Source organism: Bradyrhizobium sp. USDA 336 (assembly GCF_044908355.1).
Classification (GTDB): Bacteria; Pseudomonadota; Alphaproteobacteria; order Rhizobiales; family Xanthobacteraceae; genus Bradyrhizobium; species Bradyrhizobium yuanmingense.
This window is the reverse complement of record NZ_JBIYDC010000002.1, coordinates 5,072,906-5,187,370: the sequence shown is the minus strand read 5'-3', so window position 1 is coordinate 5,187,370 and position 114,465 is coordinate 5,072,906. Positions and strand designations below refer to the sequence as shown.

General features: G+C 60.3%; 99 protein-coding genes and 8 pseudogenes (2 of these 107 only partly in view). 61 read left to right on the top strand and 46 right to left on the bottom strand.

Translation table 11 applies throughout. The features are described from left to right. The 4 genes from ABIA45_RS25325 to ABIA45_RS25310 all read left to right on the top strand — a co-directional run. Positions 1–707 carry the 3' portion of an ABC transporter permease gene (locus tag ABIA45_RS25325; RefSeq protein ID WP_157283451.1) on the top strand. It extends 112 nt beyond the left edge of the window, so 707 of the gene's 819 nt are visible here — the last part of the coding sequence; its start codon lies beyond the left edge, outside the window; its stop codon occupies positions 705–707. Next, entirely contained in the window at positions 707–1,696 is a 990-nt protein-coding gene (locus ABIA45_RS25320; RefSeq protein WP_404654179.1) for a 2-hydroxyacid dehydrogenase, read from the top strand. Before ABIA45_RS25325 ends, ABIA45_RS25320 begins: the two co-directional genes overlap by 1 nt. Next, complete coding sequence (locus ABIA45_RS25315) at positions 1,696–2,418, top strand: AprI/Inh family metalloprotease inhibitor (protein WP_404654177.1); 723 nt, start codon at positions 1,696–1,698, stop codon at positions 2,416–2,418. The genes ABIA45_RS25320 and ABIA45_RS25315 overlap by 1 nt, the downstream gene beginning before the upstream one ends. Positions 2,419–2,756: 338 nt before the next feature. After that, positions 2,757–3,458: a tetratricopeptide repeat protein gene (locus ABIA45_RS25310; RefSeq protein ID WP_404654176.1), complete on the top strand. Its 702-nt coding sequence runs from the start codon at positions 2,757–2,759 to the stop codon at positions 3,456–3,458. A gap of 6 nt (positions 3,459–3,464) precedes the next feature. On the opposite strand, the gene ABIA45_RS25305 is transcribed toward ABIA45_RS25310, so the two are convergent. After that, positions 3,465–3,656: a JAB domain-containing protein gene (locus ABIA45_RS25305; RefSeq protein ID WP_404655744.1), complete on the bottom strand. Its 192-nt coding sequence runs from the start codon at positions 3,654–3,656 to the stop codon at positions 3,465–3,467. A gap of 844 nt (positions 3,657–4,500) precedes the next feature. On the opposite strand from ABIA45_RS25305, the gene ABIA45_RS25300 reads away from it, so the two are divergent. After that, the gene (locus ABIA45_RS25300; protein WP_404654175.1) at positions 4,501–4,998 is read left to right on the top strand and encodes a GIY-YIG nuclease family protein; all 498 of its coding nucleotides are present in this window, start codon (positions 4,501–4,503) and stop codon (positions 4,996–4,998) included. Further along, positions 4,995–5,456, top strand: coding sequence for a hypothetical protein (locus ABIA45_RS25295; protein ID WP_404654174.1), 462 nt, complete (start codon positions 4,995–4,997; stop codon positions 5,454–5,456). The genes ABIA45_RS25300 and ABIA45_RS25295 overlap by 4 nt, the downstream gene beginning before the upstream one ends. A 7-nt stretch (positions 5,457–5,463) precedes the next feature. On the opposite strand, the gene ABIA45_RS25290 is transcribed toward ABIA45_RS25295, so the two are convergent. Continuing rightward, positions 5,464–5,679 carry a helix-turn-helix domain-containing protein gene (locus tag ABIA45_RS25290; protein ID WP_404654172.1) on the bottom strand — a complete coding sequence of 72 codons (216 nt, stop codon included), beginning with the start codon at positions 5,677–5,679 and terminating at the stop codon, positions 5,464–5,466. An 842-nt stretch (positions 5,680–6,521) separates the two neighbouring features. On the opposite strand from ABIA45_RS25290, the gene ABIA45_RS25285 reads away from it, so the two are divergent. Next, positions 6,522–7,718 (top strand): DUF932 domain-containing protein, encoded by a 1,197-nt coding sequence (locus ABIA45_RS25285; protein ID WP_404654171.1) that lies wholly within the window; start codon positions 6,522–6,524, stop codon positions 7,716–7,718. A gap of 174 nt (positions 7,719–7,892) precedes the next feature. Then, positions 7,893–10,018, top strand: a pseudogene (locus tag ABIA45_RS25280) (ParB/RepB/Spo0J family partition protein). A gap of 42 nt (positions 10,019–10,060) precedes the next feature. Here the strand turns inward: ABIA45_RS25280 and ABIA45_RS25275 are convergent. Then, complete coding sequence (locus ABIA45_RS25275) at positions 10,061–10,399, bottom strand: hypothetical protein (protein WP_404654170.1); 339 nt, start codon at positions 10,397–10,399, stop codon at positions 10,061–10,063. 325 nt (positions 10,400–10,724) lie between these two features. Between ABIA45_RS25275 and ABIA45_RS25270 the strand changes: the two are divergent. The 3 genes and pseudogenes from ABIA45_RS25270 (at position 10,725) to ABIA45_RS25260 (ending at position 17,378) form a co-directional block, all read left to right on the top strand. Further along, positions 10,725–15,055 (top strand): annotated as a pseudogene (locus tag ABIA45_RS25270) (strawberry notch-like NTP hydrolase domain-containing protein). Further along, positions 15,055–16,122 (top strand): toprim domain-containing protein, encoded by a 1,068-nt coding sequence (locus ABIA45_RS25265; RefSeq protein WP_404654169.1) that lies wholly within the window; start codon positions 15,055–15,057, stop codon positions 16,120–16,122. Before ABIA45_RS25270 ends, ABIA45_RS25265 begins: the two are co-directional and overlap by 1 nt. Before the next feature lie 326 nt (positions 16,123–16,448). Then, positions 16,449–17,378: a DUF2493 domain-containing protein gene (locus tag ABIA45_RS25260; protein ID WP_404654168.1), complete on the top strand. Its 930-nt coding sequence runs from the start codon at positions 16,449–16,451 to the stop codon at positions 17,376–17,378. A gap of 16 nt (positions 17,379–17,394) precedes the next feature. Here ABIA45_RS25260 and ABIA45_RS25255 read toward each other — a convergent pair whose 3' ends face one another. Beyond that, a complete protein-coding gene (locus ABIA45_RS25255; protein WP_404654167.1) occupies positions 17,395–18,660 on the bottom strand; it encodes a HEPN/Toprim-associated domain-containing protein in 1,266 nt (421 codons plus the stop codon). 395 nt (positions 18,661–19,055) lie between these two features. On the opposite strand from ABIA45_RS25255, the gene ABIA45_RS25250 reads away from it, so the two are divergent. Both ABIA45_RS25250 and ABIA45_RS25245 read left to right on the top strand, forming a co-directional pair. After that, positions 19,056–19,220 (top strand): hypothetical protein, encoded by a 165-nt coding sequence (locus ABIA45_RS25250; protein WP_370142618.1) that lies wholly within the window; start codon positions 19,056–19,058, stop codon positions 19,218–19,220. Positions 19,221–19,371: 151 nt separating this feature from the next. Beyond that, positions 19,372–19,800 carry a hypothetical protein gene (locus ABIA45_RS25245; RefSeq protein ID WP_404654166.1) on the top strand — a complete coding sequence of 143 codons (429 nt, stop codon included), beginning with the start codon at positions 19,372–19,374 and terminating at the stop codon, positions 19,798–19,800. A 43-nt stretch (positions 19,801–19,843) separates the two neighbouring features. Here ABIA45_RS25245 and ABIA45_RS25240 read toward each other — a convergent pair whose 3' ends face one another. Beyond that, positions 19,844–20,602, bottom strand: a complete 759-nt coding sequence (locus tag ABIA45_RS25240; RefSeq protein WP_404654164.1) for a class I SAM-dependent methyltransferase — start codon at positions 20,600–20,602, stop codon at positions 19,844–19,846. A 420-nt stretch (positions 20,603–21,022) separates the two neighbouring features. On the opposite strand from ABIA45_RS25240, the gene ABIA45_RS25235 reads away from it, so the two are divergent. Next, on the top strand, positions 21,023–21,262 hold the full coding sequence (locus ABIA45_RS25235) for a cold-shock protein (RefSeq protein WP_404654162.1): 240 nt from the start codon (positions 21,023–21,025) through the stop codon (positions 21,260–21,262). Between the two features lie 31 nt (positions 21,263–21,293). Here ABIA45_RS25235 and ABIA45_RS25230 read toward each other — a convergent pair whose 3' ends face one another. Continuing rightward, positions 21,294–21,635 (bottom strand): hypothetical protein, encoded by a 342-nt coding sequence (locus ABIA45_RS25230; protein WP_404654160.1) that lies wholly within the window; start codon positions 21,633–21,635, stop codon positions 21,294–21,296. A 719-nt stretch (positions 21,636–22,354) separates the two neighbouring features. Here ABIA45_RS25230 and ABIA45_RS25225 point away from each other — a divergent pair. After that, entirely contained in the window at positions 22,355–22,681 is a 327-nt protein-coding gene (locus ABIA45_RS25225; protein WP_011084751.1) for a DUF736 domain-containing protein, read from the top strand. Between the two features lie 107 nt (positions 22,682–22,788). Here the strand turns inward: ABIA45_RS25225 and ABIA45_RS25220 are convergent, their stop codons facing one another. Together ABIA45_RS25220 and ABIA45_RS25215 are read right to left on the bottom strand one after the other, a co-directional pair. Further along, on the bottom strand, positions 22,789–23,208 hold the full coding sequence (locus ABIA45_RS25220; RefSeq protein WP_404654159.1) for a hypothetical protein: 420 nt from the start codon (positions 23,206–23,208) through the stop codon (positions 22,789–22,791). A gap of 165 nt (positions 23,209–23,373) precedes the next feature. After that, the gene (locus ABIA45_RS25215) at positions 23,374–23,607 is read right to left on the bottom strand and encodes a helix-turn-helix domain-containing protein (RefSeq protein WP_404654158.1); all 234 of its coding nucleotides are present in this window, start codon (positions 23,605–23,607) and stop codon (positions 23,374–23,376) included. A 231-nt stretch (positions 23,608–23,838) separates the two neighbouring features. Here ABIA45_RS25215 and ABIA45_RS25210 point away from each other — a divergent pair, with 231 nt between their 5' ends. The 35 genes from ABIA45_RS25210 to ABIA45_RS25040 all read left to right on the top strand — a co-directional run bounded on the left by ABIA45_RS25210 (position 23,839) and on the right by ABIA45_RS25040 (position 58,844). Next, a complete protein-coding gene (locus tag ABIA45_RS25210) occupies positions 23,839–24,102 on the top strand; it encodes a DUF2285 domain-containing protein (protein ID WP_404654157.1) in 264 nt (87 codons plus the stop codon). 112 nt (positions 24,103–24,214) lie between these two features. Next, positions 24,215–24,424 carry a transcriptional regulator domain-containing protein gene (locus tag ABIA45_RS25205; protein WP_404654156.1) on the top strand — a complete coding sequence of 70 codons (210 nt, stop codon included), beginning with the start codon at positions 24,215–24,217 and terminating at the stop codon, positions 24,422–24,424. Between the two features lie 61 nt (positions 24,425–24,485). Beyond that, complete coding sequence (locus ABIA45_RS25200) at positions 24,486–25,001, top strand: DUF2285 domain-containing protein (protein WP_404654155.1); 516 nt, start codon at positions 24,486–24,488, stop codon at positions 24,999–25,001. 203 nt (positions 25,002–25,204) lie between these two features. Then, complete coding sequence (locus ABIA45_RS25195; protein ID WP_404654153.1) at positions 25,205–25,456, top strand: helix-turn-helix transcriptional regulator; 252 nt, start codon at positions 25,205–25,207, stop codon at positions 25,454–25,456. A gap of 13 nt (positions 25,457–25,469) precedes the next feature. Further along, the gene (locus ABIA45_RS25190; protein ID WP_404654151.1) at positions 25,470–26,585 is read left to right on the top strand and encodes a replication initiator protein A; all 1,116 of its coding nucleotides are present in this window, start codon (positions 25,470–25,472) and stop codon (positions 26,583–26,585) included. Beyond that, a complete protein-coding gene (gene parA / locus ABIA45_RS25185) occupies positions 26,582–27,220 on the top strand; it encodes a ParA family partition ATPase (protein ID WP_404654149.1) in 639 nt (212 codons plus the stop codon). Before ABIA45_RS25190 ends, parA begins: the two co-directional genes overlap by 4 nt. After that, positions 27,217–27,471: a hypothetical protein gene (locus tag ABIA45_RS25180; protein WP_404654147.1), complete on the top strand. Its 255-nt coding sequence runs from the start codon at positions 27,217–27,219 to the stop codon at positions 27,469–27,471. Before parA ends, ABIA45_RS25180 begins: the two co-directional genes overlap by 4 nt. After that, positions 27,468–27,986, top strand: coding sequence for a DUF2840 domain-containing protein (locus ABIA45_RS25175; protein ID WP_404654145.1), 519 nt, complete (start codon positions 27,468–27,470; stop codon positions 27,984–27,986). Before ABIA45_RS25180 ends, ABIA45_RS25175 begins: the two co-directional genes overlap by 4 nt. Next, the gene (locus ABIA45_RS25170; RefSeq protein ID WP_404654144.1) at positions 27,983–28,528 is read left to right on the top strand and encodes a S26 family signal peptidase; all 546 of its coding nucleotides are present in this window, start codon (positions 27,983–27,985) and stop codon (positions 28,526–28,528) included. The genes ABIA45_RS25175 and ABIA45_RS25170 overlap by 4 nt, the downstream gene beginning before the upstream one ends. Positions 28,529–28,562: 34 nt before the next feature. Further along, positions 28,563–28,898, top strand: a complete 336-nt coding sequence (locus ABIA45_RS25165; protein ID WP_404654143.1) for a DUF736 domain-containing protein — start codon at positions 28,563–28,565, stop codon at positions 28,896–28,898. Between the two features lie 4 nt (positions 28,899–28,902). Then, positions 28,903–29,811 (top strand): lytic transglycosylase domain-containing protein, encoded by a 909-nt coding sequence (locus tag ABIA45_RS25160; RefSeq protein ID WP_404654142.1) that lies wholly within the window; start codon positions 28,903–28,905, stop codon positions 29,809–29,811. Between the two features lie 468 nt (positions 29,812–30,279). Further along, complete coding sequence (locus tag ABIA45_RS25155) at positions 30,280–32,019, top strand: relaxase/mobilization nuclease domain-containing protein (RefSeq protein ID WP_404654141.1); 1,740 nt, start codon at positions 30,280–30,282, stop codon at positions 32,017–32,019. 41 nt (positions 32,020–32,060) lie between these two features. Continuing rightward, complete coding sequence (locus ABIA45_RS25150) at positions 32,061–34,043, top strand: conjugal transfer protein TraG (RefSeq protein WP_404654140.1); 1,983 nt, start codon at positions 32,061–32,063, stop codon at positions 34,041–34,043. Positions 34,044–34,050: 7 nt separating this feature from the next. Further along, entirely contained in the window at positions 34,051–34,491 is a 441-nt protein-coding gene (locus ABIA45_RS25145; protein ID WP_404654139.1) for a CopG family transcriptional regulator, read from the top strand. Between the two features lie 237 nt (positions 34,492–34,728). Continuing rightward, complete coding sequence (locus ABIA45_RS25140) at positions 34,729–35,232, top strand: GNAT family N-acetyltransferase (protein WP_404654138.1); 504 nt, start codon at positions 34,729–34,731, stop codon at positions 35,230–35,232. Positions 35,233–36,294: 1,062 nt separating this feature from the next. Then, positions 36,295–37,233: a DMT family transporter gene (locus ABIA45_RS25135; RefSeq protein ID WP_404654137.1), complete on the top strand. Its 939-nt coding sequence runs from the start codon at positions 36,295–36,297 to the stop codon at positions 37,231–37,233. A 42-nt stretch (positions 37,234–37,275) separates the two neighbouring features. After that, complete coding sequence (locus ABIA45_RS25130) at positions 37,276–38,574, top strand: aspartate aminotransferase family protein (protein WP_404654136.1); 1,299 nt, start codon at positions 37,276–37,278, stop codon at positions 38,572–38,574. 14 nt (positions 38,575–38,588) lie between these two features. Continuing rightward, a complete protein-coding gene (locus ABIA45_RS25125) occupies positions 38,589–41,507 on the top strand; it encodes an AMP-binding protein (protein WP_404654135.1) in 2,919 nt (972 codons plus the stop codon). A 546-nt stretch (positions 41,508–42,053) separates the two neighbouring features. Next, the gene (locus ABIA45_RS25120; protein ID WP_404654134.1) at positions 42,054–43,277 is read left to right on the top strand and encodes a Coenzyme F420 hydrogenase/dehydrogenase, beta subunit C-terminal domain; all 1,224 of its coding nucleotides are present in this window, start codon (positions 42,054–42,056) and stop codon (positions 43,275–43,277) included. After that, entirely contained in the window at positions 43,274–44,620 is a 1,347-nt protein-coding gene (locus tag ABIA45_RS25115; RefSeq protein WP_404654133.1) for a 3-phosphoshikimate 1-carboxyvinyltransferase, read from the top strand. Before ABIA45_RS25120 ends, ABIA45_RS25115 begins: the two co-directional genes overlap by 4 nt. Before the next feature lie 5 nt (positions 44,621–44,625). After that, a complete protein-coding gene (locus tag ABIA45_RS25110; protein WP_404654132.1) occupies positions 44,626–45,627 on the top strand; it encodes a hypothetical protein in 1,002 nt (333 codons plus the stop codon). 126 nt (positions 45,628–45,753) lie between these two features. After that, entirely contained in the window at positions 45,754–46,371 is a 618-nt protein-coding gene (locus tag ABIA45_RS25105) for a hypothetical protein (RefSeq protein ID WP_404654131.1), read from the top strand. A 154-nt stretch (positions 46,372–46,525) separates the two neighbouring features. Next, on the top strand, positions 46,526–47,149 hold the full coding sequence (locus tag ABIA45_RS25100) for a hypothetical protein (RefSeq protein WP_404654130.1): 624 nt from the start codon (positions 46,526–46,528) through the stop codon (positions 47,147–47,149). Between the two features lie 654 nt (positions 47,150–47,803). Further along, positions 47,804–48,783 (top strand): IS630 family transposase gene (locus ABIA45_RS25095; protein WP_404654129.1). Its coding sequence is split into 2 segments (ribosomal slippage): positions 47,804–48,170 and positions 48,170–48,783, totalling 981 coding nucleotides; the frame shifts between segments, so codons are not numbered across the junction. Between the two features lie 343 nt (positions 48,784–49,126). Further along, on the top strand, positions 49,127–50,125 hold the full coding sequence (trbB, locus tag ABIA45_RS25090) for a P-type conjugative transfer ATPase TrbB (protein ID WP_404654128.1): 999 nt from the start codon (positions 49,127–49,129) through the stop codon (positions 50,123–50,125). Next, positions 50,122–50,463 (top strand): TrbC/VirB2 family protein, encoded by a 342-nt coding sequence (locus ABIA45_RS25085; protein WP_404654127.1) that lies wholly within the window; start codon positions 50,122–50,124, stop codon positions 50,461–50,463. Before trbB ends, ABIA45_RS25085 begins: the two co-directional genes overlap by 4 nt. Continuing rightward, complete coding sequence (locus ABIA45_RS25080) at positions 50,463–50,738, top strand: VirB3 family type IV secretion system protein (protein ID WP_404654125.1); 276 nt, start codon at positions 50,463–50,465, stop codon at positions 50,736–50,738. The genes ABIA45_RS25085 and ABIA45_RS25080 overlap by 1 nt, the downstream gene beginning before the upstream one ends. 7 nt (positions 50,739–50,745) lie before the next feature. Beyond that, on the top strand, positions 50,746–53,184 hold the full coding sequence (gene trbE / locus ABIA45_RS25075; protein ID WP_404654123.1) for a conjugal transfer protein TrbE: 2,439 nt from the start codon (positions 50,746–50,748) through the stop codon (positions 53,182–53,184). After that, positions 53,181–53,939 (top strand): P-type conjugative transfer protein TrbJ, encoded by a 759-nt coding sequence (gene trbJ / locus ABIA45_RS25070; protein ID WP_404654121.1) that lies wholly within the window; start codon positions 53,181–53,183, stop codon positions 53,937–53,939. Before trbE ends, trbJ begins: the two co-directional genes overlap by 4 nt. Positions 53,940–53,949: 10 nt before the next feature. After that, positions 53,950–54,270 carry a putative entry exclusion protein TrbK-alt gene (gene trbK-alt, locus ABIA45_RS25065; protein ID WP_404654119.1) on the top strand — a complete coding sequence of 107 codons (321 nt, stop codon included), beginning with the start codon at positions 53,950–53,952 and terminating at the stop codon, positions 54,268–54,270. Further along, entirely contained in the window at positions 54,267–55,628 is a 1,362-nt protein-coding gene (gene trbL / locus ABIA45_RS25060) for a P-type conjugative transfer protein TrbL (RefSeq protein WP_404654117.1), read from the top strand. Before trbK-alt ends, trbL begins: the two co-directional genes overlap by 4 nt. A gap of 3 nt (positions 55,629–55,631) precedes the next feature. Further along, the gene (trbF, locus tag ABIA45_RS25055; protein ID WP_097669922.1) at positions 55,632–56,321 is read left to right on the top strand and encodes a conjugal transfer protein TrbF; all 690 of its coding nucleotides are present in this window, start codon (positions 55,632–55,634) and stop codon (positions 56,319–56,321) included. After that, on the top strand, positions 56,318–57,397 hold the full coding sequence (gene trbG / locus ABIA45_RS25050) for a P-type conjugative transfer protein TrbG (protein ID WP_404655742.1): 1,080 nt from the start codon (positions 56,318–56,320) through the stop codon (positions 57,395–57,397). The genes trbF and trbG overlap by 4 nt, the downstream gene beginning before the upstream one ends. After that, positions 57,388–58,590, top strand: a complete 1,203-nt coding sequence (locus ABIA45_RS25045; RefSeq protein WP_404654115.1) for a TrbI/VirB10 family protein — start codon at positions 57,388–57,390, stop codon at positions 58,588–58,590. The genes trbG and ABIA45_RS25045 overlap by 10 nt, the downstream gene beginning before the upstream one ends. Further along, on the top strand, positions 58,587–58,844 hold the full coding sequence (locus tag ABIA45_RS25040; protein WP_091878502.1) for a DUF2274 domain-containing protein: 258 nt from the start codon (positions 58,587–58,589) through the stop codon (positions 58,842–58,844). The genes ABIA45_RS25045 and ABIA45_RS25040 overlap by 4 nt, the downstream gene beginning before the upstream one ends. Here the strand turns inward: ABIA45_RS25040 and ABIA45_RS25035 are convergent. The 10 genes and pseudogenes from ABIA45_RS25035 to ABIA45_RS24990 all read right to left on the bottom strand — a co-directional run bounded on the left by ABIA45_RS25035 (position 58,808) and on the right by ABIA45_RS24990 (position 69,286). Beyond that, a complete protein-coding gene (locus tag ABIA45_RS25035; protein ID WP_404654113.1) occupies positions 58,808–59,719 on the bottom strand; it encodes a LysR substrate-binding domain-containing protein in 912 nt (303 codons plus the stop codon). The genes ABIA45_RS25040 and ABIA45_RS25035 overlap by 37 nt on opposite strands. Before the next feature lie 990 nt (positions 59,720–60,709). After that, the gene (locus ABIA45_RS25030; RefSeq protein WP_404654111.1) at positions 60,710–60,991 is read right to left on the bottom strand and encodes a helix-turn-helix domain-containing protein; all 282 of its coding nucleotides are present in this window, start codon (positions 60,989–60,991) and stop codon (positions 60,710–60,712) included. Between the two features lie 166 nt (positions 60,992–61,157). Then, complete coding sequence (locus tag ABIA45_RS25025; RefSeq protein WP_404654110.1) at positions 61,158–62,237, bottom strand: threonine aldolase family protein; 1,080 nt, start codon at positions 62,235–62,237, stop codon at positions 61,158–61,160. Between the two features lie 14 nt (positions 62,238–62,251). Continuing rightward, positions 62,252–62,980, bottom strand: a complete 729-nt coding sequence (locus ABIA45_RS25020; protein WP_404655741.1) for an amino acid ABC transporter ATP-binding protein — start codon at positions 62,978–62,980, stop codon at positions 62,252–62,254. A 35-nt stretch (positions 62,981–63,015) separates the two neighbouring features. Beyond that, positions 63,016–63,666, bottom strand: a complete 651-nt coding sequence (locus ABIA45_RS25015) for an amino acid ABC transporter permease (RefSeq protein ID WP_404654108.1) — start codon at positions 63,664–63,666, stop codon at positions 63,016–63,018. After that, on the bottom strand, positions 63,666–64,388 hold the full coding sequence (locus ABIA45_RS25010) for an amino acid ABC transporter permease (RefSeq protein ID WP_404654106.1): 723 nt from the start codon (positions 64,386–64,388) through the stop codon (positions 63,666–63,668). The genes ABIA45_RS25015 and ABIA45_RS25010 overlap by 1 nt, the downstream gene beginning before the upstream one ends. Before the next feature lie 12 nt (positions 64,389–64,400). After that, positions 64,401–65,297, bottom strand: coding sequence for an amino acid ABC transporter substrate-binding protein (locus ABIA45_RS25005; RefSeq protein WP_404654104.1), 897 nt, complete (start codon positions 65,295–65,297; stop codon positions 64,401–64,403). Positions 65,298–65,637: 340 nt separating this feature from the next. Next, on the bottom strand, positions 65,638–66,564 hold the full coding sequence (locus ABIA45_RS25000; RefSeq protein WP_404654102.1) for a LysR family transcriptional regulator: 927 nt from the start codon (positions 66,562–66,564) through the stop codon (positions 65,638–65,640). A gap of 485 nt (positions 66,565–67,049) precedes the next feature. Further along, positions 67,050–67,286: pseudogene (locus tag ABIA45_RS24995) on the bottom strand (IS256 family transposase); the annotation flags it as partial. Between the two features lie 584 nt (positions 67,287–67,870). Continuing rightward, a pseudogene (locus tag ABIA45_RS24990) lies at positions 67,871–69,286 on the bottom strand (ISNCY family transposase). A gap of 468 nt (positions 69,287–69,754) precedes the next feature. Here ABIA45_RS24990 and ltrA point away from each other — a divergent pair. Further along, positions 69,755–71,287, top strand: a complete 1,533-nt coding sequence (gene ltrA, locus ABIA45_RS24985) for a group II intron reverse transcriptase/maturase (protein WP_404655740.1) — start codon at positions 69,755–69,757, stop codon at positions 71,285–71,287. Between the two features lie 291 nt (positions 71,288–71,578). Here ltrA and ABIA45_RS24980 read toward each other — a convergent pair whose 3' ends face one another. From ABIA45_RS24980 to ABIA45_RS24960, 5 genes are all read right to left on the bottom strand, one after another. Next, positions 71,579–71,983 carry an S-adenosylmethionine decarboxylase gene (locus ABIA45_RS24980; protein ID WP_404654100.1) on the bottom strand — a complete coding sequence of 135 codons (405 nt, stop codon included), beginning with the start codon at positions 71,981–71,983 and terminating at the stop codon, positions 71,579–71,581. A gap of 488 nt (positions 71,984–72,471) precedes the next feature. Then, positions 72,472–73,620, bottom strand: a complete 1,149-nt coding sequence (locus ABIA45_RS24975) for a citrate/2-methylcitrate synthase (RefSeq protein WP_404654099.1) — start codon at positions 73,618–73,620, stop codon at positions 72,472–72,474. Continuing rightward, a complete protein-coding gene (locus ABIA45_RS24970; protein WP_404654097.1) occupies positions 73,617–74,552 on the bottom strand; it encodes an aminoacyl--tRNA ligase-related protein in 936 nt (311 codons plus the stop codon). The genes ABIA45_RS24975 and ABIA45_RS24970 overlap by 4 nt, the downstream gene beginning before the upstream one ends. Positions 74,553–74,902: 350 nt before the next feature. Further along, a complete protein-coding gene (locus ABIA45_RS24965) occupies positions 74,903–75,760 on the bottom strand; it encodes a DMT family transporter (RefSeq protein WP_404654096.1) in 858 nt (285 codons plus the stop codon). Between the two features lie 415 nt (positions 75,761–76,175). Beyond that, on the bottom strand, positions 76,176–77,519 hold the full coding sequence (locus ABIA45_RS24960) for an IS5 family transposase (RefSeq protein ID WP_404654095.1): 1,344 nt from the start codon (positions 77,517–77,519) through the stop codon (positions 76,176–76,178). 408 nt (positions 77,520–77,927) lie between these two features. Here ABIA45_RS24960 and ABIA45_RS24955 point away from each other — a divergent pair. Further along, positions 77,928–78,951 (top strand): annotated as a pseudogene (locus ABIA45_RS24955) (IS110 family transposase). A 568-nt stretch (positions 78,952–79,519) separates the two neighbouring features. Here ABIA45_RS24955 and ABIA45_RS24950 read toward each other — a convergent pair. After that, positions 79,520–79,974 (bottom strand): annotated as a pseudogene (locus ABIA45_RS24950) (Lrp/AsnC family transcriptional regulator). 115 nt (positions 79,975–80,089) lie between these two features. On the opposite strand from ABIA45_RS24950, the gene alr reads away from it, so the two are divergent. From alr to ABIA45_RS24925, 5 genes and pseudogenes are all read left to right on the top strand, one after another. Then, complete coding sequence (gene alr, locus ABIA45_RS24945; RefSeq protein WP_404654093.1) at positions 80,090–81,235, top strand: alanine racemase; 1,146 nt, start codon at positions 80,090–80,092, stop codon at positions 81,233–81,235. A 51-nt stretch (positions 81,236–81,286) separates the two neighbouring features. Further along, positions 81,287–82,530: pseudogene (locus ABIA45_RS24940) on the top strand (D-amino acid dehydrogenase). Positions 82,531–83,105: 575 nt separating this feature from the next. Next, a complete protein-coding gene (locus ABIA45_RS24935; RefSeq protein ID WP_404654092.1) occupies positions 83,106–84,566 on the top strand; it encodes a hypothetical protein in 1,461 nt (486 codons plus the stop codon). Continuing rightward, positions 84,560–84,934 (top strand): hypothetical protein, encoded by a 375-nt coding sequence (locus ABIA45_RS24930; protein WP_404654090.1) that lies wholly within the window; start codon positions 84,560–84,562, stop codon positions 84,932–84,934. Before ABIA45_RS24935 ends, ABIA45_RS24930 begins: the two co-directional genes overlap by 7 nt. Further along, positions 84,931–85,617: a hypothetical protein gene (locus ABIA45_RS24925; protein ID WP_404654088.1), complete on the top strand. Its 687-nt coding sequence runs from the start codon at positions 84,931–84,933 to the stop codon at positions 85,615–85,617. Before ABIA45_RS24930 ends, ABIA45_RS24925 begins: the two co-directional genes overlap by 4 nt. On the opposite strand, the gene ABIA45_RS24920 is transcribed toward ABIA45_RS24925, so the two are convergent. Both ABIA45_RS24920 and ABIA45_RS24915 read right to left on the bottom strand, forming a co-directional pair. Continuing rightward, positions 85,614–85,775 carry a hypothetical protein gene (locus ABIA45_RS24920; RefSeq protein WP_404654087.1) on the bottom strand — a complete coding sequence of 54 codons (162 nt, stop codon included), beginning with the start codon at positions 85,773–85,775 and terminating at the stop codon, positions 85,614–85,616. The genes ABIA45_RS24925 and ABIA45_RS24920 overlap by 4 nt on opposite strands. A 186-nt stretch (positions 85,776–85,961) precedes the next feature. Further along, complete coding sequence (locus tag ABIA45_RS24915; RefSeq protein ID WP_404654085.1) at positions 85,962–86,240, bottom strand: hypothetical protein; 279 nt, start codon at positions 86,238–86,240, stop codon at positions 85,962–85,964. Here ABIA45_RS24915 and ABIA45_RS24910 point away from each other — a divergent pair. Continuing rightward, on the top strand, positions 86,239–87,042 hold the full coding sequence (locus tag ABIA45_RS24910; protein WP_404654083.1) for an AbiV family abortive infection protein: 804 nt from the start codon (positions 86,239–86,241) through the stop codon (positions 87,040–87,042). The genes ABIA45_RS24915 and ABIA45_RS24910 overlap by 2 nt on opposite strands. Here the strand turns inward: ABIA45_RS24910 and ABIA45_RS24905 are convergent. The 3 genes from ABIA45_RS24905 to ABIA45_RS24895 are packed head-to-tail and all read right to left on the bottom strand — an operon-like array spanning position 87,039 to position 90,425. Then, positions 87,039–87,509: a Mov34/MPN/PAD-1 family protein gene (locus ABIA45_RS24905; RefSeq protein ID WP_404654081.1), complete on the bottom strand. Its 471-nt coding sequence runs from the start codon at positions 87,507–87,509 to the stop codon at positions 87,039–87,041. The genes ABIA45_RS24910 and ABIA45_RS24905 overlap by 4 nt on opposite strands. Next, complete coding sequence (locus ABIA45_RS24900; protein WP_404654079.1) at positions 87,484–89,211, bottom strand: ThiF family adenylyltransferase; 1,728 nt, start codon at positions 89,209–89,211, stop codon at positions 87,484–87,486. Before ABIA45_RS24900 ends, ABIA45_RS24905 begins: the two co-directional genes overlap by 26 nt. Next, positions 89,208–90,425, bottom strand: a complete 1,218-nt coding sequence (locus ABIA45_RS24895) for a nucleotidyltransferase (RefSeq protein WP_404654078.1) — start codon at positions 90,423–90,425, stop codon at positions 89,208–89,210. The genes ABIA45_RS24900 and ABIA45_RS24895 overlap by 4 nt, the downstream gene beginning before the upstream one ends. 108 nt (positions 90,426–90,533) lie before the next feature. Between ABIA45_RS24895 and ABIA45_RS24890 the strand changes: the two genes are divergently transcribed. Further along, positions 90,534–91,667 (top strand): SAVED domain-containing protein, encoded by a 1,134-nt coding sequence (locus ABIA45_RS24890; protein WP_404654076.1) that lies wholly within the window; start codon positions 90,534–90,536, stop codon positions 91,665–91,667. A 245-nt stretch (positions 91,668–91,912) separates the two neighbouring features. On the opposite strand, the gene ABIA45_RS24885 is transcribed toward ABIA45_RS24890, so the two are convergent. The 7 genes and pseudogenes from ABIA45_RS24885 to ABIA45_RS24855 form a co-directional block, all read right to left on the bottom strand. Continuing rightward, entirely contained in the window at positions 91,913–92,950 is a 1,038-nt protein-coding gene (locus ABIA45_RS24885; protein WP_404654074.1) for a hypothetical protein, read from the bottom strand. Then, positions 92,857–94,230, bottom strand: coding sequence for a hypothetical protein (locus ABIA45_RS24880; RefSeq protein ID WP_404654073.1), 1,374 nt, complete (start codon positions 94,228–94,230; stop codon positions 92,857–92,859). The genes ABIA45_RS24885 and ABIA45_RS24880 overlap by 94 nt, the downstream gene beginning before the upstream one ends. Continuing rightward, positions 94,227–96,275, bottom strand: a complete 2,049-nt coding sequence (locus tag ABIA45_RS24875; RefSeq protein ID WP_404654072.1) for an AAA family ATPase — start codon at positions 96,273–96,275, stop codon at positions 94,227–94,229. Before ABIA45_RS24875 ends, ABIA45_RS24880 begins: the two co-directional genes overlap by 4 nt. Then, positions 96,272–96,802, bottom strand: a complete 531-nt coding sequence (locus ABIA45_RS24870) for a hypothetical protein (protein WP_404654070.1) — start codon at positions 96,800–96,802, stop codon at positions 96,272–96,274. Before ABIA45_RS24870 ends, ABIA45_RS24875 begins: the two co-directional genes overlap by 4 nt. After that, entirely contained in the window at positions 96,802–98,121 is a 1,320-nt protein-coding gene (locus ABIA45_RS24865; protein WP_404654069.1) for an SIR2 family protein, read from the bottom strand. The genes ABIA45_RS24870 and ABIA45_RS24865 overlap by 1 nt, the downstream gene beginning before the upstream one ends. Next, the gene (locus tag ABIA45_RS24860; RefSeq protein ID WP_404654067.1) at positions 98,118–98,486 is read right to left on the bottom strand and encodes an XRE family transcriptional regulator; all 369 of its coding nucleotides are present in this window, start codon (positions 98,484–98,486) and stop codon (positions 98,118–98,120) included. Before ABIA45_RS24860 ends, ABIA45_RS24865 begins: the two co-directional genes overlap by 4 nt. A 4-nt stretch (positions 98,487–98,490) precedes the next feature. Beyond that, positions 98,491–98,784 (bottom strand): annotated as a pseudogene (locus ABIA45_RS24855) (type II toxin-antitoxin system RelE/ParE family toxin); the annotation flags it as partial. A gap of 382 nt (positions 98,785–99,166) precedes the next feature. On the opposite strand from ABIA45_RS24855, the gene ABIA45_RS24850 reads away from it, so the two are divergent. Then, complete coding sequence (locus tag ABIA45_RS24850) at positions 99,167–99,616, top strand: restriction endonuclease (protein ID WP_404654066.1); 450 nt, start codon at positions 99,167–99,169, stop codon at positions 99,614–99,616. Positions 99,617–99,633: 17 nt separating this feature from the next. Here ABIA45_RS24850 and istB read toward each other — a convergent pair whose 3' ends face one another. The 3 genes from istB to ABIA45_RS24835 form a co-directional block, all read right to left on the bottom strand. Beyond that, positions 99,634–100,443: an IS21-like element ISBj11 family helper ATPase IstB gene (gene istB, locus ABIA45_RS24845; RefSeq protein WP_404654064.1), complete on the bottom strand. Its 810-nt coding sequence runs from the start codon at positions 100,441–100,443 to the stop codon at positions 99,634–99,636. Beyond that, complete coding sequence (gene istA / locus ABIA45_RS24840; protein WP_253601013.1) at positions 100,440–101,990, bottom strand: IS21-like element ISBj11 family transposase; 1,551 nt, start codon at positions 101,988–101,990, stop codon at positions 100,440–100,442. The genes istB and istA overlap by 4 nt, the downstream gene beginning before the upstream one ends. A gap of 181 nt (positions 101,991–102,171) precedes the next feature. Then, positions 102,172–103,518, bottom strand: a complete 1,347-nt coding sequence (locus ABIA45_RS24835) for an IS5 family transposase (RefSeq protein ID WP_404654063.1) — start codon at positions 103,516–103,518, stop codon at positions 102,172–102,174. Positions 103,519–103,805: 287 nt separating this feature from the next. Between ABIA45_RS24835 and ABIA45_RS24830 the strand changes: the two genes are divergently transcribed. Further along, complete coding sequence (locus tag ABIA45_RS24830) at positions 103,806–104,261, top strand: hypothetical protein (RefSeq protein WP_404654062.1); 456 nt, start codon at positions 103,806–103,808, stop codon at positions 104,259–104,261. Positions 104,262–105,011: 750 nt separating this feature from the next. Here ABIA45_RS24830 and ABIA45_RS24825 read toward each other — a convergent pair. The 7 genes from ABIA45_RS24825 to map form a co-directional block, all read right to left on the bottom strand. Beyond that, on the bottom strand, positions 105,012–106,898 hold the full coding sequence (locus tag ABIA45_RS24825) for a phospholipase D-like domain-containing protein (protein WP_404654061.1): 1,887 nt from the start codon (positions 106,896–106,898) through the stop codon (positions 105,012–105,014). After that, the gene (locus tag ABIA45_RS24820; protein ID WP_404654059.1) at positions 106,895–108,865 is read right to left on the bottom strand and encodes an AAA domain-containing protein; all 1,971 of its coding nucleotides are present in this window, start codon (positions 108,863–108,865) and stop codon (positions 106,895–106,897) included. The genes ABIA45_RS24825 and ABIA45_RS24820 overlap by 4 nt, the downstream gene beginning before the upstream one ends. Then, the gene (locus tag ABIA45_RS24815; RefSeq protein WP_404654058.1) at positions 108,816–110,468 is read right to left on the bottom strand and encodes a hypothetical protein; all 1,653 of its coding nucleotides are present in this window, start codon (positions 110,466–110,468) and stop codon (positions 108,816–108,818) included. The genes ABIA45_RS24820 and ABIA45_RS24815 overlap by 50 nt, the downstream gene beginning before the upstream one ends. Before the next feature lie 402 nt (positions 110,469–110,870). Continuing rightward, positions 110,871–112,283, bottom strand: coding sequence for a PDDEXK nuclease domain-containing protein (locus ABIA45_RS24810; RefSeq protein WP_404654056.1), 1,413 nt, complete (start codon positions 112,281–112,283; stop codon positions 110,871–110,873). Beyond that, positions 112,226–113,467 carry a tyrosine-type recombinase/integrase gene (locus ABIA45_RS24805; protein ID WP_404654055.1) on the bottom strand — a complete coding sequence of 414 codons (1,242 nt, stop codon included), beginning with the start codon at positions 113,465–113,467 and terminating at the stop codon, positions 112,226–112,228. Before ABIA45_RS24805 ends, ABIA45_RS24810 begins: the two co-directional genes overlap by 58 nt. 155 nt (positions 113,468–113,622) lie before the next feature. Further along, positions 113,623–114,234, bottom strand: a complete 612-nt coding sequence (locus tag ABIA45_RS24800; protein WP_404654053.1) for a RadC family protein — start codon at positions 114,232–114,234, stop codon at positions 113,623–113,625. Between the two features lie 87 nt (positions 114,235–114,321). Beyond that, a protein-coding gene (gene map, locus ABIA45_RS24795) for a type I methionyl aminopeptidase (protein WP_036014218.1) crosses the window boundary here: on the bottom strand, positions 114,322–114,465 show its 3' portion. It continues 675 nt past the right edge of the window; the window shows 144 of its 819 coding nt (coding positions 676–819); its start codon lies off the right edge, out of view; the stop codon is at positions 114,322–114,324.

Below are 114,465 nucleotides of genomic sequence, written 5' to 3'. Positions count from 1 at the left end.
TCCGCATCAGGGAGATCCCGCCCTACGTGCTGCCGGCTCCCTCCGTCATCGTGCTGACGCTGATCAAGGACTGGGCGGTGCTGTCACAATCGCTGGCGACCACGCTTGTCACCACGCTCGAAGGTTTTGTCGCCGCCAGCATCGGCGGCATCGCGCTGGCGCTGCTGTTCAACCAGTCGAAATGGGTGGAATATTCGCTGTTCCCCTATGCCATCGTGCTGCAGGTGACGCCTGTCATCGCGATCGCGCCGCTCTTGCTGATCTATCTGGAGCAGCAGACCGCGGTGGTCGTCTGCGCCTTCATCGTCGCCTTTTTCCCGGTGCTGTCGAACACCACGCTCGGGCTGAACTCGGTGGACCGCAACCTCGCCGGCCTGTTCCAGCTCTATGGCGCGTCGAAGTCGCAAACCCTGCGCTTCCTCAAGCTGCCGGCGGCGCTGCCCTACATTCTCGGGGGCCTGCGCATCGCCGGCGGCCTGTCGCTGATCGGCGCGGTCGTGGCCGAGATCGCGGCCGGAACGGCCGGCGCCGGCTCCGGGCTCGCCTACAGGATCGCCGAGTCAGGCTATCGCTTGAACATACCCCGCATGTTTGCCGCGCTGCTTCTGTTGTCGCTGGCCGGGATTGTCATCTATGGGGTGCTGGCGCTAGTTTCCCACCTCGTTTTACGGCGCTGGCATGAGAGCGCGCTTGGAAAGGAAAACTGATGGCTGCCGGTTCGATTTCGTCCGAAAAGATCGACCTTCTGATCTATGGGCCGGTGCGGCCGATCCTCGAGAACGGGTTTTCCGATCATTTCGTCGTGCACAAGGCGGAGACGCGCGGCGATCTCGAGCGATTGACGCCCGCGGTCCGCGACAAGATCCGCGGCGTCGCGGTGACCTACCACACCGTGCGGGCGGACAAGGACTCGCTGTCGCAGCTGCCGAAGCTGGAGATGGTGGCGAGCTTCGGCGTCGGCTACGACCACATCGACGCCAAATATGCCGCCGAGCACGGCATCATCGTCACCAACACGCCCGACGTCTTGACGGAGGAGGTCGCCGACGTCGCGATGGGCCTTCTGATCTCGACCTTGCGCGAGTTCATCAAGGCCGACCGCTATGTCCGCTCCGGGCTCTGGCAGACCCAGAACTATCCGCTCAGCGTCGGCTCGCTGCGCGACCGCAAGGTCGGCATCGTCGGCATGGGTCGGATCGGCCAGGCCATCGCGCGCCGGCTCGACGCCTCGCTGGTGCCGGTGGTCTACCACTCCCGCAACGCCTCCAAGGACGTCTCGTACAAGCACTACCCTGATCTGATCGAGATGGCGAAGGCGGTCGACACGCTTGTTGTGATCGTGCCCGGCGGTGCCAGCACCAACAAGATGATCAATGCCGAGGTGCTCAAGGCACTCGGCCCGCGCGGCGTGCTGGTCAACGTCGCCCGCGGCTCGGTGATCGACGAGCCCGCGCTGATCCAGGCGCTGAAGTCAGGCACCATTCTCGCCGCCGGGCTCGACGTGTTCGCGGCCGAGCCGAACGTGCCCGACGAGCTCAAGACCATGCAGAACGTCGTGCTGCTGCCGCATATCGGCTCGGCCTCGGTGGTGACGCGCAACGCCATGGACCAGCTCGTCGTCGACAATCTCAAGGCCTGGTTCGCCGGCAAGGCGCCGCTGACGCCGGTTGCGGAAACGCCGGTCAAGGGGCGCTGATGAGAGTTCTTCGGGTTCTCGCATTCGCCGTCGCGGCCTGCCTGGCCGCGATCGGCGCCGTCGCGGCCCTTTTGGCCGCGATCGGCATCGCGCATGCGCAGGATGCGGCGAGCCTGAAGAAGCAGATGCCCGGACAGTGGGAGCTCTCGACCACCGAGCGCAGCAAGACCTGCGTCGTCACGCTTAAGGGTGACGCCGCAGGCCAGGGTTTCAAGCTGGAGCTGGAGCCGTCCTGCAAGACCGCGCTGCCCTTCACCAAGGACATCGTGGCCTGGAGCGTGAGGGGCCTCGACATCGTGCGCCTGCAGGATGCGACCGGCGAAGCCGTGATCGACTTCACCGAGGTCGAGGCCGGCATCTTCGAGGGCCTGCGCCAGGGCGAGGGCGTCTACATCCTGCAGGATCTCGCCGCCGCGCGCTCGATGGCGAAGTCAATGGACCAGATGATCGGTGACTGGTCGATGGTGCGCGGCAAGGGCCAGCCGATCTGCGGGCTGACGCTGACCAACACCGAAGCGGATTCGGACAATTTCCAGGTTTTCCTCAAGCCGAGATGCGACGCGGCGATTGCGCAGTTCAACCCGACGCAATGGCGCCTCGAGCGCGGCCAGATCATCCTGATGTCGAAATCAGGCGAAGCCTGGCAGTTCGAGGCCGACGACCACGCGCAGTGGCGCCGCGTCCCCGACACCGCCGATCCCCTGATCATGCTGCGGCAGTAGGGCGTCGGTAAACAGGGGGCTCTCCGGCCCTCACCCGCAATCGCATATGAAGATTTACAAGAGGTCGTCATGCCCGGGCTTGTCCCGGGCATCCACGTTCTTTGGGCCGCGTAGCCAGGCGTGGATGGCCGGGACAGGCCCGGCCATGACGCTGTGGAGACTGTCGACGTCCCTCGCGCCTCATCCATATTCTAAGCCGTCACCTTCGATCGCAGCGCGGTGCCTTGCGCCGATTCCGACAGGCGAGATCGCTGATTTCGGAATTTGTTGGATTTCGAACTTTTCGTCCGTCTCGAGCGACCTAAGACGGAATGGCTCAATCTCAATCGGGCTTTGACATGAAATCCGTTGCCCTGGCCTTTTTGGGCCTTCTGCTGTTCGCGATGCCGGCCGGCGCGAATGACACCCGCACCTTCAATGCGATGGTCGCGTTGGCCAATCGCGGAGATGCGGAGGCGCAATATCATGTCGGCATGATGCACAACAACGGCATCGGCACACAGCAGGATCGCAGCCAGGCATTCGAATGGTTTCAGAAATCGGCCGCCGCCAACGATCCGCTCGGAGCCTACAAGCTCGGCTGCTATTATGACGGACAAGGCGCAGGCGTCATCGCAACCGACGCGGACCAAGCACTGAAATACAAGCTCGTTGCCGCCAATGCGGGCTATGCGCGCGCCCAACACGACGTCGCGCTCATGTATGACCGGCAAGGCAATTCGGAAGAAGCGCTGAAATGGTGGAAGCTGGCGGGCAATCAGGGGCTTCCCGAGGCCCTGTTCGGCCTGTCCCGCGCCTATTCGGCCGGAAAGGGAACGCCGAGAGATCTGTCACTGTCGTATGCCTATTTCAAACTCTCGAAGGTGCCGGCCAAGAACGTGAACGAAATGGCTTCCATGTTGTCCAAGCCTGAGCTCGAGAAGGCCGAGAAAATGGTTGCCGAATGGAAACCGCAACCGACCGCCCTGACGCTCAAGGCATTCGCCGGCTTCACAGCCGCGGAAGACCATTTGAAAGCCGCCAAGAGCCAGGCGTTCTGATTTGGCCTAGATCAACCGCATTCCCCGCAGGCTCGCATGCCCGCTCTTACCAACGATGATGTGATCGTGCACGGCAATCCCGAGCGGCTTTGCGATGTCGATGATCGCCTTGGTCATCTGGATGTCGGCCTGCGAGGGCGAGGGATCGCCTGAGGGGTGGTTGTGCATAAGCATGCTGCGCGCCGCATCTATTTGGATTTGATTGTGCTTTTTGGTGAGTGGCCAAAGGCAGGGGGCGCGCAGTGGGGGCGGTACATCGTGAGCCAGCGTGATAATCACAGTCGCGCACGTACGATAATGGACAATGGACACGGATTTCGAGCGCCTGCAATCACTAGGCAAGTGAGTATCGATAACTCGATGCTCTCCGCACTCGCTTCAATTGAAGAAGCAGGTCACAGACTTGGTCGCTGGCCGCGCGCTCAAGCTTCGCGTCCCAGCACTGATAGCAAGTTGGCTGTCAGCGTTCGTCGATTATAGACCCTATCTCGACCCCGGTGAGTGTGGCGTCGTTCAGGTCCTCGCCGCAGACCCCGATCAGGCGAAGATCATCCTGCGCTACACGAAGGCGTTCTTCTTCAAGCTGCCCATGCTGTCGCGCATGGTGGAGAGTGAGACGCAGTTCGGCCTCGAATTCAGCACAGCGTGGCGATCGACGTCACGACTGCATCGTTCAGATCAGTCCGCGGCCGCACGACGGTTGCTGCGCTCGCGGATGCGGTCCTCCGTGAGGCTGAGCCTATCACGGGTTTGCGCAAGTGACGCCAGATCGCATCGCCGAATACTTCGTTGAACCGCGCTCGGCTGAATCGCTGCCCTCGTTCGCGGCCTACTGCAAGGTCTCGGAAGCGAACATCTAGAACGGCCTCGCACCGAGGCTGGCCAGTTCCCCAACTTGGCACGCGTCCCATGCGACTTCACAAATCCTCGCGATCCACAGGGAGATGTTCCGGCCTTGTATTGTGTGGAGGGCGCAAAGATCGGTGGCCGTTGACTCAGTCAAAGCCGTATACTCACTACCCGATTCGAATAAGGACCCGATATGGGCACGTTTCTTCGAACGAGTTTGGTGTCCAGTGCTGAATTTTGGGCAGCATTCCACGGAGGTGGAGCGATTTATTTTATCCGGCACGCGCAAGCCGACGCGATAAAGGTTGGACACTCACTCGATCCCAATAAGCGACTTTCAGATCTTCAAGTCGGCTGTAGCGGAAAGCTCGAACTGATCGGAGTGATCGCTGCCGCTAAAGAGATTGAGCGAATTGTTCATGGCCAACTTCGCGAAGGACACATTCGGGGAGAGTGGTTCCATGACCGAGGGGTCACATCCCAGTGGCTTCACGACATGACGCAGGGAGAGCCAATGTACAGACACGTCTGGAAGCTCGTGCCGGGACGCGAGTTCATCATGGTGTGGGACCCTGTATCCAAAACTCACACCAAGCACATTTGGGAGCCAGCTTTGGAAGAATGGGTCCCTCCGTTTCCAAAAACGTCGGATGACGCATCGTCGAGGCAAGCGGGAGAATTATTGTCATGATGATCTTTTTGGGCGAAGGATACGTCAACCTCGATCATGTAAAGAAGCTGCAATTCTCCTCGGATGGGACAACGGCGAACGTCCATTTTGCGGACGGTTCTTCCGAAACGCTCTCGTGTCATTCCACCGCGCGTTGGACCGTCGACGATTCTACCGTGATCCAGGCTAATCACGGCTTCTCACTTCTGTCGCTGCAGGACTTCGCAGGCAGAGGCCCCCTCGAATTGTCCGAGGAGGTGATAATCGCATTTCGAGTGCCCCGGTCAGGCTTCTATGCGACCCCCATAACGATTCACGGCGAGGTCGAAAGAGATACGACTCCTTGGCACTGGGCCATTAGGCGTCCGAACGGGACCGTGAGCTCGCCCCAAGGAGAGGATTTCAGCGACCGCGAAAAATACTTCGCGGAAATGCACAGAAGGTGGCGCGAAAACTCGCCAAAACCCAAAGTCGCGTAGCCCAGCGCTAGCTCATGTCCTGTCCTTTCGACGCGCGACAAACCACAAGATTCCTTCTATCCCATGACTCAAGTTCGTCCACCGGATATAAGACGGCTTTGCCGATCTTGACATATGCGGGTCCGATTCGCATCGCGCGCCAGTTCCGCAGCGTGCCCACGGTGACCTCGCCACGGTATCGTGCAGACACTTCCTCGGGAGTAAGGAATTTGGCGTCCGCCATTCGTCTTCTCCATCACTCTACCGCATGAGACGTCACGGTAGAGATGGCTGCGATGTTGACATCCAGAATGAGGGAAGAAAACGATAATCTCGACCACCCCCGTGGCTCGCCTCAAACGCGGTCGGCTTGGAGCGTCGACAGTCGCAGGATGGCGTGACGGTGCGTAGTAAAAATACTTGCGCCTCGCGGTCGTAGGTACACGAGGTTGCGATGGCTGCGGCCGCGTGCGCAAGGAAAACTATCAAGTGATACAAATGGCCGCGAGCCGGTCGCTCAAAGTTGGCTGGGTTTCAGGATCTTGCTCGGAGACAAACCACCACCGATCAGCATGTCCGTTGCAGAAGCGTCCTCGTGCTTGCGGATCAGGAGCGAGTCGATCGCATTTGAGATCAGTTTCTCAAAAACAACATACCGGTTCGAGCTAATCTTCGTATTCTTGATGCTGCCGATATCGAGCGACGTTTGGTTTCATCGCTGACGTTGTGATCTCTGAAGGGTAGTTCAGACGATGTGCGGGACATCAAGTCAAGCTGCCGTATGGAAATGTTGGAAGTACCCGCAAACCGGGACAAATTTTTCCGTTCGCCTCGTTTGCGGTGCACTAAACTTTCCGAGCAGATCCATCTGGTTACGCGACCTGTTGCTCTGATGACATTCTGAACGCCGGGGGAAGACCCTTGAGGGGAAAGCCTTCCCCTACGCCCGAGCCTGAGGTCTCGGCCGACCCCTTCTGCGGGGAGAACCCCGCAACGCCCCCATCAGAGTGAGAGGGCGGACGGGCTTCGCCATGACGGGTTGAAGAACGGAGGAGAGGCCTCCGGCGCCTGTCGTGGAGATGACCCATGACCCAAGTCGAAGTTCTGAGTGCTGGCCGCGACCGCGTCGGCGGCTACAAGGTGGACGTGACCCGCGGCGAACGCGTCAGCCGCGTATCGTCGGAATGGTTCTCGCGGCCGGCGGATGAGCGTTATCTATCCCTGTCGGACCTTTATACCGCGGTGCGTGGACGGGCCGAGCGAAGCCGGACCCGAACGGTCGAGAGCGCTGCGATCCGGGTTGAGGCCAGCCGCGACGATGCCGAGCGCTTGGCTCTGCTGCTGCCCGGCTCGGACACACCTATCGCGCCCACTCACTGGAGCTTCGGCCAACTTGCCAGCCTGGTCGGAGCGCCGGCGACTTACCTCCGTCAGCTTCCGGCGCCGCTCGCTGGCATCAACCTGCAGTTCGGCCTCAGCTCTCATCGAGCCGAGCAGGTCAAGACGCTTGAGATAGAGGATGGTCGCGTTGAGCTTCGCGCCGCTACGGGTCCTGAATACGGGCGCATATTTGACCAAGAACTCGTGGCGGCCGTTCAGCGCATCGCCGGCAATGGCACGGGCGACACGCGCTGGAAGATCCCTGGCGTGCTCGACTGGTCGACTGGCGTCTACAATCCGAACGTTGACATCACCCAGGATACGACGACGCTCTACGCCTCCGATCGCGATGTCTTCCTGTTCCTGGTCGACGATCTCAACCCGATCGAGGCCGGCCGGCTTCGCGACGGCTCACCGGACCTCTACTTCCGTGGCTTCTACTGCTGGAATTCCGAGGTGGGTGCCAAGACGCTCGGTATGGCGAGCTTTTATCTTCGCGCCGTCTGCCAGAACCGCAATCTCTGGGGTGTCGAGGATTTTGAGGAGATCACTATCCGCCACTCCAAATACGCCGCCTCACGCTTTGCCCACGAGGCGGCGCCGGCGCTGGCCAGCTTTGCCAACTCCTCACCGATGCCCTTCGTCAACGGCATCAAGGCCGCACGGGAAAAGATCGTCGCCCGCACCGACGACGACCGCAGCGAGTTCCTGCGCAAGCGCGGCTTCTCAAAGACAGAGACGGCGAAGATCATCGAACGGGTGCTGTCCGAGGAAGGGCGCAAGCCCGAAAGCGTGTTCGATTTCGTGCAGGGCATCACAGCGGTTGCGCGCGGCAAGACCCATCAGGACGCACGACTCGATCTTGAGACGCGCGCGAAGAAGCTACTCGATCGCGCGGCCTGATACCCGGAAAGCCGGAGATACGGAACGGCGTGTCTGGCGGCTTCGTGCCTTTCCGTCTTTCCTGATCATCGACTTGCGGCGCTGCCCTTGAGAGGAAGAGGGCCGCGCTGCGCTTGATGACGGGTTGGAGGCCCAGAGAGAGTCTTTGGGCCGGCCCGTCGCGGAGTATCACCCATGGCTAACGCGGTTCAAAAGATCACCTTATCATCCTCGCGCGACATTCCCTTCAATAAGCTGGTGCTCAGCCAGTCAAACGTCCGGCGCGTGAAGGCCGGCATCTCCATCGAAGAGCTGGCCGAGGACATCGCCCGGCGTACCCTGCTCCAAAGCCTCAATGTCCGGCCGGTCCTCGACGCGGAGGGCGCCGAGACCGGCATGTTCGAGATCCCGGCCGGCGGGCGGCGTTACCATGCGCTGGAGCTGCTCGTGAAGCAGAAGCGCCTGGCCAAGACCGCGCCGGTGCCCTGCGTAGTACGCGACCCGGCAACCACCATTCTCGCCGAGGACGACTCGCTTGCGGAGAATGTTCAGCGCGCGCCGCTACATCCGCTTGACCAATTCCGGGCATTCCTCGCTTTGCGCGAGAAAGGGCAGTCCGAGGAGGACATTGCCGCTGCCTTCTTCACGTCGGTTAATGTCGTGAAGCAGCGGCTGCGCCTCGCCGCGGTGTCGCCAGCGCTGCTCGACATCTATGCCGACAATGGCATGTCGCTCGAGCAGTTGATGGCTTTCACCGTCAGCGCAGATCATGGACGCCAGGAGCAGATCTGGCAGGCCATCTCCGGCTCTTGGCAGAAGGAGCCCTATCAGATCCGCCGCATGTTGACGGAGAAAACGGTGCGCGCCTCCGAGCGGCGCGCTATATTTGTCGGCCTCGACGCCTACGGCGGCCGGTGGCGTGGTGCTGCGCGACCTGTTCCAGTCCGACGACGGCGGTTGGCTCGAGGACGTTGCTCTGCTCGACCGTCTGGTCGCCGAGAAGCTGAAGGCGGAGGCGGAAACGATCGCCGCTGAAGGCTGGAAGTGGATCGAGGTCGCGATCGACTTCCCCTACGGCCATACTCGTGGCCTGCGCGAGCTGGACGGCGTATCTGCCGATCTCTCCGCCGAAGAGCAGGCAACCATCGAGGCGCTCGAGGCCGAATATGCCAAGCTCGAAGCCGAGCATGATGGCGCCGATGAGCTTCCCGATGAGGTGACCAGCGCCTTGGCGAAATTGAGACGGCTCTCGCCGCTTTTAATGATCGACCAGCCATTTATCAGCCGGTCGACATCGCCCGCGCGGGCGCGTTTGTCGGCATCGACGCCGAGGGCAAGCTCTTGGTTGATCGCGGCTACGTCCGGCCCGACGACGAAGTGCCAGTGTCTGAACCAGAGCAGGGCAGGGGCGACGAACCTGTCGCCGCGGCCATGGAGGGCGACGAACCATCAGCACCGGCTGTCCAGCGCGCCGTCATCACCATCGGCGGGCAGGTCGCGGATCCCGAGGACGAGGATGACGATGCGGTGAAGCCGCTGCCCGACCGTCTTCTGACCGAGCTCACGGCGGAACGGACGCTGGCGTTGCGCGACAAGCTGGCGATCACGCCTTCGGTCGCTTTCCAGGCGGTGCTGCACAAATTTTGCCTCGACGTGTTCTCCCGCTATTCCTCCTTTGGTTCGGCGATGGAGGTCTCCGTGCGCAGCGTCAGCTTCCCCGCGCAAGCGCAGGGCCTGAAGGACACACCGGCGGCCAAGGCCATCGACGCGCGCCACAAGACATGGGAGGAGCGCCTGCCGAAGGACAAAGCCGGTCTCTGGGACTGGCTCACCGGGTTGACCGGCGACGAGCAGGCGGCGCTCTTTGCGCACTGCGCCTCATTCGGCGTCAACGCACTTTACGAGAAGGGTGACCGCTACGGCGGTGGCGTCACGCCGCACGCCGTCGAGCAGCGGATCGCGGATGCCGATCGCATCGCCCTCGCCGTCGACCTCGACATGGTGGCGTCCGGTTGGCGCCCAACCGTCGAGAACTATCTCGGCCGGGTGCCGAAGCGCCGAATCCTCGAGGCGGTGCGGGCGAGCGGGCCGCGCAGCTTATCGACCATCTGAAGAAGGGCGACATGGCCAAGGAGGCCGAACGGCTCCTGGCCGAGAGCGGCTGGCTGCCCGAGCCCCTGCGAATGGCCGACGCCGACCAGGTGGCGACCGTCGACGCCACGGAGTCCGAGGGCGAGGCGCTGCCGGAATTCCTCGCCGGCGACGACGAGGAAACTCCGGCCGATCAAGCGGACGAGCCGCACATGGTCGCCGCCGAGTAGAAACACTGGGCTGGGGCGACGATTTTCGCCCCAGCCAATTTTTTATGCACTGCGAGCCACCAGTGGTTGGACCTTCACGCCGTCGATCCAGATCGCGATCCTGCCGGCGGCCACGAGGCCGGAGGTTTCCGCCACGAACCGCCGTACCGCCCCAGTGCTGCTGACTTCGAAGCGATGTCGATAGCCGTGAGCTACAGCGCGATCGGTAAAGCCTTTCAAAGCAGCAAACCCTGCCGCTTCCTGGATCTCGAACTGAACCCTCCACCGCGTGCGTCGCGGCCGAACATCATCGAGCACCTCGACGCTGATGCGGTGCTTACTACCGCTGCGAACGGTGACCGGTTCGATCTTCTTGGTGGGAAACTTCAGAATCTGAGCCATCAAATCCTCCTTCATTGCGTGAAGCGGTTCGATGGTCTTGTCGGGGCTCGTGAACCGCATGCCGAGACCCGCCCCGCGCAAATACGCGGAGGCAGGTCAGCGGCAGCCTGTTGACCAGGCCGTTCAGCTCTTGAGGCTCACGCCACAAGCGGTTCTTGCTGCGCGAGCGCGCAGCGACCCTGACGCAGCGAAGATAATGTGCTGCCCGCAGCGTTTCAAGGCATCGGGCAGAGAGTGAGAGCCGGGCCGGGAGGGGTTTGAGCCGGTCCGGTCCGAGAGAGCACCGGCCGGCTCGCTCCTTCCCGCTCTCCTTAAGGCTCCCCTCATGAACCAACTTTTCTCGATTGCGGCCGACGAGGTCGCCCCGATCTCGCCTGTGTGCGCTCCCGAGGGCGCCAGCGTCATCATCGCTGCGGCTGAGCAACTTCTCCCGCATCTTGAGCATGGTCGACGCATCGACGCCGCAATCCTGCGCGCCGCCATGGAAGTGGCCTTCAGCGCATCCGATACGACGGGCGCATGGGATTGGAAGACGGCCTATGACGCTTGTGAGGCCGCCACCGTCCTGTTCCTGCGCAAATACGGAAAGGCGCTGTTCCGCAAAGCCGATTCTGCGGCTTCACGACTTTCCGCCTTGGACAAGATCGCGAGGCTCCTGCCGACTCAGACGCGCCGCTCTGCCGAGAGCGAGACTTTCCAGCAGTTCTCCACGCCGCTCCCGCTCGGCCTGGCTGCGCTGACCGCGGCCGCCATTACGGCGGCGGATCGCGTGTTGGATCCCTCCGCAGGCACCGGGCTGCTTGCCATCCTCGCCGAAATCGCCGGCAGCGGGCTCGTGCTGAACGAACTGGCCGACAGCCGGGCCATGTTGCTCTCTTCCCTCTTTCCGGCCATTTCCGTCACGCGCTTTGACGCCGCCCAGATCGACGATCACCTCGATCCCACGGTGGTCCCGAGTGTCGTGCTGATGAACCCGCCGTTCTCGGCGATGGCGAACGTCTCCGGCCGCATGGCCGACACTGCGTACCGGCACATCGCCTCGGCGCTGGCGCGTCTCGCCGATGGTGGCCGGCTGGTCACGATCACTGGCGCAAACTTCTCACCCGAAGCCTCAGCCTGGCGCGATGCCTTCGCCCGATTGCAGGAACGAGGCCGCGTGGTGTTCACTGCCGCCATCGCCGGCGCGGTCTATGCCAAGCACGGCACCACGATTGAGACGCGTCTCACGATCATCGACAAGGTGCCTGCCGATGACTCGCACGCTTTCCCGGAGTCGCCGGGAATAGCGCCCGATGTTGCGACGCTGCTCCGCTGGATCGGCGAGCACGTTCCACCTCGCCTGATCGTCGCATCAACCGCCACACTTCCCATGTCAGCCTCGCCAGTACCTCGCACGGTGCGCGGCTATCTGGGGCGGTCCGCCGCGCAGTTGGCCAAGGCGTCGGTCGCTGAGCCCGAGGCTATCGACCTCGCCTATGAGACATTCGATTGGACGCCGCCCGAGGAGGCGCGCCTCAGCGACGCCATTTACGAGGAATACCGGCTGCAATCGATCCGGATCCACGGCGCGCAGGCGCATCCGACCAAGTTGGTGCAGTCGGCCGCGATGGCCTCGGTCGCGCCGCCGAAGCCGAGCTATCGGCCGCGCCTGCCGGCCAAACTTGTCAGTGACGGTCTCCTGTCCGACGCCCAACTTGAGACGGTCATCTATGCCGGGGAGGCGCATGGCAACCACCTCGCCGGCGCCTGGACGGTTGACGAGACCTTCGACCTCGTCACGGCCGCCCGAGACGACGCACCGAACGCCGTCCGTTTCCGTCGCGGCTTCATGCTCGGCGACGGGACCGGTGCCTGCAAGGGCCGCCAGTCCGCCGGCATCATTCTTGACAACTGGCTGCAGGGCCGGCGCAAGGCGGTCTGGATCTCGAAGTCCGACAAGCTGCTCGAGGACGCGCAGCGCGACTGGTCGGCGCTCGGCATGGAGCGTCTCCTGGTCACGCCGCTCTCGCGCTTCCCTCAGGGGCGTGAGATCCGGTTGGCCGAAGGCATCTTATTTTTAACCTACGCTACGCTGCGGTCCGACGACCGCGGCGAAAAGCTTTCGCGCGTCCGGCAGATTGTTCAATGGTTGGGCTCCGACTTCGACGGCGTCATCATTTTCGACGAGAGCCATGCCATGCAGAATGCCGGTGGCGGCAAGGGCGAGCGGGGCGATGTCGCGCCCTCGCAGCAGGGGCGTGCGGGCTTGCGCTTGCAGCATGCGCTGCCCAATGCCCGCGTCGTCTATGTGTCGGCGACTGGTGCCACCACGGTCCACAATCTCGCCTACGCCCAACGGCTCGGGCTCTGGGGCGGCGAGGATTTTCCGTTCGCCACCAGCGCTGAATTCGTCGAGGCGATCGAGGAGGGCGGCGTCGCGGCGATGGAGGTGCTCTCCCGCGATCTTCGCTCGCTCGGCCTCTACACTGCCCGCTCGCTCTCCTACGACGGGATCGAATACGAGCTCGTCGAGCACCAGCTCACCGATGAGCAGCGGCGCATCTACGACGCCTACGCCGGCGCGTTCGCCATCATTCACAATCATCTCGACGCGGCAATGCAGGCCGCCAACATCACCGGCGAGACCGGCACGCTCAATCGCCAGGCGAAGTCGGCCGCACGCTCGGCCTTCGAATCGGCCAAGCAGCGCTTCTTCGGCCATCTGCTCACCAGTATGAAGTCGCCAACCCTGGTCCGCTCGATCGAGCGGGACCTGGCCGAGGGCCATGCGGCCGTCATCCAGATCGTGTCAACGGGCGAGGCGCTGATGGAGCGCCGGCTCGCCGAAATTCCACCTGAGGAATGGAATGACGTGCGCGTGGACATCACGCCGCGCGAATACGTGCTGGACTACCTCGCCCACTCCTTCCCTGTGAGGCTCTATGAGCCCTTCACTGACAGCGACGGCAATCTCTCGTCCCGGCCCGTCTTCCGCGACGGTCAGCCGGTCGAGAGTCGTGAGGCCGTCGCCCGCCGCAATGAGCTGATCGAGCACCTCGCGTCGCTTCCGCCCGTTCCCGGCGCGCTCGACCAGATCGTGCAACGTTTCGGCACCGACCTCGTGGCCGAAGTGACCGGACGTTCGCGGCGCGTGGTGCGCAGGGGTGACCGCCTTGCCGTCGAGAACCGTTCAGCCTCCGCCAATCTCGCCGAGACCGCTGCCTTTATGGATGACCTGAAGCGCGTGCTTGTCTTCTCGGAGGCTGGCGGCACGGGCCGCAGCTACCACGCCGAACTTTCGGCGCGGAACCGCCGACTTCGCGTTCATTATTTGCTCGAGCCGGGCTGGAAGGCCGATGCCGCGATCCAGGGGCTCGGCCGAACCAACCGCACCAACCAGGCGCAGCCACCCCTGTTCCGCCCCATTGCGACCGACGTGAAGGCCGAGAAGCGCTTTCTCTCGACCATTGCCCGCCGGCTCGACACGCTGGGGGCCATCACGCGCGGGCAGCGCCAGACCGGCGGTCAGGGCCTGTTTCAGCCGGAGGACAATCTTGAGAGCCACTACCCCGGGATGCGCTGCGCCAGCTCTATTTGCTGCTCGTGCGCGGCAAGGTCGAAGGCTGCTCGCTCCAGATATTCGAGGACGCCACGGGCCTGAAGCTTACGGACGCCAACGGCATCATGGACGAACTGCCGTCGATCACGACGTTCCTGAACCGGCTGCTGGCGCTCACCATCGACCTGCAAGGCTTGCTGTTCACAGCCTTCGAGCAGTTGCTGAACGCCAAGGTCGAGGGCGCCATTGCCGGCGGCGTCTATGACGTCGGCCTGGAGACTCTGCAGGCTGACAGCTTCGCCGTCACCGGTCGGCATCCGATCTACGCGCACCCCGCGACCGGCGCGGAAACCCGGCTGCTCACGATCACCGAACGCCGGCGCAATCGCCCCATGACGCTGGATCAAGCGCTCGATTATCTCGCCGATTCTCGGGCGGTGCTGCTAATCAACGAGCGATCACGGCGTGCCGCGGTGCAGACTCCCGCACCCAGCTTCATGCTCGATGACGGCGAGATCGAACGCCGCGTGCGGCTGATCCGCCCCATGGAGCACCATCATGCTTCGATGAAGATGATGGACGAGAGCCACTGGCAGCCTGGGGATCGCCAGACATTCGCCACGGCCTGGAACGGCGAAGTCCTTGAGGTCCCCGAGTTCGCCGAGAGCACCCTCCACATCGTTGCCGGCTTGCTGCTGCCGATTTGGAAGCGGCTTCCGAAGGAGTCGACCCGGGTCTATCGGCTCCAGACCGACGACGGCGAGCGGATCATCGGTCGCAGGGTCTCGCCGGCGTGGGCCGCGAACGCTTGCGCGACCGAAACCTGCAGCTTGGGCCCGCACGAGGCTTTCTCGGCGCTGATGGACGGGCGCGCGGTCATCGACCTTGCCGAGGATCTGCAACTCCGTCGTGTCCGCGTGATGGGCGCCCATCGCATCGAGCTGTCGGGCTTCACCGATACGATGCGTGACCGGCTGCGCGCCTACGGCCTCTTCAGCGAGATCATCTTGTGGAAGCTGCGCATGTTCGTGCCATCAGATGAGACCGGTGCCTCGGTGCTGGCAAAAGTGCTCGACCACTATCCGGTCGTGCGCATCGGCGAGCAGGAGGCCGCCTGATGGCCCGGGACAGCGCCTCCGAATTGGCCCGCCGTCTCGCGCGTGACGCCGAGGCGGTGTGCCGCCATTATTTGTCCAACGGGCGGCGCCAAGGCCGCTACTGGATGGTGGGCGACGTCCGCAATACGCCCGGCCGGTCGATGTTCGTCCGGCTCAGCGGACCGGAATCCGGTGCTGGCGCCGCCGGGCATTGGCGAGATGCCGCCTCGGCTGAACATGGCGATCTCCTCGACGTGATCCGCGAGAGCTGCGGTTTCACTACTTTTCGCGATGTCGCCAATGAGGCCCGACGCTTTCTGAATCTGCCGCGTCCAGAACTGGAGGTAGAGCTAAATCGGCCCCCGTCACGAAAATCGCCCGCGCCACTCGGGTCGCCAGAGGCGGCGCGACGACTCTTCGGTATGTCGCAACTGATTACAGGCACACTCGTAGAAGCGTATCTCCGCAATCGCGGCATTACGGCTTTGCACGAAACCGGAAGTCTGCGTTTTCACCCACGTTGCTACTACCGGCCCGACGACCACAGCCCGACCGAGACCTGGCCGGCGATGATCGCCGCCGTCACCGATCTGAACGGACACCTCACTGGCGCACATCGCACTTGGCTTGACCCCGACGGCTTCAGCGAGATGACGCTCGGCAAGGCGCCGATCGACACGCCAAAGCGGGCGATGGGCGACCTGCTTGGTCACGCCGTTCGATTCGGCGTAGCTGGTGACGTCATGGCGGCCGGCGAGGGCATCGAAACGATGCTGTCGCTCCGCAGCGTCCTGCCGACCATGCCGATGGTCGCAGCCCTCTCGGCGGCGCATCTCTCCGCCATCATCCTCCCGGACACGCTCCGCCGGCTCTACATCGCCCGCGACGACGATCCTGCCGGTGACGGCGCCATGGCGACCTTGATCGATCGGGCGCAGGAGGCCAGGATCGAAGCAATCGTGATCTCGCCGCGCCTTGGCGACTTCAACGAGGATCTCCGCCTGCTCGGATTTGATGCCTTTCGGGCCGCGAGCCGCGTGCAGATCGCGGCACAGGACGTCGCGCGCTTCATGGAGCTGGCGGCATAGCCGGAACGGGGAGGGCGACGCGGCCGCTTCGTTTGCGCGAGATCCGTGATCATACTTTCTCCCAGCGCCGGAGAGGACCGCCCCACGGCCTTATGAGAGGGCGATCGGGCGGCAAGCGGCCCGGACCGGCAACCTTGTGGGCCGACTATTTTCCGTCGGCGGCAGAGCCGCCTTTACATCGCGAGGCAAAATAGTCGGCCCCCTTCGGTCCTCCGCCAAGGCTCCGGCCCTCAGCTCGCGCTGCGGGTGCAAGTCCGTTCCGCCCGCCGCTTTCGTCGCCATGAAGGCCGCGATAGGCGCGGTCGATCCGACGAGGGAAAGCCGCAATGACCGCCGACCACGACAATGATTCCGAGCCGCACCACAGCTCATCCCCGACCGGTCAGGTCCTCCAAGAACTCCAGCTCTATGGCTACCGCCCCTTCCACGATGAGCCCGATCCCCAGCCGCTTCCCGAAGCACAAATCCTCGCCGGCAGCATCGCCGATATCTTCGATGCCTTGGTGGTGGCGCTGTCCGATACCCGTCTTGAGCCCGATCTCGAAGACCTGCTCTGGTCGACGGTGAACATCTTCCATCGTGCCATCGACAGGATCGAGCGCGAGCTTGACGACAACGAGCTGGCGCAGCGGCGCGCGCAGCGGGAGCAGGACGGCAGCGAGATCAAATCCGTCGAGCTGGAGCGACTAACGGCAGAAGGGCAAACGCTGATCGAGCGACGAGGCGCCTTCGAGCTGATGCGCGACCAGGCCGCCGACGAGTTCGAACGCCACACCCATTCCGCCTGGCGGCCGCGCAACGGGTCGAAGGTCAACCATCGCAATCTGACCTCGGCGATGATCGACAGCCGCGATTTCCTGGCCGCGAAGAAGCGCGCCGACAATCAGGTGCTCATGCCGCCCGGCCCGAAGGTCGTGCTGACTGGCGGTCTCGACTTCAACGATCACCAGCTGATCTGGGCCAAGCTTGACCAGGTTCACGCGAAGCATGCAGACATGGTGTTGCTGCACGGCGGATCCCCCAAGGGTGCCGAGCTGATCGCCGCTAAGTGGGCCGAGAACCGCAAGGTGCCGCAGATCGCCTTCAAGCCCGACTGGACGAAGCATGCCAAGGCCGCTCCGTTCAAACGCAACGATGCGATGCTCGAGACTCTACCCATCGGTGTGATGCATTTCCCTGGCACCGGCATCCAGGACAATCTGGCCGACAAGGCGAAGAAACTCGCGATTCCGGTCTGGAGGTTCGGCGGCGCGTGAGCGCCGCAAATTTCGACTACCCGACCTGAACGACGCGATCGTGCAACTTTCGCTCCGCTTCCTCCGCCGCCTTCTCGACGGCACGAAAGATCGTAGTCCACACTTCAGCCAACTCCGGAAACTCCATCCGTGCCTCGGCCGGATTTGAACAATTCGCCACGGCGCGGAGGAATGCAGCCTCTACCTCTGCTTTTCCCTCGATCTCGCCTTGATAGGCATCGGCGGCGGCATTGTAGCCGCTCCGGCGTACCCGCCGTAGCGCGCCATCCTTCGTCAAAGCCGCTTGGCCCAGGTAAAGCTCGATGCTTGCGGCTTTGCCGTTGACGTCGACGACATGCTCTCCTTGAGGGCCGAAAGTCGGATACTGACGCGCAAGCTCTGTGTCTGGGAGCACGACCACGATCATGTTGTCCGGCAGGCCCAAGGCGCTGGCCTGCCGATACGCCTGACGTCCAGTTGTGTCGTTGTCGAACACGGCGACGAGGCGCAACGGCGCCCGCGCTGCCGCAAATGCCTTGAGAAATTTCACAAGATAAGCGGCGCCGCCATCCACGCTCAGCTCAGCATGGTTGAAGAACGAGAAGTAATCTTTCCGCTCTGGAAACAGCGCTGTGAGCGAGCGCTGTAATATCCGGATGTCCGTACTACCCTCGGCAAGGATGACCGTCGTTGCCAGCGGACGGGGGTCAAGGGGAGCAGAAGCTCTCTTCTCGTCGCAAATGCTGGCATCTGACTCGATCCAACCACCGCCGATCAGCGCCGTGATGTCGAGAGAGACGTACCGCACGTCAACGCAGGCATCCAACAAAGCCCGGAGGCTCATCAGGGATCCATAGCCATCGAACCAAAGCCAGCCCTCGCCGTCGCGATCACGCATCCGGCGATCGATCTCGTCCGTCGCCTCCTCGCGCGTGTACATGGTCGCGAGTACATCGGGCGCCCGTCGATACCAATCCTCGACAGAGAATGAGCGCAGTGCGGCGGCCGTTCCCTCTGCCCAACCGCCGTCGGCGCAGTATTCCTCCCAGGTCTCGCGCGTTGTTGCGAGCCAAGCCTCCAGCTGTTCACGCGCCGTAGCGGCTGTGCAGCCCAAGAGATCCAGGCGGGACAAGACGACCGCTCGGGGCGCCTCGTAGACCACGTCAGAACTTTCCTCTTCATCGACCGACGGCCTGACGGCTCGGTCGCTTTCCTGGAATAGCGCGCAGAAATGATCGGGAACGACGGACTTTGCGCCACAGATCTCGGTCCTATCGAAGTAGATTCCGCAGTAACTTCCCATCCATCACTCCTACAGGCCAACGTCCAGCATGGTGATGTGATCAGCGAGCGGTTGGCGCGCCCTTTGAACTCAGCCAAGTGGGCCTCCCCAACCGCACATCGACTCACAATCCATTCTAGCCGATCACCCCCCGCACCGTGACGGCAACGATGTTCCAGCTGAGAGCCACGCAGCCCTGACAACCAGGCTCCTATCTGGCGGACACCGCCCCGCTGCTTCGGCGCTGATCCTTGATCCGGCCGCAGGCCTGACGCCATCAACCCGCAAGGGGTCGGCTTACGCTGAAGCGTGCCGCCGCTTCGTCTTCGCCTGCGCGGTGATTGCGGCCTACGCCCGGATTCATCGGGCGCCTGTCGCGCGGGGATGGTCCCCGCCTCAGAACAGGAGCCGGACCGATGTCTCAAAGCCTTGCCTTCGCCAACGCATGGAACCTCGCCACCACCCTCATGGTCTGCGTCGTTATCTTCCGCACCGGCATGGGCGGATACGGCGTCATGCCCGCCACCGAATACGATGGCGATCCGGCCGCCGTGATTTACGAATTCGATCCGTTCCAATGACGAAGGGGCGGTTCAGATCGCTGGCCGGTGAGCGAAGGTCCTTTCGGATTTCCGCTCCCCGTCGCCGCCGTTTGTCGCTATGCTGTCGATTGCGCCGTGGTGGTGGTGGAAGGCGCGACCGTCAGACCTCTATCTCACGGAGACCACCACCATGATCATCTTTGGGCCACTGCTTGTCGGATTTTTCTGCTGGCTGCTGTTCACGCTCGCCGTTTTCGCACTGCCCTTCTTCGTTGGCCTGACGATCGGCATATGGGCCTTCCATACCGGCGTTGGGGTGTTCGGCGGCATCGCAGCAGGGCTCATGGCGGGCGGTGTGACCATTGGCATTGGCCAACTCGCGCTCGCCTTCGTGCCATGGACTTGGCTTAGACTCTTGATCATCCTCCTCTATGTCGCGCCCGCCACCGTCGCTGGTTACAGCGCGACGCATGGAATTGCCCAGATGGCGATGTCGTCACCCGCCTGGCAAACGGTTTTCGCAGTCGTCGGGGCTGTTGCCGTCAGCCTCACGGCCTTGGTTCGCTTCACCGGGATGGCCGTAGACGAACCAGCAAGACAACGCGTAGCGCGGGGCTGACATCGGTACTGGGCCAGCCGGCAGGACCTAGTCAGACCGGATATTACAACGGTTTCGAAGCACTACCGGCGATCGATGTGGACGCAGACACAATCAGCATCATGGGACGTTCGAGTTCTTCGGCCAATTGCGGCATCTGCTGGATCTGCTCGCGTGTTGGGGCAAACTCCTCCACTCGCCGAATTTGAAAGCCTGCGCCGATCAGCGTGTTCAGGGTAGTGCCAAGTGTCCTGTGGTATTTCAGAACGCCCTTGGCGAACCAGTCCGTCCGACGTTCACCCTCGACGGAATATCGATTGACCGGCCAGGTTTTGCGGCCCTCCTCATCGGAAATCCAGTGCGGGTGTGCCGCTGCCATGAAGATCGGATGCTCAATCGTAAAGACGAAATGCCCATCAGGAACCAGCGCCTTGCGGATCACATGCACGAGGCGACCAAAATCCTGAACATAGTGAAAGGTCAGTGCGCTATAGGCGAGGTCGAAAGCCGCCTCAGGGAGGTCCAGTGTGTCGAGATCGGCGATGCGATACTCGATGGCGGTGTCCGCTGTGTCCGCCCTGGCACGGTCGATCATGTTCTGCGACAGATCCAGCCCCAGAACCGAGGCCGCGCCCTGCTCGCGCATCCAGCGCGAAGCCCAACCGAAGCCACATCCCAGATCGACGACACGTTTCCCACCCAGATCGGGCAGCATGGCCCGGATCGCGGGCCATTCAGGAGCTCCGTCCAGCCCATGCACCTGCCGGGGCAACTGGCTGTAGCCAGCGAAGAAATCGGGATTGTCGTAAATATTCTGCGCCATGTCTGCCTGCTATTCGGCTTTTCGTTCTGCCCCGGACAGTTCCTGCAGATCCAAGCAGAATTGTCGCAGCCTACGACGCGTCATGATCCTTCTCAAATCAGCTGCACAAAAGGCATCTAGAATCGGCGGGCTTCTCGCGCCAAAAACGAAAAACCCCGGCATGAAGGCCGGGGCTCCCGTGATGCCCACGGCGTACATCCGGCCGCGACAACCAGGCAACAGTTAGCACGCGGTTTTCGAAGAGAATATGACCTTCGCGTCGTCGTTCTTGACTGTCGGCCCATTTCAAGGTGCTTGTGCGACCATCACGTCGGGCATTTCATTTCCTCTGTCCATGACCTGCGACCGCACGAGACAACGGATCCCTTCAAGCTACTATTCGCGCGGAGACTTGCGACCGGATCGTTGATTGATTTAGATATGAGCGTGTTTTTTCTTTTTGGAGCAAATGACGTGGCGTTAGGGACTGTTAAGTGGTTCAACCCGACGAAAGGCTATGGCTTCATTGCGCCGGATGACGGTGGCAAAGATGTTTTCGTGCACATCTCTGCGGTAGAGAAGGCCGGCTATACCTCGCTCGTTGAAGGCGCGAAGGTCAGCTACGAGCTGGTGACGAACCGCAGCGGCAAACAAGCCGCAGAAAATCTTCGCCTAGGATGAGGCGGAGCTCGACGTCCTCGCTTTCTTCGAGCTAGTCTGGATTTCGTGCTTTTGAGACCTTTGGAAGATATCCCAGTTGGCGCTCGAGGGCGGCCAAGGTCGAGCGGGCTGAATCCAAACGTGCGGTCGCCTCAGTTAGGTTGGCCCACGCTTCGTCCTGCCGTGAGACAGCTGCCAAGCCGATCTTAATGCTGTTCTTGAGACACCGCGGGTCTTGGCTGCGTAAGGTGCGCCCCAATTCAGGCAGTATCCTGGTCAGCGCTCGATGCGCGGAACGTTCTTGTCGCTCCAGGCCGTCGACCACGGCGAGGGCCTCGCGATAGTGCCGTATCGCTTCGATGGTTCTGTCTTCGAGGTTGCTATTGTCGCTCATCCGATTCTTTTCTCCCTCGAGCTCTTAACGGGTACCCGTCCTGCACGAGATCCTCCCTGGGCTGCGCGGCTAATATGTCGTGACCTCTGCGCCGTCCAGGGAAAGGCTGGCGGCGGCCGATAGCGTCACATTGAAAGGGCGGACCAGGCATCCAGCGTGCTCGCGATTCTTGTCTTTGAGCTACACGCAGAGCGGCCCAAGCGTCGAGCCTCGACCGATCATCGCAGAGTGGCAGTTTCGTGGCAGTCCTTGTGCGGCATCGACCAAACGGCGACGGATCACAGATACAGCCAGCCGCTCTCGTGAATGCGGTGTGCTGTCGACGCGCTATCGTGGAAGCGGAGATCCGTCCACCTGCAAATAAAGAGAGCTCATCACCATTGGATTCGGTTGCGCCAACTCTTTCAGTGGACTCGCAGATCGCCACGTTCTCCTTGATGTCAGCTCTGTTCGGACCGAGCGCACCAAACGGCCTCTTCGATGGATTGATCTGGCCGAAGGACGGCTGACGCCTCGACCGTCTATGGCGCAATGGCGCCGATCGACTTTCTTCCCCTGCCGGCTGCGCCGTCATTCCTCGCGAAACAAGAAAGTCGCCTGGCTGCCATCCTCCGCTGACGCTTCGGCCCTTCGGGGTGCGCCGTCGATCGCCTCCGGCCTATCGATCACCATCGAGGCCGCAAGGTGCGGGCTCGGAAACAGAGATCAGGAGAACTACCATGGCGACCATCGGCACCTTCAAGAAGACCGGCAACAACGAGTTCAACGGCGAAATCGTCACTCTCTCGCTGCAGGCGAGGAACGTCCGCATCGTCCCCGAAACCAGCCGCTCGGGCGACAACGCTCCCAGCCACCGGATCTATGTCGGCCGGGTTGAGATCGGGGCCGCCTGGTCCAAGCGCTCCAATGAGGGCCGCGACTACCTCGGCCTCAAGCTCGACGACCCGAGCTTCACCGCACCGATCTTCGCCAACCTCTTCGCCGATGAAGAGGGCGAGGGCTTCAGCTTGATCTGGTCTCGTCCCAACCGTCGGAACGGCGACTGATCCGATCCGCAATGCCTCGCCCGGCTGGCCCGGGCGGGGCATCGCTAAGCTCAAGAGCTGGTCGCGCAGAGCTTGGCGAGCCGGTGCACGTGCCGGATCGATCCCAATCAGCGAGCGCGAGCCTGCCCCGCTTTGATCGGCCGTGTCTGATCGGCCTCGGATATTGTTTCGACGATGTCCCCCCAGTCGGGGCAGATTGCGACGAGACGATCCAGAACCGTAGGATCGCGCTCGATCTGGCCGAGCGCCTGAGCGCGCCATTGGTCGTTGAAGCTGATGCTCATCAACCCCAAACATTCGACAAACGAACTGTCAGGCGGCAAGTGTTCCAAGATTGCCGTCACTATGCCGGTCCATTGTTGAAGTAAACGCCAATGCTCAGCGGCGGGTCTGGTCTCCAACGTCTCTTGAAGGAGATCAATCAGCAAGAGGAGGCGAATTCGCCAAGTTTGGGGCCTGAGGTCTGCGACGTAAGCGTCCACGACCTCGCGGATGTCGGCTGGCAAGTGCTCGTACAGGGTGGTCATAAGGCTCACTCCATCTCGCTCAGCACGCCCTTCCGTCCCCGGACAGGTATGCGCCTTTTGGAGACAGACCAGATTTACGTAAAGTTGCCTATCAACTTGTGCGTGAGGTAATGCCCAGTTGATACGTAACGTGCCAAGGCTGCGATGGAGCACAAATTTGTTGCGTCATCGAGCGCGATGAGGATGAACCGCCGTTCGTTTGATTAGATCGGTTGCTTCGACCCCTAGCGCCTCCGCGATTCGGCCGAGCACGGTTACGCTGGCCGATACATCGGCGCGTTCAATTGCGCCGACGTAACGAACACTTAGTCCGGCGCCATCGGCCAACTCTTCCTGCGTCATCTCCCTCTTATGGCGTATCCGACGCAAATTGATCGCCATGACCTCCTTGAGATCCATGGCTACAAGGGAACTCACATCGGCACGATCGTTCCAGGAACGATCGTTCCGATTCGTACCGAGCCGTGTTATTCATATCTTCTGGCTAGGGCCGAGTTTGCCGCTTGCGGGGAGCGCCGCGAGGCGATTTGCGCATCACGGCAGAGTTCGCGTGTGACGATTTCCCAGCTTGCAAAGTTCCGGGGCTTAGATGAATTCTAATCGCTGCATCGATGCTGAGGGGCAATTGCAATGAACGACGCGCCATTCCAGGACCGGCCGCCAATAACCGATCGCGTCAACGCCTATGACGAGAAACATCTTGCAATCTACGTTCGGTTGTTGATGGCCGAAGAGGAGGGCGCTGACTGGCGTGAGGTGGTTAGCGTGATCTTCGGCCTCGACCCGGCGCACGAACCAGGTCGTGCCAAAATCGTCCACGACAGCCATCTCGCTCGCGCGCGATGGATGGTGGAAGCCGGATATCAGCAGTTGTTGCAGCCGCGGATGCAGTGAGTTGTACCCCAATCACGCAAATTGCGATCTCGCGTGATGCAACCTCAGGGTCTAGTCTCTCGTGCCGTCTTTTCGGATCGTGGCATGGGGCACAGAGACGAGAAGACAGACCATGCCGACCCAGTACTGGCGCTCGCCGGAGACCATCGAGCGCCTGAATCGCCTTGAGCGCCCGGGTTTTGCCCTCGAATTCCTTCGCCGCAATGCTGACTACCGCCGCGACTTCGCCCGCACTGAGCGCCAGATCGCGCGTGACGGCGCTGATCCCGAAACCATCCGAAGTAGTTTCGCACGTCGATGGAGGTTGCGGAGTCGCCCATGACCCCGCCTCTCCGGTCTGGCCCGAACCAGCCATTTGGTTGCCCGAGGCATCACCGGGAACATTGATCCTCACGCCCGCGCCGCCGGACTTCGAGACCGTTCATTCGATTGATCGCAACGCTTTCGGACTGCCGATCGTCGAACGGACAGATGCTGACGGTCGCGAGCTGGTTGTCGCCGACGGCTCGGGTGAGCTGCATGTCCGTTTGCGCGACGAGCAGGCCGCGCGCCGCCCCGCCGTGCTTGTGCCGCTCGACAGCATGGGCGAACTGCGGGCCGACGTGGCGCTGCACTTCGCCCGCCGCCTTGCTGGTCAGCGCACCGGTCTCCTGCCTGCAGCGCTGCGGCTGACGTCGTTCCAGAAACGTCGACTGATACAGCTCCTTCACGCCTTCGACGTCCATGACCTGGGCGGCGGCCCGCGAGACGTGGCGGCGAAGGTGCTGACCTCCGACCACGCACAGCGCCGTTCGGTCGAGTGGAAGGATTCGCATGCCCGCCGTAAGGCGAACCGCCTCATTCATGATTCAATCGCTTTGGTCGAGCGCGGCTATCTCAAACTTCTGCGCGGCTTCTGATCGGCTCCCCGATTCCTTCAAGCCATCGACCTGATGAGTTAGTTGCGCCTCGCTAGTACACCTGGCTTCGCTTGGTTGCGACTGTGGGGGGACACAAACATACGTCAATTTTCGTCCACCCCCAACGCCTGAACTCTCCGCCACTCTGGCCCGGACATGCCGCGACTTGGCCGCGGCGCTTTGAGGCAAGACGGAGATATCCCATGCTCGACAGGCCCGCGCAACTCGCCACCCGCTACGTGCGCACTCCCGAGGCCGCGCGCCTCCTCGGCATCTCGCCGCGCACGCTCGAGAAATATCGCTGCCATGGCAATGGCCCGACCTTTCGCAAGCTCGGCGGCCGCGTCGTTTACGCCATCGGCGATCTCGAAGCCTGGGCCGATCAGGCCGCCTGCAGCTCAACGTCGGATCCGCGTTACGTCGAGGCCCGCGCCGCCGGCAACGCGCATCGCTAAGGCAACGCTCGTCATGTCGTCGCGCCGCCTCATCACGCCCAGCGAGCGAAGCAAGCTCGATCCGTTCGTTGTCGCCACCGGCGACGCCAGCCCGCGCGATCAGCGCGACCTGATGGAGCGCCCGTTCTTTTCGCTCGCCAAGGCCAAGCGGACAGCGCCGATCCTCTACCAGACCGGCGACGTGTGTGTCGAAGTCTATGCAGTTCCTGAGCACGGTATGGCGACCATTTGGGATGCCGACGTGCTGATTTGGGCGGCGAGCCAGATTGTCGAGGCCGAAAACCTCGGTCTGAAGACCTCGCGCTTCCTGCGCTTCACACCCTATCAACTCCTGATCGCAGTCGGTCGCCAGACCGGGGCAAGGGACTACAAGCTGTTGAAGGGGGCACTGGCCCGTCTGCAGGCGACCGTGATCCGCACCAGCATCCGGCAGGGCGAGCATTGGCGGCGTCACCAGTTCTCCTGGATCAACGAATGGGAGGAATGCGCCCGGCGCGATGGCCGCGTCGAAGGCATGGAATTCGTCCTTCCCGACTGGTTCTATCGCGGCGTCATCGATCGCTCGCTCGTTCTCACCATTGATCCGGCCTACTTCAGCCTGACCGGCGGGATCGAGCGCTGGCTCTACCGCGTCGCGCGCAAGCATGCTGGCCGCCAGCCGAGAGGATGGCTGTTCGAGGTCGCACACCTCCACGAGAAATCCGGCAGCCTCGCCAAGCCCGCTGACTTCGCAATTGATCTCCGCCGGATCGCGGCGCGTCAACCGCTGCCAGGCTATCGCCTGAGCATCGAACGCAGAGAACGCCGAGAGCTATTGCGCATCCTGCCATCGAAGTCATTCACAGCTCCTGTGGACGGCGCTGTGAATCATCTCGGGACTTCGGGCGTTCACACTATCGGGACTCCGGGCGTGCCGGTATCGGGATTCCGGGAGTGCAAACCACAGCTAACGCTTTGGCCAGGAAACACGATCGCCTGCCCTAACTTAGAGTCTAACTTAGAATCTAACTGTTGTAGTGGGGCCGCGCGTCTTGCGGATAACACCGACACCCGCGCTCAGCCGCCAACCGAGCACCCAAGCCAACCATCTCTGCCGCTTCCAGGTCGCAAGACGGGAGGCAAGCGATGATCGTCGCCGTGCTCAACCAGAAAGGCGGTGTCGGCAAGACCACGCTCGCCCTGCACCTAGCCGGCGAATGGGCGCTGCGCGGAAGGCGCGTGACGCTGATCGATGCTGACCCCCAGGGCTCCGCATTGGACTGGTCGCAGCAGCGTGCGCGGGAGAACGTCGCACGGCTGTTCGGCGTCGTTGGCCTCGCGCGCGATACGCTCCACCGCGAAGCGCCGGAGATCGCACGCACCGCCGATCATGTCGTCATTGACGGACCGCCGCGCGTCGCTGGATTGATGCGCTCGGCGCTGCTGGCGGCGGATCTGGTGCTGATCCCCGTGCAGCCGTCGCCGTTCGACGGCTGGGCATCGGCCGAGATGCTCGCTCTGCTGCACGAGGCACGCATCTATCGACCACAGCTCGCCGCGCGCTTCGTGCTCAACCGCTGCGGCGCGCGCACGATCATCGCCCGCGAGACGGCTGAAACTCTCGCCGATCACGATCCGCCGGTGCTCGCCAGCACCATCGGTCAGCGCGTCATCTTCGCCGACGCCGCGCAGTCAGGCCGGCTCGTCTTCGAGTTCGTCGAGCAGAGCGCCGCCGCCCGCGAGATAACAGCTCTCGCCGCAGAAGTTGCGAGGTTTGCGCCATGAGCGAGCGCTCCGCCAAGCGCGGCTTCGCCTCGCGTCCCGGCGCTGCCGAAACCTGGATCAAGGCTAGTGATGTACCGCCACGCAGCGTGAATGAGGGGGGCGCATTCACCGCGCGCCTGACGATCGACGTCACGCCGGCGCTTCGCGGCCGCATCAAGGTCGCCGCGTTCCAGCGCGGCGTGACCGTCGCCGACATGCTCCGCGAATTGCTGGCGCGAGAGTTTCCCACTGACGCCGGAGAGCCGTCATGAATGACAACGAGGCCTTGCCGCCGCGTGCCGTGCCGACCTCGCATCGACGCGGTGTTGCGCTCACTTACGTCGAGCTGACCTGGATCGAGAAACGGATCGAGCACTGGCTGCGCTTCGGCCGTCGCGCGGAGGAGAAGATTCTCGACCGTCGCCGCAGCGTCTCAAGTTTTGCGCCCGGCAGCATCTTTGGCTTCGTCCGCTGGGCATCGAACGACTATGGCACCGTGGTGTCGCGCATGGATATCGTGCGTGCCGTTGAGGCCGGCCAGCGCTATCAGACGCTGCCCTTCGTCCGTCCCGGCGGCGAAATTCTGCTGCGCGTCGACAGCTGGCCGAAGGTTGAGCGCGCCTTGCAGGCGATCGACGCCATCGAGGCGCTCTCCATCGATCCGGCTGATGCTGCGCCCGAATACTGGCGACATCTCCACAACCGTCTTGCCGCCGACCACGTGCCGCGCGTCTACACGCGCGAGCAGCATGTCGCCTGGCTCAAGCGCCGGAGCGTCACGCCATGACCCGCTTCGGCTACGTAATGGTGACGTACTTCGCGATGCTGGTCGCTGGCGGCCTGGTGTTCGTTCATCCCGCGCCGCGGCTGATCTGGAACGCCACCGCGAGCACGCCGATTGGGCTCTACGCGCTGCATCCGGCAGGACGGCTGCATACCCTCGAACTAGTCGTGGTGCGGCTCCCGGAACCCATCGCGGACGTTCTCGCCGATGGAGGCTTTCTTCCGAAGGGTGTGCCGTTGCTGAAGCACGTGATGGCGCTACCCGGGCAGACCGTGTGCCGGTCCGGCGACGCCATCACCGTCGACGCCGTCGATGTCGGTGCCGCACGCGATCGCGACCATCTCGGCCGACCGCTGCCGCGTTGGAGCGGTTGCTCGACGCTCGGGTCTGACGAGGTCTTCCTCATGAACCCGACCGTCCCTGACAGTCTGGACAGCCGCTATTTCGGCGCGCTCCCCGTCACTTCGATCGTCGCACGCGCAGTCCCGCTTTGGACCAATGAGGCCGGCGACGGCCGCTTCGTCTGGCATGCAGCCACCCATTGACCCGTTTTCAACCCAGCAACCCCGGAGCTTTCCCATGGCGCAAATCGGCCAGTTCACCCGCGATAAGTCCGGCTTCACCGGACGCGTTGAAACGCTGTTCTTCGAGCGGATTCTCACCCTCGTCCCGGCCGAATCCTCGGATGCCGAGAACGCGCCGGACTACCGTATCCACCTCGGCGATGCCGACGGCCCGGAGATCGGCGCAGGCTGGAAGCGTACCGGCGAGAAGGCCGGCGAATACGTTTCGCTCGTCATCGACGATCCGGCGCTGCCGCGGCCGATCCGCGCCAATCTCTTCCAGTCGGGCGACGACAAAGCGGCCTGGACGCTCAACTGGAATCGTCTGCCCCAACGCGCCGAGCGGGACTGATTGCATGCAGGATCCTATCGTGCGTGCCGGCAACCAGGCGCATCAACGGTCCACCTCCTTGTGCGGGGGAAAGCCGTCTCATCCCTCGGGTCCGCGCAACGGTCGGGCGGCTGCCGCGCACAGCGGCGGTCAAACCGGCGATCCGTGCGCGCCGCCGGTAGGCGGCACGACGCCTTGCCATGATGGCGGAGCCACGGCGGGCCTTGCCGTTCTCCTCCTCACCGGCCTGCTGGTGATTGGCGCGCCAACGGCAGCAGTCTCCGCACAGAGAGCGCCGGCACGAAGTCAACCGGCGAACGATCACTACGCATCTCATGTGGCAGAGGCCGCGCAGCGCTTTGGCATTCCGGCTGCATGGATACACGCCGTCATGCACATCGAGAGCAACGGCGATCGGCGCGCCGTCTCACCCAAAGGCGCACTCGGCCTGATGCAACTCATGCCCAAGACCTGGGCGGACATGCGAGTTCGCTATGGTCTCGGGCGCGATCCCTTTGATCCCCGTGACAACATCCTCGCCGGCGCCGCCTTTCTTCGCGAACTGCACGACCGTTACGGCTCGCCCGGTTTTCTCGCGGCCTATAATGCAGGTCCCGGCCGCTACGAGGAGTTTCGCGATAGACATCGTCCACTGCCCGCCGAGACCGTCGCCTATGTCGCGGCCACCGCCCCTTTTGTCGATGCGGAGGGGGCACCAGCGCCTCTTCTCCTCGCGGCTTCTTCTCGTTCATCCTGGACGCGGGCGCCGCTGTTTTTCGGCCACGTTGACGGTCCGTCTCGTGGCGTGCGAGCGGCGCTCGATCAACCCGCGCACGGCGGCTCAGTTGGCACTCCGGTGCACGATATTTCGGCGATTGCGCCGCAGTCGGAGGGCCTGTTCGTCGCGCTCTCGGCCACGGGGCGTTCGCAATGACTGCACGACATCTTCAACGTCAATGCGCAGATCGTGGTACGTCTGCACGCACCCTTGTTGCGGCGGCTGCACATCGGTCAGCTCGCGATATCAGCTGTCAGTTTCCAGGTTCGCTGGCGCCCCTTGACGAACATTCGGTTTGCATTCGAAACGCTGCAACACAGTCATGCGGGCGATGCCTTCGGCCCGCGCTCTACTCGTCGCTTCGCTCCTCACCGAGCCACCCTACGGGTGTCTCGGCCCTTCGGGTAACGATCGCTATCGCAAACACTCGCAAACAGTGGGGGCTTCCGCGAGTACCGACCGAACGATGGCGAGATAAAAGGCCGCAATGTGCGGCCCGGTTGGTCGGTTGTTGTTGCTTCGCTTTTTTACTGATCTCGCAACGTGCGACTTCGGCGCGCAATGTGCGGCCCACTGTCAACTCATTGCACGGATTCAGCATTCCGCACATTGTCGAGGCCGGCCATGGCTGAGGAGAAGGAGTTTCAGCCTCGGCCTGGCCGCATCCGCTCCTCAAGGAGCCAGCGAACCAAGCCCTTCATCGCCCAGGCGCTTGCCGCCGCTCAGCGCGCTGGCGGCGGCGTTTCGCGGGCCGGCCATCTCGTGAGCCACCGTCATTCGCGCTTCGGCCGCGGCCGCTTGGCCAGCGTGCGGGCAAACCGTCTGCTCACCGGCCGTTCGCGCCTGGTGACGATCAAGACGCGCGTTGTCCGGCATAGAGCGAGATCGGCGCCGCTCGCCGCGCATCTCGGCTATCTCCGTCGAGAGGGCGTCACTCGGGACGGAGAGAGGGCTCACCTGTTCGGCCCGGACACGGAGGATGCCGATCCCAAGACATTCGCCGAGCGCTGTCAGAATGACCGCCACCATTTCCGCTTCATCGTCTCGCCCGAAGACGCGCCCGATATGGCCGACCTCAAGGGCTTCACCCGCGAGTTGGTCGGGCAGATGGAGAAAGATCTTGGTACCAAGCTCGACTGGGTGGGTGTCGATCACTGGAACACCCAGCACCCCCACGTCCACATCATCGTGCGCGGCGTCGCCGAGGATGGCCAGGACCTCGTCATCTCCCGCGACTACATCAAGGAGGGGATGCGGGCCCGCGCCCAGGACTTGGTCACGCAAGAACTCGGATTGCGCTCCGATCTCGACATCCGCCGCTCGCTCGAGGGCCAGGTCGAAGCCGAACGGTGGACACAGCTCGACCGCCAGCTCGTTCGCGATGCAGACCGGCACGGCGTCATCGACCTTGCGTCCAATCCGGCCGAGCCGCGTGATCAGTTCCATGCGTTGAAGGTCGGCCGGCTGCGGCGCCTGGAGAGCCTCGGCCTCGCTCATCAGCTCGGGCCAGGCCAATGGGTCATGGACGAGGCCGCCGAGGCGACGTTGCGCGAGCTCAGCGAGCGCGGCGACATCATCAAGCGTATCCACCGCAGCTTGATCGAGCGCGGCATCGAGCGTGGGACTGCGAGCTACGTGCTATCAGGTGAAAGCCTGGACGTCCCCGTCATGGGACGCCTCGTCGATCGCGGTCTCGACGATGAACTCAAGGGGACCGCCTATGCCGTGGTCGACGGCGTCGATGGCCGCACCCACCACATCAGGCTGCCCGATCTCGACGCCGCCGGCGACAGCGCACCGGGCTCGATCGTCGAGCTCCGCAAGTTCGATGACGCGAGAGGACAGCGTCGCGTGGCGCTGGCCGTCCGCTCTGATCTGTCGATCGAAGCGCAGGTGACGGCGAGCGGCGCGACATGGCTCGACCGGCAGGCCGTCGCACGCAATTCCGTGGCGCTCGGCCAGGGTGGCTTCGGCGCCGAAGTCCGCGAGGCCATGCAACGGCGGGCCGAGCAGCTGATCGAGCAGGGTCTCGCGAAACGCCAGGCGCAAGGACTGGTATTCGCGAAGAATCTCATCGGCACGTTGCGCAACCGGGAGCTTGAGGATCTCGGCAAGCAGCTCGCCGCCGAGACCGGCCAACCGTTCAACCCGTCGGCTGGCGGCGAGTATGTGGCCGGCACCTACCGGCAGCGACTCGTTCTCGCCTCCGGCCGCTTCGCCATGATCGATGACGGGCTGGGCTTCCGGCTCGTGCCCTGGACGCCCTCGCTCGAAAAGCAGCTCGGCCGGCATGTTTCCGGAGTCGCTCGCGCGGATGGCGGCATCGATTGGGGTTTTGGGCGCAACCGGGGGCTCGGCTTGTGAGCGATCCTTCCAATCACCGACGTCAGCAGAGGGCCGCCGCCATGTCCGCGACCAAGATTCTGTGGGGGCAGGTCATCACGGTCTTTGCGATCGTGTTGCTGACGATCTGGGCCGCGACGGAATGGACGGCCTGGCGCCTCGGCTTTCAGCCGCAGCTCGGGCAGCCCTGGTTCGAACTGTTCCATTTTCCGGTCTATCTCCCGGCGGCCTTCTTCTGGTGGTGGTACGCTTACGATGCCTATGCTCCCTCAATCTTCACCGAGGGCGCCTACATCGCGGCATCCGGCGGCATCATCGCCGCAGCCGTTGCGATCGGCATGTCAGTCTGGCGCGCCCGCGAGGCAGAGAACGCCGAGACCTATGGCTCCGCGCGTTGGGCGGAGGCAAAGGAGATCGAGCAGGCTGGCCTGCTCGGCCCCGACGGGGTCGTGCTCGGCCGGTTCGAGCGCACCTATCTTCGCCATGATGGACCGGAGCACGTCCTGTGCTTCGCACCAACCCGGAGCGGTAAGGGCGTCGGCCTCGTCATCCCTTCGCTCCTGACCTGGCCTGGCTCGGCAATTGTCCACGACATCAAGGGCGAGAACTGGCAGCTCACCGCCGGCTTCCGCAGCCGCCACGGCCGCGTCCTGCTGTTCGATCCGACCAACGCGAAGTCGTCGGCCTATAATCCGTTGCTGGAGGTCCGCCGTGGCGAGTGGGAGGTGCGCGACGTCCAGAACATCGCCGACATCCTCGTCGACCCGGAGGGAAGCCTCGAGAAGCGGAACCATTGGGAGAAAACCAGTCACGCACTCCTGGTCGGTGCGATCCTCCACGTCCTGTATGCCGAAGAGGACAAGACGCTGGCCGGCGTCGCAGCCTTCCTGTCCGATCCGAAGCGGCCGATCGAGACGACGCTTGCCGCAATGATGCGAACGGCGCATCTGGGCGAGGCCGGCGTCCATCCCGTGGTCGCGTCCGCCGCACGCGAGTTGCTGAACAAGTCCGGCAACGAACGCTCCGGCGTCTTGAGCACCGCGATGTCGTTTCTCGGCCTCTATCGCGACCCCGTGGTCGCGGAGGTGACGCGCCGCTGCGACTGGCGGATCACCGACATCGTCGGCGGAGAGCGGGCGACCACACTTTACCTTGTCGTGCCGCCATCGGACATCAACCGCACCAAACCGCTGATCCGTCTGATCCTCAACCAGATCGGCCGCCGCTTGACCGAGGATCTGCAGGCCAAGGCCGGCCGGCGCCGTCTCCTCCTGATGCTCGACGAGTTCCCGGCGCTCGGCCGGCTCGACTTCTTCGAGTCCGCGCTGGCGTTCATGGCCGGCTACGGCATCAAGAGTTTCCTGATCGCCCAGTCGCTGAACCAGATCGAGAAGGCCTATGGGCCAAACAACTCGATCCTCGATAACTGTCACGTCCGGGTCAGCTTCGCAACCAACGACGAGCGGACCGCAAAGCGAGTAAGCGATGCTCTCGGTATGGCGACCGAGATGAAGGCAATGAAGAACTATGCCGGCAGCCGGCTGGCACCTTGGCTCGGCCACCTCATGGTGTCCCGGTCAGAGACCGCCCGTCCGCTGCTGACGCCCGGCGAGATGATGCAGCTGCCGCCATCCGATGAGATCGTCATGATGTCGGGTCTTCATCCGATCCGGGCCAAGAAGGCGCGCTATTACGAGGACGCGCGCTTCCAGGAGCGCATCATGGCGCCGCCGAGGCTGACCAAGGCTAACGACAGCAGGCCAAACGACTGGAGCTCACGGCCGCTGCCGCTGCGACCATTGGCATTGCAGGCGCCGACGGACGACCGGGCGGATGACGAAGATCCCAAGACCGCCGACCGTCGGCGGCAGCCGGAACTGGACCAAGAGATGGTGGACAAGAAGGAGTCGGTCGACAACGAGTTCGCGTCTGACCTCGCCGACGAGTTCGATGAAGATGCCCCGCGGATCAGGCGTATGAACGACATGATGCAGGGCGTTGCGCGCCAGGCATCGCTCGATCCTGGCGATGAGCTTGGATTGTGAGGCTGGCATGACCGCGCCGAAGAAAAAGGCCCAGATGTCGGTCTATCTCGATCCTGACGTCATGAAAGCGCTGTCGGCCTATGCTGCTCGGCGCGAGCAGCCGATGTCGCTTATCGCCGAAGCGGCCATTGCGTCCTTTCTCTCGCCGGACGCTGACGAGCGGCGGGAAGCAGCTACCGCCAAGAGGCTCGACCAGATCGACCGCCGGATCGCGCGGCTTGAGCGGGATGTTGGGATTGCGGTCGAGACCATCGCACTCTTCATCCGGTTCTGGCTCACGACGACCCCGCCACTACCGGAGCCGGCTGCAAAGGCCGCGAGAGCGCAGGCTGGCGCGCGTTATGACAAATTCGTTGCCGCTCTGGGCCGCCGCCTCAATCACGGCCCGAAACTGCGGCAGGAAATCCCGGAGGATGTTCAGCAGACTGGCTCGTTTCGCGGTGATTAGCCGCGCGTCCTGGCTAGGTCTGCAGGAAACCTGCGTGATACCTCGCCAAAGAACAGCAAATATGTAGCAAGACTCACTATAAGATAGCCTGTTCTCACGGCATAAGAATCCTCTCGGGGTTCTCCTTGGGCAGGGGGATTCGCCGAAGATTGCCGTGATCCGCCGACCCACACACGACCGGATATCGGCAAACTCGCAATCCCGACAGGGCATGACGACATCTGGAGTTCATTTCTCATGACGCTGGACGAGAATATCTCCTTCAGGGGCGCTCGCCGCGAAGACGCGGAGACGGTTTACAACATCACGAAGGCGTCGATTGATGGCCTTGCACGCGCATCCTATTCGCCCGATCAAATCGAGAATTGGATGGGTGAACGTACGCCGGCATTTTACGAGGAGCTCATCGCCAAGGGGCGAATGACCGTGTGTCTACGCGCCGGCATTGTGGTCGGATTTGTCGATTCAGAGCCCGGCGAAGTAACACGCTTGTTTGTATTGCCAGAAGCGGCTGGCATCGGACTGGGGCGGCGGCTGCTTGAGATCGGGATTGCTCAGGCACGGTTAGGCCATGACGGTCCAGTGAGGCTCGAAGCGACTATCAACGCCGAAGGCTTCTATCAAAAGCATGGCTTTAGAAGCATAGGCAGGGGCTACTTCTCTCACGGTTTCGGTGGCGAGCCTATCGAGATCGTGCATATGGAATTGTGCGACAGTCCTGGTGCGGTTAAGCAATTGTAGCGAGTCGTGCAGCTGGCACGATCAGAACAAGCCTTCGCGGGGCGCTGAAGCTGAGACGGACCGGGAATACTGCTCCGACAAATTCAGAAAGTGGCAGCCGGCCTCAATACTTATGTGTGTTGCGACAGCACACATGGCGATCGTCGCTTCCGCATAAGTCTGCTTTTCGGCTGACAAAGCGGGCTCAAACTCTCCGCCTCGCAGTAATGCAGATTAAGTCATCTCGCGGCAGCTCGACGACGCCTCGGGCGCCAGTTTTACTTGAGCTGAACGTGGCGCAAGTTGCAGGGACACGAGCTTCCCATCCGCAGGTACAGGTAGGTTCAAGCAGAGCAAACGCTCTTGAGCCCGAGACCCTACCACAACGTTATCATCGATTTAGATGGAAGTCGGTGCAACCATGCTGTCGTGGGGAGGCTGATTTGCTCGAACGCCACGTTGTGAGCACGTCCGTGATCAGGAGGCCTGTCAAGCGCGTACGCACTTTTCGACATCTCAGCACCAGATATGGCGACATTGGTAGTTCTCGACAGTGCGAGGTTATTGGCATCAGTGGCGTCAGTATCCACCAAATTTCAAGGGACAAATTGTCCCACAGAACGTACAGCACTGGCGCGTCACGCTCTTGGCCTTCCGAACCGCGCTCAAAATCGTCTTCTTAAGAACCATTTAGGATAGCGACTTCACCAGGGGGCTCATCTGCGGGTTGGTGTCACTATGATACGAGTGAGCTCCCCGCGTTAACTACAAAGCCTGGTAGTTGAGCTAGACGACAGAAGCATGTCTCATGCCGCATGATGAAGGTCCAGCCGCTCAAGCGAGCCGTGAGGAATTCGCAATGGAACGAGAAGCAGGTTCTACCAACGGGAGTGGCCGACGCGCTGGCTCGCCAGCAGAAATGCAGCAATTCAGATCTGCCCCGCCATCACTCCTCCTCCGTTGTGAAGGCACAGCGCTCTTCGCTCTATTCCCAAGGTGCACAGACTTGATGCGCAACGTCGGCGAAACTCGCGAAGATCTCTGCAGCAAAGATCGACGGTGTAGTCTCCGGTATCGCGCAAAATGATGATTAGCGCGCGGTTGAGAAACTGGCTGACGCCAGACTTTGTGATCAGAGAGAGTTTCATTGGCGCAGCTCTGGGTCTTGCTGCGATCGCGTGCATTTCCGTCCGGCCTGTGCTCGTGAAGTTGGCTTATGTCGAGCTTCGAGACCCGATCACGATCCTCGCGATGCGAATGGCGTATTGTTTGCCAATCGCGTCAGTGTTTCTGCTGTTTTCTAGTAGGCAGATGCAGGCGCAATCGGCCCCCCTCACCATGAGAGAGAAGTCGCTTCTGACCCTGATGGGGTTTTTCGGGTTTTACGTGTCAAGCTACCTGGACTTTTGGAGCTTGGAATTTCTTTCGGCAGGAACCAGTCGCCTCATAACGTACAGCTATCCAAGTTTCGTGATGGTATTTTCCATACTGATTTTGAGGCGATGGCCAACACGTTCCGAGGTTGGTGCGCTCATCATCACGTATGCGGGGCTCTTGGCACTGTTGATCAGTGGTACCTCAGTCGCGGGGCCGGAAGCGGTTCAAGGAGCCGGCTTGGCCTGGCTCAGCGCGGCCACGTACGCGCTATATCTCGTTCTAAACAGCGGTATCGGGCATCGTGTTGGTTCGCTTCGGACCGCGTCTTTTGTGATCCTGGTTGGTTCGACTGCTTGCGTTCTTCAGTTCTTGTTCACAAGGGACATTATGGTTTTGGCCGTATCTTGGCGGGTCTACGCATTGACGGCAGGGATGGGCCTGATCACGACGATTATTCCGGTCTACCTCGTGACTGCCGCAATGACGCGCATCGGAGCCAATCGGATGGCTTTGATTGGAGCGCTGGGCCCGGTTCTCTCGGTGGGTATGGGGGTGACTTTTCTAGGGGATGGACTTGGCGTTGCCCAAGTATTCGGTGCGTCCATGATCTTGGCGGGAGTGGCTTGGGTTACGGCGCTACGATGATCAGTCGATTAGTTCCTCGGCAATGCCTTCGGCGATGCGTGGATGGCCAAGCCGTATTTCAACTTTCACTCACCCTTCCTTGGTGGCGGTATGTTCTGTGAAGCAAGATCCATCTCCGTTAGGCGGCACAACGGCAAATCACCGTCTATGGTTCGTGGCACTGGGTGCTACTTGTACGATGCGGAAGGCAAGGCGTACCTGGATATGTCCGGCGGCAGCGGCGCCGCGAACCTTGGATATGGACGGCAGGAAATCATTCAGGCCATTCGGCATCAAGCGGAGCTCTTGATCCATACGGGCTGGAACATCGACAACCCGCATCGCCACGCTTTGATCGAAAGATTGGCCCTCGTGGTCCCCTTCAAGAACGCTTCCGTCATGGGCGCTGTGACCGGGGCGGAAGCCATCGAAGTTGCGCTGAAAATTGCACGCGCGAAGACAGGCCGCAACTGTGTTCTGTATTTTAGCAACGCATTTCACGGTAAGACGCAAGGAGCGCTCGCCGTGTCGTCCAACAAGCTATTTCGGAAACACATTCCGGCCGATGCCGTGGAATATCCCTGCTTTTCTTTGGAGAGTTGTTACCCCGATATTGGTGAAGACACATCCGACTGGTCGAGTTCATTCCGTCGATACCTCGACACGCTGGAGGAGGCTCGAGGCCAACTGCCTGCTGCGATCGTCGTCGAGCCAATCCAGGCCGCCGAGGGAGTTCATCCGTTACCGTCATGGACACTTGAAACGATCCTGCGGGTCGGACTGGAGCGGGGTGTCATTACTGTCTTCGATGAGATATATACCGGCTTTGGGCGCACCGGTGATCCGTTCGTCAGCCGCCAAGGAATGGTGCCCGACCTGTTGGTGGTTGGCAAAGCGCTCGGAAACGGTTTGCCGATCTCTGCGATAATCGGCGATCCGCAGCTCGTAGACCTCCTCACGTACTCGGAACATTCATCTACCTTCACATTCATGCCATTGGCATGCGCCGCCGCCTGTGCCGTCGTTGATCTCTATTGTTCAGAGCGTCCGTGGGAGAACGCCAACAGCGTGGGCCTCCACCTACGGGCGTCCCTCGATCGGCTCGCCCAGCAGGACTCCCGCATCAGCTTGGTGCGCGGTCGTGGCCTCATGCTTGCGTGTGACGTTGACGACCCAGAGGGCGCTCAACAGTCTCAGCCGCTGAGCGCTCGTCTTCGCGACAAACTTGAGGAGCTGGGCGTAATCGTACGGACAGGCGGGCAGCGGCCCTCCACGATCAAAATGACGCCGCCCCTCGTCATCTCGAAGAGGGAAGTCGACATCTTTGTTTCGGCTTTCAGCTGTGCGCTATCTTCCGTTTGAGCGGAGAACTGGCCATGTTCGACTACCTTAACGCTCGCGCTGTGGACGGTGACGCCGTTGCTGTCATCGATGCCCGTGGGACGTATAGCTTCCAACAGCTGCGCGCCCATGTAGCGCGCGCAGTCGAGACGATGAAGGCCATCGAGCCACGCGCCGACGTCGTCGTCATCTACGGCTCCCATGGACTAGGGATATATGTTAGCGTTCTGGCCGCGCTGGCAGCAACAACGAGGATCGTATTTGTAGATCCGGCCACGCCGATAAGCTTTGTTGACCACATCATTCGCGCGTTTGGCGCGTCAATGCTCGTCGACTGCAGTGGCTCCCCGGACAACGTGGCATCGACTGACGTTGAGGTCATCGACATCGAGCGCGATGTACTTCGCGCCCCGACAGTGGGAGAGTCGCATCCTTGCCTTCCTCTAAAACCGAGCTGTGCGGATTATGCGATCCTTACGAGCGGAACGACCGGAGAGCCCAAGGTCATTCTGCAATCCATCGCTTCACTTGCAGCGCACATCAGAAACTATGCGGGCTATTTGGGAGTGCGACCAGGTGATCGCGTTCTGCAACTTGCGTCTGCCGGGTGGGACGCTGGATTAATGGACATCTTCATGAGTCTGCAGCGGGGTTGCACCCTATGTACAATCAACCCAAGACAACACGACCTTGATGATGTTCAGCGATTTATCGAGCAACACGATATAGATACTCTCCATATGACCGTGCCGTACTTCAGGCGATTATATGCGGATAATGGCAATCGCTATGCCCGGCCCAAGCGACTTGTTTTGGGGGGAGAGCTGATGTATGCGAGCGACATTTCGCTCTTTAACGCAGTATTTGCTCCACTTTCCGCGTTGTACAACGCCTATGGTCCGACAGAATGCACCACTGCGCTGTATGCGAGGCATGAGCATGGACCATTGTCGCTGCAGGGCAGTTGGCCGCTCGCGCGCTCTGTTGAGGGGGTCTCGGTATCTCTGCTGACGGACGATGGCAAGGTGAGCACACCATATGTGGTCGGAGAGCTGATCATTCACTCTGAGTTGCTCGCAAAGCGTTTCGACATGGCATCGCAGACCAGTGTCGAGATCATTGCAAAGCATCCGATCGTGGACGGCGGATACTACCCCACCGGTGATTTGGCCTACTATGACGACGATGGACGAATTGTGATCGCTGGACGAAAGGACTCGGTGATCAAGGTCAATGGCCAGAAAGTCAGCTTGCACGAGGTCGACGCCACGTTGCGTGGCTTGGATGATGTAAAGGACGCATGCGCGCTCGCGATTGACGAAGATGAGGAGAAACAAATACTCGCTGCCATCGTCCCTATGTCTGAGCTGACGAACAGTGTTGACTTGCGCCGGCGGATTGCAAGGCAGCTGCCCGGGCACAAAGTACCAAAGCATTTCTTGATGCTGCCGGCTCTGCCACTAAATAAGAACAATAAGGTCGATCGGGCTGCGATTTTAGCTGCGTTCAAGCGGGACAGCCGGCTTCCATTAGCCGAAGGGTCGTCGCCATTGCAGCAAGAGATCAGCCGAGTTCTCGGTGGTGCGCCGGTCGCGACAAACCTCAGCTTCCTGGAGAACGGGGGCGACTCTTTGAGAGCGTTGCAGTTGATCACCGCACTGAGGCGCAAAGGGTTCCAGCTCGGCCTCGATCAACTGCTCTCAGATACCCCAATTCAAGAATTGTCATTGTTGACGGGTGATGCAGTGAGTGGTCCTCGAGAGAGAACGGAGGTGAGCAGCTCGTTTTTGCCTACTTTTCAGTTTCTCATAACGCGCGGGATTCCCGATCTGAATGGATGGTGTCAGACGTGTGTGCTGGATTGCTCCACATCTGTCGGCGTCGAAAAGATTGTTGCCGTTGTGCGTGGGGTTCTTATGCGCCATGTAAGCGAATGGGCTGGTTCCGATTGGCGAATTGAGCACGCGGCGGATGATGCTACGATTGAGGAAGCGGTTGAGGCTACCGAAGCGCGAATCTCGTTGGTTAATCAGAGCATTGTTTCAGTCACCGTGGTGCCGAGGAAGATCGCATCGCAGGTGGTCATTTCATGTCATCAGTTCTATGTTGATCGCTATTCTTGGGTGCTACTGTTGTCGGAGTTGGCAGACGGAACGGACGGCGACCCAAAAGACATAGCGAGCTGGTCAAGCGCGCCGCAGTATTCAAATTGGGTGGGACACTATCGGGATACGCTGGCGCGCGCTCGCGCATCGGATTTCTGGAGCGGTCTTCCGTGGACGCATTGTAATGCCAGCAGGGTGGGACCTGAGAGGGCATTTCCACCAAGAGAGAAATTCAAGCGGAAGACGAGTCGGCTTGGGTTGCTGAAGGTGCCGGCCCGCCACGGGGTGTCGAACCTGGCGCGCATGAGCGAGTTGCTGCTCGCATCGATCTTGACTGGGCTAGCTACTTGCGAGGGCAACGCGCACCAAAAGATTCACATTCTCGATTCCGGTAGAGATCTGATTGGAGCGAGTGTCGAGACGCACAGTACGTTTGGCTGGTTCACGATTATCTTCCCATTGGTCATGCGTGTATGTGCCGCCGACCTACCTCAGACCGTCAAGCAGGTCGCAGACTATCTGGTGCGGGCAAAGCCAATAGCGCACTCCTTCGGAAATGAGTTCTTCGGGCGAGCCGAGACGCAACGTGGAGTCGGTATCTACGATTGTGACGCGAGTTACAACTTTTTGGGCGATATTGAGATGTCGGCGAGTGGTGACTGGGTCGTAAACGCCGCCTCTTTAAGGACCTTGCATGGCGCTCCCAGCCATCACCTGGAGTTTACCGGCTACCTATCGCATCGCGATCTCGTTTTGACCATGGACTACGATGGCGCGGTTTATGACGATGGTTTCGTTGAAGCGCTGCAGTCGGCAATCGCTCAAGTGTTGGAGCCAATGCGGGGCTAGTCGTGCCGTCAGATCGCTAGGACAAATTCCGGCTGAACTTAGAGCGGATGAACCAGGAAAGCAGGAGGAGGGCATGACCGCACAAGCTACACGGATCAGGCTTGAGACTGAGACTGACGTCGCCTCGATTCCGGGCGCACCGCAACTCCGTGGAGACCCTCTGTCGCGGCGATTACCCGCTAGAGCAGATCGCGACGTGGCTTGAAGGCCGAGACGCCAGTATCTATGCGGGCGCCATTCGGAAGCAATGCATTTGTGTCGCTGAAAGAGTTCACATCCTAGGCTCTCGTCGAGATCGAGCGATTCGAGGTTACCAAGCGTTGTTGTTGCTGGAATGGGTCATGGAAAGCATCTCGTACAGAAGCATTGAAGTCGGATCGAGGTATCGGGAGCTCCAAAAGCTTATCTGAAAGCCATGCTCATCGCGGGCAGGTTCTATCAGAAGTACCGCTTCCACGTGGTGGACAGGGGGGTGTTCACCAGAGGCAAAAGCGCGGTCCAGTTCGAAAGCGTAAAGATGGAGCTCGACTTCACAAGGAGAGACTCTTGTCAGTCGCCAAGCTAGTTGAAGACGTATTGGCAGCCGCACTGTGCACGGGCTGCGGTGCATGTGGATTGGTGTGTCCACACAATCTCATTCTGTTCGACGAGGACACTATCCAGCCTAAGCTTGACTTTGACGCCGCCATCTGCGCCGACTGTGACCATTGTCATGGAGTTTGCCCTGGTCTCGATCCCGAGACGGATGCATCCGAAATGCACATCTATGGCCGTCATCGCGCAGCCGAGGAGCGATGGCTAGGCATTTTCACCGCGTTCTTTGGAGCGCAGTCCTGCTCAGAGGAGATCAGGTGGGCTTCGTCCAGTGGCGGTGCGGTCACAACTCTTCTGCTGGCCTCGAGGACACGACTTAGCGTGCGCCACACCCTGACGATGGGGCGAAATGCCACTGAGGGCTGGCGTGCCAGTCCGGTAGTATCTGACTCCAAAGATGTAATTATCGCGAACGCGCAATCCACCTATCAATTGGCGCCCTATCTCAATGCGCTTCGTGTGACATATGACCAGTCTCCGGACGAGAATGTCGCTGTCGTTGGCCTTGCGTGTCATGTTCAGGCTCTCCGCAAGTTGCAGCGACAAGATACCGAGATCGGCCGTTGGGCAAAGGAACGGGTTGTGTTCATGGTCGAGACTGCCTGCTCGTCAAATACCTTGCCCGCCGGAACATCGGCCATTATCTCCGACATTCTCGGTAAAGATCCCACGCGGACCGTAAACGTGAAGTACCGTGAGGGGTTATATCCAGGGAAATTCCAAGCGACGGACGTCAATCAGGATAAATGCGCGGTAGAGTTTTGGCAGATTCTGAACAAGCTCAAAGAGAACAAAACCCACCGCTGTCTTTCGTGCGGGGACTGGATGAGTGGCTTGGCTGATGTTAGCGTTTGTGACGGAGATCCGAACATATTTGACGCGAGCCTCAACGGCGGGCAAGCAATTTCCAAGCACGCTCGGGTTCTGGTGAGAACGCCGACAGGTGCCGAGATCGTTGAATACGCCGCCGAAGCCGGGCTGCTCGATCGATGGGGAATCGATCTAGTCGGCTTCAATCTTGGGCTGGAACGCAAGAAGAACCGGAGGCGCCATTACGAACAAACAACTCTTCCTATCCCGTATGGGCCGGGCGCGGGCGAGACCTATGAACGTTCCGAGTTACGGACAGATGAAGAGCTCATTAATCCTGCCAGATATAGGAGCTCCAAGTCGTGATCAGCTATCCGGACCTAGAGGTCGGCGGAACGGTCAGCAACAGGGAATCGTCGTGGGAGCGCTCAAGCTCGTACCTTCCTTCTGACAAGTCAATCAGTCACCGACTATTGCTGTTCGCCGCGCTATCGGACAAGCCGGTCGAAATTGAGGATCTCAACACCGGTGCGGCCGTTTGGCTGCTGTTAGAAGCGCTAATCCATCTCGGTATCCAGGTGGAGCACGATAAGGAGGCCCGAAAGACTATTCTGCGGGGCCGTCTGCAGGATCTTCCCAAGGTGGGCATTCCGACTGTCCAGCTCGGCCCCTCCAGTGCAGCAGCTCGGTTGTTGATTGGCGCGTTGGTGGGGGTCGGCATGAACTGCATTGTTGATGGTGATGAGACGCTCAGGCGGCGGCCATTTGACTGGATCGTCGATCCCCTGATTCAAATGGGCGGCCAGTTAGATTACCTCGGAGAGCGAGGAGCGCTGCCGATACGCGTGTTCAAGGGCGATTTCAGGGGCGGCGAGGTGCAAACGCGCGTTGGAAGCGCTCAGGCAGTCTCGGCACTCTTATTTGCAGCTATCGCTGCGCGGCGCCGCGTGGTGATCGAATATCCCGCACTCGCCAGAAATCATACTCAGGTAATGGCGGCCGCCTTTGGCGAGGCAGTTGATGATGCGGACAACCGCGTGAGCTACACGCCCCGACAATTGCGGATGCCCGAGCGAACAAAGGTGCCGAAAGATCCGTCTGCGATCGCTTACGTGGCTGCCCTTTTCTGGCTTACCAATCGGAACAACCCCGGGGCAGCACTTGAGATAAAAGACGTGTGCCTCAATCGTACCCGACTAGGCTTTTTCGATTGGATGGCCAAGTGCGGCTTTGGTTTGGAAGTTAAAGAGATCCGCGAGGTCTGCGGAGAGCCAATTGGTAGCCTTAGCCTCCGCGGCGGAGGTACGTTGCTTGCCGTCGGTCTCGACGACAAAGAGGCCTTCCACGCGATGATCGACGAAATCCCGCTAGCTTGCGCGATATGCTGTACGATTCCAGGTGAAGCAAGGTTTCGCAATCTGTTCGAGCTGACCTTCAAGGAGACCGATCGGATTGCCGCAACGCGAGAGATGTTGTTGCACCTCGGGCTCACAATCGAGGTCGACCACTATGATATTCAAGTGTGCGGCGGCCAAATTGTTAAGCCCCGCCCCTTCGTTCCATCTTTCGACGATCACCGTCTCTCCATGACTGCCCATGTGATGCTCCTGGCTTACCGGGTTAGTGCGCGCGTGATTAGCGGCGCTTGCTACCGGACTTCCTTTCCGGACTTTGGCAAGTGCTTAGCCGCCTTGATGGCTGCGGAGTGAGTGGCGTGAAGCGGTATACGATTGTCGCTGAAGGAGCGTCAGGAGTCGGTCTGCACTGGGAAGATGTGCCGGAGATCCGGGATACGGAGGTGCGTGTTCGGGTCAGGCATTCGCTGGTAAGCCCGGGAACTGAACGTCACTACATCTCGGAGCTAAGAAAAAGTGGCGGCCGGCTGGCGTTAGGCTACTGCGCTGTCGGCGCTATTGTTGCGACCGGTAAGCTCGTCGAGCACGTTCGCCCTGGTGACGATGTCCTTGCAATGGGCTGGAATATCGCGACCCACTCCAATTACATCACTGTTCCCAGGAAATTGGTCTGCAGAGTGGATCGAGGCACTAAGCTGGAGCATGCCGTGCTTGCGACGATTGGAGCGACCGCTATTCATGCTAGCGATCGGGCCCGGCTCGAAGCAGGTGACCGGGTCCTGGTTGTGGGGATGGGACTGGTCGGCACCATGATGGCCCTGGTCGCACATGCGAGTGGTTGCCAAGTATCGGCCTTGGACCGAGACGCTACGGTTGTAAAGCGCGGAATTTACTGGACTCCTCTCGATTTGGATCGCCCGGATTTGATGGACCGCCCTTTCAGTAAGATATTCCTCTGCATCGACTCGGATGTTGGCGGCCTCTTCCCTCGGATCGCGCAGTTACTCGATGTGAATGGAAATGGCCGGTCTCGTTCGAAGATCGTCAATGTTGGTAGGATCTCCGGCACGCTGAACTTGTCTCCAGCTCTTGGGAATTTCGACATCATCAATGCTTCTCGATGTGGGGCCGGCTACCGGGACGATCTGTATCACCACGGATTGAAGAACGTCTTGGTGGTAAGCGGAGAAGCTCGTGTAGATGACAATCTTCAACGGTGTCTAAAAATCGTGTCGAACTCGCCGAGCCTGCTGGAGCAGCTGAACTATGGCTTCTATCATCTTGACGAGGTGCTCGAGCGATACAACAGCCCCGAATTCTTTCCAGCTGGGATCAATTTGATCTCCCATGAACATACATAGTTCAGTGCCATCCGTCTTTGTCGCTGCCACCGGACGTTACTGCTCCAGAGGTAGCCCGCGTACGTGGAAGGACGAGTAGGACGGCTGAATGTCTACCAAAGCCCGGGGGATCATGGATGGGATACGATGAGAGTCATCTTTCTTCCGGATTTTGTCGCCTACCCAATATGCTACTTTCGCATGCTGAGAAAGTTGTCCAAGCGTGTAACCAGCGACGTAGTGAATTATAATGATTATTGGCCGTACGAATCCGTAGCAACTCTCGGAGCAGAGATTGCTAGTAAGAGGGTCTCTGCCGAGGTCGATGCAGTCGTCGGATATTCGTTTGGCGCATTTGTCGCCATCGAAACGGCTAGCGTGCTTGCTCGGAGCGGAGCTGAAGTAAAGTTGCATCTGATTGATCCGCCCAACAGGACTATGTTGGGCTCGACGGTTCCCATCGAGATCGAGGCCAGATTAAGGGCCAATCCAGCCTACAAGTATTTGTTTAGCTTGATGGAGTGCGATCTGACGCATCGGGACTGCGTACTCAGCAACATTGTGTTCTTGGCTGATGTTGCTGCGGCTCTTCAAATCGAACTGCCATGCACAGTTTATGTTGCCGGCGACCACGCAACTTCGAGGGCTCAGCTAGAGCAATTTCATTTTTCACACCAGGACGCAACGATCGTGCACTGTCCCGGCTTTAATCATAATAACATTGTCGATTGCGAGGCAATCGTGGACGGCATTTGCCGACGTTAGCGCGGGTGAATGGCGGATTTCGAGGTTGGGCGCTCGAAGGGATCGTTTCGTGGAATACGGCATGTTTAGATGCGCGTAGATTGCCCGGCCCCGCGCGCTGTCGACGAGATAAGTAACGTTTGCGTTGATCGTTGCTCCAGGCGAGGACCGGGAAATGAACGTAGGAGACAGTCCCTTCGAGGGCGCTGATATCACCGTATCTGAGATAACAGTATCGGATCTGGGACACGCCGACATCGAAAATATTCTGAACTATTGGTTTGGATCATCATCGCTGGAGCTGCGCGCAATGATCGGGTTTGACCCGAACAAGATGCCAAGCAGGCGGTTGATGCGCGAGGCACTTGCGCTTAAGACAGGCCAGGGGAGCGTCGCCCCTACGATCCTGACGATACGAGTTAGAGGTGTAAGCGTCGGTGTGCACGAACTGACTCATATCGAACCACGCGTAAGCGCAATCATGCACGCGCACATCTGGAATACAGAGCATCGTGGACGCGGGATAGGTGCTGTTTCCTACGTCCGGGCGATGGAGCGGTTCTTCGAAGCACATGGATTTCAACGACTCATCTTCGACACGCCGAGCACGAACTTGGCAGCAAACAAGGTAAAGCAACTATGGGGCATTTCGCCGTGCGGTAGAGGCACCTTCGTTATCCCCACGATGGCAGAACCGATCGCAACTACGCGATATCAAGTTGAGCGAGCACATCTGGCTGGAATTGTCGAACGGGTCGAGCGCCTTTGGAAATACAAGCCGCTACGAAAACAAGGATGAGTTTCACTTGCCGGTTCACCTGGCTGCGGCGTGATGCCCCGCTTTAGCTTCCGGACCCACTGGCCGCGCATTGAGGGGACTTCAACCTTCTCGTCGTCCTCTTGACGGTAGTTGCGATAGGAGAAACTTGTAGAGCGTGATGACGTTGCGACATAGGCCAAGGCCAGGCGCGCCCAAACAGCCAATGGCTTGAATGCTGAGGTTCCAACGCCGCCGTTATAGCACGCGATCAGATCATCATTAGTAAGGTCCAGTGCACTGAACATGCGCCAAGCGTTGTCCGCCCGGCTCGACATCCCGAGTCGTTACAGTTTCTCGATGAGATGCAGCCCGACGGATCGGGACGAGATGCCAAGCATACTGCTTGCCGCGATCAATCTCGCGCCTTGGCGGCGCTGGTGGCAAAGGAGTTGCGATCGGGAGCGAGGCATGGCCAAGCGGATGCCACCTTGATGTCATGGGAGAACAATCAAATCGCGATCGCCCTCGGTTGGTCCCATTGAGGGTGGTGATCGAACATCGGCTGATCGGAGCCGATGGCGATGCCTCGTACGAAGCTCACACCCCACGACGCAGAACTAAATGTTTGGTAGAGCGGTTCACGGATTTATTGAATCGGAGGGGATTCCGGATCTGGAGCGAATATGATTCAAGATGCTGGCTGGGCTGGAGGCCAGCATCCGATGGTCCGACCCAATTTCCAACGATTTGCGTAAGCGCGCGGTATCCGCTGTTGCCAAAGGTGAGAGCTGCCGATCTGTGGCGGAACGGTTTGGCGTTGCGGTCTCGTCAGTTGTGAAGTGGTCACAGCGTTATCGAGCGACCGGCTCGGTAGCGCCTGGCAAGATGGGTGGCCACCGCAAGCCTGTGCTTGATCCGCACCGCACCTTCATCGTCGAGCGGATCACTCAGACGCCGCACATGACGCTGCATGGTCTGAAGGCGGAACTGGCAGCCCGTGGGGTCAAGGTCTCACACAATGCGGTCTGGCTGTTCCTGCGCCGGGAAGGGCTGCGGTTCAAAAAAAGACAATGTTCGCCCTCGAACAGGCTCGCGCCGACGTCTCTCGTAGGCGCTTGCGTTGGCGATCCTGGCAAGCCGGGCTAGATCCGTGCCGGCTCGTCTTCATCGATGAAACCTGGATCAAGACCAACATGGCCCCTTTGCGAGGCTGGGGACCCAAAGGGGCGCGCCTGCGCGGCTTCGCTCCGCACGGTCACTGGCGTACCCTCACATTCCTCGGCGCGCTCCGCCATGACCAACTCACGGCACCCTGCGTCTTCGACGGCCCGATCAACGGTGAATGCTTCCGTGGTTACGTGAAGCACATTCTCCTGCCAACCCTGCGTGAAGGCGACATCGTCATTCTCGACAATCTCGGCAGCCACAAGTCGAAAGCCGTCAGGCAGATGATCAAGGCTACTGGCGCCAGGCTCTGGTACCTGCCGCCATACTCGCCTGACCTCAACCCGATTGAACAAGCCTTCTCCAAGATCAAACACTGGATGCGGCAAGCTCAGAAGCGCACCATCGAGGATACTTGGCGCCATATCGGCCGCCTCGTCCAGGACATCCAGCCTCGCGAATGCGCCAACTACTTTGCCAGCGCTGGTTATGCTTCAATCAAAATGTGAAACGCTCTAGTGACTTCCTGTTTGAGCGTCTTGTGATTCTCACCGGCCTCATGAACGTGGTGCGGACGGACCCTATGCAGAGGTAACTGGCGCCAGTTCGGAGGCGGGCGTCTATGCAGCGGTTGCGCCGCAAGAGTCGGGCGGAACTCGATGCATGGGAAGCGCGCCTGACGAACATATCGCCGGGTTCGAGCGGTATGCTTTCGATGCAGCAAGTATTTTTTCGCCGCTCCGCGCTGGCTCCCTACGACGGCTGAATACTTGTTGAACTAACCCGTTTCCTGCCTTTTCTATCCATCCCCGTCGCCAATCGTTTAGCGCGATTGGTCTTAGGGGGACGATCGTGGCGGGCACTCTACTCCATTCGGAAGCGTTCTCGCGTGGCGCGCGTATGCTGCGCACCGCGCTGGGTCCCGCGATCGCGACCTTCCTCGAAGACCCCGCGATCGTCGAGGTGATGCTCAACCCCGACGGACGGCTCTGGATCGACCGGCTGTCCGGCGGACTGGAGGATAGCGGCCGAACGATGTCCGCCGCCGACGGCGAGCGGATCGTGCGCCTCGTCGCGCACCATGTCGGCGCTGAGGTGCATGCCGAGAAGCCGCGCGTTTCGGCCGAGCTTCCCGAGACGGGGGAGAGATTCGAGGGGCTTCTCCCGCCCGTCGTTGCGGCGCCGGCCTTTGCAATCCGCAAGCCTGCGGTCGCTGTGTTCACCCTGGACGACTACGCGGCGACCGGCATCATGACGGCCAGCCAGGTGATCGTGCTCCGCGAAGCCGTCGCTGCCCGCAAGAACATCCTCGTCGCCGGCGGCACCTCGACCGGCAAGACCACGCTGACGAACGCATTGCTGGCCGAGATCGCCGGCACCACCGATCGCGTGGTCCTGATCGAGGATACGCGTGAGCTGCAATGCCGCGCCCCAAATTTGGTTGCGCTGCGCACCAAGGACGGCGTCGCCTCGCTCTCTGACCTGGTTCGGTCCTCCCTGCGCCTGCGCCCCGACCGGATTCCGATCGGCGAGGTCCGGGGCAGCGAAGCCTTGGAGCTCCTCAAAGCCTGGGGCACGGGCCACCCCGGTGGGATCGGAACGATTCACGCCGGCACAGCGCTGGGCGCGCTTCGCCGCCTCGAGCAGCTCATCCAGGAAGCCGTCCTCACTGTTCCCAAGGCGCTCATCGCTGAGACGATCGATCTCGTCGCGGTGCTGCGCGGCCGCGGCAGCGAACGCCGCCTCGCCGAACTCGCCCTCGTCGCCGGCCTCGATCCCGCCACCGGCGATTACCGCATCCAGTCCGCCGAGGCGGGCGGGCAATCCTCGTTTGCCAAGGAGCCATCATGATCCAGTTCTCTCCCGTGATCCGTCGCGTGCGAATCCGCTTCACCGGGCTCGCAGCGATTGCCCTCATCTCCGTCGCGTTCGCGCCCGCAGCCTACGCCTCCGGGTCCTCGATGCCGTGGGAGACGCCGCTCAATCAGATCCTGGAGTCGGTGCAAGGTCCGGTCGCCAAGATCATGTCGGTCATCATCATCACCGTGACCGGCCTGACGCTCGCGTTCGGCGATACGTCCGGCGGCTTCCGCCGGCTGATCCAGATCGTCTTCGGCCTGTCGATCGCCTTCGCGGCCTCGAGCTTCTTCCTGACCTTCTTCAGCTTCTCCGGCGGAGCCTTGGTGTGATGGCCGGCATCGTCGATCCAGAAGTGCCGGGCTTCTTCGCGCCGGTCCATCGCGCGCTCACCGATCCGATCCTGATGGGCGGCGCGCCCCGCACGGTCGCGATCGCCAACGGCACGTTGGCGGCGGCAATAGCGCTCGGCCTCCATCTCTGGATTCCCGGCGTGCTGATTTGGGCTGCAGGCCATGCCGCGGCCGTTTGGGCTGCCAAGCGTGATCCGCAGTTTGTGGACGTCGTCCGGCGTCACCTCCGTTATCCCTCCTATCTCGGCGCGTGAGGTTTCCATGCTGAACCTCGCCGAATACCGCAATCGGCCCCACAGTCTCGTCGATTTCCTGCCCTGGGCCGCTTTGGTCGCGCAAGGCGTCGTCCTCAACAAGGACGGCGCGTTCCAGCGCACTGCGCGCTTCCGTGGTCCGGACCTCGACAGCGCGACGCCTGCCGAGCTCGTCGGCGTGACGGCCCGACTCAACAACGCGCTGCGCCGGCTCGGCTCAGGCTGGGCGATCTTCGTCGAAGCCCAGCGCGTCGCCGCCCAGACCTATCCTCACAACACCTTTCCGGACGCCGCATCAGCGCTGGTCGATCTGGAGCGACGGGACGCTTTCGAGGAGGCAGGCGCGCACTTCGAAAGCCGCTATTTCCTGACCTTCGTCTGGATCCCGCCGGCCGAAGACGCTTCGCGTATCGAGGGCTTACTCTATGAGGGCCGCGCACAGAGCGGTGTCGATCCTCACGAACTGCTGCGCGGTTTCGTCGACCGGACCAACCGCGTCCTGCAACTGGTCGAAGGGTTCATGCCCGAGGTGGCCTGGCTCGACGACGGCCAGACGCTGACCTACCTGCATTCGACCATCTCGACACGGCAACAGCGCGTCCGCGTCCCGGAGACGCCGATGCATCTCGACGCGCTGCTCGCGGACGAGCCGCTCGCCGGCGGCCTCGAGCCGCGCCTCGGCACCCATCACCTTCGCACGCTCACCGTGGTCGGTTTTCCGACCGCGACCCATCCCGGAATTCTCGACGAGCTGAACCGGCTTGCCTTTCCCTACCGCTGGTCGACCCGCGCGATCCTCCTCGATAAGACCGAAGCGGTGCAGCTGCTGACCAGGATTCGCCGACAATGGTTCGCCAAGCGCAAGTCGATCGCCGCAATCGTCAAGGAGGTGATGACCAATGAGGCGTCGACACTGGTCGATAGCGATGCGGCGAACAAGGCCGTTGATGCCGATCTCGCCTTGCAGGAGTTGGGCACCGATGACGTCGGCCAGGCCTATGTCACCGCGACCGTCACTGTCTGGGACGAGGACGCAGGTCTCGCCGCCGAGAAGCTGCGCCTCGTCGAGAAGGTGATCCAGGGGCGCGACTTCACCTGCATGCCGGAAGGGGTGAACGCGCTCGAAGCCTGGCTCGGCTCTCTGCCGGGGCATGCCTACGCCAACGTCCGCCAGCCGCCGCTCTCGACGCTGAACCTGGCCCACATGATCCCGCTGTCGGCGGTCTGGGCCGGGCCGGACCAGGATGAGCATTTCCGCAGCGCCCCGCTCTTCGTCGGCAAGACCGAAGGCTCGACGCCGTTCCGCTTCTCGCTCCATGTCGGCGACGTCGGCCACACCCTGATCGTCGGCCCGACCGGCGCCGGCAAGTCTGTGCTGCTGGCGCTGATGGCGATCCAGTTCCGCCGCTACCGCAAGAGCCAGATCTTCGCCTTCGATTTCGGCGGCTCGATCCGCACGGCCGCGCTTGCCATGGGGGGCGATTGGCACGACCTCGGCGGCAGCCTGTCGAACAGCGCCGAGGATTCCGTCGCGCTCCAGCCGCTCGCGCGCATCGGCGATGCGGCGGAGCGCGCCTGGGCTGCTGAGTGGGTGACCGCGATCCTTGCCAAGGAAGGCGTTACCATCGATCCGACCGTGAAGGAGCACGTCTGGTCGGCGTTGACCTCGCTGGCATCCTCGCCTGTCGAGGAGCGGACGATCACCGGCCTGACGGTCCTGTTGCAATCGGCCGCGCTCAAGCAGGCGCTGCAACCTTATTGTGTCGGCGGCTCCTCCGGCCGTTTGCTCGACGCGGAGGCCGAGCAGCTCGGTTTCGCGTCGGTGCAGGCGTTCGAGACCGAGGGTTTGATCGGCGCTGGCGCGGCGCCTGCCGTCCTCACCTATCTCTTCCATCGCATCGAAGGGCGGCTCGACGGTCGACCGACCCTCCTCATCATCGACGAGGGGTGGCTTGTCCTGGACGATCCGGCCTTTGCCCAACAGCTGAGGGAATGGCTAAAGACGCTACGGAAGAAGAATGCGTCCGTCGTCTTTGCCACCCAGTCGCTCTCCGACATCGACGGCAGCAACATCGCACCCGCAATCGTCGAGAGCTGCCCGACGCGTATCTTCCTGCCGAATGAGCGCGCGATCGAACCACAGATCACCGCCATCTACCAGCGGTTTGGTTTGAACGACCGCCAGATCGAGATCATCGCGCGGGCGACGCCGAAGCGGGACTATTACTGTCAGTCTCGCCGCGGCAATCGGCTGTTCGAGCTCGGCCTCGGGCCGGTCGCGCTCGCCTTCTGCGCCGCGTCCTCCAAGGCCGACCATGCCGCCATCGAGCGGCTGCTCGCCGAGCACGGCCGCGACGACTTCACGGCCGCCTGGCTCGCGGATCACGAGCTGCTCTGGGCCGCTGATCTCATCCCTGACCTGACAACCCTGGAGGTGCAATCATGATCACTCTTGAAGTGCGGCGCGCTGGCTTAGCCGCTGCGACCGCTCTCTCGCTCACTCTGTCGATCTCGCCGCTTGCGACAGCACCGGCCTCCGCCCAGTGGATCGTCTACGACCCCAGCAACTTCAGCCAGAACGTGTTGACCGCAGCCCGCGAGCTGCAGCAGATCAACAATCAGATCCAGATGCTGACCAATCAGGCCCAGAGCCTGGTGAACCAGGGAAAGAACCTCGCCAACCTGCCGTTGTCGACGCTGACCCAGCTTCAGTCACAGGTCGCCCGGACTCAGTCACTGCTGAGCCAGGCCCAGAACATCGCCTTCAACGTCGAGCGTATCCAGACGGCGTACTCCACGACCTACGGCACGGCGGCGGCCACGGGCTCCAATGCGACCATGTTTGCCGCGGCTCAAAGTCGTTGGCAGAACTCGGTTGGCGCCTTCGAGGATTCGCTGAAGGTGCAGGCCGGTGTCGTCGGCAATATCTCGACCAACTCCAGCGCAATGACCTCGCTGGTTACCGCCAGCCAGTCGGCAAGTGGCGCCTTGCAAGCCGCTCAGGCCGGCAACCAGCTTCTTGCTCTGCACTCCCAGCAACTTTCAGATCTTGTCGCGGTTCTCGCAGCGAAGGGGAGGGCAGACGCGCTCGAGCAGGCGCGCGTCACGGCGAGCGAATCGCAAGGCCAGCAACAGTACAAGATCTTCTCGACGCGTAGCGGCTATCAGCCCGGCAACGTCACCATGTTCAGCGGCAACTGAGGCTTGGGTCATGGAGCGCTCGGATATCCTTCGCGCAGGCGCGATGATCGTCGTGTTCGTGATTTTCCTCGCCACGCTGCACGTCATCCACCGGCGTCCGGTGGAGCGGCCCGTATCCGACGCCCCCTCTGCCTCCGCTCCCGATGACCTCTCGGCCGAGCTGCTCCGCTGCGCTGAGCTCGGACCCCAGGATGCCGAAGATCCGCACTGCCAGGCGGTTTGGAAGGAGAACCGCGCGCGCTTCTTCGGCGGGCCGGCGCGGTCACTTCTGCCGCAAGCCGCGCCGGCCACACCGCCAACGACGAGCGCTCCGCGGGGAGAGCAGCCATGAATAACGTCGGCGTCATCGACACCTTCCTCAATACGTTCACGACCTACATCGATTCGGGTTTCGGCCTGATCAAGGGCGAGGTCACCTACCTGTCGTCGACGTTGATCGTCATCGACATCACGTTGGCCGGTCTGTTCTGGGCCTGGGGCGCTGACGAGGACATCCTCCAGCGCCTGGCGAAGAAAACACTCTACATCGGCTTCTTTGCCTTCATCATCACCAACTTCACGAAGCTCTCAAGCATCATCTTCAACAGCTTCTCTAGCCTCGGCCTGAAGGCCGGCGGCTCGTCGATCTCGACCGCGGACTTCCTGCGGCCCGGCCGGCTTGCGCAGGTCGGCCTCGATGCCGGGCAGCCGTTGCTCGACTCCGCAAGCCAGATGATGGGCTTCACCAGCTTCTTTGCCAACTTCGTCCAGATTGCCGTGCTGATGGTGTCCTGGCTGCTGGTGCTGATCGCCTTCTTCATTCTGGCGGTGCAGCTGTTCATCACGCTGCTCGAGTTCAAGCTGACGACGCTCGCCGGCTTCATCCTGATTCCATTCGCGCTGTTCAACAAGACCGCCTTCCTCGCAGAGAAGGTGCTGGGCAATGTCGTTGCCTCCGGCGTGAAGGTCATGGTGCTCGCCGTCATCGTCGGCATCGGCACCGGGCTCTTCTCCCAGTTCACCACCGCCTATGCCGGCGGCCAGCCGACGATCGAGCAGGCGCTCTCCGTTGTGCTCGCGGCACTCGCGATGCTTGGCCTTGGCATCTTCGGTCCCGGCATCGCCACCGGGCTTGTCTCGGGAGCGCCGCAGCTTGGCGCCGGCGCTGCCGTCGGTACGGGCCTTGCCGTCGCCGGCACGGCAATGGTCGGCGGCGCGGCGCTCGGTTTGGCCGGACGGGGAGCGATGGCAGCCAGCTCCGGTGCTGCGGCCGCCGCGCGTGGTGGTGCGTCGATGGCGGGCGGTGTGTCCTCCGCCTACAGCCTCGCATCGGCCGGTCGGTCCGGCGCTGGCGGAGTCGCATCCGGTCTCGGCGGGGCGGGTCGTGCGGCGGCAAGTCACGCGGCAGCTCCCGCAAGACGCGTCGCTGCGCGAGTAACGGGGGCAATGACGGAGAGCTTCACCTCCGGTGCCCGTGCCGGCGTCGCTAACACGGGTGGCTCCTCGACGATGGGGACCATCGGGAGTGCCGAGGCCGCAAACGATGGAGCCGCATCTCAAGCAGTTAGCGAGAGCGGTCCGCCCGCCTGGGCCCAGCGCGTCAAGCGCAATCAGACCGTCATTCACGGCGCTCAGACCGCCGCGCAAGCCCTCAAATCCGGCGACAGCCATGGCGGCGGCCATTCCGTCGACCTTTCGGGAGGAGAATAATCAATGTCAGTCTTTCGGCGATCGTCGGTCCGCTACGGCCGCACGCCCGAGCCCGAAACTCCATACCAGCGCGCAGCGCAAGTTTGGGACGAACGCATTGGTTCGGCCCGCGTGCAGGCCAAGAATTGGCGGCTGATGGCCTTCGGTTCGCTGATCCTCTCGTGCGGCCTCGCCGGCGGGCTCGTCTGGCAATCCACGCACGGCACCGTCGTTCCCTGGGTGGTGCAGGTCGACAAGCTGGGCGAAGCGCAAGCTGTGGCGCCCGCCGTCGCCGACTACAGGCCGAACGACCCGCAGATTGCCTGGTATCTCGCCCACTTCATCCAGATCGTGCGCTCGCTTCCGGCCGACCCGATCATCGTGCGGCACAACTGGCTGCAGGCCTATGATTTCACGACCACGGCGGGCGCGGCGGCGCTGAACGACTACGCCCGCGCCAATGATCCCTTCGCCAATCTCGGCAAGCAGCAGGTCGCGATCGACGTCTCCAGTGTTATCCGTGCCTCGCCCGACAGTTTTCGCGTGGCCTGGGTCGAGCACCGCTATCAGGACGGGGCGCTCGCCGGCACCACACGTTGGACCGCCTTCCTCACCATCGCGATTCAGCCGCCTACCGACGCCGATCGGCTGCGCAAGAATCCACTCGGCATCTACGTCAACGCCATCAACTGGTCAAAGGAGCTGGGACAATGACCCCGCCGACTTTCTCGAACGCCGGCGGTCCGGCTTCGCCTTTTTTCATCGTTCAGCAAAACCGGAAAAACGGCGATACCTGCTTCCGTAAATCCGCCTTTGTGGCTTTGCTGATATCCGCCTCGACACTCGGCGGCTGCGCGCATAATTTTATCCCGCCCGATATCAATTACGATAGCGCCGAGCCGGCGACGCTCACCACTGATCCGCCGGCTCCCGTTCAGATCGTGGAATTCCCAAAGCCCCTGCCGCTGCCCGGGCAGCTGAAACCGCTCGCCGCCGGCAAGCGCACCCCCGAAGCCGCCGATCCGAAGGTTCGCGTCAAACAGGCCAACGCGGCGGCACGGGTGCAGCCGGTTCGCAATGGATTCATCAACGCGGTACAGGTCTATCCTTTCTCGGGCGGAGCCCTCTACCAGGTCTATACAGCGCCGGGTCAGATCACCGATGTCGCCCTACAGGAGGGCGAGCAACTCGTCGGTTCCGGTCCGGTCGCCGCCGGTGACACTGTGCGCTGGATCATCGGTGATACCGAGAGCGGCACGGGCCCGACTAGGAAGATCCACATCCTGATCAAGCCGACTCGGCCGGAATTGGTCACCAATCTCGTCATCAACACCGACCGGCGGACCTACCTCCTCGAGCTGCGTTCGACGGAGAAGACCTACATGGCCTCGGTCTCCTGGCAGTATCCCGAGGACCAACTCATTGCGCTTCGGCGGCAGAACGCAGCGGCTGAAACCGCAGCCCCGATCGCGGCCGGCGTCGACCTTGCTTCGATCAACTTCCGCTACGCGATCGAAGGCGACGATCCGGCCTGGCGTCCGCTGCGCGCCTTCGATGACGGCAACAAGGTCTACATCGAATTCCCGAGCGGTATCGTCCAGGGTGAGATGCCGCCGCTGTTCGTCATCGGTCCGGCCGGCGGGTCCGAACTGGTGAACTACCGCGTCAACCGCAACTACTACATCGTCGATCGCCTGTTCGCCGCCGCCGAATTGCGTCTTGGCGACAAGGACAGTGAGCGGCGCGTGCGCATCGTCCGTACCGACGGAAGGCGGCGCTCATGGCGATAGGCAGTGAAGACGAACATCAGGGCAACATCCCGCCTGTTGCGCCGCCCGACCTTCGGCTCCGGGGCGAGCGGCCGCGTGTCACACGGCTCTCGCGCAAGGTTCTTGTAGGCCTCGGCGCAGTGTCTGCCTTCGCGGTCGCGGGAGCACTCGGCTATGCGCTCAAGACTGGCAACAAGCAGCAGACCGGCCAGGAGCTGCTTAGCACCCAGAACAGGCCTTCGGCCGACGGCCTGGCCGCCTTGCCGAGAGACTATACCGGTCTGCCGCGTCAGGCGCCGCCGCTCGGGCCGCCGCTGCCCGGCGACCTCGGCAAGCCGATTCTCAACGCAGGAGCCGCACCAAACACCATGGCAGCGACGTCAGATCCTGAGACGCAGCGCATGGGCCAGGAAATCGAGGCGGCGCGGGTCAGCCGCCTCTTTGCCCAAACTGCTCAGCAACCTCAGAGCACCGGCCAACTCGTCCCGAATGCCTCCGCTGCAGCCACGGCCACTCCGGCTGCGACACCGCCCGTCGATGCCGGATCTGCCCAGAACATGCAGGATCGCAAGACGGCCTTCCTCACTGCTGCGACAGACAAGCGCACGGTCAGTCCGGACCGGCTCGAAGCCAAGGCCTCACCTTACGTTGTGCAGGCGGGCACCGTGATTCCGGCCGCGCTCATCACGGGCATTCGTTCCGATCTGCCCGGCCAAGTCACTGCTCAGATCACGGAAGCGGTCTGGGACAGCCCGTCCGGCAAATATCTTCTGATCCCCCAGGGTGCGAAGTTGATAGGTCAGTACGATAGTTCCGTCGCGTTCGGCCAGAGCCGCATCCTCCTGGTCTGGACCCGCATCATCATGCCGGACGGTCACTCGATCGTGCTGGAGCGCCAGCCTGGTGCCGACACCGGTGGCTATGCCGGCCTCGAGGACGAGGTCGACAACCACTGGGGCATGCTGTTCAAGGCCGCCGTCCTCTCGACCATGCTGAGCGTCGGAGCCGAGGCGGGAACGAGCCAGAATGAGAACAACCTTGTCCAAGCAATCCGTAGCGGTGCGTCCAACAGCATTAGCCAGACCGGCCAGCAAATCGTGCAGCGCCAGCTCAACATCCAGCCGACGCTGACCATCCGGCCAGGTTTTCCGGTCCGCGTCATCGTCACGCGCGATTTGGTGCTGGCTCCCTACGGACAAAAAGGTGCGCGATGACGAAGCTCAAGCTTGGACCACTCGAAGACGATAAACCGGTCAAGCTCACGATCGAGCTGCCGGCGGCGGTTTTCAGGGATCTCAAAAGCTACGCCGAGATTCTGACGCGTAGCGGAAGTGCGACGACGCCGACCGAGCCTGCCAAATTGATCGCGCCGATGATCGAGCGCTTCATGGCGACCGACCGCGCCTTTGCGAAGGCCCGGCGAAGTGCTGCTCAACTCTCGCCCGGGTCGGCGGAAAGATCTGGATAGCGTTCACGAATCAAGTCGAGAAACGGACGTACTAATGGATTGCCGTTGGACTGCCGCCAATAGACGCGGAAGCTCAGCCGCGTCGGCCCCTCGGCATCATGTACCTCCCGAAAGGTGACACCGGGATAAGTAGCGCCAGTCGCACTTTCCAGGGCGAGGAGAATACCGAAGTCCATGCCCACCATGGAGAGAAGCCGGTCGAGCCCCACGTCATGGCGAAGCAGCTTGCAAGGATCGGAAGATCCTAATTTGCTGATGAGAAGCTTGAGGAGTTCCGGTCCGGGGCCACGCTGTGACATCAAAAGCGGTTCGCGCCGCAGTTCGCCCCAGTGAACTACGTCATGACTTGCCAGACGATGTTTCGCAGGGAGGGCAGCAACAACACGTTCGCTCCAGAGCACCAATGACTTGCCGCTCCAATTCGGGTTGGGATCCGCCACGACAGCGACATCGATGGCTGAGCTGGCGAGGTCCGAAATCAGATGCTCGCGCGCTCCGTCGACAAACTGTCTATCGACATCGGGAAAGCGGTGCCGGTGGTCGAGGAGGGTGGCGCGAAGATTGCCGGCTGACAGGGAGGTGTGGATCCCGATGGTCAACCGACCACTCTCGCCACGCGAGCGGGTCTTGAGGCGAGCGGCCATTGCTTCAGCTTCGCTTACGATGCGCCGGGCATCCTCGAGAAATTCTCGACCTTCCATCGTTGGTCGCGTACCTCCGTTGGTGCGCTCGAATAGTTTGCTGCCCAACGTGTGTTCGAGATTTCGTAGGCAGCGACTGAGGGTCGACTGCTTGATTCTAAGCGTGTCTGCCGCCTGACGGAGGCTTCGGTGCTGGGACACGACGATTGCCCAGCGTAGATGTCGAAATTCCACAGGCACTGTCTCGACCCTATGGCGGGAGAAGTTCAACGTGGCGCCGCGTTGGTAAGCCGAGAGCTCGAGATCGTGTATCACGAACTCGCACCCTGGATCGTCGCCGGGAGCCTTGTTGCGGCTTGTTAGTATCTTCAGACGTCGCCCCGATCGCTGCAATTGAACCCACGATCGTGAACGAGAACGTTCAAGTTTTCATGTGCTTCGCCACGGCCGCTGGCACAAGCGTCGTTCGCCGAATAAGGCGAGCGCAAATGGCGGGGCTGGAGTCAAAAAAATCAGCTCGGGCTCATGACGTGATCACGAGGTTTGTGCAAAGAGCTGGCCATTGCAGGAGACACTGCAGGGATTCAGTGTGAGTCTATGGAGGATCAGCGCTCGACCGCTCAGAAGCCGCCATACCTCGGGGATGCTGAAGGTGCCGTATCGGGCTAAGGGGCGCTTGTTTGACAGGGATAGCTCGACTGCCTGCCGGAGATTTCCAACGGCAACCCGCAATACCAGGGCGGCGCTGCCGAAGACTAAAGTTCAGAATTCGAGGTCTTTCGAGAGACAGCCGTGAACCTGCATCGATCATCGCACATCTACCAAAGTAAAATCGGAAGTAACTACAATGTGCGCTAACAAATGTGACTATTTTTAGTTGCAGGGCGACTTACCGAGCGCCGTTGATTGGCCTGATGATGGGTGAGCTCCGGGTCTTTCCACGCTTAGTAGATACCACACTTGAGATTACGACAGACCGTCCCCGTCGTCGCTAAATGCTGGTGCTCACGGTGTATCCACCGGGCCCAAAGATTTTGAAATGTCGCGTTTGCAGTATCAAAACATCCTCTTGCGGTGTGATCGCGCCACCTCCCACGCAATCTTGAGAACCCGCATCAGGGGCCAGTCGTCACTCGCTCCTATGCTGCGAGCCTGCTCTAATTGTTCGGACGAAGTTGGCTTCTAAGTCCCGTCAATTGGCTACGTAGAAGCCGTTGAAATTCGTCAATTCTTCCTGCGATGTTGAGGCGCTGGCTTGCGCCTTTTTGACAAGGACTTGAGAGACCAAGCACCTTTGGGCGGCTGAACAAAAAATTCAGACAAATGGACGCCCAGCGTTTCGGCGATGCGGTCGAGGAGATCAATCGTCGGGTTCTTCGACTGCCGCTCAAGACTGCTTAGGTATGAGCGGTCAATCCCGGCCTCATAAGCCAATTTCTCTTGCGAAATTCCTTGATCTACGCGGATTCGACGAACATTCCAGGCTACAATCGCACGAGTTTTCATGGGCCAACTCATGCCATTTGAGGCAGGGGTCAAACCACGGGCTATAGCCCTACTATTGCGTCCTTCTGGGCGTGCCTCGATGCTAACTGATCTCAAACGGGGCCGTGACCGTGATCGACGGACGTGGGCAGTCGGTGTCCCGCGCGCTTCGCACGATGCTAGCGGCTTAGGATGTCGACAGTGTATCGGGGTATTTCGCCTCTAAGCTGTGGCCTATCTCAGAAAATGCGCTCAAGACCACATCGATCTGATCCCGTCCTATTCCTGCGTAGATGACCAACCGTACGCATCGGTCGCCATAAGGGACGACAAGTACGCCCAGTTCCGACAAGCGTTGGGTGAGCATATGCGCGCTTAGCTCCTCGGTTCGTAGTTTCACCAAGACGATGTTGGTTTGGAGTGAATCGAGGTCGATCGACAACCAAGGGTGCTCGGAGGTGAGCACCATGCCCAAGTGTCGCGCATTTGCATGATCGTCCGTGATGCGTTTCTGCATCGACTTCAGCGCGACGACAGCCGGCGCGGCGACAATCCCGGCTGGACGCCAGTTTCCACCTAACATCCGCCGAACGCGACCAGCGTCCTTGATGAACGCGCTGCTGCCGCAAAGCATCGCTCCTAGCGGAGCACCCAAGGCTTTGTTTAGACTGACCGCAATACTGTCTGCCCCATGCGCGAGTGCCTGAGGGGCACACTTGGCATAGGCGGCAGCATTCCACAATCGCGCTCCATCAAGATGGATGGCGACACCTCGTGGCCGACATTCATTCTCGATCTGCTGTTGCCAGCCTGACGGCATAACCGTCCCGCCCGCGCGATTGTGAGTATTTTCTAGCGAGACTACGGATACTCGCATGGCCTCGTCGTCACTTTGTTCGAGCGCCAGGGTAAGTTGCTCAGGTGACAAATGTCCACGAACTCCAGCAATTCGAAGCGTGGCCACATTTGAAACACCCGCCGTTGATGCAGCCTCGAACTCCGCGACGTGTGACTCGGCATCCGCGATGATAAAGTCGCCAGCCCGGCAGTGAACCAAGAGAGCCGCCTGGTTGGCCATCGTGCAGGTCGGAAAGAATAACGCGTCCTGCGTCCCGAGCGTATGCGCTGTCAGTGCTTCCAACTCTCGCACATGCCGGTCCTCGCGAGCGCCATAACTCGATGGCGCGCGCGCAGTGGCGATCATTGCCTCGATCATCTCCGGCGTCGGACCCGCCAAGAGGTCGCTGCGCAAGTCAATCAACGACATCGAATCCTCAACGGTTAGTGTTGAAGTACCTTGGACAGAAAGTCGCGAGCACGCTCGCTAGTATTCCCCGCGAAAAATTCATCCTTAGCGAGATCGTCGACAATTCGACCTGCATCCATGAATACGATGCGATCGCCAACTCGGCGGGCAAATCCCAACTCGTGTGTCACAACGATCATGGTTGTCTTTCGCTCCGCGAGTGCCGTCATTACGTCGAGAACTTCATTGATCATTTCCGGATCCAGAGCTGACGTTGGCTCGTCGAATAGCATTATCGCCGGCCTGTTCGCGAGTGCTCGCGCGATGGCGACCCGCTGCTGCTGACCTCCGGAAAGTTGGGCCGGGTATTTCTTCGCATGTTCAAGCAGGCCGACTTGGCGGAGCAGTTCGGCAGCGCGCTGCTCCGCTTCTTCGCGTGGCATTCGCAGCACGAGCCGGGGCGCCAGCGAGACGTTAGTCATAACATCCATATGAGGATAAAGGTCGAACGCCTGGAAAACCATTCCGGTCGTGGTCCGCAGCTTTTGCAGGTCGGCGTGCCGGTCACCGACGGAGATTCCGTCGACAACAATCCTTCCCTTCTGGAATTCCTCCAGCCGGTTCACGCACTTGATAAGGGTGCTCTTTCCGGAGCCGGACGGACCACAAACGACGACGACTTGGCCGCGCTGAATTTGGGTCGAGCAGGAGTGTAGAACCTGCGTTGTGCCATACCACTTGCTGACGTCTTCGAATTTCACCATCAGGTCAGCTGTTTGCGCGGTGTCCCGCTGGTCCACTATCGGTGCCACGTTCGGCTCTCCACAAGAAACGAAATAGAAAGGCAGATTGTGAGATAGACACCGGCTGCAAATGTGTACATTTCGATCGGCCGGGCCTCACTTTGAGCGATGATGGAAGTCGAGGTGAGGAAGTCATTCAGCGCTACAACGTATGCGACGGAGGTATCCTGGAACAGGATAATGCACTGCGTCAGAAGAACCGGCGCCATCTTCCTTACGCCTTGGGGCAAGACGATGTACTGAAAGCTTTGGCGCAGCGTCAGCCCTGTCGATATCGCCGCAGCCAATTGTCCCCGAGGCACGCTCTGGATGCCCGCACGCATAGTCTCTGAAAAGTAGGCCGCTTCAAATAGAATGAATGCTATCAAGACAGAGAAAAATTGGCCGACAGGTCGGCCAATGACCAACGGCACCAAGAAGTAAAACCAAAACACCACGAGCACCAGTGGCACAGAGCGGCAGAGGTTCACATAAGCAAAAGCCATCAACCGCAGTGGCAATGGGCCAAAGAGGCGCGCTATCACAATGATGGTGCCCAGGATCGCAGCGCCAATGATGGAAAGCAGAGTAAGCCAGAGCGTTATTTTCATGCCCTCCCAGAGGAAGGCAGCATTCGGTCCGATGATGCCAAAATCCAGAGAGAGCACTAGCTTCGCCCCTTCAGCGTTCCGGGAAGATGGGTAGCGTTCTCGAGAGGCAAAACAAGCGCCAGCGTAAACAAGCTGATCACGACATAGAGGAAGGTTGCTGCAGCGAATGCTTCAAATCCGTGAAAAGTGGAGCTTTCGATTTGATGGCTGCGCGCGGTGATCTCCAGTACTCCAATGGCAAGTGCAAGCGAGGTGTTTTTGAAAGTAGCAAGGAGCTCCGTCGTCAACGGCGGGATCAGCATGCGCAAGCAGATTGGCAGGACGATGTAACGACGAATCTGATTGACGGTCAGTCCGCTAGCAAGCGCTGCGCAAATAAGACCCTGTGGCACCGCCTGAATGCCGGCTCGTATCTGCTCGCCGACGCGGGCAGCCATATAGAAGCTGAGGCAGATGACGGCAATCGTGACTTCAGGCTCGTACAGATCCCGCTTGACCCAGCGTCCGAGATTTGAGGGCAGAAGCTCCGGAAAGACGTAGAACCACAGGAACATTTGGATCAGCAATGGCACGTTCCGAAAGAGGGCTGTGTAGACGAAGCCTATTCCGCGCACCGCTCTTGATCGAGCAGTGCGGGCTGTACCGACTAAGGTTCCGATCGCAAGCGCTAGGAGGAAGCTCACCACCGCCATGAGGATGGTGAGACGCAGACCTTCCAGCAGCCATCCAAGCTGCGGCTGCTGGAAGAGAATATTCCAGTTCCAATTGTAGGAGAGCATGCGACACAGCCACTATTGAGGGACTGCTTGCGCTTGGAAAACGGTCTCGAGCTTCTCGCTCAGTGGAATTCCAAATTGGTCAAACCACTTGTGGTAGAGAGATGTTATCTCTCCCGAGCGAAAGAGCTCGGCGAGCGTCTTGTTGACGGTCAAGCGGAACGCAGAGTCGTCACGGCGCATCATTAACCCGTACGGCTCGAAGGAGAGCGGGCGGCCGACGACCTCCAGACGGTCGCGAGCCGGCGACTTTTGTCGCAAAGTGTAGAGGATCGCGTCGTCCGAACAAAACGCGTCGGCGCGATCGCTATCGACAGCCAGGAGTCCTTCTGAAAAGTTCGAGATGTTTAGGATCTTAACGTTTGGGATCTTTAGTTTCTGCACCCATCCATTGATCACCCCCACAGTATTGGCTCCCTGAGCGAGTGCCACCACCTTGTTCGAAAAATCGTCGATTTCCTTGATGCCACTTCCTGTCTTCACCAGACAGCGCGTCGATGACACGAAGTGCATCATCGAAAAATCCACTTGCTCCTGTCTGGAAAGGGTGTTCGTCGTTGATCCGCATTCCAGATCGATCGTTCCATTTGCAAGAAGCGCCATGCGCGTGCTCGAGTTGATTGGAACAAAATTGACTTGCAGGTCTGGCGCGCTGATATCGCGCTTGATCGTATCCACCACACGCATGCAGATATCGATAGCATAGCCCGCAGGCTTCTTGCTTGCGTCGTAGGATGCGAATGGCGGCGAACTTTCGGGGAAGCCGATGACAATTTGCCCCTTCTCTTTCACCTTCTTCAGCGTGCCGTATAGCTCCGCAGCATCGGCCTGTACGGCGCCTGAGATACACCAGACCAAGAGGCCGGTTGCGACCGACCATCGAAGCGTCGACTGCAAGTATGATGCCTTCATTAGACCCCCCTTCATTAGCCCCCCGATCATTTGTCCCTTGGCCTAATATTGAACCGCGCATTCGCTTGGAAAGGGATATTTGCTCAACCAGGTCGTGAACAAGAATCACGCCCTATGTGAGTCGCGCAACTGTGGATTTTATTGAGAGAATTCGTCAACTGAAGGGGGGCTTGGAAACTGAGGGAGCATTTATAAAAAAGTCGCGCTCTAGACAGCTGCATGCCCGACGTCGGCGTCAACTCGATATGTCCAGCGAGCTTCTCCGCGGCGTGTTTCACACTGATGTCCGATGTAGTCCGGTGTTAGGACGGCTCCAACGAGATCGGTTTCGTGCCTCTCCCTAAACGATTTCGCCCGGCCCCACATAATTCTGTTTGTTCGAGTGCTGGGCCTCGTCAAGCAGCCATTTTCTAAACAGCAAAGAGCGCTGATTGCGGTCATCATCTGGTGTGACGACGTAATAGGCTGGCAGAGTGATCGGGCTTGAAGAAAATGGAAGAATCAATCTCCCTGCGGTGAGTTCTTCCGCCGTGAGCACGGTGCTTTCCAAGATTACGCCGAGAGCCTGCAGGGCCGCCTCGATTGCAAGAAATGAAGGCTTCAGCTGTACCTGCCGGACGTCGGTTGGAAGTTCAAGGCCTTGGCTGCGAAACCAGAAATCCCAGGAAACGAGGTTTTGATCTGTGCGAATGAGAGTGACCTGGCTAAGGGCCGACGGAGAGTGCAGTGCTGCTGAGTCCCTCAAGATTGGACTACACATTGGCTGAACGCTCTCTGATAGAAACAGCTGCTCCGAGCAATTTGGTAGGCCCTGCGCCCCGTAACAGATCGCCAAATCCAAACCTGGGTCACGAAAGTCAGGCGGGCCCGAAGCGGCTATGATCCTAAGATCGATCTCTGGATGAGCGCCCATGAAGCGTCCGAGCTTGCTCAGCAGCCATCGTGTAGAAAAAGTGGGTGCACAATGCACAGTCAGACGCTGTCGTCGCGGCTTTCCAAGGACATCAGACGTAACCTCGCCGATCTCCGTAAGTGCTCCCCGAATCTTATTGTAATATCCTGCTCCGGCCGAGGTGAGCACAACTCCATCTGGTCTCCGGTCAAATAGACGAAACCCGAATATCTCCTCGAGTTTCGTGATCTGGTGGCTCACCGCTGAGCGTGTCAGGTTCAGCTCTTCCGCTGCAGCGGAAAAGCTCAAAAGACGAGCAGCACATTCAAAGGTATTTAACGCATTAAGTGAGATGGGCCGGCGAGCCTTACTCATCGGTTCCTCGAATTGGTCAACCGCAAGTCTTCCAGAACAAAGAGCGCAGCATATAAACCGCGGCGGCGCCTCGTCAATTCGCTTTTGTTTACGATTGGGTTGCCCGTCGACGCGACGGGGCAACCCACATCAACTGCATGACGTTATATTTCGCGGTTGCAAGCAGAGCAGTAGCATACACTCAGCGCGGTATGCTAAGAGAGTGAAGGCCGTGAGGGTAAAACGATCCCTGCTCCTTGCGTTGTGCAGACACGGCCGCCGTCAGCGAGTCGAATACCACTGAAGCGAAGACGATCGAGCAGCAGAACAGCAATAACATCAGAGGCAAGTTCCGATCGAGCGAGGCGCGCGGTCTGGCAGACAGAGGAACGTATTCTCGTCCAATCGGCGCCCTAAAAAAAAGAGATCGGACGGCCGGACTGCGTGAGCGGCCAATGCTTGCGGCCGTGAAGCTGTCGCCAAATTTTGGTGACGGCCGGGGCCGGTCAGGCGTCGGCGGTTTTGGGCCGACGGTCGGCCGGCTTGGCGACGACCTCGATCCCGCCGTTGAATGTCTCACCGGGAACGAGTTTTGGCAACTGGTTGTGTCAATCGAGATGACGCCAACTTTTTTTGCGCTCTCTCGACCAGCTTGAAGACCATCACGAGCACAGTCTTGTTGGATAGACAGTCCTTCGATCGGATCGTGCGGTGGCGAAGCTGCTATCGATGGGGTTGGTAACCGGTATGAGATTTCTCGGTGCCAACGTTCTGCTGCGGTGCGCTACATCGTGGCGCATCTTGCGACCATCGGGACAGAAGCACCGGGAGCACGAAGTGCGGGCAGGCCGATGCACACGATGAGCCGAGAGCTCGACTTAGTAGCTGGGAACCTCTGCGACTCACCCAGTTGCGCCGAGAGCGCGAATCCGTAGTTGTCGGCCAGACCTGGCCGGCGGCCTTCCAGAACCCGAGCGCTGGCGATGGCGAGTTGCGGCGGCACGTCGAGCCCGCGCGGCTTCAGCTCGAGCAGCAGATCGCGCGACCGCGGAAGGCCGCAAAGAACTGGTCGGCTTCACCGATGGCACTCGCGAGAGCGCACACGACTGGCTTAGATCGGCATGCTTGCCTAGAAAGTCCGCGACCTCGGCCTCGATCTGCGCGGCGGCAATCAGGGTGAGACTCCGTATTGCCTCATGTACTGATGCTCCCGGGTGCGATCGGTTGCCTCATTTATTTTGCTCCTGGCTTGAGTTGAGGAGGAGGCCGGGTGCGGAGATGGCCGGGGTTTCGGAGCGCCCGGCCTCCTCCGCTCGTACCTCGCACGTCATTGGGGTGTTGTGACCTCGTACCGCGGCGGCATTTTCTCGCTAGGAGCGAACAGCAGCGCATTCGCTTGCTCGCTGCGCCAGGATTTCAGCCGACGTTGAAGGGTTCGAATAAGCTTGTTCGGATAGGCTCCAGGATATTCCATCTCCAAGCGCGAGAGCAGTTCGCTGCCAGTCCGCCAAGGCTCAGCTTCAAACCATTTTCGTAAATCTGGCGTTGCTCGGATGAGCGGGTCGGAACGACGTCGGCCTCTTTTCGCCTTCACGAGTGGCCGATCCGTCGGTCGCATGGCTCCGTCCTTCCAGGCCGCGCGCAAGCTTGCCAGGAAGCGATCGATCGGTTGCGATGCCACAGCAGGATGGCCGATTGGTTGGGTATCAGCGAGGGCTGCGAGGCGCTCCTGCACGTCGCGGATGTCGTGCACCAACGCGACTTGATCGAGAGCGGCATAGATTTCTTGGAGGTGATGGCGGACAGCGTCAGGCGTGCGGGCGTCCGCTGCCAGGCGCTGGTGTGGTGTAGCCGGCGCGCTGTATGTCTTCCGTACACGGGCACCGTCGCGCTGCTTGGCTATCAATTTGAACGAGGGTTGGAAGAAGTTCACGAATAGCCGCGCCGATCGATAGAGTTCAGCCAGCAGCTTGGCCGCTTCCAGGCCCTCGAACCGACGATAGCCGACTATCCTGCGCACGACGGCGCCGTTCTTCTGCTCGACGAACGCCTGGTCATTTTTTCGGTAGGGCCGGCAAATTCGTGAAGACGATGTTGGCCGCCTCGCAGTAGGCTTTCAGCGTCTCGTTATGAACACCGTATCATTGTCAGTATCGAAGCCGAGCAGCGCAAAAGGCAATTGTTTGCGCAATTCCGTCAGCACCGTGCTCAACAGCTTCGGTTCGCGCACGATCAGAGGAGCGCACTACGTCCAGCCGGCAGCAATGTCGGTGAGCACGAGAGTCTGGATGAAGCTGCCGCGCGCAGATGGACCGCTATGCGCGACAAGGTCGGCCTCGACAATCCGGGCGCCGGATCATTCCAACCTGCCGACGTCCTTATTGGAACACTGCGACGCAACGAGTGCGTCGCGTGCCGCCGACGCTTGCGACCTAATCCTTCTCGGACCCGCACCAATGCGCGGTCGATCGTCGCAGCGCTCATTGCCAAAAGTTTGGCGCGGATCTCGGGGGCAAGGTCGAGGTGGCCATGCCGTTCCATCGCCTCAATCAACGCAGGCATCAACGCTTTGGCGCGCGTCTTCCTGACCTCGAAGTAGTCGCATCGCATGTTTGCGATGGAACCCGGTGATGTCGACGAACTCGTCCAATATCCACGTCTTCTTCGCGCGATCCGAACGCCGATAGCGCGCGCCTGCTGCCGCCGTCAGTTCCTTCCGCGTTGCCACGCTGAGCCACCCCATCTTCGCCCCCGCTCGCTCCCGATCCAAGGGAGCAATTTACGTGAGGCAACGGCTCAACATCCAGCAACAATCAGGGCGAGGCAATGCGCGCTCTTATCCTGATTGTCGGAGCGCCGGTTAAACCGGCAAGGAGTAGGTGGTGGAAGTCCACTACGATGAAGGACTAGCGATTCACATCGGCCCCAAGCCGTGCGCCTGTCTTCGCAAGAAGGCAGGTGAAGCGTCGGCAGGGGAGTGCACAGGCCAGCCATTGAGCCGCGAAAACTGGAATTTTCCGGGTGCCGACGCGTTCGACAACGCGGAAGGCAAAACGTCAGGGCGCGCCATCGCGAGCGTCCTGGTGACCCGGCGTGGTCGTAGAACCTGGCACGTGCGGACGCTCTTTGTTCGGGAACCGGGAGATCTCGCGTTTGGCCTGCGGAAGAACCCGCTGGCCCGCATCGGGAAGGCGAGGAGCCGTAGCCGATGATGCACGAGCGCGAGAAGTCTGACCCCGTAGTAGTAGCTGGGAGGCCGACGAACAAGGCGGGGCAACCCGCGGCGGAGCCGGTGGAGCCAAGGACGGGGACCAAGGGGAACGCGGGACAGCAAAGCACGCACCGGGCGCAGGACCGGGGTAGCGTGTCACAGGCGTTGTCGCGCGTACGGAACGTGGCAAAGCAAGGAAAGGAGGAAAAGTTCACGACGCTCTTCCACCATCTCGACGCAGCTATGCTGCGCACGGCCTTCTTCGCTCTGAAGAAAGATGCCGCGCCCGGTGTTGACGGTTTGACATGGGAAGCCTACGAGGCCGATCTCGATCCCCGGATCGACGACCTGCACGCCCGGCTTCATCGAGGAGCATATCGGGCGCAGCCCGCCCGGCGTCGGTTCATTCCGAAGTCGGACGGTTCTCAGCGCCCGCTCGCGATCGCCGCCCTCGAAGACAAAATCGTCCAGAGGGCGACCGCGGCAGTGCTGAGCGCGATATACGAGGAAGAGTTTCTTGGGTTCTCGTATGGGTTCCGACCGAAGCGCAGTCAACATGATGCGTTGGACGCGCTGATGGTCGGCATCGCCGGCACGAAAGTGAACTTCATATTAGACGCCGACATTCGAAGCTTTTTCAACGAAGTCAGTCAAGACTGGCTGGTTCGCTTCGTACAGCATCGGATCGGCGATCCGCGCATCGTCCGGCTAATCCAGAAATGGCTAAAAGCCGGCGTCCTCGAAGACGGAGAAACGGTGGTCAGTGAAAAGGGGACGGGTCAAGGATCGGTGATCTCGCCGCTGCTTGCAAACATCTACCTACATTACACCTTCGATCTTTGGGCCGATCGCTGGAGACGGCGTGAGGCCACAGGCAACATGGTCATGGTGAGATACGCCGATGATATTATCATCGGTTTCGAACATGAAACCGATGCCCGTCGCTTCTGGGACGAGATGCGCGAACGGCTGCGGGAGTTCTCGTTGTCATTGCATCCGGATAAGACCCGCCTGATCGAATTTGGCCGCCATGCGGCGGCAAATCGTAAAAGGCGAGGGCTCGGAAAGCCGGAGACCTTCACTTTTCTGGGATTCACGATGATATGCGGTAAGTCGCGTCGGGGTAGGTTCCTCCTCAAGAGGAAAACCCGGAGCGATCGCATGCGAGTGAAACTCCAGGAGATCAAGGAAGCAGTGCTGCGCCAACGACATCAACCAATCCCGATCCAGGGAAATTGGCTGAGACAAGTCGTCACTGGCTATTTTGCGTATCATGCCGTCCCCACAAACGGGCCGGCCTTAAGCGCCTTTCGCTACCACGTCATCACCTTCTGGCATAAAGCGCTTCGGCGCCGAAGCCAGAAGGACGCGATAACGTGGGCGCGAATGACAAAGCTAGCCAATGACTGGCTTCCCAAGCCGCGTATCCTTCATCCATGGCCGAGCGAGCGCTTTGCCGTCAAACACCCGAGGTGGGAGCCGGATGCCCGAATTGGGCTCGTCCGGATCTGTGCGGGGGGCGCTCAGAAATGAGCGTCCCTACCGCGAACGCTATACTCGATCGCATTGGCGAGCAAGGCACGCGTCCCGTTGTACAAGATTTCGGTGAGTTGATCGCCGAACTCTCCTGGCTGAAACAGCTGGGTGACGTTATCTTTGAACACGATATATCGCTCCTTCGGTAGAGAAGTGGAGGCGTCAAGCACCCCCCACGATATGCCGCCTTTCTGATTCCCGCCGTCACCAACTTTCGGCGATAGCTCGCGGCCGTGTCCCGTCGCACTCCTAAAGCATACACCGAAAGACCGCTCTCTCTACAGTTGGTCAGTCGCGACTAGGCCTCCACAGGGAAAGCCGGCGCCAAACGGTCGACGCGGTAGTAGTACGGATCTCTGACCGTTCAGGTTGGAACGCCTGGATTAGCACAGACGCTGCCCTGCATGCTTCGGTACCGCCCCTCGCTAAAATGCCAATGGTAGCGTAGGAGCTATTCGGCCATGCATGTATTACAATCTGAGCGTCAGCCATCCGCGCCACGGCGAAGAGGCGGCCATCTCCAGGACACTTACGAAGACGAAAGCACTCTAACGTTGAACGCATTGCATCAATCGCCTTAGGAATCGCAACTTCAGCGATGGTCCACTCGTCTATCTTCGCTGTTCCCCACAGTTCAACGACGAGCTGGTTGCCTCCAGTAAATCGTGTCGCAATCCGTTCGCTGTCACTCACTTAGAGTCCTCATTGATGTGGCGTCCTAAAGATCCTGATCGGCAGCGGCACCGCGCCGAGCCGATGGAGCGCTTAAGCAAGACGTTCCCACGATAATTGCACCTCCGAGGAGGCGATCTGCAAGACGTTCAAGTGATGGATCCTTGCTCCGACAAGACCAGAAGTGTTCGATTCGCTCACACCAAGCGTTCGGCCAATGTAGGGATAAGCGGAGCACTTAAATGCTTACGATCGAGCTCTTCGGAGAGGCTACATATGCTACTCTCCCGTTCTTCGATGACCGCGATAGGCAAGCGTTCTCGCTACGACTTGCCTACCAGCCCCTTTTCACTACCCAACGCATTTGCCTCGCCAGACAAGCTGAGCCGTCGACTTTAAGTTTCTTGCCAAAGCAGTTGCTTGTGCGCTGCTTACTCGGTCGAAACCGTCCGGTCCGCGGCTTGTAAGCTGGAGCCTCTAAACGTCAGATTTCCTCCATCGGGCATTTCTTAACGCTCCTGAATCGGAACATACGCCACTTCCCTGCAGCCATTAAATTTCAGCAACGGGTGTATCAGGATGTTATTGTTGGATTGCTCGATGATGTGTGCTGTCCACCCCGCGAGGCGGCAGAGGGAGAATACCGCCGCGCACAAATCAGCCGGTATGCCGAGAAGCTTGTACGACACCGAACCGTAGAAATCGTCGTTGATGTGAATGCCGTGTCTTCCGTAGGGTTTCATCTCTTCGGCGAGGACGTTTAGAATCTGGAGATGGTGCGGCTCGGCCCTTAGCTGCGAGAGTATCTCGACATGCCGGCGGAGATGGCGCGCGCGCGGGTCCTCCGTTTTGTAAGCGCGGTTGCCAAATCCAAGAATGCGCTCTCGGCGGCGTCGGCGCTCTCTTACGAACTTCAGGACTCTATCTGGTGAGCCGATCTCCTCGACCATGGCGGCAACTCCATCCATCGCCCCGCCATGTAAGACGCCCTCGAAACAAGCGAGCGCACCCGCTACTGCAGCATGATAGCTCGACTTGGCGCTCGCAATCACTCTCGCTGTGAACGTGGAAGCATTTGCACCAAGCTCAGCGTGCAGGATAAAATCCTCATCTAGTACTTTGGCCTCCTCCCGCGTCGGAAGGGTACCTTTTAGCATCCAAAGGAAGTTGGCAGCGTGAGCGAGTTCATCATTCGGTCGGGGGAGCGCTCGCCCCTCTCTTTGGGCGTGATGTGTTGCTACAGCGACAGCCATTTGGGATAGTAAGCGTATCGATTTTCGTTGCAGAGCTTCTGTCCGATTATCTGCACCGTCCGGATCGAGCGCAATAAGCGCAGATACTGTTGTGCGCAAGGCATCCATTGGATGCGCGAGCTTCATTTGGGCAAGAAGATCGATGACTGTGGGAGGAAGTGAGCGGGATTTTTTCAGTGCTCGCTGAAACTCATTGAGCTCGCTCGCCGTTGGGAGCTTGCCGAAAATTAGGAGAAATGCTGTCTCTTCAAAGGTCGAATGCGCGACAAGGACATCAATCGAGTGACCACGGATAGAGAGCGTCCCGTTCTTCGCGTCGACATCAGAAATTGTTGTCCGATCGACACAAACTCCCATCAACCCACGATGCATTGTAGAAGCGCGAATGGAATTGTCACTATTCATTGAGAAGCGCTCTGGTGGGACATTACGGCCGAGTGAGACGCCTGCAGCCTATCGAGAATAACCTCCGTGTCAGTCCCAAAGTGCTCTATCAGTGCGTATACCCAGCGTTCAATGCCGAATCCGATGCAGCCCGTATGTGCGGGTTGACCTTCGATAGTTATACCGCAGCGCTCACCAAAGAAGCGACGATGATAGTTAAGCGAGGCGATCGCCAGCGTCCCGTCGAATAAAAGCTCTTCTTTGGTCGGAAAGATGCGCGTTGCGCGGGCTGCGGTGCTGGCCTTGTCAAAGAATGGGTCGGAGGCATGCTTAACCTTAATGGTCAAGCCCAACTCACTCAGAAATTCAAGTGCAATCGCTCGATACTTGCGGAGGTAAGTCTTGATGTCCTCGTCACGCCCGACGAATACAATTTCACGCAACGTGAAGGCCCGAAGCCGTCTCAGTCCCTGGTAATGGTCTTCATTGCGGAAGCAATTGGCTACCGTTGTAACGCAGCGAGTAGCGCTGAGGTGCTGACCGCGCATACTGAGGTAGACGTTATAGCACGCGGCAGGGGGAAGGCAAAATTCCGAACTCTGCAACTGGCGATGATCGATGCGCAGTAGGTCGTCTTGCCTTTTGCTAAAGTCCGCGCAAGCTGACTCGCTTATGGTGCACGCGCAGAGTGCGAGATGCGGGAAGTTTCGGAAGTAGTTCAGGCGGTCAAGATCAGCGATAGGGATAAGGGATGGATACCGAATATTTGTCGCCGGGATGAAGCTCGCCCAATCCAGGAAGATAACCTCAAGTTGCTGGATAATCGCGTGTCCGCGGTGCGTAAACGTCGCCATGCCACGTGACGTCGAGAATAGCGTCTCAATAGATGGCTCCGGCTTTATTGGGTTATCTGCCGTTGTATTGGGGGCGGGTTTTAACTCGTTGTTATTCATGAGATCCGTCGAACGTAAGGGGGTTGCTGTTTCTTTTAGGGGTGACGTCAGCGAAGAGCGGGCGACGTTGCGAACTCAATGCGTCCGAACACAATGTTGGCGGTCTGCCCGAGAGCGCTCTCGCGTCGAATGGCAGGCGAGGATCAACCTGAGTTGACCGGAACCGCGCTTCCTCTTTCATTCATGACATGACGGCATAACGCCGTCCCGCATTGTTCCCTATGCCGCGTGGTCGCCGTAGATTTGGCAGTTGATTGCGCTCTCTGCTTCATCTCGGTGCCGCTCTCGACCACGTTGCGGTTGGCTGTGAATGTTGCATCGGAATGCTCCGTCTTGTCTGCCTGACCGTTCTACTTGTGAATGTTTACGCCGACCAAGGCGACCGAAGCGCCAAAAAATATCAAGCCAGAACCGAGCCACATCGCAAGTGTAGGAGTTGTGTCAAAGCACAACACGTCAATTGCCAAGCTGGCTGGAAGACGAACGAAGTCGAATGGAGCCGCGCGCGAAAGGCGAACGCGAGCGTAGCCGCTGACGAGGGCGACTTGAGCCAGTACAGCGAAAACCGCAAGGAGCAGCAACAATGCCCAATCGGCGGGAGATGGCCAAACCCAAACAGGAATTGCGATCGGAAGGCCGATAACTGAACTCCACAGCATAAAGCTAAGGGACATTTGTCCGGGCCCGGCCGTGTTTGCTAGGCGCCTTACCATCACAATCGCAATACTGTCGAGGATGGCTCCGATCAATCCAACGACCACCCAGATGTCGAAATCGTCCAAGCCCGGTCGAGTTATAACAAGCGCGCCTAAGAATCCTATCGTTGCGGCACTTCCGGTGGCAAAGCCACGAGATTCCTTCAAGAGTAGCGTGGAAAACAGCATGCAATAGATCGGTGATGTGTAGGATATCGATGAAACCAAAGTGAGTGGGAGCTTCGACGAACAAGTGGCGAATGCTGCGAAGCCGCCGTAGCCGAGCGCTGATCTGAGAAAGTGCTCCTTCGAAACGTAAGCTCGGAAGTCTAGGCGACTATGTCTAGGGACAATAAAGAAGAGCAGCGGCGCGGATATCAAGCTCCGCAGGACGACGACCTCAAAGGGCGAAAGAGTCTTGGTTACAATTTTGATGATAGCTGCCATCGCAACCAACATCAGGCCGGCGAAAATAACATTCGCTATCCCGCTGAGCTCTGAATCCCGGATCATCTGTTCAAGTGAAAAACATAAAATGACGAGGCGAAACGCGCGAGGTTAACCCTGCTAGCTGTCTGCGCTCAAAATTCCAGCCAACCAGCGAGTTCAATCTGACAGTCGGGCTGACCCAATGCGCCGGGCGTAAGAGCGCGCTCTTCGGCATAGCGGGGATGCAGTGCTCTTCGATGTCGCCTGAGCGGGGAGGAGTGTCCGGGCACAAAGGGAGTCCTTATCTTGAAGTATGTGCTGAGCATTGGGGGCGTTGAAGTTTCCGCCCGTTTACTGTCAGGACAGGCTTTCACCATCAACTACCAGAAATGGTAGGCCTCGCCGGCTCGCGACGCTTTTAGACTCCGCCGCTGTGCCGACTGGAGCCAAAGTCTCTAACATTGCCCTTCGCAGTGAGCGCCTACTCGTTAGTCGATCGTTAACAAGCCGAATTGGGCTGAACTGGACAGTTGAGCGTTGGCCAGAGTGATAGGAAGAGGGACAAAAGCTCTCTGAGCCAAGCCAGGACGCGGCGGAGGTTGTGGCCAACGGCCGAGAGGAGAACGTTAGCGGCATCTCCGGCGCGGCCTTTGAGATAGCAGCGGCCAAGGTGACCGTCGTTCTTCATGTGTCCGATGATGGGCTCGATGGCGGAACGGCGGCGTAGCTCGCGCTTGATGACGCCGAAGACGCCGCGCTTCTGGCCCGAGATGAAGACGCGGCGGGGACTTTGTGTGTCGTGGCCGCGATATCCCTTGTCGACATAGGCCCGTTCGATCGGGCAGCCGGTGAGGCTCTCGGTGCGCTCGATGACGTCGCGAAGGGTGTGACCGTCGTAGGGGTTGTCCGGCAGTGAGCAGGCGTGGAGCACGAACAGGCCGCCGGGAGCTCTTTGGTTGTTGGTGACGATGGAGGCCTTCACGCCGAACTCATAGGGGGCGGCGGCCTTGCCCTTGCCGATGCACTCGACCTCCGGAGCATGGAAGGAATACAGCTTCCAGCCGCGCTGGCGCTGCTGCTGCGAGCGGATCTGTGTGGCTAGGCTCAGCGGCAGGGCGAATGCCTCCTCCAGTGCGGGCTGGCCGTCGGTCTTGCGGCGAATGTCGCGGATGATCCGGCCCAGCCGGCTGCGCAGGATGCGCAGCTGTCGCTGATGCCGGTTGAATTGCTTGGCATGGGCGTAGCGGCCCGCCATCATTGCCGCGCTTTTGGCCACGCGAACATAGGATTGCCGCAGCCTGCCCCCGTGCTTGCTCGCCAGGCGGTTCAACCCGCGGATCGCTGCATGCAGCAGCTTCGCGTCGGTCGGAAAGCTGATGGCCTTCGGTTGGACGGTCGTGTCGACCGTGACCCGCTTGAGGTCCTGGCTGCGCAACGCGCCGGTCTCGTGTGCCACCCGAAGGCTCTCGGCCAACAACCGCTCCAGCTTGTCGCCGAGCCGCTTGCGCCAGTGGCTCAGGTCTGAGCGCTCATGCGGGAAAACGTGCTGGAAAAACTCTTCGCCGGTGAAGAACTGGAAGTACGGATCGTGGACCCAGCGCTCGCATACCCCCTCATCGGACAGGCCGTAGATGTGCTTGAGCAGCAGCAATCCTATCATGAAGCGTGTCGCGATACCCGGCCTGCCGTTGTCGCTGTAGAGCGGCGCGATCTCGCCGTCGATCCAGTCCCAATCGACCCTGCCGGCGAGCAGAACCAGCTCGTGTCGCATGTTGATGATCTGGTCCAGCCGGGACCGGAACAGATCATTCGAGCCTGTCGTCTTGTGCTTCTTCGGTCGCATCGGTCCCTCCGATGCACCACAGAATCACGGTTCGAAGCGGCAGGGAAATCCAAAATCGAAATTGCAGGGTTTTGGGCTGTGAACCCTCAATCCCCTGCAATCTCGAATGCCGCCGCAACCGGAAAACAGACTCCCAATCAAGTGCTTGGAGGCTTGTTCACGGACAACTCGTTACAGTGCAACAGAAGGGCTGGCATTGCTTTGTAAAGGATGCTCGTTTGCTGCGCATCCCAAGTGCCACGACGATCTGTTAGCGACTTGTTAGCGGATCGAGTATGGAGTGAGTTCTAGATGCAGTAATGGGCCCGGCTCCAGAGCAAGGGTCATGATGGTGGCTGTCCCCCGATAGATGATGAAACGGGGTCACGACTTGAGTCGGCCCCAAGCATCTGGAGACGGAGGACAGCCGTGGAGAATTATGCCGGAATCGACGTGTCTTTGGAACTGTCGAGCGTGTGTATTTTGGACGCCCAGGGTAAGATCCTGAAGGAAGCGAAGGTCGCGAGCGAACCCGACGCCTTGGTTGAGTTTTTTGAGACGCTCGGCTTTGCAGTGAAGCGGATAGGGCTGGAGGCTGGGCCGCTGTCGCAATGGCTGCATGCAGGCCTGAAAGGTGCAGGATTTGAAACAGTTCTGCTGGAAACGCGGCACGTGAAGGCTGCCTTACCCGCAATGACGGTCAAGACGGATCGCAAGGATGCCGGCGGGATCGCCCAGTTGATCCGGATGGGATGGTTTCGGCAGGTACACGCAAAGTCGGTTGATGCGCAAGAGATCCGGGCACTTCTGATCGCACGCAAACAGCTTCTCGGGCGGCTGATCGATGTAGAATTAAGTATTCGGGGGATTTTGCGCGGCTTCGGTCTGAAGGGGGGCCCGGTGACGCGAAGGAATTTCGAAGCACGGATTCGAGAGTTGGTTGCAGGCCAGGCGACATTGGAGCGCATTGCTGGTGCGATGCTTTCGGCACGATCGGCCCTGAAGGCGGAATACGGAAGACTACACAAGGCTGTGCTGGCAATTGTGCGTGATGATGCAGTCTGCCGCCGGCTTATGACAGTACCAGGCGTTGGTCCCCTGGTGGCCATCACCTACAAATCAGCGATTGATGATCCTCAAGTCAAAGGCAGCAGGCGCGCTGTTCGGGCTCACGCCAAAGAAATATCAATCGGGAGAAAAGGACGTCACTGGCGGAATCACGCTGGCCGGCGATGAGACGGTGCGGACGGCCTTGTACGAAGCCGCCAACGTTCTGCTATCGCGCATCACGCGGTTCTCAAAACTCAAACGCTGGGGGATGGACGTCGCCAAGCGGAGAGGCTCGAAGCGCGCAAAGGTCGACTTGGCACGCAAGCTCGCGGTGATCCTGCATCGGATCTGGGTCGATGGCACAACCTACCGATGGGCCGAAGCGGGCTCAATCGCAGCATAGAAGACGTGGAGGAGATCAAGAACGCAACCGGGATGAACTGAAGCCCGGTGCCCGAAGTCCCGTCGCCGGGACGGTGGATGCGATGAAGCCGTTACACGCCCGGTGGCCGTCGTCCGACGAACCACGCGTATCTAGATAGGCTCACCGCTCCCTCTGAGAGCATGATGTGGCGGCCAGGCGTCGACCACGAACAGAAGCATGGGCTTGGCGGCGTGACGTTCACTCGGGAGGCTTGACATCATCGGGCCCATTACAGAAGGGTCTGTACCTAATTAGCGAACTCTGATTCCCACGCAGCGGGTTGATTCCACGCGGGGAACTTCGATGTGCAAAGGACTGTTCTGGCTCAAGGACAAGCAATGGGCTCGCAACTCGCTACGACAAATTAGCCAGGAACTTCTTGGCTGCCGTCCATCTTGCCGCCCTAGATCAGTTGAGTTCGAGCCCTAGTCGGCTTGACCGACAGCGCAGCAAGCGACAGGCGTCCGCGCGTATTCAGCGTTCAAGTACTGCTAAGGGACGCATCGAATGAGAGATATAGGAGCTCTATTGGCCGAAAAAACGTACATCAGCGCCGAGCGTTTGTTCGGCTTGCAAGCACGTTTCTAATCGAAAAGCTGGAATGAATCCGTGAGATGCCGGGAAGGGTCGAGAGGATCTCCTTGTGAATGCGCTCGAACTCGACAGCATTGGCCGCCTCCACTCGCAAGAAGTAATCCGCTCCCCCAGTCATGAGATAGCACTCCTGAATCTCCGGATACTTGCGCACCGCGGCTCAAATTTATTGAGATAATCTACCGTCTGCCGTTCCAACGTGATGTTGATCAACACGGCAAGACCTTGTGAGCCGGAACTGATCTCGACGAGTGTCGTATACCCGCGAATGACGCCGGCCCTCTCGAGCAGCTTGATACGCCGCAGACACGCCGAAGGAGAAAGCCCAACTTCCTGCGCCAAAGTTACATTGCTCACCCGGGCATTTACGCGGAGCGCACGCAAGATATTGCGATCTATGCTGTCCATAGGTCTTGCACGATTATTCGAAAACTTCGCAGATTGTTCGAATCCTTAACAGTTCTCGAACAATCGAGCAAGGAATTGGCCAGCACTTGCTCGAATGTTGCGTTAGCCTTTCCTCATGGAAAGCGAAGAGACATTGGAGCGGACTGCTCCTGGGGCGGTGCTCGCCGGGAAAGCGCAGGGCTTCCCCGGCTACATGACCGTCGATTTGGCAGCGTTGCGCCGGAATTTTCAGCGCATTGCATCGATGACGAGGCCAGCTCGCGTATCAGCAGTGGTCAAAGCCGATGCCTATGGCTTGGGTGCCATCCGAGTGGCGGAGACGTTGCTTGAAGTCGGCTGCAGAGACTTTTTCGTGGCGCATGCGGAGGAGGCCATCGCGTTGCGGCCTCATATTTCCAGCGACGCGCGGCTCTTCGTGCTAAACGGCCTCTTGCCCGGTGCGGAGGCTGCTTGCGCGTCGGCCCAAGTCACTCCTGTCATCAACTCGCTCACCCAGCTTTACCGTTGGCGCACTCAGGCGCGTGCCGAGAGCCGACGTCTCCCCGCCGTTCTGCAATTCGATACCGGCATGTCACGGCTCGGCTTTGCGCCTGCCGATCGCGCTGCGGTGCGTGAGGAGATCGCGCAATCGCCGGAGCTCGAAATTCACTACGTCATGAGCCATCTGGCCTCCGCAGATGAGCCTGCCAAGCCCCAAAATGCCGCGCAGCTCGCAGCGATGCAAACGGTTGTAGAGGAATTCGCGCCGGTGCCCTCCTGCTTCGCCAACTCCGCTGGCGTCCTGATGGGCAAGGACTATCACGGCTCTCTCGTTCGTCCGGGACTCGCGCTCTATGGCGGTGCGCCGCAATTGGATGGAGCAAATCCGATGGAGCCCGTCGTCACCCTCTCTGTCGCGGTCGCGCAGACCCGCACGGTCCCGCGCGGCACACTGGTCGGCTATAGCGGAACGCACGTAACTAACGAGTGCACCCGGCTTGCTACACTTTGCGCTGGCTATGCAGACGGGCTTCCACGCAGCCTGAGTGGCCGCGGAGCCGTCTACTTCGAGGGTCAACGCCTGCCTATCGTGGGGCGAGTCTCCATGGACAGTTTGACAGTCGACATCTCCGATCTGCCCAACGACGCTCTCGATCTAGGGAGCCTCGTGGAAGTGATCGGTCCTCATCAGACCCTCGAAATGCTGGCGGCTGACGCCGGGACGATCTCCTACGAAATTCTCACCGGCCTCGGTCGTCGCTTCTTCAGAAGCTATTGCTGAACGTTCATCGCAGATGAGCCGGCATCTTCAAGCAAGACGTTGGATTAGAAAATGAAAGTAACGATTCTAGGCGCAGGCGTTATCGGTGTCACAACCGCATATCAACTTGTAAAGCTCGGGCACGAAGTCGTTGTTCTCGATAGGCAGTCAGGCCCAGCGCTTGAAACGAGTTTCGCGAACGCGGGTGAGGTTTCGTTTGGTTATTGTTCGCCGTGGGCTGCCCCGGGAATTCCCGTGAAGGCCGTCAAGTGGATGCTCATGCGCCATGCGCCGCTGATCCTTCGCCCAAAGCTTGATGCGGCGATGTTGTCCTGGCTCTGCCGCATGCTATCCAACTGCACGGCAGGCCGATATGCGCTCAACAAGGGCCGGATGCTGCGTCTGGCTGACTACAGTCGCAGGGCGCTTGCCGAGGTGAGGAGTGAGGCCTCGTTAAGTTATGACGAGCGCATGCAGGGAACCCTGCAGCTGTTCCGAACTCAGCAACAACATCGGCAAAGGACGTGAAGGCTCTTGCGGCTGATGGTGTTCCTTTCGAGGTACTCGATCGCAATGGCTGTGTTCGGGCCGAACCCGCATTGCGCTACGTTCGCGACCGAATAGTCGGAGGACTTTTGACCCCGAAGGACGAGACCGGCGACTGCTTCAAGTTCACTAATGCACTGGAGCAAAAAGCCGCGGCGTTGGGGGTCGATTTCCGTTACGGACATCTCATCAATGGACTGGACATCGAAGGCGGCCAAGTGCGTGGCGTGATCACCGATCACGGGACTATTCGGTCTGACGCAGTCGTTGTCGCACTCGGAAGCTATTCACCGCTTCTCCTCAAGAAGATCGGAATCAAGCTGCCAGTCTATCCTGTTAAAGGGTACTCGCTGACAATTCCAATCACCGACGCATCGCGCGCCCCCGAGTCGACGGTCATGGATGAGACATACAAGATTGCGATCACCCGTCTCGGAGATCGCATCCGTGTCGGCGGGATGGCTGAAATCTCAGGTTACACCAATGATCTCGTCGATGCACGTCGGCAGACCCTGGAATATTCCGTAATGGATCTATTTCCCGGTGGAGATCCCAACAGCGCATCCTTCTGGTCAGGCCTGCGACCGATGACTCCCGACGGCACCCCAATCATCGGCCGGACGAAGATCAGAAATCTATTCTTGAATACCGGGCATGGCACTCTCGGTTGGACAATGTGCTGCGGTTCTTCGCGCGTCTTAGCGGACCTTGTCTCGGACCGCAAACCCGACATCGAAACAGAGGATCTTGGACTAGGGCGCTACCAATAGTTCTGTACAGAGGAACTGCTCTTGCAGAGCGATCTATAGTGCGGATCGCGACCGAGCCTCTTCCACGGCACTCATTCGATGATGTAGAGCGGGCGCTTCGCACAACGCTCAATGGCTTTCGGGCGCGTCCTTCCAGCACACGGCAGTCGACAATGGCGAAGCCGCATCTGTCCGCCCGGATGCGTTTGCCCCCACTCGTCATCGAGAAGAATGGCGCACCCGACACGATTCGAACGTGTGGCCTTCGCCTTCGGAGGGCAACGGTCGAAATTACGCAGCCATGCGGGGGACGACCCTCTCGATCAATCGCAACAATCGGGTGTTGCGTGTCCCCGCAACTAACGAGTTTTGCGAAAGCAAGGTATCCAAACCCCGGCTAAGGACGTCGGGCTCTTGTTCGTCACAAAGCTCAGGGTTACGACCAGCTCTCTTGTCAGCACAATGGCCAGATCCTCCGCCTCGCAAATGATCTCGCCTAATGGACCACCGAGCAGAAGACCTCAAGCACCGCTAACGGAGAAAATCGTCTAGGCGTCGCACGAACTCAATGATGCAAGGAGCGGAGAGTCCGGAGGTTGCCTCTCAAGATGGTAAGAGGTTCCGCATTTCCTCAGCAAAAAGGTGGCGGCGTCGGAACGTGGAAAATAATGGCGCTCGGGAGCCACGGTTGGTTCGAAGAACCGGATGTGGCTCCCGCTATTTCGAGGACGAATGGTCGATCCAAGATAGCAACACCACTCGACGGTCAGGTCGAGGATTGGCTTTCAGCTCAAGCCGCGAAGATTGAACCCTTCCTGTTCGCGATTGATCGATTCACTCGCAAACAGATCATTTCATCATTAGGTATGCCTGCGGGGAACCCAACTGCCATGCGGACGATATCGGGAAGTGAAGCGAGGGTACTGATCGAAAACCAGTTGGCCGCCCACGGCAACGGCGTGCTGTCCGTTCTCGCGCAATATCGCCGCGATGACGCGGTGGCCGCATGGCATGAGACGATCCGAGCCGTGGAGGAGTTCATCAATCTCCCGAAATTCGGCATCGCCGACGATCGGCTCCGCGCCTGGTTGTGCGCGGTCCGACTAGACGATGCGTTCGTAGCAAACCCAGGCCCGACCTGGCTGGCCGTGCGTCAGGCGCTGGCACCACATGTCGAGGCGCCGGTCATCTCTCGGTTTGCGCGGGTCATGCTCTACGCTGGCGCCATGGGTGCGGCCTTTGCCGCGCATGGCCTGGATGCCCGTAGTGCAGCCATCACGCTCGACACGATCGGCGGGGCGGTCGACTATTTTCAGTCGCGGCGACGGCACTTCGTATCGCTGGTGTACACCATGCCCTACGCGTGCTCCGGCGCGCTGGTTCTTCAGCCCTACGATGCGCTGACCGTTCTCATGCCGCAGGTCGAGCATAGCTGCATCGCCATCACCGGCTTCCATCAAAAGCTCGCGCTGCTCGACGCCCTGCCGGAGTTCAGCCTGGAGGTCGACCACATCGGCGCGATGGCGAGCCATGGCTTCGAGACCTTGGACGACTATTTTCTCGAACCGGAGCGCGCATCGATCCATGTGATGGCTGAGCTGCGTGGCGACCAGTTCACGATGCCCGCCATGGAGGCGCTGGATCGAGGGAAGATCTTTTCAGCCGCAGAACTGCGCAATGGCGTGAAGCTGATCGGCGCGACCTACGAGGCCTTCGGCCTCAAGGACTCCGAGTTTTCCGCCATGGGTCTGCTCGTTGTGGCCTTCGCGCGCCGTTGCCGCGACGACTATTATGTCGAGATCGGAAAGGAGAAATTTCGCTCGATGCTGCGCGCGCAGTCCGAGTTGGATCCCGCCGAGCTTGAGGCACTCCTCGTCAACAAGCCCTCGGACTACGCAACGAACACCAATGCCTATCAGCCATTCCTGGACCTGGGGATCGGGTCGTCTCGAACGTCAACCTCCTGTCGCGCTTTCTCTATGCGTTCAAGAATATTCACCTGGGCAGCCGCCGGCGCTTCCAGATCCATGCAGGCTTCATCTTCGAGGACATGGTGAAACGCGACCTCGAGCGCATGGGTTTCACCGTGACGGGCATCAAGCGGATCAATCGGAAGGAATTCGATGTCGTCGCTACGCGCGGCGGCGTCATCTTCAACATCCAGTGCAAGAATAACTGGATTGATCTTTCTAAGATTGAGGCTGAGCGCGCGCTCTTCGTCCGATATAACCGGTCCCTGACGAACTACTATGCTCGCGCCTTGAAGAAAGAACGCGGCCGCGAACATCTGCTGAAACAGGAACTGGGCATGGACAAGGTCGTGCATTACGTGGTCAGCCGCTTTCCGGTGATCGGCGCCGACCCCGCGGTGATCAACTACAATCAGATCGATCGGCTTCGTTTCGCCGGCCAGGCGGGCGCATGACGAATCCGGCCGATATTCGCGATCTGCTCTTGCGGTTCACTGGCCCCGATCTGACGCAGACGCTTGCGCGGATCGAGAGCGCGGTGCGCGGCGTGGCGGCGAAGGATTGCGCAGGCTTTCTCGAGAGCGCCGGCGTGGGTCGTGAGGCATTGGCGGCGGCCGCCGAAATGAAGCGCCTGGCCGGGCAGATCAATGTGACGATCCATGCGCTCGGCATCCTGCTCTGCCTTCCGCACATCCTCGAACCGGGCGAACGGGTCGAATATGTGTCGCTCGGCGCCGGGAATACCGGGCGCGATTTTGACCTGGAGACCAACCTGCGGGTCGCCGAGTTCAAATTCATTCGGTGGCGCGGCGGCGCGGAATCGATCCGCCAGAATTCCGTGTTCAAGGATTACCTGTTGCTCGCGGAGCATCCGACCGCGAAGCGAAAATATCTCTACCTCCTCGGCATCGAGCATGCCCTCAGATTCCTGCGGGGCGGTCGCGCCCTGTCGAGTGTGCTGAGCCGGAATGACAAGCTGCAGAAGATGTTCGCGGATCGCTTTGGCGAGGCGTTCCGGACGGTCGGGGACTATTATGCGGTCCACGCCGGCGCGGTGCAGATCGAGGATGTTTCGCAGTGGCTTTCGGAGCTGGCGGAAGAGTTGATCGCGGAGCCGGACGCTGGCGCCGACGACTAGGGAGCAGGGCGCGTGACGCGGGCGCGGCGGGCGGCGCGGCCTGCGGGCTGGCGCGTTGCGGTCAGGAGCGCTTCCTCCGCGGATTTCTGCGGTCCCATGAAGTCCATGCGATCGGCGATGTAAGCGCCGAACGCGCGCGCGTCTTCGGCCGATGGCATCGAAACGCCGTATGTGAGCGGGAGAAACGCGGTCAGTGCGATGCGGTAGAGCGGTGCGGCATATTCGAAGATTGTCCGCTGCGGCGTGGGGGAGAAAGAGATTGCTGCGCTCGACCGGATTGCCGTGAAGGAAGTCGTTCCGGCATTCGTAGAGCACTTGATAGAGCCAGGACGCTAAGGTGCGCTTCACCTTGGTCTTGCCGCCCGTGTCGTGCGCGCCAGCGCCGTCACGTCGCGAAAGATCGGCGGTGCGGCCGCGTCCAGGATCAGGACCGAGGGCTCGAACTTCTGCCCGAAGTTGTCGGCAAAACGGTTGAGGAAACGCCGGAGCGCCGGATGCGTCCGCTTGAGGGCCGCAACGCGGTGGTCGTTCGCGGGCGCGAGCGCCGCGATCTCGCAGCCGATTGCAGTTTCCAATGGAATATTCGGCAGGACGAATACCGGCGTCCAATCGGCGGCGGTCATGTGCTATTCCCGTCTCGACGGCAAACGCCTGCAGTCGCTGAAGTATTTCTGCTTACAATATGCTGGAACAACAATGAACGATATCAAGCAAGAAGACAGGGGAGAGAAGGCTGCGAAGCGCGACCAGGCGCCTTTGGCGGTTCTCGTCCGCGGCGCCGAGAAGACATTTGATAATGCCGAGCGCCTCTTTTACGAGGCGCAGCTTCTGGCGAAAGCCGGCGCGATGGCGCGTGCCCTTTGCCTCCACCAGATCTCCCTTGAGGAGTGTTCGAAGGTCAACCTCGGCGCCTGGGCGGTCAGCCTGGTTCTTGGGTTCGAAGTCGATCAGAAGAAGGCGCTGGCCGCCTTTGGTCGTCACGCGGCCAAGAACAAATCCAATGCATACATGTTGAAGGGCTCTGAGGCCGAGACCGATGCGAAGGCCCGTGGCGACTGGGAGGCCGCCATGGAGGCGTTCAGGCAGACCCAGAACGAATTCCACGAGACGTCAAACCGCGCCAAGAACGCCTCGCTGTACGTGGATTGGGTCGACGGCGAATTCGCCGCACCGAGCGAGCGCATCACCAACGAGATGCTGGCGGAGATAACGGAACGAAACGCCGAGTTTCTCGTCTATGCCCACAACGGGCTGAAGATGCTCAGGCGGCTGGAGACGTCGCCGGATGTAATGAAGAGCCTGCTCGCGCCTTTCGTCGAAGAGGCGGAAAAGCTCCGCGCAGAGAAGCCGGACGACTTGATGGCGGCAATGGAGGTGTTGCTGTCGGGCTTTCTCGAAGGGGGCAAGCAGAAGCTGAAGGGCTAGCAGCCGGCGTCAGGGGTGAGTGCGACATGCCCGGGCACTCCATGCCGGATGAACATGTATGCGGCGGCTTCGAAGAAAATGAGGTATCGCAGTCTGACGATCATCAAAGCGGAGAACTCGATGTCCCGCTCGCCATCCACCAGACTTTGCATGGACATCATGTCCTCTTGGCTCGGCCTTACCGGGAAGCTCGGATGGGAATGCCATTCACCGAGATAATTGAAGCGCCTGAAATCTGATCCCGTCTTTCGAAAGAAGGTTTCGAGGGCTTCGGCATGATGATCAGGGCTGCGGACGAAGTGAGCGGCCGTTCCGCTCGTGGCGTCGACGGAGAAATCGACGATACGGAAATGGTCCGGTGCGACCTGCTCACCCATCAGGATGCCGCCGATTTCGCGCCTGCCGGCTCGCCTCAGGCAGGTGCGAAAGCGGGCTCGCTGGTCACTTGGAAGACTGATCGTGACCATTGAACGCCGAGGGTAGGAGTTCACGAAGCAATTCCAGGCTCTCGGCCGCCGACGCGGAGTCTTGTTCGACCTTCCAAGGTTCAGAACCGGCGAGTTGAATGGGCCAGGTCTCGAACGGATCGGAGAAGATCCACCCTCGGCGTAGGCCGACAGCGTAGGCCGGAACGGGGAACGCACTTTCGTTGGGTTGAATGAGGACGTCCGTTGCGAAACGCGCCAAGTGTCCCGCGATGATTGCAACTTCAGCATCGTCGGCCACGAGCGGTGGCGCACCATCTCCCGCGGCCGCAGCGTAGGGTGCGGCAAAGCCTGCGAGCGGAGCAGGAATGCCATGCGCTTCGCACCAACCGTTGATCTGGTTGCGCGCGAGGTGGGGTTCGGGTTCGTGACCCGATCGAACGCGTGCCACGAGGCCGCCAATGCCGCCCGCAAACACTTCGCCCCATACGAGGGGTTTCAGGCTCCCCTTTGCGACCGCGGCGCAAAAGTTGAAACAGTGGGCGTCGGCGGTTGCGTCGACAATCAGGTCGCAGGTCTGCAGCGCCGACATCACGGAATCGGTGGAGTCTGCGCTTTCCTGCCCACCCAACGCCACCCGCCGCACTGTGATGTCGATCGTCCCTGCGATCTCCGTGAGCCGGGCCTTCAGCGCATCGACCTTATGAACACCGATCGCCGGAGCGCCGAGCTCGTTTCGGACGATGTTAGCCGCAAACAGCACGTCGTCATCGACAAGCGTGAATTGGTGCACGCCCGAGCGCGCGAGCATGGCGGCTACCTTGGACCCCAGCGAGCCGCAGCCGACGACGCCGACGCGTTTGGTCGCGAGAACAGCATAGTTATCCGGGAGCCGAGTGCCTGCGCCGACGTTGAGGATCCGCGAGCGCCCGAAGTGGCGCTTCTGACTACCATCATAGGCATAGAAGTGCGCTATATCGGTCCCGGATATCAACACCAAGTCCATCTCGCCAGTCGCGGCCAATGCCTGCTCACGCATCGTCGCGAAGCCGAGATCACCGAGCAAGGTTGCGATGCTGTCTTGCGTCGCAGTTGGCATCGGTGTTCCGACCGGAAGTCGAATCGCATGGCCTCGCTTGGTCGTCTCGCGAATTCCTGGGGGCCAGGCGCGCATGTCGGTGGCGCCGTCGATCTCGGCGATCGTGACGGTGAACGTTTCGCCGTGGTACTTTTCCGCCACGCCGATCTCGACGGATTGGCCAGGTTCGATCGCTTTCAGCCGCTCCTCGATCGGCGAAGTCAGCAGGAATCGGAAGTATGAGCCACGGACGCTTTGACCGATCGAGATAGAGTGCGCCGAGGGTAATTCGGGACCATCGCCATCGCGTTCACCGGCGATCAGCCGATGAGCGCTTTCGATCATCATGGCTCCGGTGACCGTGGTTTCCCAGTTGTCGGCGCGATGTTCCAGGCACAGGTTTCCGCCGGCGCCGTACTGATGACTCGACAACCGACTGCCATCGCGGGGGACGACGATAGGCGGGGCGTTGGGATGAAATTCGGCATAGGTCATCGTGAGCGGGACACCCTGGCCGTCGTGGTCGATCTCAAAGTCAACGGCGAGCGCGGCGCTATCCGACAGATACCATCGAACGTTCCTGAGCCAGCTCACGCGTTCGGCGAGCTCGGCGACGCTCTGACGTTCGGATCGGGCCCGTGCCGGATTTTCGAGCCACCAGATCATCCCGCGCCGCCGAACCCCTGCGGCTTCGTTGGAACGCGACTCCTGTCGGGAAAGGATAGACCCGCACTTGCCGGCGCAACTGATGCGGTTTTCAGCAGCGCGGGGCGTGCCGGGGGCTGGCGGCGGCGCGCTGTGCGATCGGCCAGCGAATCGCCGACACCGCGGCCCACGGTTTCGGTAATCAGGCTCCTATCGCTCGAACGGGCGGCTTGCGCGAATTCTGTCCTGGCCTTCTGCAGCCACTCGAAAAACGCCTTGGCCCGCTCAGGATGCTCTGCCCATTTATCGGCGAAATTTTCCAATGGGTCGGTCGGGTTCGGAATCCAATACTGGTTGTTGTGCCAAAGGATGTGCTTGTCCATGCCGGTCAGGATTGCGACCAGCGCCTGGCCGATCGTCTCTTCGCCATTGTAGGAATGTGCCGCCAGGGTGGTGATGATCACCGATATTGGCCGTTCGCCTTTGCGTTGCTCGAAACTGTGATCGCGGTGGCGCTTCAGGATCATAATTGCTGCCTGCAAAGGCGTGCGCACCTTGTAATCGGGGATCGCCTCGACGCTGGCCCGCGTGCTCTCCGCCAGCAAGCGCTTACGTCGTTCGAGAGCGGCTGCCATCCGGCTTTTGAACCACTCGCTGTAGCCTTTGGGGTTCGAGCGTGGCCAATCATCCGTGACGGCAGTGTAGGTCGGGCATTCGTTGTCGGTGATGGCGATCGCCGTGCCGGTCCAGCGCGCATCGAGGCCTCGGGCCTCCAGGAGGATGCGGGCGCTTTGACCATTGGGAACTGAAGGCACCACGTCCATGTGGAACTGCGCGCCGTCGGCATAATCCAGAACCCAGCAACGACGGCCCTCGCGCAGCGGTTTGCTCATGCTCTGCGCTTTGCGATACGCCTCGATCTCTGCGCCGAGCAAGATCTTCAACTGCTGTTGGCTGAGGGATGCCTTGGACAGCTTCTGAAACTCGCAGACCGAATCGATGTCGTACTCCTCGGCCTCGTTCGCGGGACGGATCGTGGTGCCGAGCCGAAACGACCCCTGCACGTAGACTTTCGGGCCGTATTGCCGGACGCTCGAAGCGTCGCGATGAAGCCAATCTCCCAGGGACTTGTAGCTTCGTTCCGCCTGCTCGTAGCGGCTGGGTGGCACGCTCAGCTCCTCGGCAAGATCCTCCAGGAATTCCTCGCTCTCGCGGGTAAGGGTCTGCTGGTCCAAAGGCGGCCTCCAAGTATGCCCAGGAGCCGCGTGTGGATTGTCAAACTGCGCGGTTGAGCTTTGAGGATAAAACGTGAACACTATACAGAGTCGGACCGGAACTTCACCATGGCAAAAACGCAAATCCCCCACAAAATTCAAACCTCTCTCTGGGCCAAGGCCGGAGGCCGGTGCGAATACCGGGGGTGCAATGAGGAACTGATCGGCGACCTGCTGGCTGGTCGCGAGGATGGGAAGTTCGGCTTCATAGCGCACATCGTTGCTGATAGCGCCGATGGGCCACGCGGGGACCCGGTTCGCTCACCCGCGCTCGCAAAAGATCTGAACAACCTGATGCTGCTCTGTGCGAAGCACCATAAGGGTGTGGATGTCGATTATCTCGCGGATCATCCGGAAGACGTCCTTCTCGAGATGAAGGCGGAGCATGAGGATCGAATCGCGATTGTCACCGGAATGGCGCAAGAGCGGGCCGCGCATGTCATCCGGTTTGCGGCCGATATCGGCCAGCGGGACGCGCTCGTTTCGACCCGTTCGATCTTCATGGCCATGCCACCCGACAGGCATCCCGCCGAAGGACGAACGATCGATATCGAATTGGTCGGATGTGACTATGCTGATCACGAAGCGGGCTATTGGACTGTCCAGCAGGATAACCTCCGCCGCGTCTTTGCTCGTAAGGTGAAGGAGCGGATTGAGCAGAAGGAGATCAAGCAGCTCAGTGTCTTTGCCTTGGCGCCGCAGCCTCTGCTCATCCAGCTAGGGCATCTCTTGGGAGACATCGTCCCGGTCGCGGTCCATCAGCGGTATCGGGAGCCTGCGACCTGGCGCTGGCAGCCCAACCAACCCGCGATAAGCTTCCGCGTCGAAGAATATTCGGGACCAGCAGCCGCAAACGTTGCGCTCAAGCTGGCGCTAAGCGCGACGGTGACGGACGATCGAATTCGGGCCGTACTCGGTGATGACACTGCTATCTGGTCCTTGACGGCGGAAAATCCGCATAACGACATTATGCGGCGGCCCGAGGATCTCGTGGAGTTCAAGCGTCACCTTCGGCGTCTGTTCGATCGGATCAAGGCGGTTCACGGGGAACAGGCCACCATCAACGTTTTTCCGGCACTGCCAACATCGACGGCGGTTGAGGTTGGAAGGATCTTGATGCCGAAAGCCGATTTGCCACTGCATATTTATGACCAAAACCGTTCCGTCGGCGGCTTCATCCCGACCTTGAAAATTGGCGAGTAGCGACAGGCGGACGGCAGCGAGGTTGGCGGTACACCTCCGCCTGCCGGCGCCAGACAGGACGCTGCGCTTTGCTTTGGGAGCTGAAACCGAAGCTGAAGCGGTCGTGATGTAGAAAGCGGATTCTTGAGAACTTTTCGATCACCTTGAACGATGGCCCGTCCGCGGCAGAGCAGGTGCTGCTTTCTCGCTATCAGCCAAGGATGCGTCTGACGCAAGCGAACGCGAGGAGCGTGATGTCAAGATGACTATTTGTCGACATCATCGAACACCGAGCGTTTCGTCGTGACGGGAGCTGAAAGTGAAGACTCCTCTTTCTTCTGCGTCACGATGTGCGTCCAATCAGTTTCGTCTTCGGAGCTATCGTCATGCTCGCGCTTGCGCTCTTCAATCGCCTTGACCGACCGTTTTACCCGATCGCGCGTGTCATCGATCATGGATGTGGTCTCAGGGTCGCCCGCCGTCGCCTCGATGCGGTCCAATACACCGAGAAGCTTCTTGAAATGGCTATCTGGCTCTTCGTCCAGATCTACATCCTCGGCGATCTCGTCGGCGCGTTCTACAAGCGACGGCAAGACCTTCGCGCGCAGCGCCAGCCCCAGCCCAACAAGGCGGGATGGCGGAATAAGTGCGAGCATATTCTCTTCGTCAAAGAAGGAAGTATCGAGGTCCGTAAGTGCGGCTGCCTCCAGACTGTCGGCTGCCTCCAAGCGGAGATCATCAGGTAAGACACCCTGATGATGAGCGCGAGCATATGCGTTTAGCCGAGGATCGTTGCCAATGAGGTCGGTATGCCAGCACGAACGCTGAAGCAGATCCGGAAATTGCTCAATCGCCTTGGCGAACACCGATTCGCTGGCGCGGTAGGACGAGAAGTGGAACAGCATCCAATTGCGGTGCCATTCGTCCGGCGTGCGGCCGAGCCGGGCGACCAGGGCGTCGTCGAGGATTGTGGGGATAACGAGCGCATCTCGAATGAGAGGCGAGCTCTCGCAGGTAAAGCTGCTGAGAATGGTGTCGACGGTTGCACCGCGTATGAGCGCCGCCATCATATGCGGCTTCTGGCGAAGGATCTCAGTCAGAGCGTCAGATATCGTTGGATGAGCGAAGGTCCATTTGGACCCGGAGAGCTTCAGGAAAGAGCCCTTCAGTTCAGTGAAACAATCTTGGATCTTCGTCAGGCTATAGCCTGTTAGGTCCGCGACTGCTTGGGCAGCAGGCACATCGTAGTCGCTTGGATCGAAGCCGGCTTGATGGACGTAAACGAGGATGAGCGCCGCCTGCAACTGATCATCCAGGCATTGACCGTGTCGATTAGATGTTCTGTTGGCTCTTGCATGAACTGAACTAGCGAGCTTTCGCGGGGCGCGAGCCCCTTCGTAAAGTTCGGGTCACCAAGACGTTCTGCGATACCCGGGAGGAAATCGCGTACAGCGGCGACCGCTGGGAGGTGGGGCTTGACGCTCGAACGCCAGCTCTGGCTCTGCTCGCCGAAATTGACGTGATTATAGAGTATCTGCGCCTTCTCTTCGAACGTGAGCTCGCCGACATCGACCACGGCGCTACCGTCGGCGAATTGAGCAAGGTTGCGTTGACCGAGCCGCCGCCTCGCCGCCTCGTAGATGTGTTTGCGAGACGTCAGGAGAAAGCGGTTGCCGTGCTTGACTGCGGCCCGCAGCTTGGAGAAGGCCGAGGCCCAGTCTTGCACATAGTCGTCGCGCAGCACGTTCGAGCCGAAGGCATCGTCGATCCAGAAGAAGCGGCCCGGATCGTTCGGATTCCAGCCCGCTTCAAAGTCGCGTGGACTGGTCAAAGCAAGAACGGTATTGGCCGGATTTTCCGAGGCTATTGTTGAGACGATCGCGCCAATTGCTGATTTTCCGCTTGAGGGATTGCCCAGCAGCAGCACTACGCCATGGTCGGAGATCGCGTTGACCGCGTCGCGATGGGATTTTGTCGGCACATAGGTGCGAAGCTTTGGGATCCAGCTATCAAGCAGAGCCCGGCTCTGCTCGCTCAGGCGCTCATCAACGATCGAGGTGAGGTCTCCCAGGCCGTAGACCTGTGGGACGAGGGCGCGCAGCCGCGCGCTGCTCCTGATGACCCTGACGATGTACTGGCGTCCAAGGATGTGCGGCTTGCGCACGCCGAGCGCCCGGAGCCTTGCGCGCATTGCGGCCGCGACCGGCGCATCTATGCTCATGTTCGTCATGAACGCGTAGGTGTCCGCCTGGCCGGCTTTGACCAGCTCCTCGACGTTCTCAATCTCAGCGGTGAGATCGCTGAGCTTTAAGGCCTTCGTGGCCTCGGACGTATGCTTGCACTGGACCGTGCCGATCGGCGGACCGTCGGTCCCCGAGGGGATAAGGAAGACCGCGTCCTGACCGCCGTCCTGGGCCTCGCGGAAGATTTCCACGGGCCTGCCGAGCACGACCTCGCATACCTGCGAGCAAAGATCCTGAAACGCCCGCCAACCGATCGTGTGAAGCGCTAGATCGCTCCACGGGCCGTGCGCTTGACGCTTGCGCGGTGCCGGAAGTTCGATTTGCACGCTTTCGATCGTCATGCGGTGGCGGCACCACGTAGAACGCCGACCGGCATCGGATAGATTTCCTGGTCAACCACCACGCTCGTGGTGCCGAGCGACCCAAGGTCAATGTCGAGACGTCGGCCGCCGTCTGTCGCGGTGCTCACCAAGCGCCGGCATAGCAGATCGGCCAGCGCGGGGTCTTCGACAGCACAGATTATCTGGCGCCCGTCCGAGCGAAGGGCGGCAAGCACTTCGACTAGATGGAGGGCCCTGAAATCGTCGATGTGCTGAACGGGATCGTCGAGCAGGAGAGACCTAAGTGGTGTCCAAGCTCGAGCGAGGTGGACGGAAAGAAGGAAGGCTAGGCCGGCTGCACGACGTTGGCCGCTGCTGAAGACAAACTGCGGGTTTAGGCCGTCTCCCACCTTGAGGCTCAGGAAACGTCGGACGTCGCCGCGGATGCTGTAGTCGATTGTCCGCCAGTCGGCGTGCGGTCGCAGGCGCTGGTAAAGCTCGTTGAGCAGGGGACTGATCTGAGCGAGCCGCTCATCGATGATTTCTGCACTCACGCGCCTGACAGAGCGTTCGATTTCGCGCGCCGCCGTAACGGCATTTTGAGACTGAGTAACTGCCTGAGCTAATTTCTCTATTTCGTCTCGCAGCGCTGAGATGTAGCTTTCGATCGACGCCATTCGCGATACCGCTTGCGAGGCCTCCAGCACGAGCAGCGCACGCTCAACGTCGATCAGTCGGTCACGTTCGGGAGAGATAGCCTGCTCGAGCGCGTCAGGATCTTGGATGAAGCGGTGATCGAGTCCCCACTGATTGTAGAAATCGACATGAGCCGCTTCCCGCTCGCGCAGCCGGCTCAGCTCCCCTGCATGAGTTTGAACTGCGGCGGCGGTTGTCTGCAACGTGAGGCTGGGTTGCCGTGCGTTCGCCTTCGCAGTCGAGAGAGCATCGCGAGCGGCCTGAACCCCCGACGCCAGTGATGTAATCCGCCGCCGCGCCGCGGCGAGACCGGCGGCGAACTCGTCCGACGTCCGATGGGCCGCGCAAAGGGGGCAATGATCGTCGTGCAGCCCAAGCCGCTCACCGTGCTCGACGAGAAGGCTCAGCGACGCCGCCATCGCGTCCATCTCTTCTTCCCGCATGAGGCGTTGTTCAGCTTCCGAGACGACTTGCTGTGCAGCCTCATGCTCACGCTCTGCCGCTTCATGCGCTGCCGATGCGGCCTCGCGGGTCGCAACAGCCTCTGGAGCGTTGTAGGCGGCCTGCGCCGATGCGACCTCGCGACCGAGTTGAAGCGCATCGCCCATTCGACCCAATCGGGCTCGTCCGTTTGCGAGCGCGTTTCGACCGGCAGCCAGCCGTGCGGTCAGCTCGGTGGAGGCATCCGGCACCGCGGTGGCGATCACCTGAAGCGCGGTGGACACATCCCCTGATCTGCTGAGCGCGGCTTGCGTTTCAGACTGCTGCGTCAGTCTGTCCGCCAGCCGCGAACGGGCAGCCTCATAAGCGGCCTCATCTTTATTGTGCGCGGCTTCGGCGGCAGCCACGACCTCCTTGGCTCTGCTACCGGCTTCCGAACCTTCCAGTGCACCGAGCGCGGAGCGGACGAGATCGAACCGCTCCGTCTCAGTGAGATCCAGGCTGAGCGCGGCGATCCATTCGTCACGGATGATGGACGTCCGGGTGAGCTGACGAAGTGCGTCGTCTGGTGCAGGTCCACGGCAAAGCGCGGCGTGGATTTCCTCTGGCGAGCGATCAGAGCCGGATTCCCGCGTTCGCGTGACAGTGAATGGCTTTCCGTTGTCGTCAACAAAAGAAGCGGTGACATAATGAGCTTTAGGAACACCTTCGCCGCGCCACCAAAGATAATCGCTGAGGCTTTCCTTCGCCGCCCTCTCCACGGCGTATTTGTCGATAGAGCCTGTGATCGCGAACTCGACAGCATCGCACAGCGTGCTCTTGCCCACGCCGTTGCGACCGGTGATGACGGTGAAGCCCCGTCCGAAATTGATCCGAACGAGATCCCTAAAGCCACGAAAGCCGCATACTTCAATGAAATCGAGCCTCATGATGTCGCTCCCAAGATGCGAGCGACCTCTGCCGGCGTGGTCTCGTTAAGGAACGCGGTAACAGCATCAGGAGGAATGTCCTTTAGCCTCGTGCGCAGTCTCGTTTCAAAGTTAGATGCGCCGAGCAGCGGCTTGGAGCGTATGGACAGCAACGGTAGAAGCGCCTTCTCGAGGTCATCGGCTGTGGTGATCGCGGCTCTGGCGATCTTTCGGGTCAAAGAGAAATCCTCTTCGATGCGCTCGATCTCGCGCCCTCGGCGCGCGTCCTGATGCGGGGTCAGAAAGACCGAATAGACGTTCCACGCTTTCGCTCCGGCGCCGCGCAGCGAAGCGGCATGCCGAGCGAGCGCGGCTTGCTGGTTCTCTTTCCAGGCCGTGAGGAGAGCATCTGCGGTGTCGAAGACGTGGACGAACCCCATCAGAGCCGCGTTTTCGAAACAGGTCACCGGGCCGGCCGAGCCAGTCCACGTCCAAGTTTCATATTGGGCGTCGCGAAGAAGGATTTCGGCTTGCGTGAATATGTCCATCAGATGCCCAACGCAGCTCTTGCCCCGGGAAGGTCGTACCATTCGCCGGCTGGGTCGGGACGAATGACGTCACCGGCGCGTCCGCTGCGCACGACGTTGTCGGGCACGCCCAAGTCCGTCGCGCCCACTGCCACAACGATGTCAGGCTGCATCGCGGCAGGCGGCTCGACGAATTTCCCCCGTAGCGTCCCGAGGATGGATTGCGCTCCGTTGAGGACTCGGATGCTCCGGCCGTTCAGATCATAGCCGTCGGCGCGTTGAACAGCGCCTGCCTGACGGAGCAGCAGTTGGAAGAAGCCGAGGGCTTCTGGATTTGCTGGGCGCAGGAGCTTGGCTGGCTCCGCCGCCGAGACGCCTTCGGCATCTCGCCGCAGACCATACAGAGCCTCGCTATCGAAATTCCCGACGTTCAGCCAAGCTGGATCACATTGGACTCCGGTGGCGTGCTCGAAGGCGGCCCGCCCGGCGTTCAGGACCTGACGAAGGTAGTTCGATGAGAACGCGCGACGAAGTTCGTCGAGCGCCATAGCCCCGGACTCTTGGACATGTTCGAACGTCACATTTTGTGCGTGCGCTATCTCCCAGAGCTGCGGGGCCTTCTGCTCGAGCGCATTTGTCGGCGAGAGGTCGATCACGGTCACGGACAGCGGCTGCACGTCGATCAGGGCGTCGCCGATCAGGGCATTGAGGTATTCCCAGTCCGACCAGAAGCCGACGACGAGCAGATCCTTCTGCCGGAGGTTGGCAGCCATCCAAACTTTGCTACGTGCAATCCGGGTCGAGATGGTCGGATCGTCGAGCTGCGAGGGCGCCCAGACCGTCGCTGGCCGATCGCGGTGGGAGCAACCATGGAATTTCAACAGCGGCGCCTGACGGACGGAATCGACGGTGGCTTCGTCGCCGTCGAGCGAGCCCCGGAAGTCCGCGCCGTAGTCCCAGGCGCGTCGCTCGATGAGGGTGTCGTAGTTGCTCGATATGCCGGCAACGGCGGCGCGGGTGATGAGAAAATCCGCTATTGCGGCATGTCCCGTGTTCGAAGGTCGCACAAATGCAGGCCAGGGCACTAGGTGTTCGATGAAGACCGATTGCAGGGTGTTGAGGCCCGCAAAGTGCTCGGCGAGTGCCTCGAGATTGTCCCGAAGAGCGATGTCGCAGTTCGGATCAGCTTCAAGACGATATTTGTCGAAGCACCGCTCGGCGACCGCGCGGGCCGATGGCAGGCTGCTGGGCGGCGCCATCGAAAGCCCCGCGCCGCAGACCACCAAGAGGCGGCCGGCATTCATAGAGGCTAGCAGTCGAGTGATCGTCTCAGGTGTCAAGCAAGCCTCCGCCGAGAGCCTACTCGCCGAATCGATGGCTTCGCTGGCTGAGTTAAGTCGCCGAGATGTTCGATCCTCACGGGCGGCCGCGCCGGCAGCTTTACCGTCAGTTCCAGTTTGCCACCAATCGCTTCGACGTAGCTGCGCAGTGTCGAGAGATACATGTCCGCCTGGTTCTCGATCTTGGAAACTGACGGTTGTTTGATGTTCAGCACGGTCGCGACATCTTCCTGGGCCTTGCCGGCGATTTGGCGCAACTCGCGCAGCCCTTCGACCTCCTGCCGGAGTTCGTCATAACGCGCTTCAATCTGCTCCTGCTGGTCGCGGGGCAGGGAAGCTATGACCTGATCGATGCTCCGTCCCATAGGATCACCCCTTCTTTACGGATTTCAGGTTTTCCAAATGGTCGGAAAACCGGCTGTCCGCCTTGGCGATAAGCTGCTTATAGAAGCGCTTCTGGCTACCGCCTGAACTATCGCCCGCGACAAGGACAATGGCACTCCTCTCCGGATCGAATGCGAAGGCTGCACGCCATTCGCCGTCTGCAACAGAGAAACGCATCTCCTTCATGTTGGCGTGTTTCGAGCCCTTGAGCGTGTCGACGTAGGGCCGACCGAGCTGCGGACCGAATTCGGCGAACAGCTTCGCGACAGCCAAAAGTTCGGTCTAAACCAATCACATAGCTTCCAAGCTATGTCGGGTCAAGGGTGTTGAGGTTGGCATCCCTTGGCTGCACCGTTCTCCTTTGTATCCGATCGTTCTTACCGACGGCAAAAGCAATGAATGTCGCGACAAAGCTGTTCCGGCCAGTTACCCGACGCTACGCTTCGTCGCCACGAAAATTGTAGCTTCTGGGCATGGGCTCGGAGGACAGGTTTCGCGATGAAGAACTTGGCGGGTGAAGCTCAAGCCGCTCGATGTCGAACGGGAGATTCGCGACGAACTCGACTATGTCTACTCCATAGGCCTCTAAGGCCTCGAAAGATGGAAGGCTGATCGTCCTATTTGGAGTACAAAGTTGACAGGTGGAGGTAGGATCTGAACCGTGAAGGAAACCGTCTCTCTTGAACGACCCGGTCAGCGATTCCATCATTTAGTCGCTGTCTTAGAGCGCATGTTCGCGCACCACGACGGAGTGACCGTGACTTCCTCCTTACGGTTGCCCGACAAGGACACCGGGCGGCTTCGTGAACATGACGTGGTGATTATCCGTCATACCCATCACGGGCCGAACCTGACCGCCATTGAGTGCAGGGACCAAGGAAGAAAGGTGGGAGTTCCTCAGATCGAGGCTTTCGCTAAGAAGTGCGAAAAGACCGGGATCCATCACGGAATCGTAGTCGCTGCGAACGGCTTTACAAGTACGGCTCGCACCAAGGCTATAGCGCGACGATCTGGGTCGGAAGAGCGCGGCGATCAGGATGGCGAGTCAGTGTCGCGGCGCGATGATGATCGCCGCGATGATTGTCGCGCGCAAGAGTTTTGTTTGCTTTGATTGTCGCGGAGCGTCAATCAAGCGAGCGTTTTTTGTGTCGCGTGCTCCGGTGGCCGCCCTGGACCACGCTTTCGCTCGAGGGCAGTCCGCCTGCGATAGCTCTCGACGTTCATCTCGATGATGGTGGCGTGGTGAACAAGGCGATCGATCGCCGCGAGGGTCATAGCTGGGTCCGGGAAGACCTTGTTCCATTCTCCAAAGGGCTGATTGGCGGTGATCAGCAAAGAGCGTCGCTCGTAGCGTGCGCTGATGAGCTCGAACAGCACACTGGTCTCGGCCTGGTCCTTGGTGACATAGGCAAGATCGTCCAAGATGACGAGATCGAAGCGATCGAGGCGGTTGATGGCGCCCTCGAGGTTGAGCTCGCGGCGAGCCACCTGGAGCTTCTGCACGAGATCGGTGGTGCGAGTGAACAGGACGCGCCATCCGTTCTCGATGAGGGCCAAGCCGATTGCTGCCGCCAAGTGGCTCTTGCCTCCACCGGGCGGACCAAACAGCAGCAGATTGGCGCCCTTGCCGAGCCAGCCGTCGCCGGCGGCGAGTGCGGTCATTTGCGCCTTGGAGATCATCGGCACGGCCTCGAAGTCGAAGCTGTCAAAGGTCTTTCCGGTAGGCAGCCGCGCCTCGACGAGATGGCGCTCGATGCGGCGGCGGCCGCGCTCAGCGATCTCGTGCTCGGCAATGGTGGCGAGGAAGCGCGCCGCCGGCCAGCCTTCTTTATCGGATTGCTCGGCAAATTGCGGCCACAGCGCCTTGATGGCGGGCAGCCGCAGCTCGTTGAGCAACAGATTGAGGCGCGCGGTGTCGACTACGTTGGTTGTGCTCATGCGGCGCCTCCGATCTCGGCGGTACCGATGAGGCATTCATAGGTGGCGAGCGGTGCGAGGCGTACCACGACGTTCGGCACCTGGGCGGGATCCGGGGCGAAGTGAGTACGTAGCCGGTTGAGGTCGGGCAGCCGGCCGTCGTTCAGGTCGGCCGTGAGCTGATTGGCGAGTTCGGCCTCGCAACCGCGCTCATGGGCGAGTGCGAGGAGATCGACCATGATCCGGCAGGCCTTCTTGTCCGGTAAGCGTTTGCGCAAGACGTCGAAGGCTCGGCGGTAAGCTTCCCGGGGGAACAGCTGGTCGCGGTAGACCAGGTTGAGGAGCGCCATCGGCTTGCGCCGCAAGGAATGGATCACGTGCCGATAATCGACGACCTGATCGTGCTTGCCATTGGGATGCGGCCGCCCGCGCGGCAAGGTGAGGAGATGCGTGCCGCCGACAAACACGTCGAGGTGATCGTCATACAGGCGCACCCGCAGCCGATGGCCGATTAAGCGCGACGGCACCGTGTAGAACACCTTGCGCAAGGTGAAGCCGCCGGACGACGTCACGTGGACGATCACCTCTTCATAGTCCGACGTGCGGCGGTCCGGCAGATCCTGAAGTGCGCTACGTTCACTGTCGATCCGCTTGGCGTTGCGGGCATTGCGGCGGCTGGCGATCTCATCGATGAAGCCACGATAGGCAGCCAGATCGTCGAAGTCGGCGGTGCCACGCAGCAACAGCGCGTCGCCGATCGCTCGCTTGAGATGACCATGCGAACTCTCGATCGCCCCGTTCTCGTGGGCGATGCCACGATTGTTGCGGGAAGGCCGCATGCCGTAATGGGCACAGAGGTCTTCGTATCGCCGCGTCAGATCGTCTTTGGCGTCGCGGTCGAGATTGCAAAAGGCGGCCGACAGGCTGTCGGTGCGATGCTCCCGTGGCGCCCCACCGAGTGACCACAAGGCATTCTGCAGGCCTTCGGCCAGAGCGACGAAGCTCTCACCGCCGAGCACGACATGGGCGTGCTCAAACCCGGAATAGGCCAGCCGGAAGTGATAGAGACGATGGTCGAGCGGTACGCCCGCGATCGTGACACCCAATTCGCCCATGTCGGTGAAGTCGGACAGGCCGCGCTGACCGGGTTCGTGGGTCTGGCGGAAGATGACCTCCTGCTCCTCGCCGTGGATCGCCCGCCAGGCCCGGATCCGGCGCTCCAGCGTGCGACGGATGCCGGCGCCGAGCTCGGGATGGCGTCGGAGCAACTCCTCGAAGATCGTGACCGGCCGCACACCGGGGGCGGCCTTCAGCATCGGCACGATATCTGTCTCAAATACGCGGGCCAAGGGATCTGGCCGGCGACGGCCGCGGGGAGCCTTCTTCTGCGACGGAAGGCGTCGATCCTTCTCGATCCGGTAAGCGGTCGAGGTGCTGAACGACGCCTTGGCGGCGGCCACGGGTGGGCTATCGGTCTGGCGGTACTTCATGTAGAGCCTCATTTGGTGATCGGTAATGTGTCGGCCTGGCACGCGAGTGATTCCTCTTGGCGGAAGAACCACTTGCATAACCAGCCGGCCGCGATCACCAGTCGGCGCGGTCCGCTGTGGATCGCGCCGACGCCGGGCTCGTAACTCCGGTCGGGCTACGCCCTCCCTGCGTCACGAGCCCGGCGTAGCCCTCTCATCATGGTCGACGCTCCACTTCCATCCTGTTCGCCGCGCGGCACCAAGGCTAAAGCGTCGTCCGTTAAGAAGGCGAATTGAGCGGGGCGGGACGGCCGAACGTGCGCCATAGCTGGAGCAGGATGAGGCACAAGAGTTCTCTGAGCCAGGCGAGGATGCGGCGGAAGTTGTGGCCCACGGCTGAGAGGATGACGTTAGCCGCATCGCCGGCGCGGCCTTTGAGGTAGCAGCGGCCGAGGTGACCATCGGCCTTAAGGTGTCCGATGATGGGTTCGATGGCGGAGCGGCGGCGCAGCTCGCGCTTGATGACACCGAAGACGCCGCGCTTCTGGCCGGAGATGAAGATCCGTCGGGGATTTTGTGCGTCGTGGCCGCGGTATCCCTTGTCGACATAGGCCCGCTCGATCGCGCAGCCGGTGAGTGTCTCGGTGCGGTCGATGACGTCCCGCAAGGTGTGACCGTCGTACGGGTTATCGGGTAGCGCCCTGGCGTGCAGCACGAACAGGCCCCCGGGAGAACGGCGGTTGTTGGTGACGATGGAGGCTTTGACGCCGAACTCGTAAGGCGCGGCTGCTTTGCCCTTGCCGATGCACTCCACCTCCGGGGCGTGGAAGGAATAAAGCTTGAAGCCGCGCTGGCGCTGCTGCTGCGAGCGGATCTGCGAGGCCCGGCTGAGCGGGAGGGCGAACGTGTTCTCAAGCACAGCCTGACCTTCGATCTTGCGGCGGATATCGCGGATGATCCGGCCCAGTCGGCTGCGCAGGATGCGCAACTGCCGCTGATGCCGCTTGAATTGCTTGGCATGGCCGTAGCGTCCCGCCATCATTGTCGCGGTTTTGGCAATGCGCAGATAGGACTGCCGCAGCTTGACCCCGTGCTTCCTCGCCAGACGGTTGAGCCCCTTGATCGCCGCGTGCAAGAGCTTGGCATCGGTCGGGAAGGTGATCGCCTTCGGCTGCACGGTGGTATCGACTGTGACCCGCTTGATGTCCTGGCTGCGTAACGCGCCGGCCTCGTGTGCCACCCGCAAGCTCTCGGCCAGCAACAGCTCCAGCTTGTCGCCGAGCCGCTTGCGCCAGTGGCTCAGGTCCGAGCGCTCGTGCGGGAATGCGTGCTGGAAGAACTCTTCGCCGGTGAAGTACTGGAAATATGGGTCGTGGACCCAGCGCTCGCACACCCCCTCATCGGACAGCCCGTAAATGTGCTTGAGCAGCAACAGCCCGATCATGAAGCGGCTCGCGATCCCGGGCCGACCATTCTCGCTATAGAGCGGCGCGATCTCGCCGTCGATCCAGTCCCAATCGACCTTGCCGGCGAGCTGAACCAGCTCGTGCTTCATATTGATGATTTGGTCCAGCCTGGCCCGGAACAGATCGCCCGATCCCGTCATCCTGTGCTTCTTCGGTCGCATCGCCACCTCCGATGCGATGACGGAATCATGGTTGGCGATTCGACGGAATCCTGAAAATGAAATTGCAAGGTTCCGACGCCCGAAGCATCAAACCCCTGCAAACGCAAAACAGTCCACAACGACAAATGCGATTCTAGCTCAATCGCTTAGCCACTCTTCACGGACGACTAAAGCGCTGAACCTGACGTGCATGAATTTGGCCGAGGCGGAATCCTTTGAATGGATTCGCACTGTCACCATCATCGGCCAATTCTACAACTTCACCGCGGTCGACGCCCGCGTTCGCGTTGGTGGAAGACGAGCGAAAGGTCACAAATCCATCCACGGTCTATACGCCCGACGGCTTGCCCTACACCGGCGAGGGTATTCAATCCCACATCATCGACAAACTGCCTCCCGACGTCCGTAAGTCGACCACACGCCAGACCTTCAACGGTCAAGTCATTGTCCCCATGGATGGATTCTTCGTTATCGACAATCTGAGCCAGCGCTTCCAGGTGAAGGATATCATATTCACTTACGTACTGGAGATTGAAGTCACGGAACGCCCGATCACGCTCCATCACTACCTCGGAGAAAACACAGCGCTGGAAATTGCGTCCGGACAAATCACGTTCTCTGGTGGGCAATCCACGGTGGCATTCGTCAAATCGAAGGACGGCGTGGTAGGCTACGTCGTTTCCACGGGAGGGTTGAACCAAGGAGTGAAGATCGGCGATCTGCCGGAACGGCGCCTCAGCTAGATTCTAGCAAAGTCGTCGGCTAACGGCTGCTAGCTCCGGCAACTGGCCAAGTAAGGAATGACGGACCGTCAGGATTTCTGGCGCTACGCGAACAGGACTGCGTGCGGAATCTGTCTGCGTCAAACTCGATGAGTGGCGGGCTGTCAACACGCATAATTCTGAGCCAGAACCCGCACTCCTATTCCGCCAATAGCGTCTTCATGCATCTCGCACATCTAAAGATAGGACCGGCTGACCGGTTCTATCTTGTCCGACCCTTGACGGAAGTAACAACGGTCCCCGCGATCGATTACTGACGGTGCTGATAATCGCTTGGCGATTTCGCAGCAACCTTTTCGACGCGACAGTCGGTCACGTCGCCGGTGCCCCAGGATACTTTTGCCGCGGGCTAGCTCATGATTCTCAACGTCGGAACAAAACCGCCAACCGATCGATTCTGATCATAGACGTGCGGTCAGCGCTCGGGGCACGAGATCTCCGTTATCGTCTACCTCTCGCAATCAAGCGATTCAGAGGAGCTGTCATGCGGGCAATACGTCGGGCTAGATGTCTCGCAGAGAGAGACTGCGGTTTGCGTAGTCAATGAGAATGGAGAAGCATTTTTTTGAAGGAATGGCCAAGTCTCATCCTGGAGATCTGTCAAAGTTACTTCGTAAACATGCGCCACTGGCGGAGCGTATCGGCTTTGAGACGGGCGCAATGGCGAGCTGATTGACACAAAGACGACCGTCGAGCGGCTCCAGTTGCAGATCACTCTTCATCGCACGCCACTTTTTTGACTGCTTTTGTCTTATTGCGCCGTCGTCGTCGTCGGTGGCGCGGTGGGCGAATACTTTCTTCGACGAGCTGTGTCTTTCTCGACGGATCTAGAGCAGGCCATCCCTCAATCAGCCGGCATCGAATGTTGGCTGCAAGACCCGGGCTCTTGGCGTACAAGCCGATCTCGCCCTGCGGTGCATCGGGTCGTGTATCAGCAGACGACCAATTCAGGCTCGTGATCACCACGTGGTCGTCGTCCCAAAGCAGAAACTTGCCGTGCAGTTCACGATCATGAATCTGAACCAGGCGGACGCCCGCCTGACGAGCGATCGCGGCCAACTCCTGTGCGTCCCGGTTTGTAAGGGGGCCTGACGGCTTCGAGTAACAAAGAATTCCCTGCACTGATCGTTCCGCCGCGACCATCATTGGGATGATCGTGCGAGCCTCTGCCGCGACACCGAGGCGATCACCGCCGACCATGATCGATTGCTCGGCAGTTTCGCGCGCCAGCCGCATCAGTCGGGCGTGTTCGTCTCCCCGCACAAGTCGTACCTCAGCTTCACCCCCTTGCGCAGCGTCGTGCGAGCGCAGCGTACGGGACAACGACGTCAGATCGGAAGCGGCCTCCGAACTCGTGCTGATGTCAAAAATAAGCTCAGCAAATTCTTGAGCAACCCGAGCTACCGCATGGGGATGACGCAGCACGATCGACGTCTCCACGCGATCGAACCCACTATAAAGCCAGTTGCACGAACCAACGACGGCAACAAATTCTCCAGTGGCCCGTCCAGTTGCATCTGCGATTAGCAACTTGGAATGGGACCCCGTGGTGTAGAGATGAACCCTTGCCCTTCCTCGCAAGCTGCGATCGGCGTTGATCCGGTGATTGATGGCGATCGCGGCGTCCAAATTGGCCTTGCGACTTTTCTCATCGCGATCAGCGCCCCAAAAGATATCGATCCTGACGCCTCTTTTGGCGGCCCGGCCAAACTCCTCTTGAAGCTCGATAAATGCGTCTTCGCGCAGGAACGTCGAGTGCATAACAAAGCGGGAGCGCGCCTGGCGCAAAATTTCGATCAAGCGCTCGCGATGGTCCTCTCCGCTCAGCACGATGTCGTCAGACCGGATAGGAGCAGTCGAGACAACATCGTTGGTCGTCACCGAGGCTGCTGCCCGTCCCGGCGCCTTGATTTTCATCGGTGCGCCAGGCTTGTTGTCCCTGGCCGCACGACGAATTGCCGCGATAAGCTGCTCGGCTGGCTCTGGCGGCAGACCCTTTATGCTGTTGCCGATCACAGTGAAAAGCGCAAATTGGTCCACTGCATCAGACGCACTGTAGTCGACGCTGGACAGCTCCTCATCGTCAGTCAGAACCTGTTCCGCTGCGGCGTAAAGCTCGAGGCTCGACAACCGACCCCAGCCGCCGTCGATCACAAGGCGCCGGACATCATGCTCCCGTTCGATCGTCTCGATCTCGCTAGGCCGGTACGGTTTCAGGTCGCGCAGGCCATAGGCCCTCCAGGCGAAAGGCTCCATTGAGAATGATATCCTGCGCGCCTGCCGGCGGGTAACAGGCGGCAATGTCTCGAATGTTTCAACGACCTCGCGGCCGGCCTCAGTGGCGCGGAATGAAGCACCCTTCGGAGCTGCGGCAAGTTCGACCCATCCGAACCGCATCATACGCAGGATGATTTCCGTGATCAGGCGGGCCGGGATGCGCGCAACCTTGGCCAATTCTCCAGCGGTGCTAGGCTGGTTGGCCAACGACCACAGGATAAGGCGATCGACGGCGCTCCAATGGCGCCCTTTATCAACCCATACCCTAAGCCGCGCAAGCTTGACCGGTACGGCGACGCGAACGGCGTTCCTAGCGCTCATGATTTAGCATCCGTCTTGAGCGAACTCCAATCGACGGCCTTGAATTTGGGGGTTTTTTCGTCGGGCAATGTCTCTTTCGCGAGATCCCCGAATACCTCCGACATCTTCCCAAGAAACGCCGGGACCGAACGATCGTCCTTATGGTGGCGCCGATATCGCCGTCCCTGGACTTTCAGGAATTCCATGCTGCCAACGATGACGAGCTTCCATTTGGCACGACTTAACAACACATTCATGCGTCGCCGATCGCGCAAGATACCGAGTGCCGCTCGCCCAACATGGTCGTTGTTGCGCACCAAAGAGATAACTACGATATCGGCTTCGCTACCCTGGAACGAGTCGACAGTACTCTCGAAACCGGGCGCATTGGTCCCAGGTTTGAATTCCGCAAGATTGGCAAGCTTGCCCTGCAAGCCATCCTCGATCGCGCGCCCCAGGCGTTCGACTTGCTCATTGTAAGGCGACAAAACAGCCAGTGTTGTCGGTTCATTCGATTTCTTCGGTGCAGCCTTGAGCATTCCGAGAACGGAAAGCACTGCCTGCAGCTCCACCGGATTGTGATATGTCGGGCGTTGCTCGCCAGCGTCGCCACCACGCTGCACGTAGGGAAGATTCACAAAGACTATTGGAGAATCGGGCAACCATTCATCCGTGATTATGAATGGCGGTTTCTCGCTGTAGAACTCGGCCTGACGCTCTTCGGGTGTCTCAAGCGTCCCATCATAGAAACATTCAGAAATCAGTGTGCCGATGGCGGGGTGCATGCGATGCTGTTGCAACAGCTCAGTTGCAACCCGGCGCCGTTGCTGATCGGACCGCTTTTGCCGGTCAAGCTCGCTCGTTACCAGGCTTTCGAACAGCAACAGCATGCGACGCGCCGATGCGCACGTCTCGCTCAAGACGCTCTCGTCCTCGAAAACCTCTTTCAGATCGTCCAAACCGAAATCGCGGAATATATTGCCAATCACAGGATTGCTTTCAGCAAGGGCGCGCTTGACGTTCGTTTGATCCTCCAGAAACGCTGCGATGCGGTCAGTGTCGAACGGTGGCAATTGATTGTGATCGCCGATGAGGAGACGACGCATTGAAAGGAGCTGCGGAGCCAGCAGCTCTGGCCCAGTCGCCTTCGCCGCCTCTTCCACGATCGTCCAGTCAAACTGAGCGCCATCCTCAATCAGACGAGCGAGATCGCCGGAGTTTGTCGTCGAGAAAAGAACATTTGCCGATTGCAGAACAAGTGCTTCGAAAGAGCGCTGCTGACGCCGCGTCTCGATCGGAAGCTTGGCTCGCAACTGACCGCTCACATCGGCCGCCGTCGTCATGTCATTCAACGAACGCTGAATCGCGCGTGGCGCCCGTTGACGCAGCGGACTATCCTTGAGTTGCTTAAGATAAGCCTTTGCACGATCGGGAGTTTGCGCGCCGGAAAGGTCAGCACCGCTGTCCGCTCTCGACCGAACCAGGATGACATCGTCCGCCAGCCCGGTTTTGTTCAGCATCTTCTGAATGGCCGCTGCTAGATGGTCCAGTGCTTGATGCGCTTGTGCACTCAGTAAAAGACGGATTGTCGGATCGCCATCCAGCACTCTGCGCACGAGTTCAGTGACCAACGTTGTCTTGCCCACACCGGGCGGCCCGACAACGAACTGGGCTGGGCCGGTCGACCAGATCGAGCGCAGCGCGTCCCGCTTCGACTCGTCAAGCTTATTGAAATAGTCATCCTCCCTGAGCGGCTCATCCTGATAGCTGCGAAGCCGGGCACGTGGGTCCGCGAGCATATGCGCAAGCTCGGATTGCGTAGACAATGTTGTCAGCATCCGAAGGCGACGCCGCAAGACTTGCTCGGTTCCGGTTTCATCGACCTTTCGCAAATGAAGCTGCGTGTTCGGCGGCACGACGCCATCCAGAACCTCGAACTCATAAAGCCGCCGGTTGTCCTTCTGAAACCGGGCGAATGAATCGAACACCTGCTGCCGCTCTGACCGTCATGCCGAGGCCCGTAGCTTCGGTTAGTTGCCACTCGGCGTCGACGTCTGCCTCTTCACGGTCGAAGAGCCGGCGCATGAGTTTGTGCGGTTCATCCACACCGAGTGCTTCCGACAATCGCACACGATGTTCAGAATCGCTTGCGGCGATTTCAACAATTCGCCTGGTTCCGTGCCGACGTTGGTTGACAAGTTCGACAGGCGCAATCTCGACGGCCTTGAAGAGAGCCTCGGCGATTTGCGCAAGCAGCAGACCGCGGCGAACCGTAACCGTCGGGTCGTCGCCCGAGGTCATGTCGAAGGCCGCACTCCAGTCCAAGGCCTCGGCGCGCAACTCATTCAAACGACGCGGAGCTTGTCCGAATCTGATGATCTCGATGCGATGCGATGGCAATTCAATGTTTTCTCGCCGACCGAGAGTTACCCGATCCCTGTGACGAGCATTGTCGCAGGATGCGACATTCCAACTCTCGTCCACTCCTGCGGCTCGAAGAGGTTGAAGATCATAGACCAGATTTTCGGTCATCAGCAGGAGATCGCCGCGCGCGGTGCGCGCAAGGCTCGCACCCGTCTCCAGATCGGCGCGAATGAAATCCATTTGGTGATCCGCGTCGTCTGTGTCGAATGCGTCGCCTGACGCCGCATTCAACGTCGCAGATAACCGACTTGTTTGTCCCAGTCGAAGAGCAAGCACGTAGCGGCCGTTGTCGGCAAATGCTTCCACCTCCAGTTCATTGAGAATGGCGTCTATTCGATTCGTAACCGTTGCGGCGTCAAGAATGCGATTGCGTTCCGGTTGAAATAGCAATCGCATCAGATCTATTTCTGATGAACGAAGATCGAGCCTGGTCCGTCCCTCGACGAACCGGATCTCCTCTTGCTCCAGCGTACTTGCATCAAGTCCGACCAAGTCGGTCACAACCTGGCCAAGGGCTCGCCAGTCGTCCAAGAAGGAGAATATGACCGACCCAACTGGGCGGCTCTTCGCGATAATCCGCAAGGGCGCCTTATTGATCTCGGCCACGCGCAAACAGAATTCAAATCCGCCGAGGCGGAAGTCCGGCTTGGTCGCGGCTCCCGCGGAGTAGACCGCTCGGCTATCGATCCTTCCATGGACCAGCCCCTGGCCGTGGACCGCGCCAAGGGCTTCCCCTAATCGGCGAACGTTCTTCCAGAGCAGTGCGCGTTGGCGCGCCCCTTGCAGGTTTCGGAGCCAATGATCAGGACGGACGAACCTCGCAGCATGTTCGAGCGGAGCCACATCGCCCGGCATGGCGATATAGAACGCGTCGTCGCTTTCGCCCGAAGCTGTCACCTCGACGACAACCTCGTCCGCGCGGGGGAAAGCGCGCACCCGCTCGCTTTGGCGCATTTCGTGACGCCAAAGCTCTCTGAAGTCCGCGTCGATGGCGGTCCCTGTCTTCACCCAGTATTTGAGAACCACCGGGTCGCCAGTCCGACGATCGGCAGCACGGATCACTCCTGATTTCAGGGCAGCCGTATTAGGCGATGACAAAAAGCTCTCATCGAGCTGGAACCGCCGCTCGAGGGTATCCAACTGTCGTTTGCCGCGTGTCGGATCCATCAATCTCCCTACCGCCGTTTGAACGCAAACGTCGATGTGGAGCTTGCGCGCTATTAGAATCGGCCGACCGTAGACCTAACACGATTCCTATTTCCTGTTTTGGTCGCAACCGGAAAACGGCTGGTGCGCTGGATGACCCCAGGATTCTCGCTCCTCTACATCCGGGCGTCAGCTGACGCCACGCGGCCTAATGCCGATCCAACTCCACGCCGGCAACGAGCGTTGTCGCCGACTGGATCACCATGGCCCTTTGGAGTTCCAGGAAATAGGTTTCGGGCTCGAAATATCCAAACAAAAACAGCGCGTTGTGGTCTTATTCGTGGATCGGGTTCTTGCGCCGCCGGTTTGATCAGGCGCCGCCGCTAAATTTGCTGAAGGTAACGGTGAGTGAACAGGTCTGAATCATGATGTCTTGCCGGCGTCGCTTCCACGCTGGTTTCGAAGTTCGGTCAGAAACACGGTGCCGATGTCGACGGCTCGCTGGGCGCTTTCCGCGTCGACATCTAGACCATGAGCCGCTTGATTCATGACGCGTACAGCGTCAAGGAGCGGGGTAGTGCTTTTAGGCGCGAGGCCGCGGCGATGCAGCTCGCCCAACATGTTGCCGAGCCCAGCGGGTGGTCTGACGGCAATGCCGTTCTCGCGCATGATATCGCGCAGGGTGCGCTCGATCTCGATCCGAAGCTTAACGATTGACATGAGTGGAAACTCGCGCGCGAACTCCTCTACCGTCGGCAAATCCCGCGCAAGCTGCGGTGGAAGTGCGGGCGAGAGTTTGTATTGGGCTACACCCATCGGCTTGCTGGTGTCGCGCAGCGCGTATTCTACAATCACCTCGTTACGGCCTTTGCAAAGGATGATACCGATCGTCGGCTGGTCATCCTTGTGTCGCAATTGGTCGTCGACAGCAGAGAGATAGAAATTCATCTTGCCCGCGAATTCGGGCTTGAAGTCCTCGATCTTCAATTCGATCACCACAAAGCAGCGCAGCCGCAGATGATAGAAGAGTAGGTCGAGGTAGTAGTCCTGGCCGCCCACCTCGAGATGATACTGGCTGCCGACAAAGGCGAACCCCTTGCCGAGTTCGAGAATCAGCGAACGCAGGTGTTCTATCAGCCCGCGTTCGAGGTCTCGCTCCAGCATTTCGGGGCCAAGTGAAAGAAAGTCGAAGCTGTAGGGATCCTTGAGGATCTCTTTGGCGAGCTCGGACCGCTCGGCCGGTAGAGTCCGCGAGAAGTTGGTAAGTGCGCTGCCTTGACGGGCGAACAGGTCACTATCGATCTGATTGATGAGGACGTTGCGGCTCCATCCGTGTTCGATCGCCTGTCGCGCGTACCAAGCTCGTTGCTTCGGCGCCTTGACGGCATCTAGAAGGCGGACGTTATGGCCCCAGGGCAATAGTGCAACAACCTGTTGCACAAATTCGGTATCCGGCCATGCCTCCGCCAAAGCGCGCATATATTTCAGGTTCCGGGCCGAAAGCCCGGTCATCTCAGGAAATGCGTGGCCAAGATCGTCAGCAAGGCGATCGATGATCTTGGCGCCCCATCCCTCCCTTTTCTGGCGCGCGAGAATATCACGTCCAATGTTCCAGTAGAGCAGGATCAGCTCACGGTTCATCGAAAGACCGGCACGGTGCCGCGCCTCCGCGATCTTCTTTTTAAGGTCACTAACGAACGCCGAATAGCTTCGCGCGTCAATTTCACTCGTCGGTTTGGCGCCTTTTCGGACTTTAAGGGATTTGGGAGGGCGCTTGCTCATGCGGCCACCTTCAAGCGCTTCTTTGCCAGCATGGCGCGCACGAACTTGTTCCACTTTGCCATTCCCGCGCGCTTCTCGGGCATGTAATGCCAGCGATCATAGTTCTTGGAGCTGACGTCCTGGAGCGCATGATTTTGCAGGCGGTCTCGAATCTCTTTGGACACGCCGGCCTTGCCGGCCAGGGTCTTGAAGGTTCGCCGGAGGTCCCGATTCGTTGCATAGGGGATCACGCCGCGGTCCCGTTGACGCCAAACGAAGCTATAGAGAGTACCGTGGCTCACGGGCTTGGATGGGTCCTTCGCTGAGGGAAAGAACCAGCCGTACTTATTTGGCTTGATCGACGCAATCAGTTCGGCGGCGATCGACGGCACTGGGACGGCGTGCGGCTGAAGGTTCTTGGTTTTGGACCAGTCGATGATCTTCTCCGGCGCATCCCATTGATCGACATGCAAGCGCGCGATTTCCTCGACGCGTTGACCGGTCAGCATGATCAGCTGCACAGCGCGAGGATAGGAGGGATGAACCGGCGTATCGGGGCATTCCAGCCAGCGATAGAGTTGAACGAATTCTTCTTCGTTGAGCCAGCGCGTGCCCTGGACCTTGGGTTCGGTCGGAATTTCCGAGGCCGGATTGTATGGGATACGGAAGCGGCGCGGGGATGTGTTCCGATAGTCGTTGTCCGATTTCATCCCCCAACTATATGCCGCGTGGATGTAACATCGCACGTGATCCGCCATCGAGCGGGCGCCACGCTCGTAGATCGGTCGGATAAGCTCGACGATCTCCTCAGACTCGATTTCGCGCGCGAGTCGGTTGCGCCCGAGCGTGTCGGCGATCTTGTTAAGGCCTTTCTCTGTCTCCTTCCAGGACGGCTTGGCGGCGGCCTTGAGCGACGCGACATAGCCCTCGAACAGATCAGCGACAGTGCCGGGGCGGGTGTCTGTTGCGATCTTGATGCTCCGACCCTTCTGGATCACATCGGCGTAGTCGCGCTTGAAGATCTCGCGCGCCTGAGCCAAGGACGTGGATGGATAAGCGCCGAGCTTCTTTTTCGCACGTTTGCCGTCCCGCCATTGCTGCGCCATCCAGTCGGCGGTCACGCGCTTCGGCATCGGCTTGAGGACGAGGACGAGTCGGCCGGTACCTCGGCCTTCACCATCTGCGAGGTTTTCTTGTTTCCGGTTGAGCTCGACGCGCTTCAGCGCGTGTCGGATCGCGGTGTCGGTCAGGCTTGGCATGGCGTTTCTTCTGTTCCGCAACTGGGATCGGTCGGGGAGAAACGGGGATCGTTTGCTGGGATCGGAAGGCCGTGCTCTACCCCTCTAACCGCTCCCAATTTGCCATGGCCACCCCCAGTGCGCAATGCGCTAGAAGTGCTAATTTTATAGGTGTTTCAAAGGTATCGAGCGTGACCAAGCGTGATCGTGAAGGGGGTAGTGGGGTGGTTGTGCACCAGGATCAGCGCGGTCGCGGACAGCTCGAGCGCGCGCTTGATCACCTCGCGCGGGTAGACCGGGGTGTGGTCGACCGTGCCGGTCTGCTGCACCTCGTCGGCGATCAGCTGGTTGCGCTTGTCCAGGAACAGCAGGCGGAATTGCTCCTTGTCGGCAAATGCCATGCTGGTGCGGCAATAGGCGATCACCTCGTTCCAGGATGACAGCGCGTTGCGGCTGTTAACCTCGCCCTTGGCGACGCGATGGGCGGCAGCTGCGATCAGCTTGAGCTGGTTGATCGCGGACTCGCCGACCCCGTCGACCTCGCGCAAGCGCGCCACCGGGGCATGGACGACCTCGGCGAACGAGCCGAAGGACTTGATCAGCGTCTTCGCCAGCGGCTTGGTGTCGCGCCGCGGCAGCGCGGCAAACAGCGCCATCTCCAGCAGCTCGTAATCGCTCAGCGCATCCGCGCCCGCGCTGTAGAAGCGCTCGCGCAGCCGCTCGCGATGGCCGAGATAGTGCGGCGCGTCGTCAGGCTTGCTCTTGTCGTGGTCAGGCTTGGCGGGCATCGGCCGCCAGCATTGCCGGGGGCCAGCGCTTTTGCAACCGTCAATTGCGGGAGAAAGTCGCGCGTCAGACGAGGACGGGGGCCTAGCTCACCCGATCTGCTTCTCGCCGTGCCGCGCCGACAGCGTGAAAATCTCCACGCCCGTTGCCGTCACGCCGACGGAGTGCTCGAACTGTGCCGACAGCGAGCGGTCGCGGGTGACCGCGGTCCAGCCGTCGGACAGGATCTTCAC

Excerpts from the sequence above, each read along its gene's own strand:
- ABIA45_RS24900 (WP_404654079.1), bottom strand. The coding sequence starts at position 89,211 with ATGATCTGGTGGCTCGAAAATCCGGCACGGGCCCGATCCGAACGTCAG.
- trbG (WP_404655742.1), top strand. The coding sequence starts at position 56,318 with ATGACCCCGCCGACTTTCTCGAACGCCGGCGGTCCGGCTTCGCCTTTT.
- ABIA45_RS25295 (WP_404654174.1), top strand. The coding sequence starts at position 4,995 with ATGATGATCTTTTTGGGCGAAGGATACGTCAACCTCGATCATGTAAAG.
- ABIA45_RS25000 (WP_404654102.1), bottom strand. The coding sequence starts at position 66,564 with ATGAGTAAGGCTCGCCGGCCCATCTCACTTAATGCGTTAAATACCTTT.
- ABIA45_RS24875 (WP_404654072.1), bottom strand. The coding sequence starts at position 96,275 with ATGAGGCTCGATTTCATTGAAGTATGCGGCTTTCGTGGCTTTAGGGAT.
- ABIA45_RS25300 (WP_404654175.1), top strand. The coding sequence starts at position 4,501 with ATGGGCACGTTTCTTCGAACGAGTTTGGTGTCCAGTGCTGAATTTTGG.
- ABIA45_RS25235 (WP_404654162.1), top strand. The coding sequence starts at position 21,023 with ATGAGCGTGTTTTTTCTTTTTGGAGCAAATGACGTGGCGTTAGGGACT.
- ABIA45_RS24970 (WP_404654097.1), bottom strand. The coding sequence starts at position 74,552 with ATGAATAACAACGAGTTAAAACCCGCCCCCAATACAACGGCAGATAAC.
- ABIA45_RS25020 (WP_404655741.1), bottom strand. The coding sequence starts at position 62,980 with ATGGTGAAATTCGAAGACGTCAGCAAGTGGTATGGCACAACGCAGGTT.
- ABIA45_RS24975 (WP_404654099.1), bottom strand. The coding sequence starts at position 73,620 with ATGAATAGTGACAATTCCATTCGCGCTTCTACAATGCATCGTGGGTTG.
- ABIA45_RS24960 (WP_404654095.1), bottom strand. The coding sequence starts at position 77,519 with ATGCGACCGAAGAAGCACAAGACGACAGGCTCGAATGATCTGTTCCGG.
- ABIA45_RS25250 (WP_370142618.1), top strand. The coding sequence starts at position 19,056 with ATGTCTCAAAGCCTTGCCTTCGCCAACGCATGGAACCTCGCCACCACC.
- istB (WP_404654064.1), bottom strand. The coding sequence starts at position 100,443 with ATGAGCACAACCAACGTAGTCGACACCGCGCGCCTCAATCTGTTGCTC.
- ABIA45_RS25040 (WP_091878502.1), top strand. The coding sequence starts at position 58,587 with ATGACGAAGCTCAAGCTTGGACCACTCGAAGACGATAAACCGGTCAAG.
- ABIA45_RS25085 (WP_404654127.1), top strand. The coding sequence starts at position 50,122 with ATGATCCAGTTCTCTCCCGTGATCCGTCGCGTGCGAATCCGCTTCACC.
- ABIA45_RS24805 (WP_404654055.1), bottom strand. The coding sequence starts at position 113,467 with ATGCCAAGCCTGACCGACACCGCGATCCGACACGCGCTGAAGCGCGTC.
- ABIA45_RS25010 (WP_404654106.1), bottom strand. The coding sequence starts at position 64,388 with ATGCTCTCCTACAATTGGAACTGGAATATTCTCTTCCAGCAGCCGCAG.
- ABIA45_RS24905 (WP_404654081.1), bottom strand. The coding sequence starts at position 87,509 with ATGGTCACGATCAGTCTTCCAAGTGACCAGCGAGCCCGCTTTCGCACC.
- ABIA45_RS25160 (WP_404654142.1), top strand. The coding sequence starts at position 28,903 with ATGCAGGATCCTATCGTGCGTGCCGGCAACCAGGCGCATCAACGGTCC.
- ABIA45_RS25030 (WP_404654111.1), bottom strand. The coding sequence starts at position 60,991 with ATGAAAACTCGTGCGATTGTAGCCTGGAATGTTCGTCGAATCCGCGTA.
- ABIA45_RS25130 (WP_404654136.1), top strand. The coding sequence starts at position 37,276 with ATGGCCAAGCCGTATTTCAACTTTCACTCACCCTTCCTTGGTGGCGGT.
- ABIA45_RS25140 (WP_404654138.1), top strand. The coding sequence starts at position 34,729 with ATGACGCTGGACGAGAATATCTCCTTCAGGGGCGCTCGCCGCGAAGAC.
- ABIA45_RS25165 (WP_404654143.1), top strand. The coding sequence starts at position 28,563 with ATGGCGCAAATCGGCCAGTTCACCCGCGATAAGTCCGGCTTCACCGGA.
- ABIA45_RS25135 (WP_404654137.1), top strand. The coding sequence starts at position 36,295 with ATGATGATTAGCGCGCGGTTGAGAAACTGGCTGACGCCAGACTTTGTG.
- ABIA45_RS25170 (WP_404654144.1), top strand. The coding sequence starts at position 27,983 with ATGACCCGCTTCGGCTACGTAATGGTGACGTACTTCGCGATGCTGGTC.
- ABIA45_RS25215 (WP_404654158.1), bottom strand. The coding sequence starts at position 23,607 with ATGGATCTCAAGGAGGTCATGGCGATCAATTTGCGTCGGATACGCCAT.
- ABIA45_RS25195 (WP_404654153.1), top strand. The coding sequence starts at position 25,205 with ATGCTCGACAGGCCCGCGCAACTCGCCACCCGCTACGTGCGCACTCCC.
- ABIA45_RS24930 (WP_404654090.1), top strand. The coding sequence starts at position 84,560 with ATGGTGAAACGCGACCTCGAGCGCATGGGTTTCACCGTGACGGGCATC.
- ABIA45_RS25240 (WP_404654164.1), bottom strand. The coding sequence starts at position 20,602 with ATGGCGCAGAATATTTACGACAATCCCGATTTCTTCGCTGGCTACAGC.
- ABIA45_RS25210 (WP_404654157.1), top strand. The coding sequence starts at position 23,839 with ATGAACGACGCGCCATTCCAGGACCGGCCGCCAATAACCGATCGCGTC.
- ltrA (WP_404655740.1), top strand. The coding sequence starts at position 69,755 with ATGCACGAGCGCGAGAAGTCTGACCCCGTAGTAGTAGCTGGGAGGCCG.
- ABIA45_RS24910 (WP_404654083.1), top strand. The coding sequence starts at position 86,239 with ATGTGCTATTCCCGTCTCGACGGCAAACGCCTGCAGTCGCTGAAGTAT.
- ABIA45_RS25290 (WP_404654172.1), bottom strand. The coding sequence starts at position 5,679 with ATGGCGGACGCCAAATTCCTTACTCCCGAGGAAGTGTCTGCACGATAC.
- ABIA45_RS25190 (WP_404654151.1), top strand. The coding sequence starts at position 25,470 with ATGTCGTCGCGCCGCCTCATCACGCCCAGCGAGCGAAGCAAGCTCGAT.
- ABIA45_RS25105 (WP_404654131.1), top strand. The coding sequence starts at position 45,754 with ATGAGAGTCATCTTTCTTCCGGATTTTGTCGCCTACCCAATATGCTAC.
- ABIA45_RS24915 (WP_404654085.1), bottom strand. The coding sequence starts at position 86,240 with ATGACCGCCGCCGATTGGACGCCGGTATTCGTCCTGCCGAATATTCCA.
- ABIA45_RS25285 (WP_404654171.1), top strand. The coding sequence starts at position 6,522 with ATGACCCAAGTCGAAGTTCTGAGTGCTGGCCGCGACCGCGTCGGCGGC.
- ABIA45_RS25180 (WP_404654147.1), top strand. The coding sequence starts at position 27,217 with ATGAGCGAGCGCTCCGCCAAGCGCGGCTTCGCCTCGCGTCCCGGCGCT.
- ABIA45_RS25320 (WP_404654179.1), top strand. The coding sequence starts at position 707 with ATGGCTGCCGGTTCGATTTCGTCCGAAAAGATCGACCTTCTGATCTAT.
- ABIA45_RS25100 (WP_404654130.1), top strand. The coding sequence starts at position 46,526 with ATGAACGTAGGAGACAGTCCCTTCGAGGGCGCTGATATCACCGTATCT.
- ABIA45_RS25230 (WP_404654160.1), bottom strand. The coding sequence starts at position 21,635 with ATGAGCGACAATAGCAACCTCGAAGACAGAACCATCGAAGCGATACGG.
- ABIA45_RS25260 (WP_404654168.1), top strand. The coding sequence starts at position 16,449 with ATGACCGCCGACCACGACAATGATTCCGAGCCGCACCACAGCTCATCC.
- ABIA45_RS25155 (WP_404654141.1), top strand. The coding sequence starts at position 30,280 with ATGGCTGAGGAGAAGGAGTTTCAGCCTCGGCCTGGCCGCATCCGCTCC.
- ABIA45_RS25145 (WP_404654139.1), top strand. The coding sequence starts at position 34,051 with ATGACCGCGCCGAAGAAAAAGGCCCAGATGTCGGTCTATCTCGATCCT.
- trbE (WP_404654123.1), top strand. The coding sequence starts at position 50,746 with ATGCTGAACCTCGCCGAATACCGCAATCGGCCCCACAGTCTCGTCGAT.
- ABIA45_RS24870 (WP_404654070.1), bottom strand. The coding sequence starts at position 96,802 with ATGGACATATTCACGCAAGCCGAAATCCTTCTTCGCGACGCCCAATAT.
- ABIA45_RS24825 (WP_404654061.1), bottom strand. The coding sequence starts at position 106,898 with ATGAGCGCTAGGAACGCCGTTCGCGTCGCCGTACCGGTCAAGCTTGCG.
- ABIA45_RS25315 (WP_404654177.1), top strand. The coding sequence starts at position 1,696 with ATGAGAGTTCTTCGGGTTCTCGCATTCGCCGTCGCGGCCTGCCTGGCC.
- ABIA45_RS25255 (WP_404654167.1), bottom strand. The coding sequence starts at position 18,660 with ATGGGAAGTTACTGCGGAATCTACTTCGATAGGACCGAGATCTGTGGC.
- ABIA45_RS25175 (WP_404654145.1), top strand. The coding sequence starts at position 27,468 with ATGAATGACAACGAGGCCTTGCCGCCGCGTGCCGTGCCGACCTCGCAT.
- istA (WP_253601013.1), bottom strand. The coding sequence starts at position 101,990 with ATGCAAGTGGTTCTTCCGCCAAGAGGAATCACTCGCGTGCCAGGCCGA.
- ABIA45_RS25245 (WP_404654166.1), top strand. The coding sequence starts at position 19,372 with ATGATCATCTTTGGGCCACTGCTTGTCGGATTTTTCTGCTGGCTGCTG.
- ABIA45_RS24860 (WP_404654067.1), bottom strand. The coding sequence starts at position 98,486 with ATGGGACGGAGCATCGATCAGGTCATAGCTTCCCTGCCCCGCGACCAG.
- trbL (WP_404654117.1), top strand. The coding sequence starts at position 54,267 with ATGAATAACGTCGGCGTCATCGACACCTTCCTCAATACGTTCACGACC.
- trbJ (WP_404654121.1), top strand. The coding sequence starts at position 53,181 with ATGATCACTCTTGAAGTGCGGCGCGCTGGCTTAGCCGCTGCGACCGCT.
- ABIA45_RS24890 (WP_404654076.1), top strand. The coding sequence starts at position 90,534 with ATGGCAAAAACGCAAATCCCCCACAAAATTCAAACCTCTCTCTGGGCC.
- ABIA45_RS25025 (WP_404654110.1), bottom strand. The coding sequence starts at position 62,237 with ATGTCGTTGATTGACTTGCGCAGCGACCTCTTGGCGGGTCCGACGCCG.
- ABIA45_RS24920 (WP_404654087.1), bottom strand. The coding sequence starts at position 85,775 with ATGCCATCGGCCGAAGACGCGCGCGCGTTCGGCGCTTACATCGCCGAT.
- ABIA45_RS24965 (WP_404654096.1), bottom strand. The coding sequence starts at position 75,760 with ATGATCCGGGATTCAGAGCTCAGCGGGATAGCGAATGTTATTTTCGCC.
- parA (WP_404654149.1), top strand. The coding sequence starts at position 26,582 with ATGATCGTCGCCGTGCTCAACCAGAAAGGCGGTGTCGGCAAGACCACG.
- ABIA45_RS24925 (WP_404654088.1), top strand. The coding sequence starts at position 84,931 with ATGACGAATCCGGCCGATATTCGCGATCTGCTCTTGCGGTTCACTGGC.
- trbK-alt (WP_404654119.1), top strand. The coding sequence starts at position 53,950 with ATGGAGCGCTCGGATATCCTTCGCGCAGGCGCGATGATCGTCGTGTTC.
- ABIA45_RS24835 (WP_404654063.1), bottom strand. The coding sequence starts at position 103,518 with ATGCGACCGAAGAAGCACAGGATGACGGGATCGGGCGATCTGTTCCGG.
- trbF (WP_097669922.1), top strand. The coding sequence starts at position 55,632 with ATGTCAGTCTTTCGGCGATCGTCGGTCCGCTACGGCCGCACGCCCGAG.
- ABIA45_RS25265 (WP_404654169.1), top strand. The coding sequence starts at position 15,055 with ATGGCCCGGGACAGCGCCTCCGAATTGGCCCGCCGTCTCGCGCGTGAC.
- ABIA45_RS25005 (WP_404654104.1), bottom strand. The coding sequence starts at position 65,297 with ATGAAGGCATCATACTTGCAGTCGACGCTTCGATGGTCGGTCGCAACC.
- ABIA45_RS25045 (WP_404654115.1), top strand. The coding sequence starts at position 57,388 with ATGGCGATAGGCAGTGAAGACGAACATCAGGGCAACATCCCGCCTGTT.
- ABIA45_RS25150 (WP_404654140.1), top strand. The coding sequence starts at position 32,061 with ATGTCCGCGACCAAGATTCTGTGGGGGCAGGTCATCACGGTCTTTGCG.
- ABIA45_RS25220 (WP_404654159.1), bottom strand. The coding sequence starts at position 23,208 with ATGACCACCCTGTACGAGCACTTGCCAGCCGACATCCGCGAGGTCGTG.
- ABIA45_RS25275 (WP_404654170.1), bottom strand. The coding sequence starts at position 10,399 with ATGGCTCAGATTCTGAAGTTTCCCACCAAGAAGATCGAACCGGTCACC.
- ABIA45_RS25125 (WP_404654135.1), top strand. The coding sequence starts at position 38,589 with ATGTTCGACTACCTTAACGCTCGCGCTGTGGACGGTGACGCCGTTGCT.
- ABIA45_RS24800 (WP_404654053.1), bottom strand. The coding sequence starts at position 114,234 with ATGCCCGCCAAGCCTGACCACGACAAGAGCAAGCCTGACGACGCGCCG.
- ABIA45_RS24880 (WP_404654073.1), bottom strand. The coding sequence starts at position 94,230 with ATGACGATCGAAAGCGTGCAAATCGAACTTCCGGCACCGCGCAAGCGT.
- ABIA45_RS24815 (WP_404654058.1), bottom strand. The coding sequence starts at position 110,468 with ATGGATCCGACACGCGGCAAACGACAGTTGGATACCCTCGAGCGGCGG.
- ABIA45_RS25310 (WP_404654176.1), top strand. The coding sequence starts at position 2,757 with ATGAAATCCGTTGCCCTGGCCTTTTTGGGCCTTCTGCTGTTCGCGATG.
- ABIA45_RS25225 (WP_011084751.1), top strand. The coding sequence starts at position 22,355 with ATGGCGACCATCGGCACCTTCAAGAAGACCGGCAACAACGAGTTCAAC.
- alr (WP_404654093.1), top strand. The coding sequence starts at position 80,090 with ATGGAAAGCGAAGAGACATTGGAGCGGACTGCTCCTGGGGCGGTGCTC.
- ABIA45_RS25205 (WP_404654156.1), top strand. The coding sequence starts at position 24,215 with ATGCCGACCCAGTACTGGCGCTCGCCGGAGACCATCGAGCGCCTGAAT.
- ABIA45_RS25080 (WP_404654125.1), top strand. The coding sequence starts at position 50,463 with ATGGCCGGCATCGTCGATCCAGAAGTGCCGGGCTTCTTCGCGCCGGTC.